The following is a 115,343-nucleotide window of genomic DNA, read 5'->3' as shown; positions in this document are numbered from 1 at the left end:
TGATTTTCGACTAAATTGATCACTTTATCGGTGAGGTCATGGTTAACCAACGCCAACACACAACCATCACTCATGCGTACACCGCCTTGCTCACCGATAAGTGTCGAAATCATGGTGACTAAGGTGTCTATTTCAGGCGTGATAATATCAAAGTCATCGCGCATAGATATTTGAGATTGCGCCATTAACTGGCTAAATCGAGGGATATTATTTTGTTGTAACGCTCGAGCTGTATTACTGGTGCGCTGATTTTCACTGATGATATGACGAGCACGGCGGAATTGTTCATCGCTGAGTAGTTCTTTATGTTGAGTTAATAAGCTTAATGACAAGTCACGTAACGAATCGAGTCCAAGCAACTTAGTGATTTGCCTGCATTCTTGTTTACGCTGTTCAAATTGTTGCATAAATCCGTGACGGTCTTGTTTCAAATCAATTACGATTAAGCTTAGTTCTTCTGGCAATAACACAGGTTCACTTTCTAACTCTAAAAAATCAATCAGTAAAGCATGATCAGGTACGGCCATAGCACTGATCATTTGGTCCATCATACCGCAATCTAATTGCATAAATTGGCTTTCGCCACGTTGAGCTAATTGGGCGATGGCCATAGGTGATAAGTTTAATTGACTGGCATAACTGATTGCTGTCCCAAAAGCGATTTCAAGCGCTGCTGATGAAGATAACCCTGCGCCGAGTGGCACGTCGCCAACAATAGCCAAGTCTAAGCCCTTTGCGCGTAAACCTGATTGGTTCATAGCCGCTGTCACGCCTTTTAGGTAATTAACCCAATCATCATCTGCAGCGACTGCACCTTCTTCACCAAATTGCCATTGTTTGATTTGGCCAGGAAAAGCAGTGGTGACGGCACGAAATAAATGGTCATCGCGATGTTTAACGGCAATAACAGTATGAAAGTTAATTGCTGCGGGCAGTGCGAGACCTTCGTTATAGTCAGTATGTTCACCCATAATGTTCACTCGCCCGGGTGCTTGGTATAAGTCGTCAGCTTTAGTACCAAATGTTTGAACAAATAATTTAGTCGCGCGTTGAGCAGGGTTTGACATACTTCAAAAAATCCAAAAAAGGGTGACAAGAAAAGTCTTATTAATGAGTTATAGCATGACTTTACTGTGTCTGTAACTGAGATTTGTTTATCCGAAGTAAAATTGAAAATACTTTGTAGTAAACAAAAACGCCTAGAGTGTTATCTAGGCGTCTGTATATAACCATTAGTTTTATAATGGCGTTTGAGGTTGCTCAATATCTGATACATCAGATTCTGCCGTATTGGCAGAGACGAGTTCGGGGTTCAATTCTGGTGGTGAATCAAGTAACTCTTTAATGACATGATCAGCGAAACCAGCACCTGCGGCTTCATATAGGTTGTATACAGTGTTTACGCCAGAATCTTTTAATGACTCGGCATCTTCTGAATATTGCACTATCGCACTGATTTTTCCTTCGTAATTAAGCTTTTTCAGTTGTTGCACCGCAAATAAATTACCGACGTGATTTGGCATCGCCAGCAACACTAATTCTAAATGTGGTGCTCGTTCAAGCTTTAACCAAAAGTCAGTATCGCCAGCGTCACCTTGTACGACATGACGGTCTTGGCTGCGGTGGAAATCAACTAACTCTTGTTTATGCTCAATTCCTAAAATTTCGCCAGTGTATTTTGAACGTAACTCATCATAGGCACCGGAGCCAATTCGTCCCATACCTAAAATTAAAAAGCGCGGATTACCAATAGGAATTTGCCTGTCTTCAGGGTGTAAAGGATGGCGCTCTAGCTTTTTTAGTTTGGCTTGGTAACGTAAATAAATCTTTGAGGCACTTTTATTGAATGGTGCCGCAAATAAGAAACTAATGCTTAAGGCGACCGCGATAATGATTAGCCATTCTGGTGGTAACCAGCCTTTATGTGCAGCAACCGCCGCAACAATCAACCCAAACTCACTGTAGCTTCCTAAGTTAAATGAGGCGAGTAATGAAGTACGCGAACGAAGTTTAAAACGAGTCAGTAGGTAAACAAACATCAAAATCTTAGCGGGTATTAGCACCACTAAAATAGCGGCTAAACCAATGTCAGCTAAAGTGGGCAGTCCATTTAAGCCAATGGTTAAGAAAAAGGCGACTAAGAATAGCTCTTTAAAGTAATAAATTGACTTGGCCAGCTCAGACGATTTTGCATGCCCAGCCAATAAAATACCGATAATCAATGCACCTAAATCGGGTTTTAGCCCCACAGCTTCAAATAACCATGCACCCACCACCAATGCCATGACTAAACCAAATAATACCAGCATTTCACCGTGACCAACGCGGTCGAATATTTTATAAATAAGTGGTCGGGCTAATGGTAGTAACAATAAGCCAAAGGCCCAAACGGAAGGAATATTACCTTTTGAAATAGTCAGGAACACCACCGCAAAGATATCTTGCATAATCAAGATACCAACCGCCACTCGGCCATAAAGCGACTGCATATCACCACTGTCTTCGAGGACTTTTACAGCAAATACGGTACTGGAAAAACTGAGTGCAAACGAAATCAACATCAGCTGATTAAAGCTAAATCCGTCGAGCTGTTCGATACCTAAAAAGCCCAATAACTTAAGTATTGGCACAAAAAATAGAATCGAACCGATTAAATGTAAGCTTGAACCGGCCCATACTTCAGCTTTAAACAAACTTTTAAGGTCTAGTTTAAGGCCAATAGAAAACAACAGTAAGGTGACACCTAAATCAGCAAGTTGCTGCAAAATAGGTAAGCTAGTGTCTTCAATGCCTAAGGTGAACAATACAAAACCAGCTGCAAGATAACCAATGAGTGGCGGTAAACCTACTCGGCTGACAAGCATTCCGCAAAGTAGGGTGATAATCAGGATAGCGGGTTCCATAAAGCGCCTTGAATAAGGGATATAAAATCATATTGTATAAGAAAAAAGTTAACTTTCGATGACTTTAATGCGTTAAATGCAAAAAACAGCATCTTTAGTAGCTAAAGATGCTGTTTTGCATAATGTTTATTGAGTGTGGTTTAAATAGCGCTTTAGCCAATGAACCCGCTAAATATCGCTCGCTAACTTACTTTGTTAATAGCAAATCTAAATGAGCTGCAAAATCTTTTGGGCCCATAAAACCGGTTACTCGTAGGTCTTCACGTTGTTTACCGTTTTGATCAAACATCAATAACGTCGGTAAACCCAGTACGCCATAGTGTTCAAGTAAGGCAATATCAATGTCGTCACTGGCGGTGACATCGGCTTGCAATAACACCATTTGGTTCATACGCTTGGCGACTTCATCATTTTTAAAAGTAATGGCTTCAAACTCTTTACAGGCCACACACCAGTCGGCGTATAAATCTAGCATCACGGTTTTACCGCTAACACTGGCTTTATCCAATTCAAGATCTAAGTCTTGTAGCGACTTAATGCGGATAAAGTGATTGGCTTCGGTATTGGCTTTGCCATCTATACTCGTTTGAGTCATGTTTGGGTTTTGGTGACCAAAACTTGTCATTAATGCTTGGAAGCCATATGAGAAACTTGCCATCAACGCCAGTAATAACAATACCCCACGAGTACTTTGTTTCCAGTTAAATTCTGACAACCGGTTTTGATGCATTAAGTAAGCGATTAAGCTTATTGCCCATACAGACCAAAGTAAATCGGACACTAAACCTGGCCAAATACGACCAATCATCACAATCGATACAGAAATCAACAAGAAGCCGAAGATGGTTTTAATAATATCCATCCAAGCCCCAGCTCGCGGTAATATCTTACCACCCGAAGTACCAATAATTAATAACGGTAAGCCCATGCCCATGCTTAATACATACAGGGCTAAAAAGCCTTGCAGTAAGTCACCAGACTGCGCCACGTAAATAAGCACGCCAGATAACGGTGCCGTGGTACAAGGTGAGGCCACTAAGCCAGAAATCACTCCCATCATAAACACGCCAATAAGGTTGCCACCTTTTTGGTTGTTCGACATCGAGTTCATTTTTTCTTGCCATTTTGATGGCAATTTCAAGTCATACATGCCGAACATCGACAAACTCAGCATTACAAACATAACGGCCAAAAATATTAAAATGGCTGGGTGTTGTAAGGCCGCTTGAAACTTAAGTCCGGCAGAGGCAACTACTAATCCTAATAAGGAATAAGTAATTGCCATTCCTTGTACATAAGCCATTGATAGCGTGAAAGCTTTAGCAGTAGACAGCTTTTTGCCTTGGCCAACAATAATACCCGACAAAATAGGGTACATCGGAAACACACAAGGCGTTAATGCTAAGCCAATACCTAAACCAAAGAAAATCACTAAGGTCCATAATAGGCTATCGTTTTGTAGCATTTGGTTTAAGGTGTCTTGTTGAGTAATTGGAGCGGTTGCGGTATCTGTTGCTTCAGCTTGATCCGCAGCGCCAATCACTTCTTTATTGGTTAACGTGCCATCATTTGCAGCAATGGCGGTTAAAGTGACATCGTGTTTGGTGGGCGGATAACACAAGGTACCTTCCGCACAACCCATAAAGGTAACGTGAAACACGGCATCGGCTTGAGCTTCTTTAAAAGCAATCGGGATTTCTACAAACGAGTAAAATACCTCTTGGTCGCCAAAATACTCATCATGATGGTTTTTACCATGAGGTAATTCAATATCACCTATTACCGCACCATCAACAGAAAACTGCAATTTGTCGCGATATAGATAATAACCTTCGGCGATGACAAAATTGATTTTGAGCTGATTACCTTGTTGTTGATAATCAAACACAAAAGCATCGTTAACCTTCATTAACTCCGGTTCGCTGCTTAAAAAGCTGAATTTACTGCTCGACGAATTAGCACTGTGTGCCACTGGTGAGAGTATGATTGATGACATCAGTAAAAATGATGTCAGGCAAAGTGCGACGATTTTTTTCATGATGGTGAGTTGTCTTTTATCCATTGTAAATAAGGGCCAAAACCACCGATAATCGGAGTGGCAATGAATTCTGGTACTTCATAAGGATGCATTTGGATCACGAGTTGTTCAATGGCATGATAATCACTCGTCATACATTTTATTTGCATTGGTACTTCATACGACTGACAGATGTTATTGTCCCATCGATAAACTGATTCAACGACTTGGCCAATTTGCACACAAGCCGCTAATTTCGCCTCAACCAATGCAGCTGCAATGCGTGACGCTGTTTCTGCATCTGGGCAGGTGGTTAAAATGAGCAGCTGTTCAGGTTTATACATAAGTTGTCTTAAAGTTTACTTAAGTTAACGGTGTTAGAGTGAGCACAGTACGATGTTTTACGAACATTTTCATTAAACAGGGGCGATATTCGTGACGCGTCTTGAAAAGAGACCCGTTAACCCCCATTAAAGTTTCATCGGCAACAGTTATTTTATCGGTCGCCACTCTGTTATCTTAGTAAGTCGTCACTCTATCAAAAAGCGATCCTTAGAGGCCAATATGTTTTTTATTTTATTGTTAATATTTGTTTTAGTTCCCGTCATTGAGCTCAATGTACTGATAGAAGTTGCGGGTTCAATTGGCTCATGGGCAACTGTGGGCTTGGTACTTTTTACAGCCGTTGTTGGTGTGTCACTGGTGCGCAGCCAAGGATTAAGTACCTTAATGTCGGTGCAAGAGAAGTTAGCCCGTGGTGAAGCACCTGGACAAGAAATTGTTGAAGGCATGATGTTAGCAGCCGCAGGAGTATTATTACTTATTCCAGGTTTTGTTACTGACTTTATCGGTTTAGTGTTATTAACGCCGTTTACCCGAGCGCCCATTGCTGCATTTTTATATAAACGTATGCAACTTCGCGTTATCGCTAATGGTGGTTTTCCTCCAGGATTTGGCGCTGGCGGTGGGCAGAGTCCATTCGGACAATCAGGCCCGTTTGCAGGTAAAGGCCCATTTGATCAACAGGGAAATACGTTCGACGGTGATTTTGAGAGTAAAGATGAACAACCGCGCAGCCATCAAATCGAGTATGACAATGCCGATGCCGATCGCGATATTGACAAGGATGACGACATTATTGATGTTGAACCGACCCAGCCTAAAGATGACAACAAACCATCGTAGTAACCTGAAGGCAATTCGATTTCGGAGCTAATGCCGCTATTAGGCTATTAGTCTATAGAGAACACAAAACAGCCGACTGATGCTGATGCACTACTTGATCACTACAATTCGGCTGTTTTTGATTCTGATTGGAGTTGCTTGTCTTGTTGAGCTCCGAGCCAAACTGCACTAATAATGCTGAGTCCCCAATTGGCTAAAAATATCCAAGTGAGTGTTGCCATGCTTGAGCTGCCAGTGTCGAGTGCGACATTAGAGACTGCCGCATAAATAGAGCCTAAATCATTGCCAATATTACCTGCCAAAATTTGCTCTGCAATCACTTGGGCGCGGCTAATAATTTGATTCATTAATACTAAAATACACACCACACTGACACTGATAAATCCCCAGCCGAGTAATTTTTTACCTAACCAGAGTTGACCACTGCCAGGGCAAATAATGCCAGAAAGCATGGCGGCATAAATGGATTTTTTCATCGTAAAGTCACTGTACTTGCCATTAAGGTGCTGCTATTAATCCCCCGACACTGCTTAAAAAGCAAGTGTGACGGGCATTATTAACACAGTTTAATATTCGCGGAGATGATGAGTCATGGAGTCTTTTTCATCGGCTTGTTGGTTAGGTTCATCAGTATCAGTCGCTTTGGGGTAAGGCACGGCATGATTCATGTTTTGTGGTTCGCTAATCTTGGTCGCTAAATAGTAACAAGCAATTCCCATTAAGGTATTGGTGATAGGCAATGCAAGTAAAATACCTTTTACACCGCCCACATAAGAACCCAGCAGCGCCAGCGGTAACATTAATAATAGTAAGCGACACAAGTTAATCACCAGAGAACTCAGCGGTCTGTGGTAAGCATTTAAGCTAGTCGCAAAAATAATTAAAATACCCAGCGGTCCATATGCGGCAGGCAACACCATAATATAAAAACTCAGCCACTCAATAACCAGCGGATCGTGAGTAAACCATCCGGCAATTATATCAGCGGAAAAATACAGTGGAATAAACAATAATGTTTGAAATACAAACGCAAATCGCAACGACATTAATAAGGCTTTTTTTGCTCGGTCATGTTGGCCAGCACCTAAGTTTTGCGCAATAAACGGCATTAAACTCGACGACAAGGCCATCACCACAATCAGTAACACTGACTCAAGGCGAATACCCGCACCAAAGGCGGCCACACCGCTATTATCAATACGGGCTAACATCGCCATAATAATGCCGTTAGCAATAGGGTTAATCACATTCATTAATGCTGCTGGGCGGGCGATATGGGATAACACTTTAAAATGCAAAATCAATCGACCAAAATCAAACTCAGCAAACTTCACCAATTTACGTTTAACTACAATCAAGTGACCCGCTAATGACATTGCCACCACCCAAGAGAGTGTTGTTGCAATGGCAGCGCCTTGGATTTCTAAACGTGGAAAAGGGCCAATGCCGAAGATAAGTAATGGGTCGAGGATCAAGTTTACAATGGCGGCTAGCATCATAATTTTAGCCGGGGAATGAGTGTCTCCCGTGGCACGTAATGCCTGATTACCCACCATTAATAATACCAATGCAGGGGCACCTAAATACCAGTACCACATGTAATCATTAATTAATGGCAAACTGGCACTGTTAGCGCCCAGTAAACTAAAAGTAGGTTCAATGAAGACACAACCGAGTATGGATAAGCCCCAAATAATCACCAAGGTTATCCATAAGGTGTCATATAAAAACACTCTTGATTCCGGCGCATGCCCAGAACCAATTAAGCGACCAAGATTGGTCGACACGCCTGCACCAATACCAATACCTATACTGGTAATCACTAAGGTGACAGGGAAAGTAAAGCTCACCGCAGCCAGAGCTTCAGTGCCTAACTTACTGATAAAAAAGATGTCTACCAGACTGCCACCAAGAATGGTCATAATGCCAATCAAGTTAGGCAACGTCATGTTTAGCAGCACACGGCCAATAGGGGCGGTGAGCAACCCATGTCTGTCTTTCATCTATTCTCGGTTTAAGTATTTCAAAGGAATAGAATTCTATCAGGATTAGTGCGCCATTAATAAATCAGACTTAAAAAAAGTGGAGTTTTTTTTAAAATTCCCCTTGGATCTGTGATCAATCACCCCCATATCTCATGCACAAGGGAAAAGCCCTTTTATGTTAGTTAATAGCCTCGTTTTTTGGGCATCAAATCATTAGGAGAGTTCATAGATGAATATTCGTCCATTACATGACCGCGTTATCGTTAAACGTTTAGAAGTTGAATCTAAATCAGCAGGCGGCATCGTACTTACAGGCAGCGCAGCTGAAAAATCAACTCGCGGTGAGATCCTTGCTGTAGGCAACGGTCGTATTTCAGAAAATGGCACAGTTACACCACTTGACGTTAAAGTGGGCGACGTGGTGATCTTCAACGAAGGTTACGGCGTGAAGAAAGAAAAAATTGACGGTGAAGAAGTCTTAATCCTGTCAGAAGCTGACCTGATGGCAGTAGTAGGCTAAGCCTCACGCATCAATCGACTTTCCAATTAATCATTAAATTTAAAGGAACATCAAAAATGGCAGCTAAAGAAGTCTTATTTGGTAATGACGCACGCGTAAAAATGCTTGCAGGCGTTAACATCCTAGCCAACGCAGTTAAAGTAACCTTAGGCCCTAAAGGTCGTAACGTTGTTTTAGATAAAAGCTTTGGTTCACCAATGATCACCAAAGATGGTGTGTCAGTGGCGAAAGAAATCGAACTAACAGACAAGTTCGAAAACATGGGCGCACAAATGGTTAAAGAAGTTGCTTCTAAAGCCAATGATGCAGCCGGTGACGGTACCACTACTGCAACAGTATTAGCTCAGTCTATTGTTGTTGAAGGCCTAAAAGCAGTTGCAGCGGGTATGAACCCAATGGATCTTAAGCGCGGTATCGACAAAGCGGTTATCGCAGCCGTTGCTGAGCTTAAATTGCTTTCTCAAGAATGTTCAGACTCTAAAGCCATTGCTCAGGTTGGTACTATCTCAGCAAACTCTGATGAGTCAATCGGCGAAATCATTGCTACAGCAATGCAAAAAGTCGGTAAAGAAGGTGTTATCACCGTTGAAGAAGGCCAAGCGCTTGAAAACGAATTAGACGTTGTTGAAGGTATGCAGTTTGACCGTGGTTATTTATCACCATACTTCATCAATAAGCCAGAAACTGGCAGCATTGAATTAGACAGCCCATTCATTTTATTAGTAGACAAAAAAGTCTCTAACATTCGTGAATTGCTACCAATTCTTGAAGGTCTAGCTAAAACAGGTAAGCCATTGCTTATCGTTGCAGAAGACGTTGAAGGCGAAGCATTAGCCACATTAGTTGTTAACAACATGCGTGGTATCGTTAAAGTGGCAGCGGTTAAAGCCCCTGGTTTTGGCGATCGTCGTAAAGCAATGCTTCAAGATGTTGCTATCCTAACTGGCGGTACTGTTATCGCTGAAGAAATCGGCCTAGAGCTTGAAAAAGCGACCCTAGAAGATTTAGGTACTGCTAAGCGCGTTATCATCACTAAAGATAACACCACCATCATTGATGGTAGCGGCGACCAAGCACAGATTTCAGCACGTGTTTCGCAAATCAAACAACAAGTTGAAGAATCAACTTCAGACTACGACAAAGAAAAACTTCAAGAGCGTATGGCTAAGTTAGCTGGCGGTGTTGCAGTGATTAAAGTTGGCGCAGCAACAGAAGTTGAAATGAAAGAGAAAAAAGCCCGCGTAGAAGATGCATTACATGCAACTCGCGCAGCAGTTGAAGAAGGTGTGGTCGCCGGTGGTGGTGTTGCCCTTGTTCGCGTAGCAAGCAAAATTAAAAACGTTGAAGTGATTAACGAAGACCAAAAACACGGTGTGGTTATTGCCCTACGTGCTATGGAAGCGCCTTTACGTCAAATCGCAACTAACGCTGGTCAAGAAGCATCAGTTGTCGCTAACACTGTTAAAAACGGTGAAGGTAACTTCGGTTACAACGCTGGCAACGACACTTACGGTGACATGTTAGAAATGGGTATCCTAGACCCAACTAAAGTAACGCGTAGTGCATTACAGTTTGCTGCATCTATTGCTGGCTTAATGATTACCACTGAAGCGATGATTGCTGAAGTACCACAAGAAGCTTCTGCTCCAGATATGGGCGGAATGGGTGGTATGGGCGGTATGGGCGGCATGATGTAATCTAGCTGGTCTAAATCGGTGATAACTGCGTTGCTTCACCACTCGTTTATGAGAAACTAAACGTCGTGGTAAAGCGCCTTGTTCTAACACGATTTATCCTGCGCTATATTGCTTGTCGTTCTAAAGCTTAAAGCCAAACTTCTTGTAAAAGAATAGAAAAATCCCCGATACCTAACGGTATCGGGGATTTTTGTTTTTATAGAGGGCATAATATTATTATATCTAGTTATATTATTTCAAAATTTACTTTGGCCAGCATTTAATTTTACTCCTCATTTACTTAATGAAATAAACTTATTCATAGGATAGAATAAATTAATCAAACACCGTAAAAGTATTAAAAGACGTTAACCATGGCTGTTGCATACGCACATATAAATCCAGAAAATCTCAGATGGGCTCGTGAAAGAGCGCATTTGACTATGGGTATGCTTGCTAGGAAATTAAATATTAGTGAAGAAAAATTAGTGGCTTGGGAAAATGGTCACAAAAAAATTACTTTTAATCAAGCAAAGTCTGTCGCTGAAAAAACCTACATCCCATTCGGTTATTTGTTTTTAAAAAATACACCTAAGGAAAAACTACCAATACCAGATCTACGAACTGTTGATGGTGAAGAGTTACGTCAACCTAGTGCAGAGTTACTTAAAATAATCCAAATTGTTATTGCTCGGCAACACTGGTATCAAGAGTATCAAGCAGAACAAGGTATTGAGAATAACTCCTATATTGGTCGTTTTAATTCTGACAGTAGTTTCGTCAATATTGTTAAAGATATGCGAAAAGCACTAGGTGTTGGAGCGCATCCTGAGCGTGGAAGTTGGGAAGAATATCAACGGTTACTAGTTAAACGTATTGAACAACTTGGCATTTTAGTAATGCGCCATGGTGATTTAGGACACCATACTAAAAAATTATCTGTTGAAGAGTTTCGTGGTTTTGCTATTTACGATAAGACCTCCCCTGTCATTTTTGTAAATCAAGCTGATGCGCCTAGTGCAAGGCTTTTTACTTTAATGCACGAACTTGCTCATATATGGATTGGACAAAGTGGCGTATCTGATGCGAGTGCTAAAGCACACCGTAAAGAAGAGGTTTTGTGTAATGCAGTTGCTGCTGAGTTTTTAGTGCCGCAAGATGAGTTTTTAGGTTTATGGAAAAATACAGAAAACTGGATTGATAATTTACCTCAGCTAGAAGCACACTTCCATGTAAGCAAATGGGTATTAGCGCGTAGAGCCTTAACTTTAGCTCTTATTACTCAATCTCAATATGGTAAGTATATTACCTTTTTGAAGAAACAACATGAGCAAAGAGAAAAAAGGAACAGTGCGCCAAGTTATTACCGCACTGTTAATAGTCAAATCAGTGAAAACTTTTCTCGTGCTTTAATTGCTGAAACTTTAAGCGGTAAAGTCCTCTTAAGGGATGCTGGCCAATTATTAGGCATGAAGCCTAACAACATCACTAAATTTGCCAAGGAGCTAGGTATTTGAATTATTTATTAGACTCTAATACTTATATCCAAGCAAAGAACTTTTACTATGATATGGAATTTTGTCCTGCTTATTGGGACTGGCTTGATCAGCAGTTTAATAGTGGTCAATTAGCCAGTATCATCAGTGTTTATGATGAATTGGCTAACTATGGTGATGAACTAACCCATTGGGTTAAAGATAGAAAAGAGCACTTTTTACCAATTTCAGAAGATGTTACTCAAGAAAAGTTTATTGAAGTTGTTCAGTATGTTTCTGAGTTAGAGAATAAAAATCCTGAAAATGTAGTAAACTTTTTAGATAAAGCTGATCCTTGGCTTATTGCAAAGGCAATAGTGACAGGTGCAACTATTGTTACTCATGAAGTGCTTGATCCTCCTAATAGTAAGAAAGTTAAAATTCCAAATATTTGTAAAGAATTTAATGTTGAATACATTACTACATATCAACTTCTAAGGAAGCTTGAAGCAAAATTTATCTTGTCTTAATAGTCGAGGTAAAAGTAAACTTTCTGCCCCACAATACTGTCTATGCCATTTCTTCGACGTAATTCAGCTATTACTCCCGCATAATTTTATCCAGATATCCCATGGCGAAGGCCGATAACACGAAGGTGATGTGGATGAGCAAATACCACAGGTTTTGTCATTCGCTATAAGTAAGTGGGGTCAGATCAAACTTTCTGCCTCACTATCCAGATATCCTCATTGTAAAGCCAATAACACCGATGTGATGTGGATGAGTAAATACCACATAATTTGTCGTTATCTATATTAATTTCTATCAATCTTCGGGCCAATTTCTCAGTCTGTAATGACTACATCTAATCAGCAAATCACTAAATAATCGAATAGTGTAACAACCTACACTTTTGTTGCTCTTGACAGGGGAAATTACAGTAAAGTGTAGCAAAGTACACTTTGGACTAACGTTATGACATCTGCACTCAATCAACAATCTTTGGGTTTACTCATTAAAGAAACCAGAAAAAATGCGGCATTGACTCAAGATGTGGCGGCGATGTTGTGTGGCGTGACCAAAAAGACGTTAATCCGTGTCGAGAAAGGTAATGATGTTTATATCTCGACAGTGTTCAAAATTCTTAATGGCCGAATAAGTGGGATCAGGGTCTGAGGGATCCCTCAGACTCTGATCTAATTTATCGTAGGCACACTTCAGAATGAATTTAACCCTGACCCCACTTGTTATTATTGAGTAGTTTAATGTTCAATATGTGGTGTTCTTACTAACCATTGAGTACTATAAGATACAATAGAGGGCTGCGACAGTAATTATTGAGTATTACCGGACGCATTCATGATCAACGTAATAATATTCTAATGAACCAAATTAACTTCAAGCACAAATAACTCGATGAGTCGTATAGCACCCAATAATCAAGGTCAATCATAATTATTGAGTATTATAAGGCACTTTATTTGATAATTTTCATATTTTTGAGTACAATAATATTCATTAAATATAAAAAAGAGTGTTCAATGGAAGCGATTAATTCAAAAAATTTAAATGAACTAACTGTACAAGCTTTCATTGATAATTCATGGAAGGATATTGCGAAGATTACATTCCCAAAGAATGCTGACTACACGTATGGTGCTACCGAAGTTGACTATGAATCTAGCTATGCTATTGATAATCTTTCTGCGGATGATCACCATGCAGTATCTATAAATCACCCTGTTGAATTATTTTTTGATGACAGTGAACAAAAAGGTTGGTTGAAGTTCATTGACGATATTATTCCGAGTGGCTCAAGCCGTAAGTACTGGCTAACGCAAATAGATACAGAGGGAATGTCAGCTAATCAACAAAAGTTCGTGTTGCTAGCATTTGGTACCATTTCTCCCATTGGGAATTTACGCATCAAAGAATCTATCGAAGCGGTTAATAAAGTACCAACGCAATACTTTTCAGTGTCAGATGTCGCAAGTAGAGCGGCAGACTTTCTGAGTTATGCACAAACTCGGGGGGCCGCAGCGGGTGGTGCGACTGGAGCAGGTGGAGAAGCCCCCAAACTGCTACTAAGACGCAGCAAAGACGATCTTGTGTGGATAGATACCTATCAAGATAATACTAATATCGATGATATGTATTACCTCGTTAAATTCCCGAGAGGGAATAGAAGGGGAATTAATGATGCGGTGTTAGTTGCCGAGTACCATTATTACCATGAGTTAACCGCTATGGGTTTTAGCACTATACCTGTAGCTGACATGAAATTAGAAAAAGGTGAAAACTATCATTCACTTTGGTTGCCTAGGTTCGATATAGAGACTCAAGCCGATGGGACGACCAAACGTTATGGCATGGAGTCTGTGTACTCAATGCTAAAAAAACCGCCAGCTACTATTTTAGATCATGGCGAGACAATACGTGAGTTGATTGACCTGATCACTCAAAGTAATACTGTCAAGGAGAAGAAGCTATCCTTTGATGTTGAGGCATTTATAATTGAATGGGTTCGCCGCGACTTATTAAATATTGCGTTTGGCAATAGTGATAATCACGGTCGAAATACTTCATTCTATAAAGATGACAAAGGAATAAGATTAACCCCCATTTATGATTTTGCGCCTATGAAAGCGGATCCTGATGGTATACCAAGAACAACGAAATGGGCTGCGCCAGCTTTAGAGCTTGGTGGTAAATTTAACTTTATTGAGATTGCATACTCCTTAAGTGATTTAATTGACCCACAATTCTTGATCAATGAATTGAGGACAACTGGACGTCAATTAGTAGGTTTAAAACAGAGGCTAATAGACCGTGGTGTTCCTGAACAAATAGTGAATCTGCCAACAATTGGGTTTGATTTTCTAGATGAAAAATTGGAAGGGTGGGGATTATTATGAAAAAGACAATTTTAACGAATACCGTCAATTTCTTAAAAAAACATAATGATGATAACAATATGAAATTTAACAGCGAGGGTGAACGTATTGGGACTAAAAACGATAATGTGCAAGGTCAAACTGTAGCTAATCGAGCTGATGGTAACTTTGTAAATATGAGTGTTGACATGGGAAAGCCTGTGGTAAAAAGAGTTCCACTCCCGAACAGAAGTGCTACTTTACCCTCGCATAATCGTAAACCATTGGTAATAAAAGTAACAACTAGAGATGAGACTCAAGTTAGGCAACGTTCGTCTACGAACACGGCTATTAAAGATGTAAAGTTACGTAAGTCAGTTATTAATAGTGTTATTACTAAATTACTATTTTCTGAAATTACACAAGGAGATGCCTTAATTCAGTTACGGATACAGGTACTAGGTTTAAACCAAGAAAAATATGCGAAATTAGTTAACGTTTCTCGTAAAAAACTTTCTGATATAGAAAATAACAGAAGCAACCCAAGTGTTGACGTTTTGAATAAAGTTTTTAAGCCTTTTGGTTTAAATGTGGGTTTGATACCAATCTCACCTACTGTATTGCAAAACGTTCTAGATGGTGATGATGAATAAATATCACATAATGTGTAGTTATCTATATTGATTACTACCAATCTTCTGGTCAATTTCTCAGTCTGTAGTGGCTACATTTAATCAGCAAATCTTTATCTAAAGCAAAAGAGTAAACCACTATAAGGTGTAGGATGTTACACTTCCCTGTTGAAATATCAGGCATTCAGAGCTAAAGTGTAGCAAAGTACACTTTGGACTAACGTTATGACATCTGCACTCAATCAACAATCCTTGGGTTTACTCATTAAAGAAACCAGAAACAACGCGGCATTGACTCAAGATGTGGCGGCGATGTTGTGTGGCGTGACCAAAAAGACGTTAATCCGTGTCGAGAAAGGTAATGATGTTTATATCTCGACAGTGTTCAAAATTCTTAATGGTCTGGGGATTAGTATTGATGCAGCACAGAATAATAACGCTGATCCTAAAGTGTGGTACTAATCGATAGTAAACAAAAAGCCCTGATACTGTTATGTATCAGGGCTTTTTATTTGGATATGGATGCTTACTTGAGTGTAATTACTTGCGGGTAATTTTATCCAGATATCCCATGGCGAAGGCCGATATCACAAAGGTGATGTGGATGAGCAGATACCACATGATTTTGTCGTTTGCGGTGTTTTCTGCATTCATAAATATCTTAAGTAGGTGGATGGATGAAATCGCGACAATTGACGCGGCTACTTTGTTTTTAAGTGAGCCTGAATCCATCTTGCCTAGCCAGTTTAGTTTTTCACTATTTTCACCCACATCAAGTCGTGAGACGAAGTTTTCGTAGCCGGAAAACATCACCATGATGAGTAGACCACCGACTAAGGTGATGTCGATGAGTGATAGGGTCACGAGCACTAAATCAACTTCTGCAATGGTGAAAATAATAGGAATGATATGAAAGATCTCTTGAAAGAACTTTATGCCTAAGGCGAGTAAGACTAAGCTTAATCCCAAATAAATAGGCGCCATGATCCAGCGTGATGCATACATCAATTTTTCAAATATTTGTTCCATAAAAATAGTAACCCTTCAAATAAATACGCTAGAAATCAATCGAACCACTTATGTTAAAACAGTAACATAATGAATTTAGCTGTGTTTGCATATAGTGGCAAACCTGATGATACGTTATCTAAGGTTAAGTGATAACAGGGTAAAGAAGTTAATTAACATAAACTGTGTCGTGTCATCAATCATTCAAGTCAGTCTCATACCTAATTCGACCAGCATTAAAGGCTTGTTTACAACTCAATGGGGTTATAGTGTAGCAAGTTATGCTTTATGGTTGGTTTATCGGTTGGATATTAACAAAGTGTATTAAGATACGCTTTTGTTGAACATTTGATTTAGCAGGGACAGGTTTGGATGTGTCAGAGGCAGTGTAAAAAACCTGCTGTCAATTTTGTTCCGCAATTTTTAATCTATGCCTAAGGTTGGTTAATTACACTGTGTTGCTTGAGTCTGTAAATAGTTAAGTATTTCAAAATTAAAAGGAAGAACTATCATCATGGATAAACATAATTCCAATACGACTCGTAAAATGCCTTGGGTGACGATAAGTGTCATTGCATCCATAGTGTTGTTACTTGGACTGCTGCTAACGCTGATGCCCAAGGGTTTTAAGACGAGCCATGAACAAATCGGCACGGGTAAGCCTGCGGTGGTATTTGTCTATGATCCTAACTTTGTGTCGAGTGTCACCCAGACTGAGCAGATGAATGAAGCGCGTGATCATCTTGGCGATAACGTGTTATTTCTTGTTGCCAGTGTGGGAACGCCTGAGGGACAGGCGTTCATCGCTAAATATAATGCTGGCGGTGCTGAGCTATTACTCTTTGATTCAGCGGGAGCGCTTATTAAAAGACAGTCGGCGGTTATAGACGCTAATGAACTTATGCGCTGGGTACGGTAGTTATTTTTAGTCTAGATCTCAGATTGATTACTTTGCAGGTTATAAAAAATTGCGCGTCATGATATCCAGCTAATTGAGGGTTAATACCAAATATTAGCAAGCCTAAATATCAGACGTTAAAAAGCCTCGATACTTAACAGTATCGAGGCTTTTTTATTTCATAGTGTTTAATTTTTTATTGATTGCAGTCGGCTTTTAGAAACATTTACTTTTATCCATTTATTAGGACCGTGTACCTTAGTGCTATTCATTAACGTTGAACCACTAACCATCAGCGATTAATCATTTCTCAATCGCACTATTTGATATATGATGCGCCACCTTAAATTTGCCTAAGTTTTCGATTCAATTTTATGTCTACCAATGCCCTTTATACCGACTTGTCTGGTTATTACGATTTAATGTGTCGCGATATTAATTACCAACAACAAAGCAATAGCGTAGTGCGCTTGCATCAAATATTAGGCAATAGTGGTAAACAACATTTAGATTTAGCCTGTGGCACCGGGCCGCATGTGAGGCATTTTATCGATTTTGGTTATCAAAGCAGTGGACTCGATATCAATCAGCCTATGCTCGATATTGCTATGCGCCGTTGCCCTGAAGCACGGTTTAGTTTGCAAAATATGACTGAGTTTTATGTTGAAGAAAAACTTGATTTAATTACCTGCTTTTTGTATTCCATCCATTATTCTCAGGGTACAGAAGCGCTTAAAGCGTGTATCGCAAGCGTTCATAACGCATTAAATCCAGGTGGCCTGTTTTGTTTTAACTCTGTTGATAAGCATAAGATTAATAACAAGGCGTTGGTGCGGCACAGTGTCGAGCATGATGAAAGCGAGTTTGTGTTTGAATCTGGCTGGCATTACAGCGGGGAAGGTGAGATGCAGTCGCTAAATTTAAGCATCGCCAAAACCCAGTTTGACGCCACGCAGTTATGGCAAGATTCCCATTCGATGGTCGCCACTAGCTTTACTGAACTTAACGCATTGTTAAGTCCGTATTTCGATATTCATATATTTGAACACGATTATGACAAAATCATCCCGTGGGATTTAGATTCTGGCAATGCTTTGTTTGTGTGTGTGAAACGCGAAATTTAGAGGGGCATCAAGGTTGTTATTAGCCATATAATAGTGGCAGAATTTACTTATTTGAATATAGCCATCGTCATTAACAATGGCTATTTATTGAGTGTTACTCTTCGGTAAATTCGGCTTCAGCCTTTTCTAGCTCTTGCTGGTTTTTAAGCTCAAATTGTTGCTGTTTTTTCAGTTTGGCTTCTTCTTCAAGCTCTGCTTTTCTTTCTTTAAAGCTGTGTTTCTCTGTTTTGGTGAGAAACTTAAACGCTTTATCATTGGCAATTGCGTAAGCAACAACATCTTCGCCTTTTACTCTGCGTTCATCGACACGTTGTGAAAAACGTTCGTTATCTCTGGCTTTGCGTTCTTCGGCATTTAACTTACTCATATCGGTATCCTCATTAATTATTCACGGTAGCGTTAACTACACTCAGTCAAACAAATGAGAGTGGTTGCACATTCATAAATCTGATGCGGGGATTTTAGCATAAGCTTGCGTTGCTGGCCTGCATAGATGGTGTCTTAGTCATTCTAAAAATAAGTGGTCAGAGTAAGTATTACATCAATCATTGAAGCTATTTAATGCCATTGCGATGTTATGAGTGGCTTGTTGGGCGTGCGAGCTTAGTTTTGTGATGGAAATAAAGCCATGCATGCAATCATCAAAATGTTGGTGTTGTGTGTTGATACCTGTCGCTTTTAGGCGCTGCGCATACGCTATGCCATCATCCCTTAATGGATCGTAACCTAGGGTGAGTATGTAGCTTTTGGGCGATTCGCTGATGTCTTTTGCTTGCAGTAGGCTTACCAGTGGTAGGTTTACTTCATCAAGAGAATGTAAATAATGTTGCCTGAAATAATCCATTAAATCGCGGGTGAGTATTAACTGCTTATTGAAACTGCGATAAGACTCCGTTAAACCTTGCAGATCAAGCATCGGGTAGATTAAGAATTGAAATGCAGGTTTTACTTTTGCCTGAACAGATAGTGATGTTTGTAGTGAATTTAATCCAAGGATGCAGGCTAAATATCCCCCTGCGCTGTCGCCACCCACGCCAATATGATCTGGATTGATATTAAGCAGTTGATGATGGTCGTTGATATAGTTCCAAGCATCAATGGCATCGCAAATTGGCGTTGGGAATTTATGTTCTGGGGCAAGGCGATAACCGACCGAAATAATATTCATCTTGCCATGTTTAGCGAGGTAGCGGCAAAAGCTATCGTGAGTGTTAATGCTGCCAATAACGCAGCCGCCACCATGAAAATAAACCAGTGTTTTGGGTAGTATTTTAGCGCTGGGATAGTAACAACGGATTTTGATTGTGCTATCACCTGCACTCACAGGTACCGTTAAATTAATCACTTTATCCATTTTGATTTTATTAAGCCCAAGCACGCTGTCCATCACTAAGAATATGTACCTAAATAGTGTGACAGGCAGCTTATGCAAAGGTGTTAATGACAACAACTTGGCGGCCATTAACTGCTTAGCTTCTAGCGTTGGCGCTTGTTTATTGAAACTGTCCATTGTTATGGGCCTTATTGTTATTGTTATTGTTATTGTTATAGAGCAACAACAGCCTTTATCGGCTTAAAAATTTCATTACTAGGCGATTAATATACGCCGGTGATACGTTACTTAATCTATGTAATAAGCCATAAAATACACCTACTGTTCTATGGGTTTTAGCGTGCTTTACCTGTTTTTCGATCACTGCTACTACGTTCTGTGCGGTGATATTTACGCCTAATCGTTGCAGTACTTTGGCAGAGTTTTTTTGAGATTTCACCATATTGGTGGTGACAAAGGGCGGCATAACATCGCAAACCTTGATGCCATATTTTGCCCATTCTAGCTCTAACGCTTCGGTCAGTGCTTTTACAGCAAATTTACTGGCCGAGTAACTGGCCAGTTCCGGTACACCGTAATCGCTACTGGCTGATGACATATTGATAATAGTACTGGTGCCATTATTATTTAAATATGGCCAGGCAGCATGGCATAGATTCATCACTCCGATAACATTAACATTCACTATTCGTTGATGATGTTCAATAGGTGTTTGTTCAAATGACCCTATCTCCAATATGCCGGCGTTATTGAATAATATCGCCAAGCAATTATTATGTTCGGCACAAAATTTAGCCATAGCGTGTTGTACTTGTAAAACATCACCGACATCCAGTTGAAACAAACGTATCCGCGTTCTATCCCATATTTCAGTGGCTTGTGTTAGTTGCACCATATTGATGTCGGCCATGGCGACCCAGTGACCCTTTTTGTGAAAGTGTTTTGCAGTTGCTAAGCCAATGCCGGATGCTGCGCCGGTAATAAAGATAGTATTTTTATTCATCATAACCTGGTTGTTTTTTTGTACTGGTTAAAGGTGGGTAAGCTAACTAAAATAAGCGGGTATTAAAGTGTTCCATTTGCGGTTGTTTCATTTCATCAACCCAGCGCTGCCAGGTGTATGGCCATAAAATTGGGTCGCCATCGGCGTCTAAATACCAACTTTGGCATCCACCTACCCAACTAGTGCCTTTTAACCCTTCCTTTATGTAGGCATTAAACTCGTCAATGGCTTGGGGCTTAGCTTCAAATTCATCAAATTGATGACCACGCCATTTATCAATCATTTTTATCACGTAATCAGCTTGAACTTCGCTCATGGCGATAACAGAGAAGTTACCAATAGGGGTATTAGGACCTAACATTAAAAAGAAGTTAGGGTAATTGGGTAGCAGCATGGAGCGATAAGCTTTAATTTTATGTTGCCACGCTTTATCAATGTGCAAATTATTACGACCAATTAGGTTCATTGGGCGCATAAAATTAAATGCATTAAACCCAGTGGATAACACCAATACATCAAGCTCATGGTGCTTACCGTCTTTAGTGGTAATGCCTGTTGCAGTAATACGATCTATACCCTCTGTTATTAACTCTGCGTTGGGTTTTTGAATACCTTTATAAAAGGTGGTGTTGATAATTACCCGTTTACAGCCCACTTGATAATTAGGACGTAATTTTTCTCGTAAGATTTTGTCTTTTATGCTTAATCTTAAGTTTGTTTTACATAAAAAATTTAATAAGTGTTTTTGTACAAAATGGCCCGTTACCGCTTTAGTAAAAATATGCTCTAAAAAGAATTTTCCAGCATTACGGTGAATTTTGGTGATGATTGGATAGCGGCTCATCAGTTTTCTGCTGGTTTTTGAAAACTCAAAATCTGGCAGGTGCATTAACCACTGTGGTGTGCGCTGAAAAACCGACACTTTTGCTCCAGTGTTTATCAGTTCTGGAATGGCTTGAGCGGCAGTTGACCCGGTACCGATAACGCCTACTCGGGTTGAAGTCGATATTTCGACGTCGTGGTTCCACTGAGCTGTGTGAAATATAGCGCCTGTAAAGTCTTCTAGTCCGGGAATATCTGGACATTGCGGGTGATGCAAAATACCTGTGGCACACACAATAAAATCGGCGATATAGGTTTGTGCTTTATCGGTTTTTACCGTCCATTTGCCATCAGCATATTTCGCATCGGTTACCGCTTCGTTAAAGCGAATGTCCCGTTTTACATCATATTTATCTGCAACATTTTCAAAATACTGTTTTATTTCTGGCCCGCGGGCAAAAAAGCGGCTCCAGTTTGGGTTCGGTTCAAATGAATAGGTGTACATGTGAGCAGGTACATCACAGGCTGCACCAGGGTAGGTATTTTCTCGCCATGTGCCGCCCACGCAGTCTTTTTTCTCCAGCACTACAATGTCGGTGATACCGGCTTTTCGCAGCTTAATTGTCATTAAGATGCCCGTCATACCGGCACCTATGATAACTACCGCAGGGTTTCTTTTTATTTGGGTCATGGTAGCCCTTATTTATTCTTATCGTGATGTCTTACCGTTATTTGTGACTGCTACTTTGAATGTTTATAACGTTAAGTGTAAGCATTAAAAGAGTGTTAACGATTTGTATTATCTCTCCAGCATAAAAAACTATTGTTGATTGATCTACGCGTTAAAGGGACGTATATTTGTGATTTTAAGACATAGAAGCCATCAGTTATGACATTTCGCAGCATTACCAGTGTACAAATTATTGTGTCTTATGGCATTGAGCTGGGTATTGATGAGGATGTTTTACTGCAAGGCTCTGGTTTAGTCAGCGCTCAGTTAACCGATCACGAACAGCAGGTTGAAGACAAACAAGAGTTACAGGTGTTAAACAACCTCATGTTAAATAGCGCTTGCCCATTTAAGGTTGGCATGGCGTTGGGTTGCCGTTATCACCTTACCAGCTATGGCATTATGGGCTACGCGTTATTGGCGAGTCGTACCGTGAGAAAGGCAGTTGAGCTGGGGCTTCGTTATTTAGATTTAACCTATGTTTTTTCCAAAATAAAATTGTCTGAGGTTAACGATGGCTTGTCGCTAACATTCTTATGCGATATTCCGGGCGAGTTAGGTGAGTTGGTGCTAGTGAGAGATATGTTGGGGGCTGCGATGATCCAACGAGAAATATTTGAAAGCAAAGATTTACCCCTTAAATTGCAGTTTACCTCACCTCAACCTGCAGGTTTACCACTAGAGGAGATAAAACAAATACTGGGTGCCGAAGTTGAATTTAACGCCAGTTATAATGGTTTTGTAGGTTTAGCGCACTTATTGGACTTGCCATTGGTTAAAGCTAATGAAGCTACCGCCAGAATATGTGAAGCCCAATGCAACCAGTTGTTGCAACAAAAGCAAAACTGGCAACCCACCGCCAAGCTGGTTAAAGACACTCTGGTACATTTGGGTTTAACGACGTCAATGGAAGACATTGCAAAACATTTAGCGCGCACCACTCGCACTTTACATCGTCAATTGAAACAAGAGCAAACCAGTTGGCGCCAGGTGCGTGATGATGTGCGTTTTGGCATTGCAGAAGCGTTATTATTAACGCCAATGCAACTTGATGAAATTGCTGAACGACTTGGTTTTAGTGACGGGGCTAATTTTAGTCACAGCTTTAAACGCTGTAAAAATATGACCCCAAGCCAGTATCGTAAACAAGCAAAAAAACAGCGATAGCCATCGGTGTAATGTAGGTAAAGGCTAGCGAGAAGCTCAAGCCTTAGGCCTAGAATCTAAAGACTTATACCAAGAATTTAGAACAAGCGGCTGTTAAACCAGAATCTGCCTTTAATGATGCCATTGCCTAATGTTTAATTACAGAACTGCCGTTCGCATGGAATTCCGTCACCATCACCATCCATTTCAGTTCTTGGGCAGTTGCGGATATAAAAGGTGGCTTCTGCACATGAACGCATTTGGCTGCAGTGTGTTTTACCTGCTTCACATCTAAAGCTAGGAGTCGGTTCAATCCACTGCATCTGCTCAACATCTTCATTGGTCAGCACCGGTGTAGCGGTCATTTTCTCATATTGTTTATAGGCAAAAATACCAACCCCAAGCAAGATAATAAGCATTATTAAACGACCAAGTATGGGGCTTGAGCGGTAGCTTTCCTCGCGATGATATGGATTATTCTGTTGATGTTTAGTTATCTGAGAAGCAGTTCTAGTGGTGTTAGACACCACTGCCACGCCTTCAATACTGGCTTTTACGGCTTTGACTTTGCCATCGGGCTGGTTCTCGCGATGAAATACAATCTCATCACCCACCATAGGCTTTCTTGCCATGTGTTTTAACGCTGAGATATGGATAAACACATCTTGATTATTGCCGGTTTCTGGTTTGATAAAACCAAAACCTTTGTCATTGTTCCAGCGAACTAAGGTGCCTCTTTCCATGGCGATACTTTTCCTTGATGGTAATTCTTGAGGGGAATTCAGGTGAATAACAATCATGCTTAATAAATTGGTTTTATAATAACTATTTTTACAGTATTTAAGCTAGTTATTTGATTAAGTTAACCATAAGTAGGATGATAAAAATTGGCTAACGGTTAACTCAATTAAGTAAGCCTAGTGAGTCTATATCGGCCAAACTCAAAGCCAGTTTTTAGGGTGATATAGGCGTACTTAATTAGGCATTATGTCAGCTGTTTATTTGAACTTGAAAATAAAGCGATAAGTTATCGCTATAAAAAATCCTTTAGCAACTTGGCTACGTATAAAGAGATCTAATATTTATCAAAAGGACTTAACCATGCGTTTTTTTATCATGATTACCAGCTTATTACTGCTTAGCGCTTGCAGCACTATTTATCCAAACCAGGAAATTACAGGACAGGTTTTCCCATCTGTAACAGGGCAAACACTTGAAAAAGAGTCTATGACCTTGCCTGATGATTTACAGGGAGAAATGGCGTTATTACTGATTGGTTACAAGCAAGACTCACAGTTTGATATTGATCGCTGGTTGATTGGTTTAGATATGACTCAAACAACAGTGTCGGTTTATGAAGTGCCGACAATACAAGGCCTGTTTCCTAGAATGTTCAGCACCCTGATTAATAATGGTATGCGTGCTGGTATACCTAAGCCTCTTTGGAAAGGCGTTGTCACGGTTTACCAAGATGGTGAAAAAGTACAAGCTTTTACCGGTAATGAAAACCCAAACAATTCTCGGGTGGTGCTTATCAATGCACAAGGTAAAGTGATTTACTTTTATGACCAAGGCTTCTCTGTTGATGCGCTAAATAAGTTAAGAGCCTTGCTTTAATGATCAAAATACTGCGTATGAAATATTGGTCTTGAGATGAATCATGGCAGTATTTTAACTGTCGAGCTTTAGCCTTATAGCCACATCTCGATAGACTATGTATCTTATGAATATTGGCAATGTGATCGACAGTAATTATGTACAGGTTCATTTGATACGTTTTTTGGCGTTTGTGTTGTTAGGCTCTAATTATGAAACAAAGCTAAATGTGGCTAACCATGATTAAATACCGCTAACCTGATTGTAATGTTATGCGTGATCACTAATTATTTACACGCTACTAATTTGTAGCTCTTATTGAGGACTTAACTATGCTGTACGATTTGACTGTAGTGCAATTCAGCAAAATGCTGAATAATTTAAATAATATTCTTGATAAGGCCGAGGCATTTTCCGCTTTTAAAAAGGTCGACATGGCTGTATTGCTGAACTCTCGCTTAGCGGCAGATCAATTTAATCTTATTCGTCAGATCCAGATCGCCTGTGACACGGCTAAAGTCGGTGTTGCCAGATTAACCGGTCAGCTAGACACTATGCCTAAGCATGATGACACTGAAATGACGCTTGAAGAGTTGCGCCAACGCATTGCTTCAGTCATTGAATATCTGGATGGTTTTAGCGAGGCCGACTTCGCTCACGCTGCCACTATCCATGTGTCACAACCTCGTTGGGCAGGTAAATACTTAACAGGTAATGAATTTTCCATTGAGCATGCCATTCCTAATCTCTATTTTCATATCACTACGGCCTACGCGATATTACGCCACAACGGTGTTGAAGTGGGCAAAAAAGACTACTTAGGCGCGATGCCTTATAAAGTCCCGGTGATTTAACAAAGATACCCATTAGCGGCTATTGAGGATAAATAAGCTTATATAGCGTTTTTATCCTTTTATATCTGTGCCCAGAAGCCACCGTTTAAGCAATATATTGACCTGCTTTTTACGTTAACTTTTGGGCATTGTTGTTTTATTTCATTGTCTATGATTCTGCTGAATAACCACTTTTTTATTTAATCTTAACGGCATTCGATGTGATAATTCTTTGGCGTAACAACTGAATTAATGTTGGCGCGATAGAGGCTAGAATCATTCCGCTCATCAATAAATATTGATTTGGAGTATATGATTCCCCCATTAATACTAGGCCGCAGACTATGCCCGCTATCGGGTTGGCAATGCCGCCAAAAGTGAAGTCGACTACTGACATACGTTGCAGTAACCACACATACATACTGTAACCCAGTACAGTATTGAGCAAAATTATCCAGCTTATGCCGAAACTATTAGTCAGACTAAATTGGCTGACAACATTGATATATTGTTCAGGTGCAATGAGTGCCTGAATTCCTGTTGCAATCAGTAATAATCCCCCGCCAATAATCAGTTGCCAAGTGAGTATGGTCCACCAATGAATGCGCGAACCTAACGCTTTGGTCATTGTGCTACCGATAATAATGCAACTAATTGCAGCAAGCATTGCGACTAATCCAATGGGATTTAAGCTGATGGATCTTGGATCAAACAGCATCCAAGCTAAGCCAATTAATATAGCCCCGGAAATTGCTTGTAACAGGTTAGGGCGTTTTTTACTGACTATCCAATGAAATAACATCGCGAAAACCGGTACCGATATCATTCCGATGCCAGAAATAGCCGATGGCAGCGTTAACGCCATGATAAAAATTAAACTGAAAAATATAGCTATGTTAATGGCACCGAGTTTAATCAAAATAGACCAGTCTGCTTTATTCGGTAGGCTGGGTTTAATTGCCAGTAAAATAAGCCCTGCAGGTAGCGCACGAAGGGCACCGAGTAACAATGCTGGCCAGTCAGGCAAGGTTAGCTGTGTCATTGCATAAGTGGTACCCCAAAAAAATGCAGGGATCATGGCAAGTAAAATATTCATAAAAACCTTAGCGTTCTACCTATTACATTTATTGTCTTCATTTAAAGATAAATGCAATTTTTGAAAATAATCAATAACGATAGTTGGTAGATAGATTAAAACGGCCAGTGTCTTTTAAGACGCTGGCCGTTTTTGTGCGTGTATTATTCAATAATGTCGTCTTATTTTCGTAGTAACACTTTTTATCATAATTGTAATTATGGTTGTAACTGGGCTTTTGCTGCTTCAACTTTTGAAAAATCTAAGCCAAGTTCTACAACAGCTTCTTTGATTAAGGCTGGGTTTTGCATCGCCATGCCCATCAACTCTTGTAATTTATCCGCAGGAATGCCTAATTGACCAATCGTCGCCATTGCTGCAAATGGGTTTTCAGTTAACGTCTGGAACAGCTCATTAATTTGTACGTCACTGATATTGTGTTCTTTGAAGATGGCAAGAATAGGATTCATTACGTTACCTTGTATGGTTGAAGTGAGAAACGCAATATTTTATCACGTTTTACACTCTATGGTGCAAGATGGCTGTCGTAGTTATTCTCTGAATTTAAGCCATTGATGTTTGTACGCATCTCGATATAGTGCATTGCTGTATGTTTGGTTAATTTACACGGATTTTTTATATGGATATTGTCACCCTTTGTATTGTTCTTATTATTTTGCAGCCGATAATTGTGTATTTCGCTTTTTTCAAAAATATTGCTGCTACAACTAAATATAACGAATTTTATCAATCGTTTCTTGTGCTTCCTCCTAGCTTGTCTTTATTTTACACAGACCAATATTGGTCTGCGTTAGGCTTGTTAATTGGGGTGACTGTCGTTGGTATTGTGTTGGCCAAAATGATTAACCATAAGGCTAATCCCCATTGCTCTTGGTGCTTTAACTTCATTAACGATATCATGGTTCATATTGGTTGGTTTTGGTCACCTTGTGGCTGACGCTTTTTCAAGTTCTACATTGGTTGTATCAATCTTTGACATAATCACATCGCCAAAAGGGATTTATTCTGCGTTGTTAATGTCATTTTATTATTTAGCCGCGATGTTAGTGTTGATATTCATCCGCGTATTAGAGAAAAAATTTACGCCAAAGGAAGAGCTTAGTGGGGTGTTGCTACTTATATTAAGCTTTATTGGTGGCGCACTTCCCGCCATGGCGGATTATTTTGTGTTAAGTACTTTTCTCAATGTGTTTATTTTATATCTCAGTAGTGGTGTGATAATTCGTTCTGATGATGATAGTTCTGCTGGTGCAATTGGTTTTATGTATGCCTATTTATTTACTATGGGTGTAGGGGTTTGTTTGTTGTATCAAGGTGGCATGTGGCTTTATCGTGTTGCGAGCTAAAGGTGCGTTGTAAACCATCATGTTAACGAAAAAGGCCAGAGCACATATTGTGATGTGTTCTGGCCTTTTTAATTGTGTTTATTCGCTGTTAACTATTGCTTTTCAACCTTACAGCGTGTTTGCAATAAGGCTATGGTGTTGCCGCTTTGTACATGGCGCAACAGGCAGTTGTCGCCTTGTTTTAACATCTGTATTGCATCAGGCATCTCGGTACTGCGCCCCATGATCAATAAGCCATTCGCATCTTTGTGCGGTGCACGTTCAATGACCTCTTGGCTGTATTGAGTAAAAGCATTGTCGGCAATGATGACACCGCTGGCACCGAGCAAGCTGGCTATTGCTTGTTGTAATTCAGCATGGGTTTGACTGTTAGGGTTTGTTAGCGTTGCCGCTTGTAGCGGCGGTTGCACCTCGCTTTCGGTGGCAACGCAACCCGCTATAGTCAATATGCTTATGACACCTATGAATCGTTTTAGCATTATTGCTCCAAAACCAATGGCGTTATAATACGATTGTTTTTTAACACATTTTGATTACGTGTATCTTCTAGTACAAAGCCTGAGTCTACAAAAGTGTTATGTGCGGAGGCACGCGCCACGGCCGTTGCAGTTGTGGGACAGCGGTTGTTGTCGCGATAAAATAATGCCGCGCTTAATAATCTTTCGTTGGTATCGCCTAATGCATGTTCAAAGTCGTCTGCTAGCACACAACCTGGCACCTCGCTGTCGACTGTTGGATTAGTCGAGGGTACAAACCCGTCAGAATACTCACCAAAGCCTTTGTCGTTTACGCCTTTAAACTGAATGGTAAAGTACGTGGTGTCACAGTTATTGGTGGGGTAAAAGCCGTAAGGCTTACCGCAGGTCGTATCGCCAAGTTGAATAACCTCAATATCAATACCGCGAAGGGCATTCATTAAGGCTTCACTGGCAGAACAAGTCCCTGGAGTGGTTAGCACAAATACGCGTTTAAGATTTAGTGTCGGCAGTGATAACCCGCTGCGCAGTAATGAAGTATTAAATCCGATTGATTCAGGGTAAAACGGCATCGGTGTTAATGCCTCGCCCGTAACCGGATTAATTGTCGAGTATTTGTCGTTAAAGCTGGTACGTTCAAATATTTGGTTATTTGTGGCTTCGTCACCAGCAATCATGTAACCCAGCTGACTGGCAAGGGCTAATAAACCACCGCCGTTATAACGAATATCTAATACTAAATCTTCAACTTGTGCGTTGCTGAGTGTCGTGATGGCATCGTATAACCCTTTTTCCGCGGTAGCTATGTGTGAGTTAAATTGCAAATAACCTACTTTGCCGTTAGCGGTGTCAATGGTTCTGGTATTTTGTACTGGCGTTGATACGACAGTGTCTGCTGTTAGCGTTACTGTACGGTCAGTTTGGCTATCCAAATCACGGACAATAAACTCGGTTTGCTTGCCACTGGTGCTTGGGAATAACCCCGCATTTAAGATTGCAATACTGTCACTGTCATTGGCATCTTCTACGCTAACACCATCAACAGCAATAATAATTGCTCCACGACTAACATTAGCATCACTGGCTGGCGTATTTGGTTCGTTATATGCCACAGTCACTAGTCTTGTTACACTGCTAGAAGCATTTCGTAAACTTAAACTCATGCCATAGCCAACTGAGGCGCCGGATCCGTTAAGTGATTCCCATTCTTCTGTCGACATTGAGAAATGGAAGTTGTCTTTGAGGTTACCAGTGTCAGATAGCTCATCCGTTCTAAGTAATTCAAAATATTCTGCCACACTATATGGTGCAGGATCGCGATCAATAATTTCGTCGTACCAAAGGTAAGTATCATTGCTCCATGATCGTAACCATAGCTGTTGGGTTAATGGCACGTTGCATTGTTCGGCTAAAGTCGAGTAGTTTACAAATTGGCCTGCAACCCACAGAGGTGAGCTAGAGTCAGTATTGCTGCCATCGCTACTTGATGAGCTGCCGCTATCTGATGAACCACCGCCACTGCAGGCCGTTAACAATAGGCTAGCGCCGATAATGAATGGAGTTAAGATACTGCTTGAGAGTAACTGCATTAATAATCCTTTATTTTACTCTAAATAAACGGGTTGGTTTATGTACTTTTGATTGACAACTTTATTACAATTGACTCAATTTGTAACTCAATTTTTAACCAAATGTAAATATTTTCTCATGTTAATATTTAGAACTTCATTGCCATGAAATAGAACATCATCGGTTATGTCTTTACGTTTATATTTGCTGTTTTACCCATGAGGACATTACCATGATGAATAAACATAAAATAAAAAGGGCAGCCAATGCTAGCTTCATTAAATAATCTTTCCACGCCGCATCGTCTGCAGGGTGGTGCATCTGGGGTCAAACTGTTGTTGATTATTTTAGCAACCATGCTGGTAACTGTGGGATTAACTTTTTTTATTATCCGCACTTATATCTTCCCGTCACCGCTTACTCCGGTCAGCTTAAATGCTAAAGAAGAGCAAAAATTGGATCAAAAACTGTCTCAGTTGGGTTGGCAAGTTGAACCACGCTCTAGGATAGCAGCATCAAGTGGTCGTGATGGTTCTGGCAATGCTGATCATGCTAATGTCGCCGGTGATGATTTAACCCCAGAAGCGTATCGTGAATTTGATGCTGATCGGCAAGTGACCTTTAGTGAGAAAGAAGTGAATTCGATGATAGGTCGCAACCCTGATTTTGCTCAACGTGTCGCAATTGATTTTTCTAATAATTTAGCCAGCGCTAAAATGTTGATCCCTATACCAGAGGATTTTCCCTTCATGGCTGGGGAGATTTTACGAGTTAATACCGGGCTTGATATTCATTTAGACGCTAATCGTCGTCCCGTTGTCGCGCTAGTGGGGGTGAGTTTAATGGGCGTGCCAATCCCAAATGCATGGCTAGGAAACATGAAAAATGTCAATTTGGTCGGTGAGTTTGGCGATCGAGGCTTTTGGAATGCGTTTGCTGACGGTGTGGATGATATTCAAATTCGTGATGGCGAGCTGTCTATTAAATTACGAGAATAAATCTTTAAACAGTGGGCTTGATATTAAGCCCATCTTCAACTCACCACAGGGCTATTCTTGTGCTATTACGTCTAAGTTTGGCTCATCGTAACGACAACTGGTTTAGGTTCAACTTACTCCGAGTAACACTTAATTCAAACAATACGTATTCAAGCAAAACGTCTTCTACGTTCGATTGATGCTAAGTGCGGTAGAGCACTTTTACCACATGCCAACCAAATTTGGTTTTGACTAGGTGAGGGGTAATTAACTCGCCGTTGAAACAGACTTTATCGAAGGGTGGCACCATTTGGCCTTTTTTGAATTCACCTAAATTACCGCCACTTTTGGCAGACGGGCAACTAGAGTGCTTTTTCGCTAACACATCAAACTTGGCGCCTTTATTTAGCTGCTTGATGATGTCTTCAGCTTGAGTCTGGTGTTTCACTAATATGTGTAATGCTGCTGCGGTTTTGGCCATGATGTGGGTCTTTGTCTCACTGTGATTAGCACAATATTATACCTGTTTCGCGAGCAAAATTGGCAACAGTTACTATTTAGTTATGCCCAGTTATTATTAACTCATTTGGGGACTGGGTTTTGCAATAGATCTTTAGCCCAAAAAATCAATTGCAAACAAAGTACTAAGGTAAAAGGTATAGCGCCAACAATGGCAATTTGTTTGTTAAGATTTACATCGTTAATACTTACCAGTGCGATGGTAATGGCAATAAGAATAAGGCTCCATAGCAGTTTTGAATTACGACTTTCGCTGCCTGTAAGCAAGCCTGCAATATAAATTGAAGAGTCGGCACTGGTGATTAAAAAGGTGACCAATAGCAACAACGCTGCACCAGATAGCCAACTGCCCATGGGTAGTTGCTCAAAGAAGTTAAATAACCCCAAAGTATATTGTTGGTTTACCGCATCCATCACTTGTTGTGCATAAGGTTGAGTTAACACGCTACCCGCAAAACCTGAAAACCAGATAATTGAGGTTAAGGTTGGCAGTAAAATAGTACAACTTAAAAATTGCCTAATGGTTCTTCCTTTGCTGATCCTAGCAATAAAGGGCCCTACAAACGGCGCCCAAGCTATCCACCATACTAAGTAAATGACAGTCCAACCTTGGCTCCACTGTTCTGGTTTGCCCATACCAAATGACATTTTTGGTAGCAATTCAATGTAGGTCATGCTTGAGTCGAAGATTAACTTTACAGTTTGAAGAGGGTCAACTAAGGCTATTACCGCTACCAACAGTGCGATCATAAATAACGAATTAAATTGGCTTAAGCGCTTAATGCCACCATTTAACCCCGCTAGGGAAGAAAGAGTAAATAAAGCCGCAATAATTAAAATCATGCCGATGCGAAAATAAATCGAGCCAATGTCGAGACCAAGTGACTGTACAACACCCGTTTGGATTAAGGCGATAGTGTTAGCAAAAGTGCCTGCAATACCAAATACAATGGCAATAACCGCCATTAAATCAAGAATATTAAGCCATTTAGGTTTATCAGCACTAAAACTGGCACTGACTCGTAAACTGCGTTGTTTATTATAGGCAAACCATGCCATCACTAATCCTGCCATAGCATAAATGGCCCAGGCATTGAGTCCCCAATGAAAATAAGTAATAGCTAACGAACCTGATATTGAAGAAAAATCTTGTTTTAAAAACTCTGGAGGATTAACAAAATGATAAACAGGTTCTGCAACGCCCCAAAAAATGAGTCCAGATCCCATGCCGGCAGTAAATAGCATTGCCATCCAACTGATAAAACTAAACTCAGTTTTTGCCTGTTCGCCACCTAAGCGAATTCGCCCAATAGGACTGATACTCACGATGGTTGCCAACAATAATAATAAACTTGAAAACTGAATAAACTGTGAACCAAAATGCTGCAAAAAGAATTGAGTAAATGTACTGAAAACCGCTAAAGTGTTATAGGGAAACATCAATAATAACGTCGCAATTATTACCACCGGAAAGTAAAAACCATATTGAGGTTTAATCCAGCGCTGCAACTTAGTTTTACGCATTGATAAAGTATTAGTCAGGGTATTTAGCATGGATATTTAGGCTACTGAATAGAAGCGTTTACTATGCCGCACTTTGACGTTAGATAACAGTACTGAGATTTGTGTCACTGCAGGTTTTTGAAGGCAGAAATGCATAGAAGCTAGGGTCGCGATGACTATTATTTGGTGAAATAGTATGATTATCAATCGTATTGCTCACCTAAAAAAACTGAAGTGTTACTAAGTAACTCGATCATTAGTCAATTGGGCAGTAAATAGATTACAGTATTAGCAAGTTTATAAAATACCGCGAGCAAATAACGAAAAGGAAATTTTAATGCTTAAGCGAATCATACCTTTATGTATAGCGAGTGCGATGACTATGGCAGTACCTGTTCATGCAGAAGAAGATAAATTTATTTGGTTAGAAGATGTCGAAGGCGTCAAGCCTATGGAGTGGGTTAAGCAGCAAAATGCATCATCTGCTGCTCACATTAAGGCTTACCCTGAGTTTGAACATCTGGTGTCAAACAGCTTAGAGATTCTAAACGATAAAGCCCGTATCCCTTATGCCTCCCGTATTGGTGATTTTCTGTATAACTTCTGGAAGGACGAGACTCACGAACGTGGTATTTATCGTCGTACCACGTTAGCAGAATACGCAAAGGCCGAACCTAAATGGGAAACGGTACTTGATATTGATGCCCTTGGTAAAACCGAAGGTGTTAACTGGGTTTATAAAGGCATGAATTGCCAGTATCCGCAAAATGAGCGTTGCTTTGTATCCTTGTCTCGCGGTGGTGCTGATGCGGCTGAAGTACGCGAATTTGATTTAACGACTAAGGCTTTTGTCGACAACACTCAACAACCCTTTTTGTTGGCTGAGGCTAAGTCAATGCTAAGCTGGATTGATAAAGATACCGTTTTTGTCGGCACTGATTTTGGCGATGCGCAAAGCATGACGGATTCAGGTTATCCCAGTGTGGTTAAATTGTGGAAACGTGGCACACCTTTGTCTGCAGCTAAATTAGTGTTTAGAGGCAATAAAGCGTCGGTTGCCGTGTCGGGCTATGTGATGTTTGATGATAAAACACCGCTGAATATCGTCACAGAAAGCTTAACTTTTTATACCGCTAAGCATTATGTTTATCAAGACAGTAAGTTAGTGTCGCTGCCGATCCCTGAAGATGCCGAGTTAAAAGGTTATTTTAAAGGTCAGTTATATATTGAACTAAAAAGTGATTTAGTCACCCCAAAAGGGACTTTTAAACAAGGTGCCATAGTCTATACCCCAGTTGATAAGCTGATTTCGCAAAAACCGGAGTTTAGTGAGTTGGTATCGCCAACAGCGCACGCCTCTATTTCACAAGTGTCATTTAGTCAGAATGCTATTTTTGTGACTTGGCTTGATGATGTAAAAAGTAAACTCGTACGTTACCTGCAAAACGACAAAGGCGAGTGGCAAAGTAAACCTGTGCCATTTGATGCCAATGGCAGCTTAAGTGTGTTTGATGTTGAGCGTGATAGTGATGATTTTTTCGTTAATTACACCAGCTTTTTAGAACCGGCTAGTTTATACCGCTTAAATGGTGCAAGCCTAAAAGCTGATAAAATTAAAGCAATGCCACAACAATTTTCTGCCGAGAAATTTATTACCCAGCAGTATTTTGTTAAGTCGAAAGATGGCACTAAAGTACCTTATTTTGTGGTAATGGCTAAAGACATCAAACTTGATAGTAGCAACCCTACATTACTCTATGGTTATGGTGGCTTTGAAATTTCTCTTTTGCCAGCCTATTCAGCCACTATTGGCAAAAACTGGTTAGAACAAGGCGGCGTTTATGTGCTGGCTAACATCCGTGGCGGTGGAGAGTACGGCCCAGCATGGCACCAGGCGGCATTAAAACAAAATCGTCATAAAGCATATGAAGACTTTGAAGCAATCGCGGAAGACTTAATTGCCCGTAAAATAACGTCAAGCAAACATCTTGGTATTCAAGGCGGCAGTAACGGTGGCTTGTTAATGGGTGCGGCATTTACTCGTCGTCCTGAGTTATATAACGCCGTAGTGTGCCAAGTGCCGCTGTTGGACATGAAACGCTACAACCAACTATTGGCGGGTGCCAGCTGGATGGGTGAGTATGGTAATCCTGATATTGCAGAAGAATGGGCATACATTAAAACTTACTCGCCGTACCATAATCTTAAATCAGGGGTTAACTACCCTAAAGTGTTCTTTACTACCTCAACGCGTGATGATCGGGTTCATCCTGCACACGCGCGCAAAATGGTTGCTAAAATGGAAGACATGGGCATTGATGTGTTGTATTACGAAAACATTGAAGGTGGTCATGCCGGTGCGGCAGATAATACCCAAGCAGCCGAGTTAAGTTCGATGGCGTATGCATATTTAATGCAGCAACTTCGTTAAACATTATTGTAAGTGATGAATAGAAAAAGGGTTTCAGCAATGCTGAAACCCTTTCTATTATTTCCACATGCCATTAACCAATACGTCGTGTTTTTAACTTTAAAAAAGAACCGCAGTGTGAAACCGCGGCGAATAGTACTAAGTTAATGAGCACAAGGGTTCTCTTGTCGCAATTAGCCGGGGGGAGGCTAAATGACAATTAATTTGCACTAACTAACTCAATTTCGTTACTAGCAAGCGCACCATTAATTTCAATCGCGACTTTGTAAATCATATCAGCATCATCTGACGCTTTACTTTGTAAGTCGAGATCACTCACATTAAAAGTATATGCTCCTTCGGTATCAGTGGCTGCTAATGTTCCCGTGCATTCATCAGTAGTTGCACTATCGCATACATAGCTTTGAGTGACATGCCAGCGTTTCCAAGCCTTAGGTTTTACAGATGGTGAGTCTGGGTCAGGAAAACCAAAATAGACAATACTGTAGTTGGTTGCATCCGTGAGCGCTTTACCCTCGGTATTCGCTAGTGTGAATGCTAACGCGCCAGTTGTGGCATTATATGTATCGAGTGAAACGACCACGCTGCTCGCGTCATCAATTTTAACAGCGTCACTTACTGGATCAACCACTACTGGTGGCACAACTACGACTGGTGGTTCAACTACCACTGGGTCTGTGACAACATCGTCATCATCACTACTACAGCCAAACATTAGCAATGAGCTGGCTAATATGGCGCTAAGATATTTAAGTTTCATCACGCGCTCCTTAATTGAAGTGTCCAGTATGACAAGTGGTACATTCCATATCGCTTTTAACACTGGCTGCAGAACCCATAGTTGAGCTTACACCATGGCATGATTGACATGCTTGTGCTGCTTCAGATGGTTTAGCTTCAGGTAATATAGAAATGTCTTCACCGGCATACGCGCGGTTTAACAATTCAACAATTTTAAGCGTAATACTGGCAGATAGGCGTTTACAACGTTCACCTTTAAGTGCAAATACTTTACCTGATGCCGCAGACCAATTACTAATTGAAGAGTGACATAGTGGGCTGTTGGCAATTGAGGTTGCGCCTACTTCTAGTGATTTCTCATCAGTGGAACCAATCCCTGCAACAAATTCAGCTGAAGACAAAGGTAAATCTGTGCTTTCATAGTAGCGGAATGAAGCGCCAATAATGGCACTGTTTTGGCCATTAATATCATCAAGAATATTAATTAACATACCTGCCGCATTTAGGTTGCCACATAAGGTGCCTTGACCTACAACACCAGCCCAACCGTAACCTGCTAATGCAGTTGGAATACTTGCAAACTTGCTGGCATCAGCACTGGTAGATGCTGCAAGCATTGTAATAATTGCATGGAAGACTTGATGCATACAGCCGCCGCCAGTTTCATAAGCTAGCTTAGCGGTTGCCATTGCATCTAACGGCACATATTTAAGTGCTTCCCCTAATTCTAAGCGATAGTTACCATCTGCATCTGTAGCAGCAAATGCTGATGTACCTAATAGTGTAGCCCCCGCCGCAGCGGTGCTTAATCCAATAATTTGTGTCAATGCTTGACGTCTATTCATGCTCATGGTCATTACCCTCTTTATCATCAGTATTTTAGTATTCAAGCGCTTATGCTTGTGATGGCTAGGCTTGTTTTGTTATTAGCTGCTAGATAAAAGCGCTAGCAACTCGATGACTCAACAATACTCAATGGGGTTATGAAAAGTGTGATTTACCACAGATAAAACTATTCATTAGAAAAAGTTCAATTAACTCAATATATGCAGTCTCAGAGTCGCGTCTATAAAGACTAAAATCGCAACTTTTTGTGATGTGTCTCTCATAATTTATTAGATTTATACTCATTTATAGGTATATTTGTGAATATTATTATTATGAAATAGTGTGACATAAATCCCAACTACACTATTGTTAGTCATTACGCCTTACAAAATTTAACGAATAAAAGCCTGAAGATATCAGGATCACAGATTTCATAAGATTTTCTGCATACACTTTACACATGATGAGTAATGGGGTCGTTGACATGCAATTGGGGCATTGTAGGTTTGATATAGAGAAAGGAGATTTGATTAATCTCGAAAATGGTGATGTTTGGCACCTTCCTAAGGCTGAACTGCATGTACTGAGCTTATTAATTGAGTATCAGGGGAAAGTTGTTGCTAAGCCTTTATTAGAGTCTGGTTATGATGATAATTATCATTTAAGTGGCGCTTCGGTAGCGCGTGCAGTATTTACATTACGGGCATTTTTTGGACCACAACATGAATCCCTTATTGAAACGGTAAAGGGCCAAGGTTACTTACTAAGACATCACCGTACTCGAAAGGTAACAAAGAGGGTATTACCATCAATTAACCGTCGGTATGCTAGTTTAATCATAATAACCATAATAGGGTTGATGATTGGAGGCATAGTCGCAGTGAAATCGATGCAACCTAAAATTGGACCTATTGAGCCATTAAGTATCAGCACTGTTACAATGTCATCAGGAAAGACGGTTGAGATACTGCTATTTTCACCCTCAAAAACCAACAATGAATTACTCATAGAACAAGGGCTACAAATACAACAAAGTTTTGCCGATTGTGATGTGAGCAGTTGGCAGTCGGTATTTTTATCACTGTCTCACGACAAGCAAGTGTTGAATATTACTATGCAAGGGGAACTCTTAGGTCAGTCTCTTATCCGTAATTTGAAAATCAGTGACTTACGGCAACCTAAACAATTTGTTAATCGTGATTGGCTTAAACAGGTGAATATTTGTGACACCATAAGTGCAAAGTCAGGCCAAACAAATCAGCGGTTGGAGTAATTATCTTATGTCTAGAAGCAGATTGTGGGTCGTCAATATCATTATTTTAGTCTTACTACTCAGTAGTGTGGCAATTATTTATAGACTCACTATACGTGTACCAAGTTTTATGCTCAGTTGCAGTTCTGAGCTGTTTCACCACCAAACGGCAGAGCAAGATCGTCGTCATTATTTATTAGTTGATTTTGTGTCAAATGATGGACAAGCGCAAATTAACTATCGATATTTTGATTATGAAGGTAATTTAGCTGGCACATTATCAATGACAGGTACTGTCGATAGTATTGATACAGAAAATCAAATTTACAATATATCGGTGACCACTAAAGAAGAATTTCTGTCGAGTAACCCTCAAAATATACCTGCCCATTTATCTTATTTATCTTATGTTAGTAGCCTAAATTTGAATGAAAAAGGATTGCATTCTCTAAGACTTCAAGTGCTTAAGCAAAATGAGAAAAAAGATTATACAGTGGTACTATTTCAACCGAGTAATACCGTGTGTGGTTGTCGTTTTGTGAATTAATTGAGTAGATTAACAGCATTCGAAAAAGGTCGATGCATAGCATCGACCTTTTGGCTTTTGACTTAATACTTATCCAATTTTAGTTTGTAGTAAGCTGTTTCAAGGCTTGTTGTGTTAGTTTTTCAGTATAAGCATTTATCTTCCAATGTTCGGCACTCCATCCTTTTATAAAACGCTGAAAGTCAGCCCAAGCGATGCAATATAATGCGCGCCATTGTTGTTCAACGTCTTGGGGGGATATGTATGGATGATACTCAGTAAGTCCTTGACTCAGAGCCATAAAATAATGATCGAGATAGTCATTAATTAGGTTTTCTGGCTCGTTATAGTTCAGCACACTGCTTAACAGCATCACCACATCTTTCATGCCGCAGCCCCGGCCTATATATTGAAAATCTACCGCCGCTGCGTGATCATTTGGGCTAAAGCAAAAGTTAGCTAATTTTGCATCGCCATGTACCAAGGTTTGGAAGGTACATTGGTTTAACGTTTTATCAATAAGGTGAGCTGCTGACTTGAGTGGACCGTACGGCAAAGTGGCTAATTCGTCTGGACGAGTACCCAAGTGCCAGTAGGTACCAATTGGCCATAACCCTTTAGGCTCGGTATGCATATATTGAGCGTGAAAATATCCCAACCAAGTTAAACAAGCGTATACCGTAGCCGCAGTGGCGGTTTTTCTGACTTGGATAAAATCGATGGTCTGCAAGTCTTGCAACACTAATAGAATTTCATTGGCTTGTTGCTCAACATGTAAACAACGTGGTACTGGGCTCATTGAGGGCTCACCATGGTCGTTAACATAGTGTTGATACCAATTGACTTCTACTTGGTAGGACTGCAATTTTCGTTGATGCGAAAGCGGTGTGTTCCAACCTTTTGGATGTGATTCCGGTTGAGGTAAGCTGATGTGTTTTACAATAACAGAGGAATACGGTTTACCGGTTATATAGGCTCGAAACAATTGTCCATAACCACCCCATAATGGTTGGATTAACTCAATATGAGTTAAGCTTGTCGCTCCAATTGCTTGGGTTACACGTTGTAAAACATTGTCTGAAATACTCAAAATGTTCTCATGATAATTATTTTATAATAATGGTTTTGTCATCGATATCTTGTAATGGTAACAAGAAGCCTTATTGGATAAGAGATATATTCACTTTCTATCACAAACGCATATTTGAAACATAAACGGAATATACAAGATTGAAAATGACAGCCCTATAAAATAAGTACTTATTATTGGTTTGATCACACCGCAGGGCGATTTAAGTCAAAACGTAACTCGTCTGAAATACCATAATAAGCCGATGGGCCGCCAGCACGTAATACCGGTTCGGCTAATGCGGTTTGGTAAACCCCCTCCGCGTTGAGTAAGTGCTTTTCAATGTGCACCGCGACTACTTCACCGAGAACCAACCAGCTATCTATTTTGTCACCATTTGCAGCTGTCAGTTGAATGCATTGCGATAGCTTGCATTCGAAGTTGACCGGGCTTTGTGCCACGCGATCGGCCTTAACAATGTTACCCGCTATTGGGGTTAAGCCAGCAAATTCAAATTCATCCGTACCTCGAGGCAATGCAGCCGAGGTTTGATTCATTTGTGCGGCTAAACTGCGGGTGGTTAAGTTCCACACAAACTCGCCAGTTTCAACAATATTGGCGACGCTGTCTTTCCAGCCCGTGCTGGCAAAACCAATAATCGGTGGATCATAATTAAAGCAATTAAAGAAACTATAAGGTGCAAGATTACGCTGGCCTTGAGCATTGCGTGACGAAATCCAACCTATTGGCCGTGGGCCAATAATCGCATTTAGCGGGTTGTGTGGAAGGCCATGGCCTTTATGGGGTTCATAAAAAAAACGATTGTCAGTATTCATTGTATGAAGTGTCCTTGTCTTAAAGTATTACGACGATATAAAAGCGGTCCACAATAAACGTAGGCCAACCACTATCATCAAACTAAGAATGATCTTTTTAAATTGTTTATCGTTAATTTTATCTTGGAGCCGTAATCCTAACTTTACTCCTATCCAAGCGATAGGGGCGAGCATGGCTGATATGGTTAAATTACTGAAGTTAATTTGGCCCAGCATGGCGTAAGGGATCAGTTTTACCGCATTGACTACCGCAAAAAACATTACAGCAGTGCCAAGATATTTTGTTTTATCTAACCGTAATGGAATTAAATAAGCATTTAATGGTGGTCCGCCAGCATGGGCGACAAAGCTGGTAAATCCGGCAATGGTGCCACAAATTCGACCAATAAGAGGTGACGGTTTACGTTGTGACCATTCACCTAAAGTTAGCCCATATAAACCAAAGCCCAATGAGATTATCCCCAAAATACCCCGTAAATATTGTTCATTAAGGAGATCAAATAATAGATAGGCCAATATGATACCAACCATTGCCGAGGGTAATAAAATCAATAATTGGCTGTTACTCTGTTTATTCCACCAAGATTTTACGCTTAAAAAATCCATGTAAACGAGTAAAGGCAACATTACTGCCGCGGCCGCAGCAGGACTTATCGCTAATGCCAACAGTGGCACTGTTAATCCGCCAGCACCACCCGCAAACCCCGACTTAGACATTCCAGTGATAAGCACGGCAGGAATAGCCACTAACCAAAACAATGGTTCTGTTAACACCGAGACTCCCTATTAATCTATCAGTTGATGATTAACTGATAGCTTATTATTTATAGCAGATAGTGGATAGTGAATTTATGGTGTATCACAAGTAAATGAACTAGAAATGATAGCTCTGCAGATACTAATCAGACTGTAAATTAACAGAACATGTAAGTCACTATATTAGTGAAGGATTAAATACTGGTAGCAGAATGATATTAAGAATTAGCTGAAGATAACAACGCGGGTGAGCGTTGTTCATCTGAGTGGCTCAAAAGCCTTTGTTTTAACACCTCAAATTCAAGTGGTTTATCAAATAAATACCCTTGTAAATAATGAATACCTAACGTCGTTAGGGTTGTAGCTTGTTGTTGGTTTTCAACACCTTCAGCAATTACTTGGTAGCCAAGGCCATGAGACATCACCATAACCGCTTTAACGATATCAACACCATTAATTTGCAGGTTAGTGATGAATGAACGGTCAATTTTTACGAAGTTTATATCTAAATCTTGGATTACCGATAATGATGAATAACCGGTACCAAAATCATCAATTGAAATCATAAAGCCCAAAGCTTGTAATCCTTTAACCATGTTAATTAATTTAAGCTTATCTTTTGAAAATAGCGACTCAGTTATTTCAATATGAACATCGCTTGGATTTATATTATGTTGATTGACAATATTGTGTACCTTATTCACAAAATTGATGTCTTCAAATTGAATTATCGAGACATTAATGGATATTTTTAATCCTTGATTTAGCTCATGTAATGCAGATAATTTACGCATTGACTCTTCTATTACCCAATAGCCAATTTCTTTAATCGCACCATTTTTTTCTGCCAACGGAATAAACACCTCTGGTGAAATTAATGCACCTTCAAAATCCCATCTTAGCAATGCTTCAACACAGGCTATATTACCCGTGCTAGATTCAATAATTGGTTGAAAAACAAGATGTAACTGCTTATCAGAGACGGCTTGAGCAATACCTTTACTCAAATGAATTTCATATTTTATTTTTTGTTTTAATTGGCTACTAAACATCACATAATCGCCAAGGCCACCTTCTTTACGACTGTACATAGACAAGTCTGCCAAACTGATTAAATCGGATATTGATTGACCGTGTTCAGGGTACATGGCTATTCCAATAGAACAGTCCATATCAATGACATGTTGAGAGGTTAAAATCGGTACGTTAATGCATTTTTTTAAAATGATGGCTAATTCTTCAAAGCGATAATGTGAAGTGTGATGTGCCATGATAATAAATTCATCACCACCCCAACGGCAGATAATTTCATCGTGCTGACAAGCTTGTTTAATGCGCTTTGCTACCTCAATAAGAACTTCATCACCCACATTATGGCCAAAGTTATCATTAGCTTGTTTAAAGCCATCTAAGTCGAGGAAGAAAATAGCATAATTAATATCGTATTTTATTTGTGTAAACTGATGATTGGCGGCTTCAATAAAGGCGCGCCTATTTAACAAATGAGTCAGGGGATCATGTTGGCTTAACTCAATAATTTTTTGAGTTCTTTGTATGACTTGTTGCTCCATACTTCTTAATAATTGATTATGTTCATTCCGTAGCTTAATAGAATGCTCAGTAAAATTAGCCGCAGTTTTGGCTATTGAAAACATAACAAAGGCATAGGCAAGACCTAAATAACCCAACATTTGATGGGCCGGATTTCCGCCAACGATCATTTGAATTGAAAATGGAGCCAACAACAATAAGGTGTATGTTTGTGATACGAGTTTATTGCCCGATAATATTGTTGCTGCACCGCCCGCCATGGCCGACACTATGACCAAAGCAGAAAATAATTCTTCGATACTTAATTTATTGTAAAAAAATAAGCAATAAAATGCCCAAAAACATGCTGTGAGTATTGCTCCAACGCTATAACGATATAAGTCGCTTTGACTTCCTAATATGCCTTTATTCGCTCGCTTCAACCAAAAAAAAGTATCAAGACTACGTAATAAAATTAATCCAGATAAGCACAACCACCACAATAATTTATCATTAGTTGCGGAATGATTTTCAAATCCAAATGCTAGACCAGCAGAAGCGGCTACCGTAACGGCAATACCAGGTATTGCGCTACGGTATAGTAACTTTAGGTGGTCATTGAGTATTTGTGGATCTGCCTGTGCTGTCATTAACATGTATACCGTCAGCATGGTTGAATAATTATCAGTATACTTCTCATGCTCAAAAATACTACATTTAGAGTGTTTATGATGTGTTACTTATTTAGTTTTGAGCGCTAGGTTACAAATTAAAACAAAAATTGGTATAGGTAGCCGGCCAAAACAGCCATAGACAAAATAACCGCCAGAAATACCACAACTAAAGTATTTTTAAAAATGGATTTAAGCAAAATAACCTCAGTTAAGCTGGCGCCTGCGCTGCCAATAATGAGTGCCATTACCGCACCAAGCCCCATTCCTTTAGCGGCCAATGCTGCACTTAATGGAATAACGGCTTCCGCGCGTATATATAATGGAATACCAATAACGGCTGCAACCGGGATAGCAAACGGATTGTTATTACTGGCATATTTAGCAACCAACTCGGTTGGCATAAAACCGTAAATTAGTGAGCCAACAGCAATACCGCCAATTAAATAAGGCAACACTTTTTTAAAGTCTGTCCATGTGGTTTGCCAAATTTGTTGCCATTTATTAATGGGTTTAGCGGTACCGCAGCATGATGTTTTACCGTTTTTTGCGGCAGGCGCTATATAAGCTTCGGGTTTGATGTATTTTTCAAAACCAAGCTTTTCTAAGCTGTAGCCAGCAACAATAGACACTCCCATTGCCACGGCAAAATAAAATATTGTTACCGTAAGGCCAAAAGTCACCGCAAATAAGCCAATAATAATGGGATTGAGCAGCGGGCTAGCAAACAAAAACACCATCATGGTACCAAAGCCTGCTTTTGCCCTTAATAACCCTTTTAAAAATGGAATGGTAGAACAAGAACAAAAGGGCGTGATCGCACCTAAAAAACCTGCGATAAAATACCCCTTGCCATGTTTATCGCTAAGTATTGATTGGATTTTTTCTGGAGGAATATACATTTGCAATACACCGACCAAATAACTAATCAATAAAAATAATGTCGTTAATTCCAAGGTTAAAAAAAGGAACATATTTACGGTTTCTTGCCACATATTACTGGTTATCATTATACAACTCCATATTTCTAGAATGGTCGAAATATAATGTTGTTTAATGGATTGATCAAGTTAATTCTAGTAATATCGAAATATAATTTAGTTTTTGAGGTGGTTATGGATATCGAAACGATTGCTAAGGCATTGAAAGAATTAGGGCATCCTACACGATTAATGATTTATAAATCGGTAGTGCGTGCTGGGTATCAAGGTATTGCAGTGGGTGGTTTACAAGAAAAACTAGCCATTCCGGGGTCGACATTATCTCATCATGTCTCTGGATTAGTGTCTGCTGGGTTAATTTCTCAGCGCCGCGAAGGAAGAACACTTTTTTGTACTGCTGAATATGACACATTGCAAACTGTGATTGGTTTTTTACAAGATGAATGTTGTGCAGACGAGCAGACTCCTACAGTATGAGTATGAGTATGAGTAGGAGTAGGATAACGGATTAAAGGAATAACCTCACAATGATAACACTGAGTGAATGGCAACAGCAGGGACAATTCGAGCAGATTAACGGTCGGCAGATTTTTACTCGCCAAGCGGGAGACAAGCAAGCGCCAGCGTTATTGTTAATTCATGGTTATCCGAGTGCCAGTTGGGATTGGGAAGGCATGTGGCATGCACTCACTCAACACTATTATGTGATCACCCTCGATATGTTGGGCTTTGGTTTATCAGACAAACCTAAAGATGCGCGTTACTTAATAAGTGAGCAAGCCGATATTTTTCAGGTATTTTTGCATAAGTTAGGTGTCAGTGAATATCATATTTTAGCCCACGACTATGGTGATACGGTCGCACAAGATCTGCTAGCAAGACAAGTCGATGGTAACAGTCATACCCATATTGCAAGCGTATGTTTTTTAAATGGTGGTCTATTTCCCGAAACCCATAAACCGCTATTAATACAAAAGCTTTTACTGTCGCCATTAGGACCTTTAATGGCAAAACTGATCAACAAACAAAAATTTGCCACTAGTTTACAACGAATATTTGGGCCGTCGACACCACCAGATCCAGATGTCATCGACACGCTGTGGCAGTTATTAACCCACAATAATGGCTTGGCGGTAATGCATAGGTTGATTAGTTATATGACCCAACGACAACAACATCGTGAGCGCTGGGTTGGGGCTATTATTAACAGCACAATACCAATAAAGCTTATTGCTGGGGCGCTTGATCCGATCTCGGGTCAGCATATGATTGACCGTTACCGTCAATTAATACCCAATGCGAATATTACCGAAATGCTCACGCTAGGTCACTATCCACAAATTGAAGATGCCGACGCTATTAGCACTGCTTATTTGCAGTTTAGACAGGGTCTTGAGTAAGCTAACATGACAGTAGAGATCAATAAAGTTGTCATACTTAATTGATATTATTACTTTCTAATTCATTTTTACTATAGAGACAAACATCATGCGCGCCTTTGTCGTCATCTTTTTTTTAGCTAGCGGATTATTCACTAGCATTGGCTGTTCATCTGTAAGCTCGGCGCCTACAGATGCAGAAAAACCCTATGTATTATTGGTTTCTATCGATGGCTACCGTTTTGATTACAACCGTCTACATAACCCTAAGCACTTAACTGAATTTGCAGCACATGCAGCCCAAGTGACTCATCTTATACCGTCTTTTCCCACAGTGACCTTTCCAAACCACATTACCCTTGTTACTGGATTGTATCCCGCCCATCACGGCATCGTTTCCAACCATTTTTATAACCATGATTTACAACAATCCTATAGTATGAAGATTAAACAGGCGGTCACCGATGATCGCTTTTATCATGGGGTACCATTGTGGTCATTAGCGGGTCAGCAAGGCTTAAAAAGCGCGACTTATTTTTGGCCTGGTTCTGAAGCTAAAATTGCGGGACAGCGGCCTGATTATTGGCTGCCTTATAATGATGATGCACCGAATAATGAAAGAGTCGAGCAGGTTTTACAGTGGTTTAATTTACCCGAAGCTGAGCGCCCACAGTTTGTGACCTTGTATTTTTCTGACGTGGATACCGCAGGGCATCATTTTGGCCCAACATCAGATAATACGTATCAAGCAGTGCAGAGTATTGATCAAGCCATTGGGCAATTATTGGCAGGAATACAGGCGCTACCTTTCAAGGTTAATGTTATTATTACTTCCGACCATGGCATGGCCAACGTTGCAGATTTTCCACGCATGTACACTGACAAACTCTTTGCTGGAAATGAAGCTTTAAAAGCCAAATTTAGTTTTAATAACGACGCCGCATTTTCGTTAATAACCGCGACAGGGGAGAATAAACTACAAGATTTAGATGCCTTAGAAGTACTCACAAAAAAAGTCCCAGGTTTGCAATTTTATCGCCAGCAAGATATTCCAGCTTACTTGCACTTTAGTGGTAATCAATCAATTGAAGATGCGGTGTTAATCAGTAATCAACATTATATTACTAGTACAGACGCCAAGGTAGGGGTGACAGGTAAACACGGTTATGATGCCAGTGTGATAACCGACATGAACACAGTGCTATATGCTCAAGGGCCTGCGTTTAATCATGTCAGCATTGAACACGCTGAAAACATTCATTTATACCCTCTAATCGCCCATATTTTAGGCTTAACGATAACAGAACCGATTGATGGTCGATTAAGCGTATTGGCGCCTTTATTAGCCCAATGATGGTAGATGATTATTTGAGTTTAATACTCGCCACAATATTGATTTACAAAAGATAAATAGATCTTAGCTGTTTGGTGATATAACGTGAATGGATTGTCATTTTTTGTTGGCTAGTTGCCTATTTATTTGTGATTATAAATTTGATTAACGTCTTAAATCCCACCAGTATCCGTTGTTGTAACGAGTGATTAAAATCTCAATGCAATATTCTGTTTTAACGATAAATTTAAAACAAAATAATGGGGTCAGCTGAGTAGCCCTATTAATATAAGGTAATGTGAACCATGAAAACAGCAATAGATTATTACTTTACTAGCCTTTCTCCTTACGCTTACTTAGGCCATAACACTTTTATTGCGTTGGCGAATAAGCACAAAACTAACATCCATTATAAACCGATTAAATTAGCCAAACTGTTTGCCGAATTAGGCGTGTTACCGGTTAAGCAGCGCCCACAAGCTAGACAAGACTATCGCTTAATTGAACTCGCCCGTTGGTCTAAAAAACGTCATTTATCCCTTAACCTGCATCCAGCATTTTTCCCCGCAGACCCCAGTCTAGCCGACCGATGCGCTATAGCCCTGCAGCAAGTAGGGCAAAATCCTAGCGAATTTGTTGGTAATGTACTTGCAGCATGTTGGGCGCAAGAGCAAAACATTGCTGATGAAACAGTTATTCGACAAATATTAACCTCGCTTAATATCGACACCGACAGCATTGTACAGCAAGCTTTATCAAGTGAAATTGATGAAATATATGAAGTAAATACAATAGAAGCTATTGAGAAAGGCTTGTTGGGCGTACCCACTTACGTGTACCAAAATGAACCATTTTGGGGGCAGGATAGATTGGATTTACTCAATGATGAGTTGAGTGAGTAAGGTTATTAAGTGATGAGTTAACACAAAGTAGTAGTGACCATTAATGGCATTTTTACAGCGTTCTTTAGATCATAGTGATAATAAGCGTGATCAGTTGTTTAAATTTGTCGGATTCGACTATTAATGAGCTGGCTGCACACGTAGGTTATGTTGCACTAAATCTGAGTTTTGGCATAAAGGGAAATGATTATCCTTGAATGCTTTGCTCAGTATTTAATGACAACACATTTACTTTAACCTTGTAATACCAATTAATACGCAAATAATTCCGCCGGCCATTCCAGCCCACGCTTCGATAGGGGTATCACCATTTAATGCCCTGGTTACTTGAGAACTGGCAGCATCATAAATATTGTAGCCCCACAACGCTAAAAAAATACCCGCAATAACAAGTACAATCCCAATAATTTTACTGTTCATTTTTACTCCAAACGTTGGTGAGACAACTGTTGATAAGACCATAATTGATGGACCTAAAATTAACGAGGTTAATCAAATTAATAATACCTCGTGATAAGAAATGCCTCGTTAGCATTACTGTTAACTGCCAAATTATTGATAGCTTTTATCGAGTCCATTTTAGCTAAAATGGCATTAAAAAAAGCTATCGTAATATTGTGATTATCAGTCTTTAAAGTGGTTTAAATTCGTGTCTAATTTTTTCTATTCGTTCACGATTAACCCCAAAATCTGAGCGTCCAATACGTGAAGCCGATCTAACATGTATGGTTATTTTATCGGATGCTGTTGCTGGAAAATAAAACTCCACATCATCAACAAAGCGCATTATCTGAGAGGTAAACTCCACGCGAATATAATTGTCCTCGACCACAACGATATTTGCTCGCTCTGCAGCTTTTAGTATGTGTAAAAGGCGCACTTGCGCTTGTTGACGTGTGCCGACGAACTCAATTGGTTCAATATAATGCTCTTCATCTGCAGCAGATTGTTGGCTATTAACACAATTAGGTGATTCTGGACACGGTGTTAACTTGTCATTACTGACGCCCAATGTAGGCACAGTACCAGTACAACCTGCTAAAAAAATTGCGCTACAAATGATAATAGATATCTGCTTATACATCGTTGTTATCCTTTTATTGTTGTCGTGGTTATCCATTTCGTTGATTGTAAAGTCTCTAATTACTTATACAATAATTCGCCATCGTAAGCGACTGGCATTTTTGGTTCAAGGTTTCATTAACTTTTGTCTTAGGCTATTCAATTATGGGCTTAGTAAAACCAGTTACATCAACAGGGTAAGAGCATGAAAATTCACTTGCCAAAAATAACTTTTTCAAGGTAATCGGTGTTGCGATTGGCTTTCATTTGTTTTGCTCTTACTCCTTTCTTCAAGGTCGTGTCTGACTGGAGACGATTCATCGCAACATGCCTACACCTGCCATTACTTCGGCGCGCCACTACGTCGGATACGACAATCATCACCTTGTAGACGGGGGCATCAATGTTCGAAAAATACTTGAACATCTGTAGTTGCGACATGGGTTAACTCACTTCTTACTAAAAAGAAATATAAGATTAGAGTCGTGTGACTTCTATAAGACGGATTTAAGCGAAGGGGCGTTCTGTGCAATAAAAAGGGCTTATCAATGATAAACCCTTCATAGTGATTAAGCAGATTACTTGGCGCTTAACTGCGGCGTTTTACCTCAGTAAACATGCCGAGCACTAAGCTAATACAAGCAAGTATTAAAATAATAGCAAACGGAAGTGCTGCAATAATGGTCACCGACTGAAGCGCTTGAATAGAGTCAGTACCGCCAATCCACAACATCACCATAGCGATTACCGCAGAGATAACCGCCCACACTATCTTTTGCTTCATCGGTAATTCCAACTTACCCCCAGCGGTCATGCTATCGACCACTATGGAGCCGGAATCCAAGGTCGTCACAAAGAACACGATAATCAATATAACCGCAATAATGGACAGCAAATCACCCATTGGATACGCATCAAGCATGTAGAATAAACTCAAGGAAACGTCGGTAATACCTTGCTCTGTTCCTAGCAGGCCAACTTTATCTATTATTTGTTGAATCGCAATACCACCAAAAAAAGACATCCAAGCTGTGGTCACTAAGGTGGGGATAATCATCACACAAGCCAGAAACTCACGTACGGTGCGACCACGCGAAATTCGCGCGACAAACATACCAAAGAAAGGCGCATAGGCTATCCACCAGGCCCAGTAGAATACGGTCCAACCGTGTAACCAGCTGGTGTCTTCACGGCCAGAGTTCTGGCTCAGTGGTATGATGTTTTTGACATAACCGACAACGGCGGTTGCCAATGAATCAAGGACAGTTGTGAAATTAAGGGCGCTAATAATGCCAAGAAATATAAAGGCAATAATCATGTTGATGTTGCTCAACAGTTTAACCCCGCCATCCATGCCACGAACCACAGAGATAATAGCCAGCCCCATAATGAGTAGAATAATTGTCAGTTGCAGAAAAAGACTATTTTCAAAACCAAACACGTGGCTTATTCCGCTGGCCGCTTGAGACCCCCCTAAACCCAGTGACGTAGCAAGGCCGAACAAAATAACCAGTACCGCCATAATGTCGATGACATCGCCGGTTTTCCCCCAGACTTTATCACCTAGCATGGGATAGAAAACCGAGCGCATTGAAAGCGGTAAGCCCTTATTATAAACAAAATATGCCAATGAGAGCGCGGTCATGCCATAGATAGCCCAAGCATGAAAGCCCCAATGGAATACCGCGGCGCCGAGCGCTAATTCACGACCTTCAGGTGTAAATGGTGCCACGCCGAGCGGGGTGCCAAACCAATCGGTGTAAAACGCTGTTGGCTCTGCCACGCCCCAGAAAATAAGGCCAATGCCCATACCAGCGGCAAATAGCATGGATATCCAAGATATTGTCGAGTAATCAGTGGTGGCGCTATCACCGCCTAAGCGAATTTTTCCTAATGGGGAAAAGGCAATCCCAATGGCAAAAATAAGCATAATGTTAGCTGTCCACATGAACACGAAATCAAAGTGAGATAGAGCGGCAGCCTTGACTGAATCAATGGCAGCTTTGGCATCTGCGGGAGGAAAAACCAGCAGGGCCACAATAAATAAAATGGATAAACCGACAGAAACGGTGAACACGGTGTTGTGGACATCCATGCCCCACTTTAAAATATTGTCTTGACCAACTTGATAATCGGTTGAGTCGATACTGTATTTTTTTGATTTAAATTTCATAATTAAAATATTTACCTATTCGAAATAACGAATATGGAGACCAACTCCATTTTGAGTGGTACTAGGGCCTATTGATCTTTGTTGGTTGAATTTTGTTCGACCCTTCGGGCAGCGCTTGTTGACCATTTTTACGGCGTTATCGGCTTTTTATGTAGAATAACGACACCTCAAAGTCTCTGCTTTGTATATATGTGAGTAATGGCCAACAATTCGCTGTAAAAATAACCTTGAAAGATCAACCTGCCTTAATTAAGCAGTTAATAAAAAAACAAGGTGGTTTGTACATCATCATTTGCGCAGCGGTTTCATTTGCATCAAAGGAGAAGTTCTTATCGTGTAAATATTTAGCTGAACGGAGACCGGTAAAGTATATGTTATTAAGATCCATACTCATATAAAAATAGAGACATTGACCCTGTAATAGATTCTGAGTCCATCTTTATTAACGTGCCGGCCTAATTTAACCACAACAATTGATAGTGGGTTTTAGTAAAGTACTTAAGCGTCAGGTAATTAACTCGAGTATTTCAGTGTAGCTTACAGATGTAATTATTCGACAAAAGTGCTGCATTAATAGCTAACGCAGCACTAATTAAGCGCTTTTTGTTATCAATCGATCATATACATGGCTTTATGGTTTAGCCCAAAAAACACCTGTGAGTTATTCAGGAAAAGTGTCTACAATCGCCAGTCATGTGAATATCACTCCCTTGAAGTGAACACTGCCGAAGCGGGTTTGGTTTTCGGTTTGAGAAGACCAATGCCAAAAGCGGCCATTGCCACTGAAATGATGGCATTGAGGTAGTTGAAAAATGCATAGGGTGCGTAATCAAGTACGTCTACCCCTAAAGTGGCGGCATAAAAGGCACCGGCCGTAGTCCACGGAATAAGGCCTGTGGTCATAGTCGCCCCTTCTTCCACTGAACGCGAAAGAACGGCAGCTTCAACATTTTGTTGCTCATATTTAGGCTTAAACAGCTGGCAACTTAGAATTATCGAAATATAAGCCTCGCCCATGGCAATGTTACCTAAGAAGGCGGACATAATCGTTGTGGCAATAAGGGTAGCGGTGCGTTGCACTCTTTTTATGATACCGGCTAATAGTGCAGTGAGAAATCCCGCCCCATGCAAAATGCCGCCTAGCGCGATAGCCATTAACGCCAACAGTAAGGTCCAGATCATACTGCTAATGCCACCGCGACCCAGCAAAGCATCTACATTGGCGATACCCGTTGATTCGGGTGTATTTTCCCACAGCGCATTAAGCACTGTGATAGCACTCTCTCCTTGATAAAAAATAGCGATTAGCACTGCGAGTATAATACTGCATGACATCGTCACTTCTGCGGGCACTTTTCTAATGCTCAGCACCGCGAGCAAAATCAGGGGTAATAATGTAATCAGTGGCGTAAGGCTGTAGGTATTGGCTAGTGCCGTTTGAATTGAGGTGACTTCTGTTAAATCTAGATTTTGTTCACCATAGTTAAATCCTATCACTAAAAATATGATAAATGTGAGTATAAAGGTGGGCGTTGTGGTGAACAGCATGGCGTAAATATGTCGATAAATATTGGTGCCAGCACTCATAGCGGCAAGGTTTGTGGTATCTGAAATCGGCGACATTTTATCACCAAAAGTTGCACCGCAAACAATCATACCTGCGACTAAAGGCAGGGGGATATTCATGGCAGAGCCGATGCCCATAAAAACCACGCCTAGCGTGCCAACGGTACCCCAAGATGTTCCGGTTGCGACCGACATCAAGGCGCACAGTAATAAACCGACTGCTAAAAACAAACTCGGACTCAACCCACTAAGGCCATAATAAATAAGCGTAGCGATGGTGCCACTGTGCATAAAACTGGCAATCACCATGCCGATCAATATAAAGATATAAATGGCAGGCATCGCTTTGCTCAGCGCGTTAGTCATTAACTCACGTATGTGTATATAGCCATAGCCAAGACTAAAAGCGTTAAGCCCAATCCACAAAATACACAAAAACATCAGTATGTGCAGGCTGATCCCTAGAGCAAAAAGCCCAGCAGCAATGGTGATGATAATCACGCTGAAACAGATAAGAGACTGCAAAAAACTAGGGCTACGGGGTAAGTTAGGAGTGATTACAGGCATTAGTACACAGTATGATAACAATTGGGATAAAGCTGAGTATATCAGTACAAATAATTGGGTAAACTATTAGCAAGCAAGATATCAAAAAATATACAGTTCGTCTTTTATAAGCGGTGGTTTAGCACCAAAGTCGGATTGGGTGGGTATGTTAATTTGTGGCAAGATTAGATGCTAAAAATTAGTGGAAAAACGATGCCACCCATTTCTGGAACAAATAACATAACTTTTTTTCATGGCTTTGGCGAGGGTTACGGTCGATGTGTTCAACTCATCAATTTTTATCGATATGGCTAAAATATTATCGTTAAATGAGTGATTTATGGTCCTCTAAGAAATTCAGCACAGCAGAATATCTTGATATCAATCAAGTATAAGGAAGATGGTGGTTTTTCAAGAATTAATGCTTAAGCGCACAGCCAGCGCTGACAATTTGCAGCGCCTTGTCGTCGTTTTCGGTCCAAATGCTCACAGTATTCGGTTAAGGCAGGTAATGCGCCGACAGCGCCTTTAAATAATGTACCAAATTCAGTGGTGATTTTAAGCCAATTTTCTGCGGGGATGTTGAGTCTATTCAGTATGTCCTGACTGCTTGAGCTAATGGCGCCACGCTTATCTTCTCGAATAATCCGACCGGTATCTTCAACCAGTATAATGTAGTCTTTCACGCTGAACATGAGCCCGTTAGGCATATTGAGTCGCTCATTACCCACAAACGGTAATAACTCAGGTGGTTGCTCGCCTTTCATTGCTGAATTGATACGGCGCTGAATACTGGTGTAATCAGAGGTTTCTGGGGTTGCAGCCATTTTGGCTCTGACAGGGTTTAAATCGACATAAGCCATACAGGCTAAAACTGCGGCTTCATCAAGCAAAGCCTGAGATTTAAACCTTCCTTCCCAGAATCTGCCTGTGCACTTATCTTCTTTGTTGGCCATTCTGGCTATAGGCTCACTGAGTGAGCGCATAAACCAACTGATATCAATTAAGCGCTTACGGTATTCGGTAATGCATTCATTAATCGTTTTAAGTTCAAATTGGTTAAGGTCTTCCTCTTTAAGGTATTTGTGCGTGAGCAACGTGCCCTTAAAGCCCTTGTGCCATTGAATTAGCACTTCTTTATCTGACCACTGTTTTACTTTGTCAGCATCGACTTTCAATACTACATGCAAATGGTTACTCATCACGACATAAGCACAGATATCAATAGCAAAGATGGTCGCTAACTCAAGAATGCGTGAATCGACCCACTCACGCCGATGCTCAAAGTTCTCACCTGTTGAATTATCAATTCCACATAGAAATGCCTTACGTACCACACGAGAACAACAGTGATAATAAGGCGTATCTTCTAAACTAACGATAGTTTGTCTTGGTCTGGCCATCTTAGATTACCTGTCTGAGTTAAAGGTAACTAAGCCTAGTTGAGTGTTTGACATTTAACCAATTGGGGTGGGTGGCCATGTTTTGGTTAGCCATGTTTTGGTTAAAACGTAAATTAACAGGGTTTAGAAACTATTTTGGTCTTCCCGACAACAGCCGAAGCCTGAGCTACGTATACGATTATGTTCTGCATAACTTGTACAAATGGCTGAACAGACGCAGTGGTCGACGAAGTTACAACTGGAGTAATTTCAAGAAGATGTTAGAGTATTTTAGAATTGAGAGTCCAAAAGTCAGTAAGCGTCTAGTGCTGGTTGATTGGTACTAGGGTCGTGTTTTACACGAGTGAATATATAACTGAAGAGCCGGATGCGGTAGTTCCGCACGTCCGGATCTGTGTGGGGTCGGGTCAGTAATGGCCCGCTCTACCACGATTAAATATTATTGGAATTTGGTATGAATGAAATAGACTTTAAAGATTTACTGCTCAATAAAACTGACATTGAGTCCGTCATTTACACTCACATTCATATCGAATATCTAATCACTAACTTCCTTGAAAATTCGTTTCCTGAGCCGTCCTATTTAAAAGCAATGCAATTAGATTACTTTTCTCGGGTAAATTTAGCTTTGGCTTTAGGGATCTCACCAGCTCTTAAAGCTCCATTAACGAATTTAGGTAAAATTCGTAATGATTTCGCTCATAACCTTGAGCAGTCCATTGACAAAAATCGTATAAATAACTTTTACGGTTCATTTTCATCGGAACATCGTCAATCTATTCATAAATTAGCTCATGATTTAGGCGTGTTTGGGCTAGATGAGGGCATCAAATGGAAAGAAATGGAGCCAAAAAGTAAGTTTTCTCTTTGTTGTATGTCTCTCTTTTACTTTGTTCGTTTTACAGTATTAGAACAATCTCACAGTCAGAATATTTCCCGAATTGGATATTGTGCGATGAAGGAGAAGATTGAGAGCTCATCGTAACCATATTTATAAAAAGACATTTAAATGTAAATAAAACAGTGGGTTATGCTGAACTTTGACCCGCAGTATAACCCACTGTTTTAGTCTGCTTAATGCGGCGTTACACATAGAAAATTTAACCTGAAACTCACGAATTAGAATTAATGATCTAACTCGGAAATGTCCAATAGAGAGTTAGCATTAGCTTTACAATATTCAAGTTGAACTCTGGTTTTAAGACTGTTTTATTGTGTCAGGTTGTAATCCGCTAATGATGTTGAGATTTTTATATGATTTAGTGATTACAAGATGGTATCTGATCATGGTTCAATGAAAAACCAACATATTATCATTGGGTATAATTTATCCTCAATGATATGGGTGTGATGAACGACATTTTATCAATACAGGCTTCTTGGTTTTATGCGCTAAAGCGTTCTGTGGTGTTAGGTTTTAGTTCTGTGTATACGTAAAAACATAATAATATTAGGAAGATAAATGCGTACTTCAAAAATAATATACTTTGCCATTTTTATACTTGTCATGTTTTCTTCGTGTATTGCAGTTTGGATATATTACCTTAAAGAGGGCAAAGATTTACTGAGTTTTACAATGTCGACAGTTGGGTTCTGCATTGCACTATTAGCCCTTTTTATCGCTGTCAGGACATATACATCCATCGATAGTGTGAACAATATAAGCAAAATGGAAGGTAACATTCTTGATAATGAGCACTATGTCATTTCACTTCCAGAGTTAATAAATCAATTCAAGTCTAAAGACGAAAAAGCACTAGACAAAGCACTATTCGATTCCGTTGAATCTAAGTTAAAAAAAGAGTCCGGAACTGCTGTTCTGTTTGCTGATACGTTGCAGTATATGATTGATCTCATTGTGTTATTTCCTGCTGTTTTTAATGCTTCTGATACAGACAAAAAACGCTATAAACAACGGATGGACAAGATATTAACAGAGGTAGATAGGCAACGTGACATACTGCATTCGATAAGCAAGGGAAATTCAATTCAAATTACTGAATCAATAAAGTTATTTAAAGCTGTTGTTTCATACCAGAATTTTGTTGCTGATGGTAATTTTAATATCCATGCAGATCTTCTTCATGTTCGTGGCCCTATACTGCGAAATCCGGTCACAAAAACAATTTATCACAATTACCTTGGCTTATATTACAACAAAAAGGGCATGCACTTGCTCAGAGAGTCCTTAAATATGGGGAATATCGATATTCTCTCACTTGAAGGTCTTAGTGTGGTCCACAAAGCTATTGGCTCTATATCTCCGTTAATGATAGAAGATGTGACCATGTATTTAAAATCTGCATGTGACCAGTTTGATAGGGCTCTTAGTATTTCTAGTGAAGATGTTATGTGGCCAGGGTTCATTAATTATAACAAAGCCCGTACATTGTTCTTTTTGGCTTTGTTATCAAATACTGACATAAAATGGCTTGAAGTTATGGATGAAGCGATTGAGTTTCGCAGTAGATTAAACCGCCTAATAGATGAAATCCTAACGATAGACAGATCTAAAACGGCCAAAATAGAGAATACACATTTAAGGCAATTTTTTCTCTATCAAGAAGAGTTGGCCCGTGTCGTAAAATTAAATTTAATAATTGCAGACAACGCCATAAAACAAAACACGCTACCCGCACTGTATAAAGGGGTTAATTTAGCAGGTGTATCTAAGCAAACGGCCTCGGACTTATTTATGGAAATACACAGCTTCTCTACGGTTAAATCTTATCAAGAGGAAATTGTTAATCGACTTATAGAGTGATCAAACGCGATTACCCGTAACAGATTAATAGGAAAACGATGCCACCCATTTCTTGAACAGATAATTGTCGCCAAACAAATCAACATGAGCAATAAATAAAGCCGATGACATTATGGTAATTTACCGCTGCCTCTGGCAGGTTGATCTGCTGTTCAAAGAGTTGAAATCCCATACAAACTGGAAGCGATTTGCCACCGCGCAGAAAGCGACAGTTGATGTCCTAGTATGGGCCAGCCTGCTGGCACTTATCATTAGACACAGCACTGCCCTTCAGATTATGCCCTCTGTTTCGCTGTTTAATGCAGCAAAGAATGTGGACGTTTGGCAGCTGCCTATTTTTGAATGTATCTGTCATCGGGCCTGGTCAGAAATAACAGAAAAGATAAATTGGGCTGTCTGCTATATAATAAGAAACGCACAAAAGTCAAAACAGAGAAAATCTATAAAAGACATAGCATTAGATAGATTTTTTGTAGGTCTTAATACTTAAGGTCAAGTGTATGTTGACGCCATAGTCGCTTGTTAGTTGCTTTTATACACATGAGATCTATGAGCGACTTTTACTACGTTAACTACAAGTACATCACCCTTTATTTCATACACGATTCGATACAAGCCCTGACGAACCCTGTAATTTTCTTGACCTGAAAGCTTTATACAGCCTTCACCTCTAGGGTTTACAGCTAATGCATCTATTTTACTTAGAATCTTTTTTATATCGTTGTTAGGTATAACCCGTAAATCTTTAGCCACTGATTTTTTAAACGTAATTCTATATTTTTCCATGTGACTTCAAATCATTTAGTAAATCTTCATATGAAAGATCGGGCTCATTAGCTCTTGCTGATACAGCAGCTAGATCTTCTTGGTCTTCACGCATTAATAAACGAACAGCTTCATCTATTAACTCTGAAATTGATAAGTGGGCTGAGGCAGCACGGATTTTTAAAGCTTGATGTATATCTGGCTCAAAATAAACGGTAGAACGTTTTGATAAATTACTCATGATTATGTCTCCATAAAATCGGAAACAACATCATAGCGCTACAACGTTATAATGTCATCAAGTATCGAGAAGCAACTAATATTTTAGTATTTATGCGTTGCGCTGTTTGCAAGGCATAAATCGCTTGTTGGACTTGGCCGATGCCACATCCATATTTATCGGTATAGTTTATGCTGTAGGCATTTACTTTTTGGCGGTAGTGGTATTTTGGAAATTAATCGTGACACCCATAATTAATTTGCAATGCCTGATGATACTTTTTCGTATTGTTCTTGGTTCTTGCGGAGGGATAGCGAACTTTTATAAAGAGGAACCCGTGGGTTCAAAGTCCTATTTTTCGTCCAAATAAAAAGGCCCTATATTTACCGATTTTGCATTTTGTCTTTTATCTTGAGGAGGGATAGCTTGCTTGTAATAAAGAGGAACCCGTGGGTTCAAAGTCCTATCTTTCGCCCAAACAAAAAGGCCTTATCTTTCGATAAGGCCTTTTTGTTTTTAATGTGGCGGAGGGATAGGGATTTGAACCCTAGAACGGGATAAACCGTTGCCGGTTTTCAAGACCGGTGCATTCGACCACTCTGCCATCCCTCCGAACGCGGTGAATAATAAGGGTATTCACGAAAAAGTAAAGCCTTGATGTGTGCGATGGCGCAACAAATGTGCAATATCACTCAAAAAGGCCTGCGTTTGCGTAAAATTTGCTCTTTCAGCGCGATTTAACACTTATGTTCTATAACCGTTTCGTTGCGTTTATTTGCAACCTCTGTCGTTAATCGCGTTCAGTGACAGAGGTTGCGACAACAAATTTTGCTTAGTTTACCAAACCACGACGCTTTAATAAGGCGTCAGTCGATGGTTTTTTACCAGCAAAGTCGATGTAGTCTTGCATTAGGTCTTGGCTGTTACCTTTTGATAACACAGTGTCACGGTATTTTTGGCCATTCTCTAGGGTTAATCCACCATGATCCATCATGAAAGAGAATGCGTCAGCAGCAAACACTTCAGTCCATAAGTATGCGTAGTAACCCGCTGAGTAACCACCACCAAAGCTATGGCTAAAGTAGGTGGTTTTGTAGCGAGGAGGTACAGGAGTGTAATCTAAACCGTGTTTTGCTAAGGCTTGTTTTTCAAATGCTGCAACATCGGTAATTTCAGTACCCGCAGCAATTGAATGCCATTCCATATCCAGTAACGCAGCTGCTAAGTATTCAACAGTACCAAAACCTTGATTAAAGGTATGTGATTTTAATACTTTTGCTAATAACTCAGCAGGAATGGGTTCGCCAGTTTTGTAGTGTTTAGCGTAGTTTGCTAATACTTGTGGGTCGATACTCCAGTCTTCGTTTGCTTGTGATGGAAATTCAACAAAGTCACGTGCAGTAGCGGTGCCTGCTAGGCTAGGGTAGTTAACTTGCGAGAACAATCCGTGAATAGCATGACCAAACTCATGGAACATGGTGCTTACTTCGTCGAATGTCATTAAGGTTGGTTGACCTTCGGCTGGCTTAGGAATGTTTAACGCGTTATACACTACTGGCTTGGTGTTTTTCAAGAATGACTGGGTAACCAGTTCGTCCATCCATGCACCACCACGCTTACCTTGGCGAGCATATGGGTCTAGATAGAATAAACCAATGGCACTGCCATCTTTGTTAAAGACTTCATATGCCGATACGTCTTTGTGCCATACAGGTAAGTCTTTACGAGGTTTAATTGTGATGCCGTAAAGCTTGTTCATGGCGAAGAATAAGCCGTCGTTAAGTACGGTATTCATTTCGAAGTATGGCTTAACTTGGCTGTCATCTAGGTCATATTTGGCTTTACGTACTTTCTCTGCGTAGTAAGCCCAGTCCCATGGTTCAAGTTTGAAGTCTTTACCGTCTTTAACGATTTCAGCTTGAATGTCAGCCGCTTCAATTCTGGCTTTAACTAAGGCTTTTGGTGCTAGATCATCAAGTATGCCGTAAACCGCTTCTGGGGTTTTAGCCATTTGATCGCCTAGGCTGTAAGCCGCCCATGTTGGGTAACCTAATAGATTGGCTTTAGCTGCACGTAGTTGAGCAATTTTGATGTTTAAAGGCGCGTTTGTGTCCATGGCGCGATAAGCAGAGGTTTCCCATAGTTGCTGACGAACATCACGATTTTTAAGGCTAGACAGTAATGGTTGAGTGGTGGTGTTCACTAAGGTGATCATGTAACCCGTTTTACCAGCATCTTTTGCCGCAGCTGCCAATGATGCAATGTCGCTGTCAGATAAGCCGTCAAGTAGGGCTTTATCTTCAATAACAATCACGTCATCTTTAAATGATTTTAATACGTTCTGTGAAAAACTGGTTTCCAGTTTGGCTAATTCACCATTTAGTTCACGCATTTTAGTTTTGTCTGCAGCAGACAGCTCTGCACCTGCGCGTACGAAGCGGTCGTAATACACTTCAACTAAACGCAAGTCTTCGCCAGTTAATGCCGCTTTATTTTTATAAATAGCTTGAATGCGGGAAAATAGTTTCTGGTTTAGGTAGATATTGTCTTGATGGGCGGTTAGTTTCGGGACGATTTGTTCTTCAATACTGGTGTAGTTGTCGTCTGAAATAAGCCCTGAAAGATTGAAAAATGCACGTTGAGTGCGATCTAAGATGGCACCGGTTTTTTCTAACGCGACAATGGTATTTTCAAATGTAGCGGGTTCACTGTTGTTAGTAATCGTAGCAATTTGTGCTTTTTGTTCTTGCATGCCTTGCTCAAAGGCAGGTAAATAATCGCTGGTCTTAAGCTTATCAAACTGAGGCGCCATAAAAGGTAATGGACTGGCAGTTAATAATACATTGTCGACAGTTTCAGGTGCTTTGGTCATTGTTTTTGCCGAATCTGTAGCCGTTTTGCTGGCCATTGCGGTATCAGTTGATTGCTCTGAACATGCACTGAGCATTAACGCTGCGCTAACGGCAGTAGTTATAAGAGTTTTGCGCATTAAAGTATCCTTGGGTCTGGGCCCTTTTAGGTGTTTTTATCTCTATTCATTTTGTAGATGTTGCGATAAATAGAAGTTATAGAAACGGAATGAAATAGTACTAACCCCAAAAATAAGCTGTTGCTCAGTGGGCTGGTATAACCTAGTACAATACCAAGACTTCGGCTTGTGGCAAAGGCTAATACGGTTAACTAAGATTAAATTTTGTAACTAAAATTACTAATAGTGATTTTGGTTATGTTTTAGCGCACTCTGACAGTAATTTTAGTGGCAATTTGTGGATATTCGCGTAGCTTAATAGCCATAGATACGTACGATGAGGGTGATAGATGAAAGCTGGTAAGCACGATACAAAACTGCTCAAGCTCGCGATGGAGATTGGTGTGGGATATGCGCAAAAGCGTGGTTTTGATGATTTTGGTAAAGGCATTTCGCCAAAAGATAAAGTGGAATGTATTTATCGATTATTAGTGCAAGACAATTTAATCCAACCATTAGCTGAAGATAAAGATGATGGTCCGAATCGTAAACATAAATTGATTTTATGGATTAGTAAGCAATTGCCTAAAGAGCATGAGTTACTGAACTAACGTTACTGACGTGAATAATGAATTAAGCCCAAATGAAATCGCATTTCATTTGGGCTTTTTTGTCTCTAGGGGCTGTACAATCGCTAATATTGATTTTATTAGCGCGATTCTATTTCAATAATTTTTAAGCTGATTAACTGCTTTTGCCATTGTTGCTTATTAATACCTTCTACCCAAAATGGTGTTGTTTGACGGTGCTGACCTTTGCGTAAATAGGTTTCTGGCATACGGAAAATAGCTTCCCACGCTTCTATGGTTTCGGTTTTGATTAAACCGCCTTGATCGTCAAAAAAACTGGCTTCAACATTGACGACGGTAACGTGATCGTCACTCGTGCTGTCAAAATCAAACACAAGTCCGAGTTTGTCGCCTTTCCATTGCGTGTTAGCTAGAGTCACTTTTATGCCGTCTTTAGCTGTGCTGCCAAGTAAGCTGGGTTGTGCCATTGCTGCAGCGGTTAAGCGTGTTGTGGCGATAGCTGGGGCAATTGAAGGTTCAACTGGTGTTTTAGCGCTAACTGTTGGCGTGTTTGCTACTGCAATAGGTGCAACAGTGGTTGCCGTAGATGATACTGATTTTGCCATTGCAGCGGGCGAGGCCGCCACTTGAGTCACGACAACAGGTTGCGTAACCGTTTCGGTGATGATGTATTCCCAGGTGAAGTCGTCTTTTAAGCGAACATTGGCGCCATTTTCTAACGTGATCACTGCAACATCAGCTGCCATTGCTGCAGGGGCAAATAATAACAATAAGGCTGATGCAATCGCATTAAATTTGGTTTTCATTTATTCATCCTGATTGAGAGTCTTTAATCGCTTAATTCTACGTGTTTTCATGAATTAAATGGAAAATATTTTGATGGTAAGCATATCTACTCATGCTGGATGTTATGAAGTGCCTTTTAGGCGTATTCAGTTTTAGCGTTAATGTCGCCAATGGTCATTTATATTAGTGAATGCTGAAAGTGATATGGCTCATAAAATACAACATTGGCAGCAAAAACGGGTTTTGATTTACAGAGTAAAGAGTAAACTCACCCATAACATGTAAACTTTATACATGAATAGCATTTGAGGAGTAGAGTTATGTTTTGTGTGCAATGTGAGCAAACCATTAGAACACCAGCAGGTAACGGCTGTAGTTACTCGCAAGGTATGTGTGGCAAGTTAGCGTCGACGTCTGATATTCAAGACTTATTAATTTATATGCTGCAAGGTGTGTCTGCTTACGCAGTTAAAGCCCGTGAGTTTGGCATTGTAGACAGCGATATCGACGCATTTGTCCCTAAGGCCTTTTTTGCCACTCTGACTAACGTAAACTTTGATGATGAACGCTTAATTGATTATGCCTATCAGGCACAAACCTATCGTGACCAATTAAAAGCGGCGTATATCGCAGCGTGTAAAGAAAAAGGCGTAGAGCCTGAAATGGTTAGCGCACAAGGTGAGCTATTACTCGCTACTTCAAAACCTGAAATCTTAGCTCAAGCGCCAGTTGCATTGCTTAATCGCGGTGACGTACATGAAGACATTCTAGGCTTACGTTTATTATGTTTATACGGTTTAAAAGGTGCTGCAGCTTATATGGAGCATGCTCGCGTATTAGATCAAACTGACGTTGATGTGGCGGCTGAGTTCCATAAAATTATGGCATTTTTAGGTGAAGATTCTATTGATGCAGACAAATTGTTTGCGACAGCAATGGAAATTGGCCAATTAAATTATCGCATTATGGCGATGTTAGATTTAGGTGAAACCACTTCATTTGGTCACCCAGAACCAACACAAGTGAATACCAAGTCTGTTAAAGGTAAGGCTATTTTAGTGTCTGGCCATGACATGAAAGACTTAGAACTTATCCTTGAGCAAACTGAAGGCAAGGGCATTAACGTCTTTACTCATGGCGAAATGTTACCTGCACTTGCTTACCCAGCATTTAAAAAATACCCACATTTAGTCGGTAACTACGGTGGCGCTTGGCAAAATCAGCAAAAAGAATTTGCCACTTTCCCTGGTGCAGTTGTGATGACATCAAACTGTATTATCGACCCTACGGTAGGCGAATACTCTGACCGTATTTATACTCGTAGCATTGTGGGTTGGCCTGGTGTGACTCATGTTGAAGGTGAAGACTTTAGCGAAGTGATTAACAAAGCACTTGAGCTTGAAGGCTTTATTTACGATGAAATCCCACACATGATCACTATCGGTTTTGCGCGCAATGCATTAATGGCAGCAGCACCAACCGTAGTCGAAAACGTCAAGAATGGTTCTATTAAGCACTTTTTCTTGATTGGTGGTTGTGATGGCGACAAATTAGAGCGCAATTACTTCACCGATTTAGCTAAGTCTGTACCAGACGATTCAATTATTTTGACCTTAGGTTGCGGTAAGTACAAGTTCAATAAATTAGACTTTGGTGACATTAATGGCGTACCACGTTTATTAGATGTGGGCCAATGTAATGATGCTTATTCTGCTATTCAGTTAGCATTAGCATTAAAAGATATTTTTGAGTGTGACCTTAATGATTTACCGTTGAGCCTAGTGTTGTCATGGTTTGAGCAAAAAGCCATTGTGGTGTTATTAACCTTGCTATCGCTTGGTGTGAAAAACATCCGTACTGGCCCAACCGCTCCAGCGTTTTTATCTGACAATTTAATGAGCATTTTAGAGCAGCAGTTTGGTTTACGCGGCACTACTGATGTTGAGTCAGACTTAAAAGCAATGATGAAAGTGGCATAATCAGCCATAAAAATCGTGCATTTATGTTAAGCGTATTTGCACGATAACGATTAAAAGGCGATATGGCATTATCCATATCGTCTTCGGTCTTTTTTACTGCGTTAAAGGTATCAAAATGAGTAGCTCTCCCTCTGTTGGTTTTTCTTTTTCTCAAGCACTTTCTGCCCAAGCGGCTAAATCGGTTGCCCCTGTAAAAGAGGCTCCGCCAGTGGTTGAACCTGCTACACAAATAACCCAAGAGGCTATTTTAGCTGCCAATAACTGGCAACGAGGTGAGGTAAAGTTACACTGTGTTGAAAAATGGAATGAAACCCACAACGTGGTGAGTTTTCGATTTCAAGGACTCACACCGGTTAAGTTTAATTTTAAACCGGGGCAGTTTATTACCTTTAAGTTAGATATAGATGGTGAAAAAATTTACCGCAGTTACACTATTTCATCTTCTCCTTCGCGGCCTTTTTCGTTGGTCGTTACGGTTAAACGGATCGAGGATGGCTTAGTATCTAATTACTTAGCCGACACCTTAAATGTGGGTGATGACGTCACGGTCACTGGCCCAGACGGTATCTTTAATTTGGTCGATATTGCTGCCGATAAATATTTATTTTTAAGTGCTGGTTGCGGTGTTACGCCAATGCATTCTATGTCGCGCTGGCTTTGCGATACCACCACCGACAGTGATATTGCATTCGTGCACAGTGCAAAAACGGTCAATGACATTATATTTGCAGATTCAATGGCATCAATGGCATCACGAAGCCAAAAATTCAATCTTAATTATATGCTTAAGTCAGATGAAAATAGCCAAGTACTCACTGATAAACATGAGGCTACAGGCTTTGGCATTGGTCGCTTAAACTTAGAAAGCTTAATCAAATTGGTACCAGATTATCAGCAGCGTACCGTTTTTGTGTGTGGCCCTGAATCTTATATGGCCGACGTAAAATTACTGTTAGCAGCCGCTGAATTTGATATGAGTCAGTTCAATCAAGAAAGCTTTGGTGAAAGCAGTGCTATGGGTGTGAAAGCTGCGCTGGAAAGTAATCCATCAACCGAGCAGTTTATGTTGAGCATTGGCGATAAAGACATTCCGTTAACGGGCGATCAAACGTTATTGGATGGCATCGAGTCTGCAAAGTTACCGATTATCGCTGCTTGTCGCTCTGGCGTTTGTGGCGCGTGCAAATGTCAGGTTGTGTCGGGAACATTCAAATCAACCAGTCAAATGGCGTTAACACCTGACGAAATAGCAGCAGGTTTTGTGTTGGCTTGTTCAACTAAAATAACCTCGAATGTGCAGTTAAAAATGTAGTAGACGTTAGATTTTGGACGCTAAACATTAAAAAATCCCTTAGTGGTTAGGCTACGAAGGGATTTTTTATTGGCAGGAGTCATCATGACGTTTATTTATCTTCTGGAGACTAGACAGTTTTTAGTGATATCTCGTAACGATTGAACGTAAATTCACCATGTTGATATTGTGAGTGGTAGGTCATACCAAGTTTGGTGGCCACGTTTATCGAGGCACTATTGGCATTTGCAACATCGGCATAGACTATGTCTAAATCCATATGCTGTTTGGCATAGTCAATACAGGCTTGGTTAGCTTCTGTAGTTAACCCTTTTCCCCAATAATCTGGATGGAGCCGATAACCAATATCGACGGCATTAATGCGGGTTTCATTTTTAAATCCACAAAAACCAATCACAGTATTGGTGTCTTTAAGCACCATCGCCCAACGGCCAAAACCGTATTGTTGATATTCCACCAACCAAATGTTGCCAATGATGTTTTCGGCATCGCTTAAGGTATTACATACGCCTGCATCGCCAGTGTAACGATTGACTTGCTCTGGTGTATTAAAATGCAATACTGCTGGTGCATCTTCAAGGGTAAATTCTCGGATAATCAACCTTGGTGTTTCAGTAATGATTTTCATTATTTTCCCTTGTTATTGTTTTTATATCCCTATTGATTTAATCACTTTATCCCTTAATTCGAATTGAGATTACCTAAAACGAATTACAAAGTAGCTTAAGCTTATGCTAGGTTAACATACTCAATTCCCGACAATTAAGAATAACAATATGATCTGCTCCCGTGCTGCGTACCCCTTATTGGCGTTAGTGTTTTCAGCTTCGTCTTTATCATTTAATGCTATTGCAACACAGAGCGATCTTGATCAATCTGTTACTCAAGCGTTACCTAAACTTGAAAAGTTATATCTACATTTGCATCAACACCCTGAGTTGTCTTACCAAGAAAAAGCCACCAGTCAGCGGATGGCGCAAGAGTTAGCACAATTGGGGTTTGAGGTGACAGACAATTTTGGCGGTTACGGTGTGGTTGGCATATTGCAAAATGGCAAGGGGCCAGTGGTGATGATCCGCGCTGACATAGATGGATTACCCATTATAGAACAAACTGGTAAATCTTATGCGTCCACAGTGACAACGCAAGATGCCAGCAACAATAAAGTTGGTATTATGCACGGCTGTGGTCACGATATTCACATGACCAGTTTGATTGGTACTGCAGAGCAATTAGTTAAACATAAAGCCGATTGGCAAGGCACCTTAATGATGGTTGCCCAACCAGCAGAAGAAGTGGGCGGCGGGGCCAAAGCGATGCTTAAACAAGGCTTGTTTAGCAAATTCCCAACACCCGACAGTATTATTGGTTTGCATGTGAGCGCGTCAATTCCTGCGGGTAAAGTGGGCACGGTAAGCGGTTATGCTTTGGCGAACGTTGATTCTGTCGATATTACCATAAAGGGTAAGGGTGGCCACGGGGCTTATCCGCATTCAACTATCGATCCTGTGGTACTTGCTGCACGCACTGTACTTGCACTGCAAACCATAGTTAGCCGTGAAGTGTCACCGTTAGAGCCTAATGTTGTCACTGTGGGGTCTATTCATGGCGGATCGAAACACAATATTATTTCAGATGAAGTGAAGTTGCAGCTGACATTACGCTCGTATAATCCTAAGGTTCGTGAACAACAAATAGCGGCGATTAAACGTATTACTACAGGTATTGCGATCAGTGCTGGTTTGCCAGATGATTTCATGCCTGTGGTGTATGTGCATGACGATGAAACGATCCCTTCAACCTACAACGACCCAACATTAGCCGCTAAAGTGAAAGCCAGTATTGAGGCTGAATTGGGCAGTGATAATGTGCTGGTGGCACCACCGGTAATGGCGGGTGAAGATTTTGGTTTATATGGACTTACACCAGAGAAACGTCCTATTACCTTATTTTGGCTCGGCGCTGTTGATCCTAAACAGTATCAAGCAAGTGTTGCATCTGGCGATACATTGCCGTCTTTACACTCTAGCCAGTTTGCGCCAGATTATCAGTTAACTATCCGTACTGGGGTTAGGGCTATGACAAAATCCGCGATGGATTTATTTAATCAAACAGCGCAATAAACTTGAACGTTTACATTCAAATCAGTTTGCACCCGTTTATCTATGCCGTTAACTATCCTTACTGGGGTTAGGGCAATGACAAAATCCGCGATGGATTTATTTAATCAACCAGCGCAATAAACTAAAACGTTTACATTCAAGTCAGTTTGCACCCGGTTATCTATGTCGTTAACTATCCTTACTGGGGTTAGGGCGATGACAAAATCCGCGATGGATTTATTTAATTAGCCTACGCAATAACAGTAAACGTATAAAGTAACGCTATTTCTTTCAACAATATGGGTAATAGTCGCTATAATGGCGGCTATTGTTATTTTTGGAATTCCTTATTTTTGGAACATGGGCATCATATGATTATCTTCAGCACTAACCTTGGCGATTTTACCGTAGAGCTTGATATGGAACATGCGCCAGTCACGTCTAAAAACTTTTTAAAGTATTGTCAGGATGGTTTTTACGAAGGCACTATTTTTCATCGAGTCATTAAAGGTTTTATGGTGCAGGGGGGGGGGGTAACGGCCAAAATGAAAGAAAAGCCAACTCGCGATCCTATCGCTAATGAAGCCAATAAAGGCTTAAAAAATGTAGTGGGTACTTTGTCTATGGCGCGCACTGATGCGCCGCATTCGGCCACTGGGCAGTTTTTTATTAATGTTGCCGACAACGATTTTTTAGATCATACAGCAACGACCAATTCGGGCTGGGGTTATGCGGTGTTTGCAAAAGTCACTGCGGGTATGGATGTTATCCAGCAAATGGAGCGAGTCAAAACCACTACAATAGCTGGTCATGATGATGTGCCGCGTGAGCCTATTGTGATTGAGAAAGTGACTATTATTGATGAGCCGACTATTGCATAGAGCTAGCTTAAATCTAGCGCAGATTTGCGGATTAATGAGTTGCGTTTCGTTACTCTTTACTGTCTTTAGCTAATCAATAAAAGTCAGCGCAATAAAAAAGGTTCGACAGTAATGTCGAACCTTTTTTGATCAGCCACTAAGCTGGAGAATGTAGATTAAAGTGTATAGCGAATACCAATGGCTACACCGTCATCTTCAGACAGTTCCATTCTGGCTTGCTGGGCTTTATCGTTACTGGTGAAATCGCTGTAATCACGACGAGCTTCTAGGTACACGACGGTTTCAGGATTGAACACATAGTGTAATCCCATCACCACAAACTGACGCTTAAATACGTCGTCTGGATCGGCGTTATAGTTAGGTTGAATAACATAATCACTGCCAGCATCGAGGATGTTGTAAGACACAAAGGTACGGATGTTGTTGTCAAACATATACGAGAACAAGGATTCAACACCGACGGCTTTATCAATTAAACGGCCGATATTGTCGGTGTCATGATTTTCGTTTTTGTTCACGTTGGCTGCGGCATAAAAGCCATTTTGATCAAAGTTACCCCAAGTGATACCCATACCGTAAATGAGATCAATGGCAGTAGATGCGCGACCGTTACCAAAAGTCACATCAAACTCACCACGGTTAATACCCGCCGTTAGGACTAATTTTTCAGTCGCTTGGTAAGTTACTGCGCCACCATAGGTATAGTTATATTCAACTTGCTGAGCTTCTGCTGAACCTGTTGTCCATAAATCTTCACAAGCTTCTTGAGTAATGTTTTCAATATCACAGGTATAGAACTCACTGTTTTTTAGCTGAACTTGTACAGCGAAGCTAACATCACCAAAACTATTACGATACTGCACGGTTTTGTCACCACGACCGACACCGTTTACCGCGCCATCATCTTTGTTGTAAGTGTAAACACCAGCAGTGTTTCCATCCCATACAAAACCATAGTTTGTGCTGTAGACCACGTCATACCAAGCACCCCACTGCTTGCCAATTGTGATGCTGCCGTATGTGTCATGTGCAAGGCCGACATAACCTAAACGGTTATAAAAAAACTCATCTTGAATTGACTCAAAGCGGTTGTTATAAACAATGTCTGTGCTGCCCACAGGGTTTACACCCCATTCTAATTTTGCATACGCTTTCCAACCATTTTGTAATTGACGATCAAAACCAAAATTAATGCGTGACGCGCCGTTAACGACTTCAGTTTCACCTTGAGTATTGATCACTCGCGCATCGACAAAACCGCCAATGCTAACCGCATTCACATCATCTTTAAAAATTTCGATGGCTAATGCCGAAGGTGTTACCAGAACAGTTGAAATCAACGCTGCAACTAAAGTTTTATTCATTTTAATCTCTTGTCTTGTTGTTTGGATAAGCACAGCTTAGTTCATTTAAAATTCTTTCCATTGAGTCGACGGAGAGTAACAAACCCTCTATCCACTCATAAAGTGAAATATGCTCACAAAAGGCGATATACATCAAAAAATTCATTGTTCAATAGTTTAATAAAGTCTCATGTTAATACTAAGTTTAAATAAGGTTAATTAATAAGATTAATTGTTGATCTGTGTTTGCTTATGCATTTAATGTGATTTTTTATTTTATTTTATTTTATTTTGCTGAAAGTTATCTTTTTTGAGGGTTTATTTGATGTAGATCGTTACATTATTCCCCCAATGTCATATGTTTAATTTAAGGCTGTTATCGATTTTATCGGGAGCAACATTATGAACATGACTTTGCAGTTTTTTGGTGCAACTAAAGAGGTTACTGGCTCTTGCCATATGCTTACAGTTAATGAGCAGCAAGTATTGCTTGATTGTGGACTCATTCAAGGCAGTAAAGCTGACTGGTTACGTAATCACGATCCTTTTCCATTCAACCCGCAAAATATTCACGCAGTGGTATTAAGCCATGCTCATATCGATCATTCTGGTCGTTTACCAAATTTAATAAAACATGGTTTTACAGGACCCATTTATACTCAACGGGCTACCGCGCAGTTATGTAGTGTGATGTTACGTGATGCCGCGGTGCTGCAAGAAAGAGATACCGATAGGCAAAATAAGAAGCGCGCAAAACATGACTTAGTGCCACTTGAGCCGTTATTTACCGAAAAAGAAGTTGATCAAGTGATGGCACAATTTGTGGAGCTTGATTACGGTCAACGCGTGCAAATTGCCGACAGCATAGAAATTTGCTTATCTGATGCGGGGCATATTTTAGGCTCGGCTGTGGTTGAGTTATGGTTAGGCAATAAACCTGAACAGAAAAAACTGGTTTTTAGTGGTGATTTGGGCCGAGCCGGCATGCCGATTTTGGGGGACCCAACGTTTATCGAACAAGCTGATTTGGTGCTAATGGAAAGCACTTATGGCGATAGGTTACACCGAAGCTGGCAAGATACCCTGGTAGAGCTTAAAGCGATTTTTAAAACGACAATTAACGAAAGTCGCGGCAATATTTTAATTCCTGCTTTTTCTGTGGGCCGCTCGCAAGAGTTACTTTATCTGTTTCATTTATATGCCAAAGAGTGGGATTTATCGCGTTGGCGTATTTGTTTAGACAGCCCAATGGCGATAAAAGCAACCGAAGTGTACGTTAAGAATTACCCATTAATGGACGAAGACTTTAAACGTTTTACTCGTCAATCTCCTGGGCAACATCCGTTGTTATCTTGTGCTGAATTTATTAATAGTACCGAGGAGTCGATAGAGCTGAATGATATCCATAAAGGGCTAATAGTGATTGCCGGTAGTGGTATGTGTAATGGCGGCCGTATTCGTAATCATTTTGTGCATAATTTATGGCGTAAAGAAGCCGATATTATTATTTGTGGTTACCAAGCTATGGGCACGCCAGGCCGTTTATTGGTAGATGGTGCCAAAGAATTAACTATTCATGGCCAAAGTGTCAAAGTGGCCGCGCGTATTCATACCGTTGGTGGCTTGTCTGCTCATGCAGATCAAGCTGAATTATTGCGTTGGTATCATCATTTTGAGCAATCACCTGGGGTGATATTGGTACATGGTGAACCCGAAGCACAGCAAGTATTGATTGAAGCACTGAATCAAGACTCTGCGACTAAACCGAAACATAGCGCTATTGCCGAGCGAGGAGATTGCTTAGATTTAACCGCATTACCTGAGTTTGTTTGGCTTACTACGGCAAGTGAATCTAATGAGCCATCAGAACGTTGATTCAAGTGAATGTGGGGGTTGGTTGATAATAATTAGCTGCGAGCTAAGCATCAATTTCGTCTTGCAGCTTTTCAATATCATCTAAAATACGCATAAACTTTTGCCCAAATTCAGTTACCTCGTATTCCACTCTAGGTGGGATCTCGGGATAGTTGATTTTATGTAAAATGCCGAATTCAATATTTTTCTTCAAGCATTGATTTAACACTTTGGTGCTGAGACCTTCAACTGATTTGACCATTTCACCAGGACGATTAATCTTGTTCGCCAATAGCTGATACACCGTTAATGACCATTTACAGCCGTAAATGGTTTCGACCATGCGTGCACTTTTTTCTGGAGCCGATTTTCGCGCAAATAATTTTTCGTTTGTATTCATTAATATGTACCTAAAAGTACCTATGCAACCGATTTGTACTTACTATTCAATCGGATAGTTTGCCAATAAGCTTACCACACTTACTCTTACTTTAGGTGTGAACAAATGACGAAGTTAACGCAAGAAACTGCGCTTATTATTGGTGGTACAAGTGGTATTGGCTTTGAAACAGCTAGGCAATTAGTGGTTCAAGGTATTGATACCATTATTGTTGGTAATAAGGCGGATAAACTCAATGAGGCTGTGATGCAATTGTCAGCTCTAGGTCGTGTAAGCGGATTTCAAACTAACTTATACGACAGCCAAGATCTTGCGCGTTTGATCAATATGATTGACTCAACCGATAAAAAGATGACTTATTTAGTTAACGCAGCTGGGTATTTTAATCCCAAGCCGTTTTTAGAGCATCAAGTGAGTGATTACGATATTTACATGGAGCTTAACAAAGCCATTTTTGTTATTTCGCAAGCGGTTGCCAGAAACATGATAAAACATAATGGCGGTAGCATAGTGAATATTGGTTCTATGTGGGCTAAACAAGCCATTAAAGCTACGCCATCAAGTGCGTACTCTATGGCTAAAGCTGGTTTACATGCATTGACACAACACATGGCAATGGAATTGGCTGAGCATAGTATTCGTGTTAATGCCGTTTCGCCAGCCGTGGTCAGTACGCCAATTTATGAGGCCTTTATTGAACCTCAATATGTGTCTAACGTACTTGAAAGCTTCAATGAATTTCATCCTATTGGGCGAATTGGTAATGCCACCGATGTTGCGAACAGCATAGTGTTTTTATTATCTGATAAAGCAAGTTGGGTGACGGGTGCAATATGGGATGTTGATGGTGGCGTGATGGCTGGACGTAATTAATATATCGCTTACAAAAGGGAATTTGCTATTTGAAGTATGAATATTTGAGGGGTGATTTTTATCACTCCTTATTATCCGCTAACTAACGACCAATCGCATTAGACTAAATCACACTTAATAAGCGTTAATATTTCATTCTATAAATCACTATGACGCGTTAAGCTATACACAAATAAGTGATATGAGCTGCGTGATGAAGTTAGTTAACATAGATAAAAACCGATACCGTTCAATTAATAACCAGATGCAGATAGGCTTGGTCGCCTTATTGATCATTTTGTCATTAGTGTTTGGCCAATTAATGATTTATTTTTTGGGCGTAAAACCGATAGCGGGCGCTGAATCCACGGGTAATTTTCATTTGAATTTTGGTGGGGTTATTTTAGCCGTAATGGTGTGCAGTTTATTAGTGCGCAACTTGCGTCACAAACCGACGTTTTACGAAGTCTATTATGTATGGCAACTCAAACAATTGCAGAACAAAATCTACCGTAAACTAAAAGCTATTCAACAAGCCGCCAAAAATAATAATCGCGATGCGTTAGTGATATTGAGCTTTTATTATCAAAGCTTAGCTTTAGTATATAACTTAGATAACAATACGTTAACTATGTCGAACGTCAATAATGAGTTAGATAAACTGCAACAGTGCATTGATGCGGCAGGTTTTACGATTGATGTCGATGAGTTTACTCCAGAGATGCTACAAGCCTTTTAGTACAACCTATTCATAGCTTAAATAAGGAGCCGTTATGTCAATACTGGCAGATATTCCTTTTTCATTACTCGAACTAGCACCGATGCGTGAAGATTCCACCGTGTCAGAAACCCTGCAAGACAGTTTACGTTATGCCCAACATGCCGAAAGCCTTGGTGTAAATCGTTTTTGGCTAGCTGAACACCACAATATGCCGGGTATTATTTGCTCTGCTACGTCTATTTTAATTGGTTACATTGCTGGTGGCACTACGCGAATACGTGTTGGTGCTGGCGGCATTATGTTACCCAATCATCCACCGCTAGTGGTGGCAGAGCAATTTGGCACGTTAGCCAGCTTGTATCCTGATCGAATTGATTTAGGTTTAGGCCGTGCGCCTGGCAGCGATCCTGTGACGAGTTTAGCGCTTAATCGTGATAATAAACGGGCGGAACATTTTCCTGATGAAGTGCGAGAGTTACAGTCGTTACTTGGCCCTCGCGAACAGCGTCAAGACAGTAACTATAAAGCGGTGCGGGCTATCCCAGGTGAAGACACCAACGTGCCAATTTGGTTATTAGGTTCTAGTTTATTCAGTGCGCAATTAGCCGCAGAACGTGGGTTGCCATATGTGTTTGCTGGCCATTTTGCACCGCGTTTTCTGTCAGAAGCTATCGCACTTTATCGTCGTGAATTTATCCCTTCGGCAGTGTTAGCTAAACCTTATGTGATGGTTGGTTTACCCCTAATAGCTGCGCCAACAGATGCCGAGGCTGAGCATCTTAGTACTACCTCTAAACAGCGTATTTTAGCATTAATTCGTGGTCAAGAAATGTGGCTTAAACCGCCAATTACTAGCATGAATGGTTTGTGGAGCGAGCAAGAAAAGAACTATGTTGATAGCTTTTTAAGTTTGTCTATTTGTGGCGGCCCAACAACCATTAAGCATCGATTAGAGATGTTTGTTGAGGAGCTTGGAGTAGACGAATTGATGTTTACTAATGACTTGTATGACAACGAGCACCGTTTACGCGCCTTGGATATTTTAATGAGCGTGAAGCAATAACGAAGCCAAAGTCAGCTAGTTTATTGAGTAAGTGCTAAGTTGCTAGTTACTCAAAACATAAAAAACCAAGACTGATGTCTTGGTTTTTTTAAGTTTACATCAGCAGAATTAACTCAACAAACTTAAATAGCTTGGCCGTTTACAGTCAGTTTAACGTCAATGTTGCCACGTACTGCATTTGAGTATGGGCAAACTTGATGAGCTTTTTTAACCAGATTTTCAGCCTCGATTTGGTCGAGTTCTAGTTCGACAGCAAGTGCAACTGTGAGTGCAAAACCACCATTATCATTAGCGCCGATACCTACAGTCGCTGTAGTTGGAGCCGATTTGATAGCCACTTTAGTTTGGCTCGCCACATGCAAAATAGCATTTGAGAAACATGCAGCATAACCTGCAGCAAATAACTGTTCTGGATTAGTAAACTCACCACTGCCGCCCATTTCTTTTGGGTAACTTAATTGTAAGTCGACTTTTTTGTCATCAGTAGAAACTTGGCCATTACGACCTGCAAGTGCTGTAGCTGAAGTTGTGTATAACGCTTTCATAATAGACCTCATAAAGTATGTTAAAAATGTTAGTTGTATCAATTTGGGTGATTGCGATGGCTTATATCTAGATGGTGTTGATTTCATCATTAAGTATATTAAGTTGTGCGCAATCTAATTGTATTTACTATAGCGTGAGGTTTTTATTATTGCAACTACATTGTGCGCAATTTATTTTAAGTTAACCCTTATTAAAAATGACGAAACCGTTTTGAACCGTATCAGCAACTCAATATCAATATGATTAGCTTGTCATTCTTCTGTCACCTTTCTGTCATCATTAGCTCTCACAATAGCGTCTCATTAGACCTCTTAGGCTGTGCTTAGCATCGCCATATAAACTATTAATGATAAAAAAGGATAGGCTATGAAACGGTTTGTGACTCGTCGTGATTTTCTTGCAATATCAGCCAAAGGTGTAGGTGCGGTAGTCGTGTCGTATGGATTAATGGGCTGCAGTAGTGATGATGACGAACAGGTATCAGGTCAATTTTTGCAAGGGGTAGCGAGTGGCGATCCTGCAACTGATGCAGTCATTTTATGGACCCGAGTGACACCTGATGTAGAGGGTGATATTACCGTGTCATGGGAAGTTGCCACCGACAGTGATTTTAACCAATTAGTCACCAATGGCCAAACTGTTACTAATCAAAACCGAGACTATACCGTTAAAGTCGACGCGGTAGGGCTTGAAGCTGGTCAACAGTATTACTATCGCTTTAAAGCGGGTGAGACTTTGTCGGAAATGGGCCAAACGCGTACATTACCTGAGGGCAGTGTTGATTCGGTAAAGTTAGCGGTAATGTCGTGTGCTAATTTCCCCGCTGGCTATTTTAATGTGTATGAAATGGCTGCGCAACAAGATGATTTAGATGCTGTGGTGCATTTAGGTGACTATTTATATGAGTATGCTCGTGGTGAATACGCCAGCGAGCATGCCGTTGAGTTAGATCGTGAAGTGTTACCAGAAGGTGAGTTGTTTTTACTTGATGATTATCGTACTCGTTACAGCCAATACCGTAGCGATGCAAGCTTACAAAAACTGCATGCTAAAGTGCCTTTTATTACAGTGTGGGATGACCACGAAGTAGCAAATGATACCTGGAAAGACGGTGCTGAAAATCATAACGACGGCGAAGGCGATTTTGATGAGCGCAAACAAGCGGCACTGCAAGCTTACTTTGAATGGCTGCCAATTCGCCCTTGGAGTGAAGGTAACCATGAAGAAATTTACAGAAGTTTTAATTACGGTAACTTGGTTGATTTGCACATGCTCGATACTCGAGTATTGGCTCGCGATAAACAGCTAGAGTACGGAAATTATATTGACTCTGCTACAGGGTCATTTAACAGTACAACATTTGCAGCTGATGTGACCGATACCAACCGTACATTACTTGGGCAGACTCAGTTACTGTGGTTACAGCAAACGTTATTACAGTCTACGGCTAAATGGCAAGTGTTAGGTCAGCAAGTTTTGATGGGTAAAATGTTAATGCCTGCGGCTATAGCGACTCAACAAATGAGTATTCCACAATTCGCTGAGCTTGCCGGATTAGCTCAACTAGCGGCTCGTGCACAAGCAAGCGACCCCACATTAACGGTTGCAGAGCTTACGTACTTGCAAGCGAATCAAGACAAGTTAACCCCTGAGGTGATAGCGCTATTACAATTGCCTTCAATTCCATACAATTTAGATGCATGGGACGGCTATGCCTATGAGCGTGAAGTTATTTACGCTACTGCAAAATCGTTAAACCAAAATTTAGTGGTGGTTGCCGGTGACACTCATAATGCTTGGTCGAGTGACTTGACCGATAGTAGTGGGGATATTGTAGGAGTAGAATTTGCCACTAGTTCTGTATCATCACCTGGGCTTGAGTATTACTTGGGCTTATCTGATGATGAAAGCCAGCGACCGAAGCGGCAATTGTTGGTTTGATTACCGATCTAAAATACGCCAATTTGAAAGATCGTGGTTACTTGTTACTGACATTTACTCAAGATGAAGTGCGCAGTGATTGGCAATATGTCGACACGATTTTAGATAAGACTTTTGCTAAGTTAGATGCCCGTGGCTACAGCGCCACGAGTACCGCTGGGAGTCCAAAGGTCACATCGGTGTCGTAATCAGTTGAGTGGATTAACAGATACAATTCAGCCATCGTAAAGGTGGCTGAATGGTTTATACATATAATCAAATCATTATTGTTAATCTATGGTCAATACCACGATTTTTAATGGATGATTGTCATCAAATGCGGGAAAGTCTGGGTGGCAATCTAACCACAGAGTCGCGCTAACTTTACGGCCTTGTTTTTCTACGCAGCGTACAAGACTGTCGTACCATGCTTGGCGATCAACTTTAGCGACATTATTACAACAGACAATTTTACCGCCCACTTTTGTTGTTAATACTGCTGGTTTAAACAAGCCTTGGTAATCATTGACGAGATCGACAATCCCGAATGCGCTTTTAGCAAACCGTGGCGGGTCTAAAAACACTAAATCGAATTGAGTTGCGCGTAGTTTAGGGTATTTAGGCAGTTTTTGATTACGACGACCACCAATGGGTAAACCTGCTAATTGCCGCAGAGCTGGAAACGCATCACTTTGCACAAATTCACACACATCGGTGACATTGTTTAGCTCAGCATTTTTTTGCCCAGCCGCTAATGCAAATGATGAAAAGTCGACATTCATCACTCTACGAGCACCGCCCATCGCTGCAGCAGTACCAATACCGCAAGTGTATGAAAACAGGTTTAATACCGTCTTGTCTTGGCTATTGTCACAAACATATTCACGGCCGATACGCATGTCTAAAAATAACAGCGGGTCTTGACCTTCGTGGCGCAATTTGGAGGTAAAGGTAATGCCATTTTCATGGATAACTTGTTCTGATTGCGAGTAATCCTGGGCTTCGTTTCCTGCATTATTAACCACGCGAGAATGGCTGCCTGAACGATCGTTGTAAACGATATGGTAGTCTGCATGGGCAGTAAGTATGCTTGATATGTCTTCAAGTTGTTGCGCCGTTAACGTTTGATGAAAGGTTTGGATTAACCAAGCATCACCGTAACGGTCGATATTTAGGCCATTCTCACCTTCAACCGTGCCATGAAAAACTCGATAACAATCAGTATTATTTTGGTTAGCTTGCTCAAAAAAAGTGGCGCGCTTGGCTAATGCATCGGCTAAAGCAGCTGGAATAGTCATGGATACTCGCTAAATGGTGGGGCAATTGGCGCGGATTATAGCAAACATTTTGGCAGAGTGACGTTGCGACAGAGACTATTAATCTGGTAGATACACCTTAAAGGTTTTGTCGGCAATGATTTTGCCATTGAGTTCTAGTGTCATTCGCCAGTTACCTACCTTGCTACTTGTTGGTGCCCAAATGCAATCGCCGAGATAAAAGCGCCAATCATTTTCTTTAATCGATACCCAATCAACCTGACGATGCATGTTTCAGAGCTTCACCGTGTTTTCAATACTAGGCGCGTTAATGCGGTAATGTAGGTACCTTATAAATTAGCACAACAACGTAGTGGGAACACGGTGAAACTCCCAAGGGGCAAGTTTTACACGCGTTTATGCTGCGTTATTGATTTTGGAAAGGGAATAACCATTACACGCAATCAATGCCTTGCCTAAACGCGTGTAAACTCTTGCTGAAATCGAGCATCTTCAGGTTGATTGGGTATGAACCGTGCCATCAAACGGTGGGCGAACATTGCCGTCATCATCTGGAATATCTGGGTGGTATATACAGTAAGTGAGCACTTGATTCTTAGCTTTTTTGATCCGAGCAATAAAACCAAATTCGGTATCGATAATCGCAGGTACATGAACCGTGGCCTCTGAAAATCGCGGCAACTCATCACTTTGATTGTCCCATTGACTAAATATGCCACTGTAAATAATGCTCACGTCCGCTTTTAACTTACTCAAACCTTATCCTTTGGCGTTATCTTTTAGGTATTTTATTGCGGCTTGTAGCGCAAAATCATAGCCTTGCGCGCCTAGACCGCAGATAACACCTTGGGCTTTGTCAGAAAAATAAGAATGGTGTCTAAAAGGTTCGCGGGCATGTACATTTGATAAATGCACTTCAATAAACGGAATGGCTACGCCGAGTATCGCATCACGCAGGGCGACACTCGTGTGGGTAAACGCGGCTGGATTGATAATAATAAACTGTGCATCGGTCGCATGGATCGCATCAATAAGCTGGTGTTCAGCATTTGACTGAATGTGTTCTAAGGTTACGCCAACTTTACTCGCCGTATCAGTGAGATCGCTCAGTATAGTCGCTAAGGTTTGATGGCCATAATGCCCAGGCTCACGGCGACCAAGCAAATTAAGATTAGGGCCGTTAATAACTAAAATTTTGGCTATGTTGCTCTATGATACTTCCTGTGTGGTGGGCAATAAACTAAACACCTTCATTCTTACTGAAGATAAGCGATTGGTAAACCTCAAAATCCTCAGTTAAAAGGAAAATTAATAGTCTGACTTATTTTGACGCATGGCTTTGGTGGCACCACGTTGTTTTTTTGTTTCGATGCGTCGCGTTTGGCTGCCTTTGGTTGCTCGAGTCGGTATACGGGCTTTTTGCACAATACCGACACTTTTTACTAACTCGATAAATTGTTCTAACGCGGTTTGGCGATTAAAATCCTGGCTACGAGATTGCTGACACTTAATGATTATTTTTCCGCTTTTAGTTATACGGTGGTCAGCTTTGGCTAATAGCTTTTGTTGATAAAATTCTGGTAAAGATGACGAAGCAATATCAAAGCTGAGCTGGGCGGCGGTAGACACTTTATTGACATTTTGGCCACCAGCACCACTTGAACGAACAAACTGCCATTCAATTTCATTGTCTTGCAATATGACTCGTTGAGTTATTTGTATCATTCGGTTGTAGTGGTCCCCTTAAATTAGCTATTGATGAACATATCTGTGTGATTAATGTTTCTACAGCATGAGAATTTATTTTATCTTTCTAGTTTTTATTTTACCGTAGTCTCAGAATTTTTTCAGCCTTGTCTTATGTTGGCATTATTGGCGTGATAGATCCGTAATACTTGATCTAAAAAGTCTGACTAGCCTCTGAGTTATTAGATATTTAATGAAATGAATAGAATAGTTTTGTTATCATACGACCATTGCAGCTTTACACGATAACATCACCGTATAAAGTCTATTCTATGGCCTGATCACAAGGCTGGAGTTGCCGTTATGTTATGTCAAATCCCTGATATTACCAAAGGTGTCATTAGTTTATTTGTCAGTGGCCGTTTATCGGCACACGATTACCGAACTCATTTACAGCCCGCGATTAAGAGTTACCGAAAAGACTGGGACCAAGTGTGTCTTTATATTGAAGCCGATGTGTTATTAGAAAGGCTGGGAGTTTGGTTCACTCACTGGCAGTGGTGAAGTACAGTTACCCGAGTTTGATGCTTTAGTGTTTGTGGGCGGGCCTGACTGGGTCGGCAATGCGGTTAGGCTTATGGGACCGTTTATGCAAGGCGAAGTCGCATGGTTTTCATTAGAGCATAAACAAGATGCTGTAGCTTGGATTGCCAAACGATCTCATCGCTAGAAGTAATCTATTGGATTATTTTCTACTTTCATTGCTTATTTGGACAAAAACTTCCTATCATAAGCTCCACTTTGTAGTAAATTGTCAGCAATTACGGCAAAATTCATCTCGAAAGTTCTACTAACCCTAGTGTTTAGTTTATTATTTTAGGAAAAAATAGCTTATGTCATTATCAAAATTGTTAGCCGCGTCAAGTGCATTATTGTTAACCCTTAGCTTAACGGCATGTACGCCAGAAGTGGGTAGTGACGCATGGTGTAAGCAAATGAAAGAAAAAGACAGTGGTAATTGGACTGCCAATGAAGCCGCTGATTACGCTAAACACTGCGTATTTAAATAATATCGTTTAGGAGTGGGTGGTTGAGTCATACCGTTTTGCCTTTTATGGCTAATATAGCCAAGTTATTGATTGCTTTAGTACTACTGCAATTTGTGGGTGCCAATTTAGGTGCGCATCAATTACATGTGGGTAACAGCAATGAAGAGCAAAATAACCATCCACATCTTCAGTTTACTACCGAAGTGATAAGCCTTGTTGAGTGTGTCGATTGTGCTCGTGCACTTGACGGTTCATTGCTGCATTCGGTAAATGATGATCATCAGCATGCTGACAATGTTACCGATGTTGAGCAAGTTGATGTCTGTTTAGATTGTCAGTGTCATGGTGGTCATGTGACACTTGTTAAGCTTAACGATAATGTTATTAGTGAACATTTTCATGACCTTTTTGTCGATACTAAACTTAACTATTTACCTCCTGAGTCTTTCCCTACTTATCGCCCTCCTATCGTTTAATCCCTTTAAAACACGTTTTTACTGTTTAGCTTCACCTCTATATTCGCTGTTATTGTGCTAATGAATGCTTTTTTGCATTCCATCATGGCGTGATATCTCGCTTGAATGACGGTGGCTAAGCCTATTTCCGTTGATATTTATTGTCGACGGTCTAGATTGTTTTTAGGATTAACTATGAAAATCAAATCAGTCCCAGCACTACCTTTATTGGCAGCATTAAATGCCAACGCTATGTTGAGCCATTTAGTGAGTCGTGCTCAGTTAAATGTTGCGCCATGCACTCAGCCCCTCTCTCCGTCAAGCATTCGACAATATGACCGCACTAACTCCAGCGTTTTGCGGGCATTATTGTTCAGTGCAGCGCTATTGCTATCATTATTTGCACTGTCTAGTTCGCCTGTGCAAGCCAGCAGTGAATCAACAGAGGCCGCTCATCAAGAGTCGTTGTTAACCTTAAGTGCAGAGCAGCGCCAACTCGCGGGAGTGGAAGTGGCACAGTTAAGTGCGACCGCGTTTAATTTACAGGCTGTAGCCACCGCTCAGCTGGTTGTTGATAAAGACAAAACTATCACCATAGCGCCGCAATTAGATATGCAGGTGCTTAAGCGCCATGTGGTGCCAGGGCAACAGGTGCAAAAAGGCCAACCATTATTGACTATCGGCGGGGCAGATATTGCTGCGGCGCAAGCCGATTACGTTAATGCTGCAACGGAGTGGGATCGCATAAAGCGCATGAGCCAAGGAACGATTAGTGCCAGCCAGCTTATGCAAACCGAAGTCAACGCAGAGCTTAAACGTGCCATTTTACAGTCGGTAATGATGTCCACAAAACAGATAGCCGAGCTAGCAGCATCGCCAAGTTCAATTGGTCAGTTTCAGTTATTGGCTCCCATAAATGGTCGGGTTCAGCAAGATATTGCCACATTAGGACAAGTGCTAACCGCGGGCACACCTTTGATGCAACTAACCGATGAATCGTATTTGTGGGTGGAGGCAGAACTGACGCCATTACAAGCAGATCAAGTCAACATGGGCACCGATGTTTTGGTGCGAGTGGGAAGCCGTACTCGAGAGGGTGTCATTATTGGGCGTTCGCATGAAATTAACTCGCAAACCCGTACTGAGCAAGTATTAGTGCGTATGGCAAACCCAGGCCATGACTTACATGCTGGCGAGTTTGCCGAATTATACCTTGCAGCAAATCAAGGGGCTGAGCCGCTTGGATTTATTGTGCCAGATGCGGCGTTAACACGCGGTGGTGATGGTGATTGGCAGGTGTTCATAGAGCAAGACGGTGGGTTTAGTGCAGTAGAGGTTTCTGTGGTGGAGCGTCAACGCGGACTGAGTTTTATTCGTGGTTTAGTACCACAAACTCGCGTTGTTGTATCTGGTGCTTTTTTCTTAGCATCTGAGCAAGCCAAATCTGGCTTTGATATCCATAACCACTAAGCGCTAAGGCATCAAAATGTTATATAAATTAATTGAGATTGCCGTTGAAAGCGGTTATTGGTGTTACTTGGATTACTGGCCACTGTGGTGGCATCGGTATTCATGTTACCGAAATTAAATCTAGATGCGTTTCCGGATGTCACCAATGTGCAGGTGACCATTAATACTGAAGCGGAAGGTTTGGCGGCAGAAGAGGTCGAGAAGCTGATTAGCTATCCTGTCGAATCGGCAATGTATGCATTACCGGCGGTGATCGAGGTGCGTTCATTATCACGTACTGGCTTATCGTTAGTGACCGTGGTGTTTGCCGAAGGTACCGATATTTATTTTGCACGTCAGCAAGTGTTTGAACAACTGCAAGCTGCAAAAGAGTCGATTCCTGCGGGTGTTGGCACCCCTAAAATTGGCCCGAATACCTCTGGTTTAGGGCAAATTTATCAATACATTTTAAGGGCGGAACCCGAAACCAATATCAACGCATCTGAGCTGCGTAGCTTAAATGACTATTTAGTGAAGTTGATATTAATGCCGGTGAGTGGTGTGACTGAAGTGCTGTCATTTGGCGGCGAGGTGTTGCAATACCAAGTGCAAGTTGATCCCAATAAACTGCGCAGTTATGGCTTGTCGATGACCCAAGTTAGCCAAGCATTGGAAAGTAATAATCGTAATGCAGGTGGTTGGTTTATGGACCAAGGCCAAGAGCAATTAGTGGTCCGAGGTTATGGTTTGTTGCCCGCTGGCGACGCTGGCATACAGGCCATTGCCGACATTCCGTTAACCGAAATCAATGGCACGCCAATAAGAGTGGCCGACATTGCTAATGTGGCTTTTGGTAGCGAAATAAGAGTCGGTGCAGTGACCATGTCGCGTAGGCAAGCAGCGGCTAATGGCTCGTCATCCGAGGTGCAAGCCCTAGGTGAAGTGGTTGCAGGCGTTGTGCTTAAACGCATGGGTGCCAATACCAAAGCCACTATTGATGACATTAATTCTCGTATTGGTTTAATTGAGCAATCCTTGCCAAAAGGAGTGTCATTTGAGGTGTTTTACGACCAAGCGGATTTAGTCGATAAAGCAGTCACAACTGTAGTTGAAGCGCTATTGATGGCCTTTGGTTTTATCGTGATTATTTTGGCACTCTTTTTAGTTAATATTCGCGCCACATTGTTGGTGTTGCTGTCGATCCCAGTGTCGATCGGGATAGCGTTATTGATCATGGCCTATTATGGAATGTCAGCTAATTTAATGTCTTTAGGTGGTCTTGCTGTTGCGATCGGTATGCTAGTTGATGGCTCGGTGGTGATGGTCGAAAACATCTTTAAACATGTTAGCGGCGAAACTGGCGCCAACCAATCAGCTGAAGCTCATGTTGATAGTGATGTTGACAGTGAATCTGATTCACAAACCCAAAGCATGGCGATTAGGATCATGCTGGCGGCAAAAGAAGTGTGCAGTCCTATCTTCTTTGCAACAGCGATTATCATCGTAGTATTTATGCCGTTATTTGCCCTAGAAGGTGTAGAGGGAAAATTATTTCAACCTATGGCCGTGAGTATTATTCTCGCCATGATGGCGGCATTAGTGGTGGCGTTATTTGCGGTGCCTGCATTGGCGGTGTTTCTATTTAAACGCGGTATTGTGGTGCGTCAAAGCAAGGTGTTGGCCCCCATTGACGCAGTCTATCGACGAGTACTCACTCTGGTGCTATCAAGTCCTAAATCGGTGATGTTAGCTGCAGTTGTTTTGTTTGCTGCAAGCATGCTGTTATTACCAAAACTGGGCACTGAATTTGTGCCTGAATTAGAAGAGGGCACCATCAACTTACGGGTGACACTAGCGCCTACAGCCAGTTTGGCAACTTCGGTTAACGTTGCGCCTAAAATTGAAGCCATGCTGCTTGAGTTTCCCGAGGTGGAATATGCGTTAAGTCGAATCGGGGCTCCCGAACTTGGCGGCGACCCTGAACCTGTGAGTAATATTGAAATATATATTGGTCTTAAGCCGATAGAGCAATGGACATCGGCAAGTTCGCGCTTTGAGCTACAGCGTTTGATGGAGCAACGGCTAGCTAGCAATATTTCCAGGATTATTGTTAACCTTCTCACAACCGATTGCTACTCGAGTCGATGAGTTGTTATCGGGCGTTAAAGCGCAGTTAGCGATTAAGATATTTGGTCCAGATTTGAGCATCTTGTCGGAAAAAGGTCAGGTGTTAACCGATTTAGTCGCTGCCATTCCTGGGGCGGTTGATGTGTCGCTAGAACAAGTCAGCGGTGAAGCTCAGTTAGTGGTTCGACCTAAACGTGAAGTACTCGCTCGCTATGGTATAAGCGTCGATGAAGTCATGAGTTTAGTCACTCAAGGTATTGGTGGTGCCAGTGCAGGACAAGTGATTGATGGTAATGCTCGTTATGACATTAATCTGCGATTAGCAGCGCAATATCGTAATGCGCCAGATGCGATTGAAGACTTGCTACTCAGTGGTGCTAATGGCGCGATTGTACGCTTGGGCGATCTCGCTGATGTGGTGATTGAAATGGCACCGCCGAATATTCGTCGTGACGATGTACAGCGCCGAGTAGTGGTGCAAGCCAACGTATCGGGGCGTGACATGGGTTCGGTGGTCAATGATATTTATGCCATTGTGCCGCAAGCGGACTTACCTGCTGGCTATACGGTTGTGGTGGGCGGCCAATATGAAAACCAACAACGGGCACAGCAAAAGCTAATGTTGGTGGTGCCCATTTCTATCGCACTTATTGGTTTATTGTTGTATTTCTCGTTTGGGTCACTCAAACAAGTGGCATTGATTATGGCTAACGTACCATTGGCATTAATCGGCGGCGTAGTGGCTTTATATGCCACCGGCACCTATTTGTCGGTGCCCAGTTCAATCGGCTTTATCACCTTGTTTGGTGTTGCTGTGCTGAATGGTGTAGTGCTGGTGGACTCGATTAACCAGCGCAGACAATCATCAGATGAAAGTCTGTACGACAGTGTTTATCAAGGCACGGTAGGGCGGTTACGTCCGGTGTTAATGACGGCACTCACCTCTGCATTGGGCTGATCCCTATCTTGTTATCATCTGGTGTGGGCAGTGAAATTCAACAACCATTAGCGGTGGTGATCATTGGCGGCTTGTTTAGCTCAACTGCTTTGACTTTACTGGTGTTGCCGACGGTTTATCAGTGGTTGTATCGAGATAAGTTATTATCGAAATAAACTATCATTTTATAAATTATATTGTCATAAACTATCATAAGCATAAAGCCAATTAGCTAAATAACATTTCAATCTTAAGCCTAATCATCCGATTAGGCTTTTTCATTTTCATTCGTAAATCGCTCGAAAATAATACTTGCGTATTTAGGATTACAGTTGTAATTTAAATAGGTGGATTACATCTGTAATCCATTTCTAACCTAACAAGTTCTAACAACAAATGAGCGGTATCGCATGAAAGAAATCAGCAATAGTGAATTAGTCGTGTTGCAGCAGCTTTGGCAGCAGTCGCCATTGACCTCGAGTGAAGTGGTTGATGCGTTAGAGCAAAGCCATGACATGCATGAAAAAACGGTTAAAACCTTGCTTAATCGTTTAGTCAAAAAACAAGCCGTCAGTTTTGAAAAACAAGGCAGGGTTTACCATTACTCACCATTAATAGCTCAGCAGGACTATACCGTTAAAGAATCGCTTTCTTTTGTGGAACGCATGTTTGCTGGCAAGTTAACCCCATTGGTTGCCGGTTTTGCGCAAAAGAACAAGCTGTCGGCAGAAGATGTCGCCGAACTGCAAACCTTACTTGATGATTGGCAAAAGGAACAAAAGTGATGATTAATTGGTTTATGGAACAAACCATCTCATTGAGCGTGGTGTGTCTGGTATTACTGTTATTGCACCGGTTGTTATTGTCTAAATTTGGGGCGCATTATACTTATTTTATGTGGATATCCGTGCCACTGTTAATGATTGCCGATTTACTGCAAATGATATTACCGCACCACTTTAGCTGGTTTGGTAGCAATAACGCAGCTTCAATCATCCAGCAGTATTATGTGTTTGCTAGCGCGATACCGCTGCGTTGTCGTCAGGCTTACTTGATAGGTTATACCTGCCTTATCTCTACGGTGCGGTTATCACGTTATTAGTCGCTAATATCATTATGGAATACGGCTACCTGCAACGGTTAATCCAACATGGGCGTCAGCTAGATATTCCTTCTGTAAAGCTTAACGTATTAGTCCATCCAGATATTGAATCACCTATGTTAGCAGGGTTTATTGCTCCCAGTATTTTAGTGCCAATAAGCTTTACATTACTCGATGAAAGCCAGCAGCAGGCCATTATTCAGCATGAGGTTTATCACTATCAACGTGGTGATTTATGGGCAAATATCCTGGCTTATGGATTAACCGTATTGTTTTGGTTCAATCCGTTGATGTGGCTGAGTTATCGCCGATTTAGGCAAGATCAAGAATTGTCATGCGATGCACAAGTCACTGCTAACATGAAAGCCAAAGCTAAAATTGCCTATAGCAGAACTCTATTGGCTTATTCACAGCATGCGCCGTTGAGCATGTTACACACCCATTATGGGGATAAAACCATCTTAAAAGAGAGGATCTTACAGATGAAAAAGCAACATGGAAAAAGCACCTTAGCGTTGATTGGCATGACATTAGCTATTGGCGTTAGTGCCTTTATGTTTAATCAGCAGGTATTTGCAGGTAATAATATCAGCGTTGAAAACAAAACCGACTCTATGGCAATGCCGGTGATAAGAATTGAGCCTAGCTATCCGATTAATGCAGCTAAAGAAGGGCTTAATGGCTATGTTCAAATGTCATTTGATATCAGTTCAAATGGCAGTGTTGGCAATGTTAGAGTGACTAAGTCGTCGCCAAAGCAAGTGTTTGATGCATCGGCTGTTGAGGCGCTTGAACAATGGAAGTATCAACCCTCAGCAACTGGGTTTAAAGACCTACAAGTACAGTTAGACTATGTGATCCATCAGCCAGAGAAATCAGTTGAGAGAATCACCGTAAAATAAACAATATCAAAGATACTGAAAATGATTCAATGCCTCATTGCTATGGGGCATTGAATCATTTTTATCGTTCAGGATTTTTGATCAATCCTCAAGCTAACATTATTCTTTTGGCGGTTTAGGTTTTAAATTAAGCCCTAGTTTATTGGCCAGCGGTTCAATTGCGGTCCCCTGGATGATGACTGAGAACAACACGATGAAAAACACCATGTGGATCATTTCTCGTGACCCTTCAACCCCGGCAGCGGCGGGAATGAGCGCAAATACGATTGGGGTAGCACCTTTAAGGCCTATTGCTGATACAAACAAACGCTTGCGCCAATTAACCTGTCTAAAGGGCAAGTAACATAGTTGTACCGCTAAGGGGCGTGCCACGACAATTAATAGAATGGCAGGTAATAAAGACATCATGAATACTGGGAGTAGTTGTTGTGGGAATATTTGCAAACCTAGAATAATAAACATCAACGACTGAGCTAACCAGGATATGCCATTAAAAAAGTGTTTACTGATTTCGGCACCTTTCTTTAAATAGTTACCGATGATCACTCCTGCAATATAAACCGCAATGAGTTCATTACCACCCAATATTTCGGTGCTTGATACTGTAATGGCGAACGTAGCTAAAATAAAAACCGGAATAAGTCCAAATTCAGGCAGTTTAATGCGATTAAGTGCCCAAACGGCCATTTTACCCATTAATAAGCCCATTATTGTGCCGACACCAATTTGTTGAATAAGGCTAGTAAGTATTGAAAAAGTCGTGGGAGCACCATTGGCACTATTGAGAATATAATCAGTGAGCATGACCACCATTAGTAAGGCTACAGGGTCATTGGTAGCCGATTCGAATTCTAAAATAGTCCCTGTTCCGTGTTTTAATTTAAGCTTTTTTGACTCTAAGATTGAAAATACTGCCGCGGCATCGGTCGATGAAACCACTGCGGCAAATAACATGCAGGTAATAAGATTAAAATCGAGTAGTGCATTTAAGATAAAGCCAAAAATAACGGTGGTAAAGATCACGCCAGCAGTAGACAACATGCCGCCTTCTTTCCAGGCAAAACGAATGTGGTTCATTGGAGTATTAAGCCCACCAACAAAGACTATGGTGTTTAACGCGAGGGTGCCAATAACCGAGGTAAGTTGTAGATCATCATAGACAAAACCAAACTCACCATTACCAAAAGCGAGGCCTACGGTCATGAAAATCAATAGAGAGGGTAAACCCAAGGTTTTAGAAGGGTGATGGAGTAAAATGCCTATGGCGATAAGGATGGATATCCCTAAAATAATAATATCTAATGGCATATAGGTACTCCTAAGCTAATGAAGACGGTACTAAATGGCTATTTTAGCATTAAATTAGTCCAACTACGTTTTATAAGCATTTTTTAATCGTTAACCTCTATGAGGGTTAACGAATGAGATAAGTAAGTTGAAATCAAAATATTTAGCATTTTCTGTTATTTGTTCTGTGTTAATCATCCTGTTTTGTTACATTCACAATGATAACGTTGTTTTTTTGTCTATTTTGTTAAAATATTAAGCCTATCTAAACTTCCTCTAAGCCGCAGCCACATTGAATTTGCATATTTCTGCAATGTTACTGAAATGTGAGTGTCATATAAGCGCAGTCTTTTTGTCATTTTTGCAGGTTAATTTGTCATCCAGCCGATTTACTCACACGCTTATATCCGTCCTCGGAGATGATAATGGAACTGAAAAATATTTTTAAACTCACTGCGCTTTCTACTGCTCTTGCAGCCACATTAGGGCTCGCTGGTTGTGGTGGTGATATCAATATCAATGCGGGTAGCGAAACTGTTACACCGACTACGCCAACAACTCCAACTACACCCACTCAGACAGAACAAGAAAAATCATACAGTGGCTTTGCAACTAAAAGTACCGCAATTGCCGCGGTTGATGGCAAAGAAGTTTGGATATTAGAGGGTACGTTAGCGCCTTCTACTGCAGCATCATCGATTACCACTGGTGGCCAAGATGGCGACAAAATAGTGTTAGGTAACGATGTTGTATGGCAACTTGATGGCGCAGTAATAGCTGGTGGCGACAATGCCGACGCTGTTGAGTTATCTATTTTACCTGGCACCAAAATTTTAGGTGGCAGTGATTCATATTTAGTGGTCAGTCGTGGTTCAAAAATCATGGCAGAGGGTACTGCAACTGCTCCAATCGTATTTACCTCTGTTGAGACAGCACTTGGTGAAGAAGGTAAAGCTGGCCAATGGGGCGGTTTAGTGTTGCTGGGTAATGCGCCTGTTAATACTTGTCCTGATTTAACCAATTGTTCAGCATCTTTTGAAGTCGGTAATCACAGCTACGGCGGTAACGACACTGAAGACAATTCAGGTTCAATAAAATATGTACGTGTTGAGTTTGGTGGTTTCAAAATCAACGATACCCAAGAAATGAACGGTATCAGCTTTGCAGGTGTAGGTGCGGGAACTGAAGTTGACCATGTGCAAGTTCACATGAATAACGATGACGGTTTTGAATTTTGGGGTGGCAATGTTTCAGTTTCAAATATCGTACTGACTGAAAACTTTGATGACTCATTAGATTGGACAAACGGTTGGCAAGGTAGTGCACAGCACGTTTATATTCGTCTGGCAGATAATGCATCTAACCGCGGTATTGAAGCCGACAGCAACAGTGATGCTAGCGCAGTGCCTATGTCAAAACCGACATTAGCTAACGTAACGGTTCAAGTGGCTAACGGCACTAATAGTGGCGGTGACGATGCTGAAGGTATTTTATTCCGTAAAGGTACTGGCGTTAATGCTTATAACATCCTCGTTAAAGGTGATGTTGATTCTGGCGAATGTTTAGAGGTTAACGACGACAACACGGTTAACAACGCTAACACTGCAGAATTGACCATGCAAAACAGTTTAATAGACTGTGTTGAACCGTTTAAAAGTGCTAAAGCTGATGCTGCAGAAGGTCGCACGTTGGCATTAGATGTTGAGGCTTGGTACAAAGGCCAAGACGGTAACCTAGTTGCAGCGTCTGATTTAACTGATTACAAGCCTAACTCATCCTCAGTTGCCCTAACCGGTGGTAAAGCAGATTTAGCTAACCTTGATGATCGCCTAGTTGATGCTGAATATATTGGCGCATTTGACGGTACTAACGACTGGACTACAGGTTGGACTACGGCTATTCATGATGACGTAGCTCCTGTGGTGACTGAATTACCTGTATTGACGTCTTGCCCTGTAGGCACTACAGCTTCAGCGGCGACTGATGGTTTATACAAAGACTCATCTGTTACGTTAATTTGTACCCTTGAAGGTAATGTGTTGAGCAACACCACCTTACTTGCTGGTCAAAACGTGATGTACAAAATTGATGGTGGCGCAGTGCTTGTTGGTGCTGACAAAACAACATCTGCAACATTAGCCATTCAAGCTGGCGCTAAATTATTTGCTACCTCTAACAGCTATATTGCCGTTAGCCGTGGTTCAAAAATTATGGCTCAAGGCAGCGCTGAACATCCAATCGTAATGACATCTGAAGAAGATATGATTATGGGTGCAGAAGGCGAGCGTGGTCAATGGGGCGGCTTAGTTATTCTCGGTAATGGTTTAACCAACAAATGCCCAGATAAAAATGCTTGTGATGCCTCGTTTGAAGTCGGTGACTTTCCCTATGGTGGTAACGATAATGCCGATAACAGCGGTCAAATCAGCTACGTAGTGATTAAGTATGCTGGCTTTAAAGTGAATGATACCCAAGAAATGAACGGTATCTCATTTGCGGCAGTCGGAAGCGGAACTCAAGTTGACCATATCCAAGTACATGCTAACGGCGACGATGGCGTTGAGTTCTGGGGTGGTGCCGTTAACTTGAAATATGTCTACCTAACTGAAAACTTTGATGACAGCTTAGATTGGACTAACGGTTGGACAGGTAAAGCACAGTTTGTTTACATCACCCATGAAGATGGCAATGCAAACCGTGGTATTGAAGGTGACAGCCATAAAGGTGCAACTGATACCCCTGTATCTGCGCCAATGTTAGCTAACTTCACTATTTTACCGGGTACAGATACCGAAAATGCTAGTGGCGATAAAGGTGAAGGAATCTTACTTCGTGTTGCTACAGCAGGTGAGTTATACAACGTACTAGTACAAGGTCGTAAAGGCAGTACCGGCACCACAGAAACGGGTGAGTGTTTAGAGCTAGATGGCACTTATGCTGGTTTAGTTGACAACGTAAACAACTCAACTCTGACCATGTCTCACTCCATTATCGACTGTAATGAGCCATTTAAATACAGCTCAGATAATACCGCTACAGCAGATGCTGTAAATGTAGAAACTTGGTTCTTAGGCCAAGACGGTAACTCTACAGCGGCAGTCACTATTACTGACGGCATGCCAGCAGCGACCGATACAACGCTACTGGGTAATGGTAAAGACTTAAGCACAGAAGATAGCTTCTTCGAATCAACCAACTTTATTGGTGCATTCGATGGCCAGACTGACTGGCGTCAAGGTTGGGCTTACTTTCCACAGTAACCTCCTTGATAACCTAAATCTGTGACCTATTAATAGCCGCTCGCAAGGGCGGCTATCTCTGAACCGCATACAGGATAGTATAAGTATGAAAACCAAGCCGAGTTTTACCGTTAATAAGTTAAGCCTTGCCATTCTCTCTGTTATTTCTGCGGCGACATTATTAACAGCTACTCCCGTATACTCGCAAGAACCAGAACCTGCACGTGACCCAGGTGAAGTGATTCCGATTGAACCGATTGAAGTGATATCAGTCACAGGGCGTTTACGTAGCTCAGCATCAGAAGCTACCGAAGAACGTCGTGAGCAAATTGCTGTAGCCGATATTATGGGCTCAGAACAAATTTCAAGAACCGGTGACGGTGACGCAGCCGCCGCGCTTCGTCGTGTTACGGGGTTAACCTTAAAAGATGGCAAATTCATTTATGTTCGTGGTCTGGGTGAGCGTTATTCAAGTACCTCGCTTAATGGCGCGACAGTGCCATCGCCAGATCCAACTCGTAACGTGGTTCCACTAGACATGTTCCCAGCATCGATTATTGAATCGTTATCAGTGCAAAAGTCAGCGTCTGCCAATTCGCCAGCAGCCTTTGGTGGCGGACACGTTGATATTCGTACTAAATCAATACCAGCGGACTTCTTTTTTAAAGCGTCAGTGGGCGGCCGCTATAACACCAATGACTCAAATGACAGCTACACCTACAATGGTGGTGGCGATGATTGGACCGGCCAGGACGATGGCACTCGCAGCATGCCGAGTAGTATTAATAATACCATCGACCAATATGGCGGTATCAGCCCAATTGATATGGTAAGTGGCTCAAATGGCGGCTTAGATTATTCCGCGGCACAACAAGTTAACCGTGAGTTGGCGTTAGATATGTATCGCGACATGACGGTACAAAGCCAAAGCACAGACCCTGCAATACGCGGTAATATTGCCATTGGTGATCGTTGGGACATTACTGACGATATTATCTTTGGTGCGTTATCGGCCGTGTCATACAAGAAACAAGCTGAAAACTATACCAAACGTGAAGTTGAACTTGACGGTGACAGTAGCCAGGTTCAAGTTGAAAACCAAAAAGACATTGTGGGTACTGACTCAATTGTACAAGTATCTGGCATGCTTAACTTAGGCTTAGAGATTGGTTACAACCATAAAATCGAAACCTTTACCACTTACTTGCAAGACACCTCTGATGATGTGTCGATAGGGCTTGAAGAAACCATTGATACCTTGGGTGAACCTAATGCACTGCAAGTTTACTCAATTGATTACGAAGAACGCACCTTAATTAGCAACCAGATTAAAGGCCATCACTTTATTGAGTTGTTAAATGATGCAGAGTTTAGCTGGAAGTTTTCAGACGCGCGCTCAGAACGCTATGCGCCTAATGAAGTGTCATATACCTACAATGTTATTTTAGATGATAACAACCAGTTATTATCGCGTAACCTTAATACCCAAGATGCACCAAAGTATGTCTACAGTCGCTTAGAAGACGACAGCCAAAACTATGGCTGGGACTTTATGTATCCGATTAATTTTGACGATGCAGTGGTTAAACTCACTACCGGTTATGAATACTTTGAGCGGACTCGCGAAAGCTATGCCACCCGTTTAGGGTTTGATGTTGATTTAAGTCCAACAGATCCTAACGGCGGTATTTTAGCCGGTGATTTTGATGAGATTTTTTCTGACGAAAACATTACTAACAATACCCTAGGGCTAGAACTTAAAGACGCATCAACCGATACCGAAGACTACATTGCAGCAGAGAAAAATGATGCCGCCTTTGTTAGTGTCGACATCGACTTTAATGATGTATGGCGAGTTTATGCTGGTTTGCGTTACGAAGACTTCCGTCGAGTTACATTGCCTATCGACCCAGAAGGTGAAATCTCTGACGAAGGCGGTCGTTACGACTTAACCGACTATGCTATTGCCGAAGATGGATGGTTTCCGTCGTTATCAATAACGTGGAAACAAACCGATACTACCCAATGGCGCTTAGGAGCAAGTAAAACCATAGTGCGACCAGACTTACGTGAAGTGTCGCCAGTGCGATTCCAAGATCCAGTTACTGGTTTTGACTTCTTCGGTAATCCAGAGCTTGAAAGCTCAGACATTCTTAACCTCGATTTACGTTGGGAATACTACTCAGATTCGGGCAACAACTTCAGCATGGGCGCATTCTACAAAGATGTAGACGCACCGATTGAACCGATTCAACGTATTTCAGAAGCAGGTCGTCAGCTTAAGTTTTATAACGCTGAGTCTGGCTACGTGTACGGTCTTGAAACCGAGTTTTTACAAGAACTTGAGTTTTTGGGCGGCGCAGATAGTATTTGGCAAGACTTCTTTGTTGCCGGTAACCTAACTGTTGGCGACTCAGAAATCGATATCGCTGCCAATGGCGAAATCGACCCAACGAATAACACTCGTCGTATGACAGGGCATTCGCAATGGGTAGCCAACTTACAGTTAAGTTACGACTCGTCAGACAGTTATCACAGTGCCACATTAGTGTATAACGTGTTTGGTGAACGCATAGCTTATGGTGGCCGAGGTGGCTTGGATGACGTATTTGAAAAACCATTCCATAGCCTAGATTTTACCTATACTTTATTCCCGAGCACGAGCACCACGGTGAAGTTAAAAGCGAAGAATATTTTAGGTGAAACCACTGAGTACCAACAACAAGATATTGAAGTGTATGCCAAAGACCCAGGCACAGAATTTACCTTACAATTTAGCTACGAGTATTAATACGCGCTAGCAATAAGGTTAAAAATTCACTGATGTTTAGGCGATTTATATATTATTTCAATCACTAAAACTTATTAAGGCCACTTTCTTTTAAACAAAGAGCGTGGCCTTTTTGTTTGTCACGTCATTCATCCCAGAGATTGTGAGTCTTTTAGTTAAATCAATCTTTTTGAAAACATTGTTGTTAGAATACGCCTACTTTTTTTGTAAACAGCAGTCCGAGTGAATAACCATTATGTTTAAGCCTTCTTACCTGTTTTTATACTTAATATTGGCTATCTCAACCAGTGCATGCGCTATGCCAACGGGCATGACTCAAGCGGGCAGCATTACTGCACCGTCTATTGACGAAGCCAGCGGATTGGCAGTATCACGTATTAATGATCACATATTGTGGACGCATAACGACAGTGGCGACACAGCAAGGTTATTTGCTATCGATACTCAAGGAAACCAACTGGCAACAGTTAATATTGAAGGGGTAACAAATATCGATTGGGAAGATATTGCCTCATTTACGCTGCATAACCAGTCTTACTTACTGATAGCGGATATTGGTGATAACCACGCTAAGCGATTGCAGTATCAATTACACTTGATCAAAGAACCTGATTTGAGTCAATTACATGGCAATAATGTGCTGTCAGTGAAACCCAGTTGGAGCATGACATTTACCTATCCAGATGGCGCTCACGATTGTGAATCAGTGGCAGTTGATGTTGCCAAGCAAAAAATACTGCTACTGACTAAACGCGATGATTTACCAATATTATATTCATTGCCATTAATCGACCCGTCATTAGGCCAAACTGAAACCAATCATTCAACTGACTCTTTAGCTACTCATGCAACGAATACTCTAACTACTCATTCATCCGTTCAAAAGTTTAATCAGCAAGCCAAAAGGTTGGGTGAAATAGCGCCGTTACCAACCGCTATGCGCGATTACACCAGTATATACACTTGGATTGGTTATGCAGGAAAGCCCACCGCTATGGACATCTCTGCAGATGGTTTATCGGCCGTGGTGTTAACTTATACTCACGCGTTCTATTTTACGCAAACACAGCCAGGCGATTGGTTAAGCTTGTTTGCTACCCAGCCACAGCAGATATCATTACCAAGCATAAAACAAGCTGAAGCGGTGAGTTTTAGCCAAGATGGCCAGAGTATTTATATCACTTCTGAACGACTGCCAGCCCCTTTGTATAAAGTAGATTTGCAGGGTGATAAGATACTGAAACAGTAGTAAATCAATTTGTAGGTTATTGATGCTTGGTTTAATACTGATGCTTGGTTTGATACTGATGTGTAACGTCTTCGAACCATTATTTTCGTAAGCTCGAAAATAATGATGGTGGAGACAAGTTCTGCCCCCACCGATCGTTTAACTGGCCAAATCTTAATTATTGATATAGATTTTTAGCGATGATAGTTAAATCTTCTTGTCCCTGTAAATCGGGATACTCGGTATTCATATTTTTAACGAATATCTCAGCATCAGCAGAGTCAGCAACAAGTTGCTTCATTTTTTTAAAATAGGTTATTTGAAAATCTAAGTCTGCAGCAGTTGCTTTGCCAAAACCATGTGAACCCAATAATAATGTATAGCCAGCTTGTTTCGCTTTGGCTAAATCCATTAACGCACCATCAATTGAAGCTTTTTTTTTAATCATATGATAAGAAGCATGAAACTCTTTTGACGGTGAAAAATGTTGGTAATATACCTTATCGTCAATCGCAATATTCACCCCAGGCATTCCCGGCATAGAAGTTGGCTCTAGTCGATAACTCACGCCATCAACATTAAACATTGTCGTTGCTTCAACCACTTCATCAAATTTCACAACCTCTGTATCAATCGAGTTATTATACTTTTTGCCGAAAAATTCAATCATTCCTTTAGCCGCTTCGGATTGCATAAAGGCTTCCATTGGCCGAGGAATGACCTTGTCTTCATTCTCATAAACCTTTAATCCCAATGCGTGAAATGACACCAGTACTTTCTCGATAGGTTTGCCCAACTGTTGAGTGTATTGAACAAACTCTTCAATGTTGTTTGTAAAAACCTGAGGCTCTATCACGACCAATTTTTTATCAGTTTCTACGATAAAACTGACATCTGCCATCGGGTCAAATGACGCATAGGTATGTAAGGTAAAATTTTCAAATTTATCGGTTGAGAACTGCGCCGAAGGTTGGGCAAAACTAAAAAATGAAATCGCAGACAGTGCGACAGACAAGATTACTTTATTCATAATTCACTTTCCTGTATTAAAATATTTTAGATTATCTAAAAATTACTGGAAATGAAGAGTGAATATGGGCAGAAAAATGGTGAAAATCGAACTCTAAGGACGAATTGTTACCTGTAACGATAATTCTGGATGTTTTTCAGACAAACATCAACTCGTTAGAGACTACAGATTATTCAAACACCAATCCCCCAGTCAGGCTGCCATAGTTAAATATTTTCTATTCTATTTTCTAGTTTGATATTGCTGTTTAACGTCTTTAATCAGTTGTTGCCATTGAGGATATTCGGCAAAGCTTTGTTGTAAGTCGCCCCAAGGTGTTAGTGCTTCTGCCATCGTCGGCGCGTTGTTTTGGCGAGTTTGATACAAATAATAAAATGCAGAGGCACGGTAATTAGCGGCGCAATGGACCAACACTGGTACATTACCGTTTTGCTCCATGAGGCTAAAAAATTGCGCTACATTTTCTTTGGTAGGGTGCTGCCAGTCCACGCTAATATTGTGATAATTCATGCCGAGTTGCGTCACTATTTGCTGCTCATTTTGTAATGCATGCGGGTTTTCATTGGGAATGAGATTAATCACGGTTTTAATGCCCGCTTGAGCAAGCTGTTTAAATTGCTGTTCTGTGGGTAAACCCGAGGTAATCACTTGTGAGTTGTTAAATTTAACCGCTTTTATGTCACCCAGTTTACTGGTGTCGATATACGCTGTACTTTCCGCACTATTCACTCCCACACTGTATATTCCCGCACAGAAAAACAAACAACACATTAATATGCTGGTGGACAGTAGACGATAACGTTGCAGTATATTCATGTGATCCCTTGGCTTGATTTGATACCAGATAACGCGTGATGAGTTTTTTACTCTGTTCAAGTTAACGGCACCATTAATGATAGTCAAATGTGATGAAAATTTTGGATTGGCTGCTAACCAATAAAATTTATTCTGACGCCATTTATTTCAAACGAAAAAGAACACAAAGCGCTTTGTCGCGTACCATAGGAAGCACGCCGTTCGTTTGCTAGAAAATATGCACGTAATTAAAAAGCGAACTTAAGTCGTACGGTGAGGAAAATAGAATAATTCTAATTTATTGATATTGTTTAATTTAATTTTTTAACATTTAATGCCGACACTTTTAACGCGCAATCCAAGTTTTATATCTGAGGCTAAGGGGCATTTAATTGCTTTACATCAATGAGATAGAGAATGTAGGATGATATAAATCAATAACTTAAATGGTCGGCTTTATTGGGCGAGGCGTTCAATAAGCTGTTGAACTAAGCCGCTGCGCGGAGCCAAATGAGGCTTCAATTGAGTACATAATCCTCATTGAAACCGTTAGGCTTAAAGATGTAAGATAGAAAAATATGATGAAAAGGAATTTCAATGAAAAACTTACCCACTACTCAATATCAACAGACCCAAAACTGCTCTGTAGCCCATAGCCAGCATCAAAAAAAGCAAATTCCTATAACATGAAGTATGCCAATTAAGTTGGACTAGGCATCGGCCAAGTCCAACAAGCGATTTATGCCCTGCAAACAGCGCAACGCATAAATACTAAAACGTTATGTTTCAAAGGAAACTCAGTAATTGAAATTTGAAGACATTAAGCCAGAAGTTTATGGAATAATTTTTGGCATATTCTCGCTTGCATTGGGATATTTTCTCCTTGAATTGGCGATTTCAGTTTTCCATTCAGGGGCGGTACAAGGTTATATAAAGAAGCTTGCCTCAGGAGAGGCCGACCTTCTACCAATACCAGTATTTATGGCGCTAGTTCTTTTTGTCGCACGAGAAATATTGGATTCAATAAAAAAACGGAAGGCTGAGTTGCGGAAAATTAAAGCATACAAACAGTTAATAGCAGAAGAGCTAGAGCTGAATTATGGTGCCTATTTATCGCTAGAAGGCATTTTCTCGGAGCTAGAGGAAAATAAGGAAGAGTGGGATGGTGGTATTTATGAGGCAAAGTTCAAAGAGGCCGGAAATCTCTATGTACATGTCACTCACGATGATCGGTTAGTCATGGCTTCCCCTGCAAGAAAACCATCAATGGTGCAACACGACAAGATCCTAGTTAATGTTGCAGAGCTCGACATTAACTTCTACGAAAAGCTTCAATGTGGTTATTTGAAAGTTATAGAGCTTAACCACCTTTATGACTCACTGATAAAAGGGCTTAAGGCTAGCGACTTCGATGAGCCTTTTCCTCATACAATCACAAAAAGTGGTTTTCTTGGTTACGCTTTGAATGAATGCGAAAGGATTTACAGTGAGCTAAATGATCTTTATCTATTTTGTACAGGCCGTAAGCTTGAAAAAAGCCGTCTCAGATAAACATAACACATATGAGCCTTCCGCCAGTCAATAGGCGAGCCTAACTTATTTGACTGCTTTTGCAGTCAAATTAAAATCAATCAACAAATTCATCTACTTCGTCTGTCATTTAGCTGTCAAATCGTCGTTTACAGCAAACACATATAGAGGCTCTCTTAGTGCGATCTTATCGCTGCCTGACGCTTTTCATTCCTTTGAAATATCAGGGGCACTAGACATTTATCGGTTAACCCTAAGATGGCACTATTCAAGTCTCAGGTGCTTTATGCACAGTTAGTTTCAGGCTCATTTAAGGTGTAAACGACTTTGTTGATTGCATTCATTAATGCGCGCCAATAAGGTGTCTAATCAAGGCGATGTAGCTTAAATAGCATTTGGCATAGTGATGATGGTGAGAAGTCATTGCTTCATTAGCCACATCATTCACGGTCATGCTCGCTTCTCTTTTTCAAAGAGTATCTAGTTAGACGTTCAGCTCACCTTATTGCGCGACTTATCCTTTTAAGAATCGTTGTTCATCAAACACCGTTTTGTTCTTTAACATGAAATAAACACAGCGGCCAAGCTTATGTGCCAGTGCAGATAATAATGCTTTAGCTTTACTCATTCGTTTTTGTAATCGATTAAGGTAGTTACGTGCTTTGTCATTGCCTCGCAGATAAAGTACCGCAGCTTCTGAGAACGCCCATTTCAAATGAGCATTACCGATTTTATTACCGTTAGTACCGTAGGTTTTACCGGCTGACTCCGCTTTACATTTGACTAATCGAGAGTATGACGCAAACTTTTGTACTGACTCAAATCTGCTAATATCGCCGATTTCATACAGGATAGTCAGCGATAAAATCTTACCAATACCAGGTACCGTTTTCAGTAATTCTAAATAGACGGGATTATGGTTTTTGGCTTGTTTTTCGATGAACCATTCAACCTGTGCGAGTTCCTTTGCATAACAATCAAGGAGTGCCATGTCTAAATCGATATTTCGTTGTACGATAGGATCTTGATATTGCTCGCGTAGTTTTTGTCTTGCTGAAATATTTTTAAGATTTAACTCTGTCGCAGGCAAGTTGTATTGACTGTTTGGTGTTAACCACGTGGCCTTTGAGCATCGCACCGTGACGGACAATCTTCATTCGTCGACGTAACAAGTCGCGTGCTGCGCGCATTTCACTCGGATAATCGTACGCTATGGGGAAGTTGCCACCACGCAGTAATGTGGCAATTTTAAAGGAATCGACTTTATCATTTTTAGTTTTACCACCGTGGATCGCCTTCATATAAAGCGCATGGCCTAAGATAAAATCAATTCCCAGTTCAGCACACCAATCTGACACCCAGTACCAGCAATGCATACACTCAACCCCGACAATTACATTGCCGATATAGGGTTCTAGAATGAGTAATAAGTCATCTTTGCTGGCACCTATCTTTTTGTGAGCAACAACTTCCCCTTTAGAATCAATGATGCAGACGTAAAGTAAACGTGCATGTAAATCAATACCACAGTAGTATGGATGTGAGTTATTATAAAATCTCATTGAGCTTTCTCCTGTTGGTTTAGTCACCTTAAGCATACCGCTGATGCGGCTTGCTAGGGAGAGGGCTCAATAAGTATCAAGCAGCGCTAGTGGGACAAATTTCCGCTGCGCTCCAAGTTTTCCCCTTCGCTGGGCGTTGAACTAAGCCGCTGCGCGGAGCCAACAGAGACTTCAATTGAGTACATAATCCTCATTGAAACTGTTAGGCTTAAAGATGTAAGATAGAAAAATATGATGAAAAGGAATTTCAATGAAAAACTTACCCACTACTCAATATCAACAGACCCAAAACTGCTCTGTAGCCCATGGCCAGCATCAAAAAAAGCAAATTCCTATAGCATGAAGCATGCCAATTAATATGGGCTAGGCATCGGCCAAGTCCAACAAGCGATTTATGCCCTGCAAACAGCGCAACGCATAAATACTAAAACGTTATGCAGCACTTGGAACCTTACTCGTTAGGAGTTATAGATGGATGAGAAGATAGTTATCGGGTTATTTGGCGTTGTCTTAGGCTTCTTTCTGAATTTCTTTAAGGACATATTCACAGCTCGGCGAACTCGCAAGAGGGAAGCAGAGTACCTCGCAATAAGAATGATCTGCATCTTTGAATCTTTTATGGATAGTTGTGCTGCTGTAGTTGGAGATGACGGGCTATATCATGGGCAAACAGATGAAGATGGTTGCCATCGTGTACAAGTGGAAACTCCAGAGCTGGATGTAGAGTTAAAAGATGTAAATTGGAAATCCTTCTCACCGCAGTTAATGTACGAAATACTCTATTTTCCAAGTTTAGTAAAGGAAGCGAACAGCTTTATATCTAGTACATTTGAGTTTGCAGCAAGTCCTCCAGATTTTTTCGAGGGTTTTGAAGAGCGTCAGTATCAATACTCAACTCTTGGACTTAGAGCTGCTGAAATTACTCAGAAACTTAGAAAACAGTACAATATACCGAAAAATCACATAACAAGTTGGGATATGGTCGAGTACATGCTAAATGAGAAAAAGAAGATTAATAAACTTCGGCTAGATAGAAATAAAGCTCACGAAGAAAGGAATGCATCATTGCATAACAAGTCAATGCAACCGACCGCTGACGCGTCGGTTGATTGAAGCGTTATAGGGCTTGGAGTTCTCTCGAGGTATCTGCACATGATAAATCCAAATAAACTAATCACAATTGATGATGATGATAATCGTGCTCTCAAAAATTGCGAAATGGAAAAGGTATTACAGACACTATTCTCATTGGTGAGTACTAATAGAAACGAAAGCAAGATGCTGTACCGTGGTGTTAGCTATGATTTTTTATCAGATCGTTTATCTAAAAACGATGAAAACATCGATGATAAAACAATAGCTAACCGTCTATTTTATTTTGGAGAAAAAGCTCAGCACTTTAGGAACGAAGCTATTAATAGAAAGTGGCTAAATGACATTTCTGATATTAGTAATAAAACTGCAAACAAAATATTCGACAGACTGTCAAATCTTAGTAAATCAAAAAATAGTAACGTTACTTCGTTTGTCAATTCAAACTCTTCTTTCTTTGAATTCTTTTCAGATAAAGCTAATAAAGCCGTCTTTTCCGATATGATTAATGAACTTGGCGTTGTTGCGCGTGATTACTATTGGGCTGTACTTCATACTGCTGGTCATATTGGTACTAATGGGAAGTCAATTTCGATTTCGACTTCTCGGAGTATTAGACAAGCAATAAGTTTCTCTGGAAAACGAGATACTCGAAGGTATGTAATATTTACAATAAATAGAACAGATCATCGAACTAAAAAGCGATTAACTAATGAAATTTCTAGGTTTCATGTGCCGGTTTTACCGATGAGGTCTTCAATTTACCAAGCCCAAAAAGAAGAAACCCTTAAAGCTGGGCTTTTTCCTCATGACATCGTCGGGTTATATTGTGTTCATACGAAGCAATTAATATTAAACCCGCATATGTTCAGCCAACTTAATGAAAAAGTGAACATTGCCATGAAGCCTTTAATTATTGACCAATCGCATTTTAATGAACGGCTACATGACTTAACAAACTATTCATCTTGGTTTCATACCTTTGACCGAGAAGAATATTTTGAAACAGTAGCTTAGCCCTATAACTAAGGTGAATTAACATGGCCACCCAAAATAGTTGGCGAAATAATAGACAGTAAACTAGGCTTTATTTACCCTTCCTAAATGGTATTTGAAGATGGCCAGACCAAGACAGACAATTGTTAGTTTAGATTACACACCTTCTCTTGAAAATAGAGAGTAGTCACTGTTGTACACGAGTAGTGCGTAAGGCATTTTTGTGTGGTATTGATAATTCAACCTGTGAGAACTTTGAGCATCGGCGTGAGTGGGTTGACTCACGTATTCTTGAGCTTACCACCATCTTTGCTATTGATATTTATGCTTACGCACTCTTTATAATGAACAGTAAAATGATGGCGGCATTGTTTTATTATTTTAACTGAATATTGTGAGCATTTAGACCGAAAACGATGACAAGGCGCTGCAAACTGCCAGCGCTGGCTGTGCGTTTAAGTATTGTTCAAAAGCTAGGTGGCATAGTTTACTGCAGCATAGATTTATCGGTAACATCTTGTCGAATAGGAACGCTCATAAGTGCTCAATTTAATATTTAGCGTCAACGTCTATTTTGCTTCACCTAGCGTATTAAGTAGATTAGATAACAAGCTAGAAGCACCAAAACGATAGTGTTTAGCGTTATCGGCCCAACCTTCCCCAATAATATTATCAGCCATATCTAAATATAGTTTGGCTTCTTCTGCAGTCTGAACGCCGCCAGAGGCCTTAAAACCAACGTGACTTTCAACGTCCATCAGTTTGATGACTGATAACATAATTTCAGCCGCTTCTAGCGTTGCATTGACGGGCACTTTCCCCGTAGAGGTTTTGATCATATCAGCACCCGCTTTAATGGATATTTCGGAGGCTCTTTTGATTAGTTCAGGCGTTTTTAGCTCACCAGACTCGATAATCACTTTGAAGAAAATGTCATTACCGCAAGCGGCTTTACATTGCTCAATAAGCTCAAAGCAAACATCCTCATTACCCAATATTAACGCGCGATATGGAAACACAACATCGACATCATCTGCGCCATAGGCAATGGCCGCTTTTGTTTCAGCAACGGCTATTTCAACATCATCATTTCCATGAGGAAAATTAGTCACAGTGACCACTCGAATATTGGGGGTACCTTGTGATCGCAATTGCTTTTTGGCAATAGGAATGAAACGCGGATAGATGCATATGCCGGCGGTATTACCTGCAAAGGTTTTAGCTAGCTTACACAACTCGATAATTTTATCATCGGTATCGTTATCGCTTAAGGTTGTTAGATCCATCAAATGAAGTGCACGTAGTGCAGCTATTTTTACATTACTCATTGGTATTTCCGGTACGTAGTAAAAATCCATTCCCAAGGTCCTACTGTCCTTGGAAACAAATAAAGGAACGGCATTATAAAAGTAGAGGACTTTCGAAAATAGATACAGAAATGAAGGCTATATCTATATCAGATCTTGAGGATTAGAGCGTTCGGGTTAGAACTTGGGTTCGTTATTTCGAAGTTGCTCATTTTTTGATGCATTCACCACCATACATTCACTGATTATTTGTCCTAATGTTATTATTGCTTGTACTGTTTTATCATTCAGTGCAAAGGACGCGTTCAATCTCATACAATGGTTGTAGTGTTCGGTTACGCTAAACATTTTTCCCGGCGCAATGCTGATGTTTTGCTTTATAGCAGCATGAAAAACATCCACAGAATCAATTCCAAGCGGAAGTTCTACCCAAATAAAATAACCTCCTTGTTGACTCGTTATATTCACTCCTGAAGGTAAGTACTTAGTAAGCAAACACTCCATCTGTCTCTTACGTTCATGCAGTTTTTTTCTCAACTGCTTTAAATGGGTTTCGTAATTACACTTACTTAAATAGTCCGTTAGCGCTAATTGAATGGGTGCGCTTGTTGCTAGCGTGCTCATTAATTGCAACTTTTGCATCTCCAACGCACGCTTCCCTGCTGCTACCCAACCAATTCTAAACCCCGAAACCAAAGATTTTGAAAAAGAAGAACAAAGCATTACGTTTCCAGTTTGATCAAACTGTTTGACTGGCATAACTGGAGAGCCTTCTTGATAAAGCTCTCCATAGACATCATCTTCAATCAAGGCCACGTTATAACGATTAAGCAGATCATTTAACGACTGCTTTTTCTCTAATGTTAGTGTAAAACCCAGTGGGTTCTGATGATTGCTCATCAACCAGCACGCCTTTACATCATGGGATTGAAGTGCCTTTTCCAAAGCATCGAGATCAATTCCTGCTATAGTATCGGTTCTTACCGACAAGGCTTTTAATCCCAGCCGCTCTAATGATTGAAGTGCACCATAAAACGTGGGAGATTCAACCACCACCCAATCACCCGGTTTGGTGCACACTTGCAAGCTGAGATTTAACGCTTCGAGTGCGCCGGCGGTAATCACAATCTCCTCAGGCGATATGTTAACTCCTTTTGTCGCATACCGTTTAGCAAGGATCGTTCTTAACTCTTCATTACCAGGCGGTAAATTATCGAATGTACTAGAAATTGGTAGATTTCGGGCGGCAGACATTAGCGAACGATTAACTTGTTGGCGTGGATACAAACTAGGATCTGGATACGCGAAACCAAAATTAACCATATACGGGTTACGACCTGCTTGCAGCACTTCAAACACAAAGTCGTTAATATCAACTTTTTCAGTTAACGACACCGCAATATGTCGATGAGGTTCGGTTTCTTTTAATTCAGGTGTCACACGATAGCCTGAACGCGCTTGAGAAACCACATAACCTTGAGACTCCAAGACTTGATAAGCATGTAAAACGGTCATCAAACTTAGACCACTATGTTCAGACTGTTTTCTAAGCGACGGTAATTTATCGCCCGCACGCCAGACTCCAGATTTTATCTGACGTTTGAGTTGATAAACCAGATCTTCATACTTTGCCAATTCGAATTCACCATAACAATTAATACCTTCTAAATCATAACACCGATAAAAACCATCTGTTATATATTTAGACTTAATTTCTGTGCCTACTTATACCCTTGGCCATCCATTAATATGCCATCTTCTAAAATGAATAAGGCTAGTTTATGTTTGAGCTCGATGCTTTGTTATTAGCACGGATACAGTTTGCTTTTACAATATCTTTCCACATTATTTTTCCAGCAATAACCATTGGGCTGGCTAGCTACCTTGCTGTATTAGAAGGATTAAGCCTCAAAACACGTAATCCTGACTACAAAGTCCTCTACCTTTTTTGGTCAAAGATTTTTGCTGTAAACTTTGGTATGGGTGTTGTTTCAGGCCTTGTTATGGCCTATCAATTTGGAACCAATTGGAGTGGTTTTTCATCTTTTGCCGGTAGTATTACTGGGCCGCTACTCACTTATGAAGTGCTGACTGCTTTTTTCTTAGAAGCTGGTTTTCTTGGGGTTATGCTCTTTGGCTGGCAACGAGTAGGCGATAAGCTACACTTTTTTGCTACCTGTATGGTCGCTCTGGGGACCATACTCTCCACTTTTTGGATCCTCGCCTCTAACAGTTGGATGCAAACCCCAACCGGTTACGAGATTATCAATGGTCAAGTTGTCCCAACCGATTGGTTTGCAGTCATTTTTAACCCTTCATTTCCATACAGATTAGTTCATATGGGTGTTGCAGCATTTCTCAGCACTGCTTTATTTGTCGGTGCTTGCGCAGCCTGGCATCTGCTCAAGGGCAACAAAACTGGCCCAGTTAAGAAAATGTTTTCGATGGCAATGTGGATGTTAGTTCTAGTCGCACCGATCCAAGCCTATATAGGGGACATACATGGCCTTAATACGCTAGAACATCAACCTGCAAAAATTGCAGCGATAGAAGGACATTGGGATAACTCTGACGGCGGCCCAAGTCCATTGATTCTGTTTGGATTCCCGAATATGGAAAAAGAGCGTACAGACTTTGCGCTTGAAATACCCGTACTTGGCAGCTTAATACTCAAACACAGTTTGGTAGAACCCATTCCAGCATTGAAAGACTTTCCAAAAGACGAAAGACCTAACTCACTAGTTATATTTTGGTCTTTTAGAATTATGGTATTACTTGGAGTACTCATGATTTTACAGGGCTTGTACAGTCTTGTTCTACGTAAAAAACAGCGACTTTATAATACAGGTTGGTATCTAAAGTTCTCTCTTTTAATGGGGCCCGCTGGGTTAATTGCTATACTCGCGGGTTGGTTTACTACCGAAGTAGGCCGTCAGCCTTGGGTTGTATACGGATTGATGAAAACTAAAGATGCAGTATCGGCCCATAGTGACTTACAAATGAGTATCAGCCTTCTATGTTTCTTCATTGTTTACAGCCTAGTCTTTGGGTTTGGCTACTTCTACATGATGCGCCAAATGAAACAGGGGCCTCAGCTAGATGATGCTCACAACACTGGTTCCCATGAAATTTCGACAATTTCTGGTCGACTTTAAATTTACGGCATGACTTGAGGTAATCTTTATGGAATTAGATCTTTCGGTTGTTTGGTTTGGTATCATCATCTTTGCTACCTTGATGTACATTTTCATGGATGGTTTTGATTTAGGCATAGGAATTATGATGCCTTTTGTTAAAAGCAGTTCACAAAAAGATGTCATGGTTAATAGTGTTGCCCCGGTTTGGGATGGTAATGAAACGTGGATAGTACTTGGTGGCGCTGCGCTATTTGGCGCCTTCCCTCTGGCTTACTCGATAATTCTTGAAGCGTTAACCATCCCAATTACACTGATGTTAGTGGCACTAATTTTTCGGGGTGTTGCCTTTGAGTTTCGCTTTAAAGCACTACCAAGTCACCTTAAATTCTGGGATCGTGCATTTATGGTAGGCTCAATTATTACCACCTATTGTCAAGGTGTTGTCGTTGGTGCAGTGGTTCAGGGATTTACTGTTGAAGGTCGTATATTTACAGGTGGCCAGTTAGATTGGCTCGCTCCATTCCCACTATTTTGTGGCTTTGGTCTGTTGGCTGCATATGCATTACTTGGTAGCACTTGGTTGCTAACGAAAACTGAAGGTGATCTGCAACAGACCATATTTACTTTAGTGCCTAAAATTCTCAGCTTACTTATTGTTGCTATAATTGTCGTGAGTGTATGGACACCACTGACTAGCGTATCCATTGCCGAACGTTGGTTTACGCTACCCAATTTATTCCTATTAGCTCCGGTGCCCTTACTGACGGCTGTTTTGTGCTGGAAAACATTTGATTCAGTCAAAAAGCAAAAAGAAACATCCCCGTTTTTAATGGCATTAATGATTGTTTTTCTTGGTTTTGCAGGTCTTGGGATTAGCCTATGGCCTAACATCATTCCTCCTAACATCTCAATATGGCAAGCAGCAGCCCCCAAAGAAAGCCTCAGTTTCATGCTTTATGGTGCGTTGATCATTATTCCTATGATCCTTGCATATACATTTTGGAGTTATTACGTCTTCGCCGGAAAAGTAAAAGAAGGCGAGGCTTACCACTAATTAATCATTAGGGAGGTTAAAATGAAACTTAATAGCACACTCCAGAAATGGTTATGGCTTATAAGTATCTGGGTTATAAGTGTACTTTCGTTAGGCATAGTATCTATGGGATTTAAATTATTGATGACTGCGGCTGGATTTAAATCTTAAGTAATCCATAACAAAATCAGAATAATAGAAACTTTATTAGAAGTAAACTAAGCGTCTAGCGAAGCACACCTTGAATTAACATAGCTAGAATTAACATGGCCACCCATTCCAATTTGTTCAAGTGCTGGGTGGCTACTTTATTCACCCAGTACTTCAAACTCATCACGCGCCAGGTGGGCGCGTCCGTCAGCCTCTAAAACCAAAGTTCACTGTACACAACACCAAAGGCTTTATTCATCGTCCATTTTGACGTTAGAACATAACGATTATCACCTTCTGCTTTCCACAATTAACATGGTCGCCCATTCCAATTATTTAGACATATCGATAGAAATTGATGCGTTGAGTGCATCGCGCCGAACTCTCGCTAAAGCAATGAAAACGAGTTATGTTACTTGTTCAAAAGCGGGGTGGCATAGTTTAGTCACTTTACTTATGATGTTATTTTGGTGGCTTCTGTAGTTTTTAAATCGGTTATTGAGGCTAGCCAAATGGTCACCTGTAATAAAAAAATCTATCATTAATTGAGGTAACAATATGAACAAAGAAAATAATGTTATTCCCGCTGATTTTGTAAACTACAAAACCACCTTTTTAATGAACAAGGATAATATCCCGAAGCTATTTCTTTTCGAGCATAATACCAAAGCCGGAGTTTATGGGAGAATCTGCGTGACCGTTGGGGAGTTAAGGTTTTTTGGTTTTAAAGAACGTCGCGGTGCGATAGAGCAAGAGCTTATAGTCAAAGCCGGAAGTGTTGCCATTTCACCACCAGAATACTGGCATAAAGTTGAGTTGATGACTGAAGATACTGAATTTAAAGTAGAGTTCTTTGCACAACAAGATTCTCAGATCGTTAAAGAAAACTTATCAGAGCGAAATGAATAAAAACAATTAATATCAGACAACTAATATCAAACAATTAACATGGCCACCATTTTAATTTCCATTCCAATTAAATAAAGAGTAAATACGCAACTAGGCTTTAGTTACCTTTATTACTAACTGGTAACCTAAGATGGCCAGACCTAGACAAACTATCGTTAGCCTAGAACAAACACTTGGCTACCCATTCCAATTTGTTCAAAAGCAGGGTGGCATACTTTATTCACCCAGTACTTCAAACTCATCACTAGCCAGGCGGGCGTGTCCGTCAGCCTCTACAACCCAAAGTTCGCGGTGCACAACACCAAAGGCTTTATTCATCGTCCATTTTGACGTTAGAACATAACTATTATCACCTTCTGCTTCCCATGTTACTTGTGTGTAATCCACATCTTTAAAACCTTGATCAATAATACCTTGCCAGAAAGCTTCAATGGCTTTACGGCCTTCAAACACACCGAAGGGGCGAGCCGTCATAGTACAATCTTTTTGATACTGAGCAGCACAGCCTTTGGCATCTTGGCTATTGAATGCAATTTGCCAAGCTAAAATACCGTTTTTACAGGCGGCTAAAATCGTGTTGTCTGTCATTGTAAAATTTTTCATGGGAAGGTCCTTGATAAACTGTTTGTGTCGCGATTGAAATAGATAATAGCCATATAATTAAATTAGAAAAACAGCTATATTTGTAAACACTGTTTAATAAAATAGAACAATAGTTATGATTCGATTACGGCAGATGTCGGTGTTTGCGCATATTGTAGAGGCGGGTTCAATTACCGCGGCGGCAGAGGTTTTGGCGGTATCTAAATCAGTGGTGAGCCAGCACCTGAAGTCGTTAGAAACTGACCTTGGCATTGTGTTACTCAAGCGGACAACTCGTAAGCAAGCCCTAACAGATGCAGGACAACAGTTTTACCAACACTGTAAAATGCTTAATCAAATAGCAGGTGATGCATGGTTAGATACGGAACAAACTAAAGTGATCCCGCAAGGACGAGTGCGCATCACAGCGCCTAATGCCTTAATGGAAACTCTGGTGACTCCAGCTATTGGAAAGTTGCTCTCGCAATACCCTTTATTAAAGCCTGAACTTATTAGTCATGATCAGCATTTAGACTTAATGTCAGAAGACATTGATTTAGCGATACGGGTTGGGCGATCCCAAGCCAGTAATTTAAAACAGAAACGTATTGGTGAGTTTAGAGATGTGCTGGTGGGCACAAAAGCACTCGTTGAACAAAATGAGTGGCAGGCATTGCCTTATGTAGCAAATACTTGGCAAAAAAAAGCCATTACACATGAGTTTATAACAGATACAAACGAGCCATGGCATTACCATACTCAGGCACATTGCATAGCTAACTCATTTCATACTTGCTTGGCATTAATTCAATTTGGCAGTGGCGTTGGGATAGTACCGGACTTTTATCTTGATAACCTTGAGGGCGATTTAGTGGAGGTGTTTAAAGGGAAAACATTGCCGATGAATACCATTTATGGTCTACATCCGTTTGGCAATCGAATGCCATTAAATGTGAAAGTGTGCTTTGATGCAATTGCTAAAGAATTGACCACCGCAATGACATCTTGATAGTGGGCAAAGTAAATAGATACTTCAACCGAATTACCTAGCTTCCCATTGTTAAATTTTACAGTTTCCCTCTTTTGGTCCGAGCAGGGTGAAACCTTGCGATCTATTCTTGTTTCTAGAATCGGTGCGGATGAAGCGCCACGACGTTAGTGGCCGCAGGCTATAAGTACAAAGAACACCTAGATAGCTAATGTACTAATTCACTTAAGCCGTTGCCGATTTACACTGCCAACATGTTCATCCAGCTTGGTTAATCTACTTGCATCCAATCGACTTCAACGCCAGCTTGTTCAAACATATCTTCGCTGACTTTAATCTTGTCTCCCCAGCGCGACAGAAAATCGTCGTTGGGCTTTGGGCTATGCACAGCGCGCAATCCGGTTTGGATAATCTTGGCAGCGCAGTTTGGGCAGGGGAAGTGAGTCACCCAAATTTCACAGCTACTGAGATCGCGTTTGGCATGCAATATGGCGTTTTCTTCTGCATGGAGCGTTTTTAGCAGTTTCATTTCACGGTTATCGGTTTCGGCGCTATCTGATATTCCGTGAGGGTAACCATTAAAGCCTAACGATACGATGCGATTGTTTTCAGTGATCACCGCACCAACTCGGGTGGAGGGATCTTTACTCCAAGATGCTACGAGCTCGGCCATCTGTAAAAAACGTATCGCCCATTTTGTCATCATGTTATTGCCGTTCCTATGCGTTATTTATCGCTCTGACTATCGTATTAACTATCACGTTATGTATCACTTTAACTAGGCGCTATTCTCTATGCAGAATAGTGATAAATCAACCTAGTATATTATAATCTTGATCCTACTTACCTTTTCTTATATTTAGTAGGGTTATAGTGCGCCTGAAAGATTGGTTAAACCCCAAGCTCATCGGTTGTTCAAAGTATGACTTACTGTTTATAATTATGCTTCATACTGTTGATAATTAACACTAATCTATACATTTAAATCGTGCAGAAAGCTATTTTCATATATTTAATAAGGATTGAAAAGTTGAACTATGGCTACAAAAAATGGGTGGTATGATTAATTTTTGTTGCTCTGTAATAATATGGCCATATAGACTTAGTTTTTAGCCTTTTTTAGCTTAGTTTGAATAGAGTGGAATATGACAGAAAAAGAGAAAATGCTCTCAGGAGAGTATTATGATCCCGGTGATGCGGAGTTGGTTGCGTTACGCCTAAAAGCCCGTTTATTGACCGAAACGTTAAATCAAACCAGTGTGAGTGATGCTGATAAACGAGTGAACATTGTTAAATCATTGTTTGGCTCGACAGGACGTAGCATTCATATTGAGTCGTCATTTAACTGTGATTATGGTGTGAATATTCATGTCGGTGAAAATTTTTATGCCAATTTTGGCTGCGTTATTTTAGACGTTGCAGAAGTTAGAATTGGTGATAATTGTTTAATCGCACCTCAAGTAGGAATTTATACTGCCACGCATCCACTCGACCCTATTAAAAGAAACAGCGGTGTAGAGTACGGCAAACCAGTAACCATAGGCCACAACTGTTGGATTGGTGGCCACGCTACGATCAATCCCGGTGTGACGTTAGGCAATAATGTTGTTGTCGCTTCAGGCGCTGTGGTAACCAATAGTTTTGGCGACAATGTTGTCATCGGCGGTAATCCCGCAAGAGTGATTAAAGAAATAGCGTGCTCAGACTGTTGATAATTAAGGTCAATTAATAGATTTGAATTGTGGTTAACGCAATCGTAATCAAAGTGAAGAATAGTGATGTTATATTCATCACTAAAATGGATGGCTTAGTTTTATTCTCATACAAGAGCAAAGGCAGTAAGTTATCAACTTACTCAGGTTCGTGTCATCGTCTTCCCGGCAATGCTTATGAGCCGGGATCCAGGTGTTAGTTTCCTGTAGTTTTGTACTTATGGCCTGCGGCCACTAACGTCGTGGCGCTTCACCCACACCAGACCAAGAGGGAATTAACGGCTATTCCCTCTTGGATCACCCAGCCGCCCCGCAACATTTTCAAACAGCGAAAAGGTCGCCATGGGGTAGATCCAGCTTTTAACTTTATTTTTAGTCAGCTTCGGCCTTATTCGAAAATGCTAACGCTTCAGATGGGGCGTCCCTTCCCCTCTAAAGCTAGCTGGCCGTCCATGGCCAGCTCACGTCATTTTCTTCAACGGCCTCAAGTTCAGAGTTGAATTTTGACCGTTGCAAGCAATATACGTAACTCATTTATGCCCCATTATGTTTTTAGATTATGGCCTGCGGCCACTAACGTCGTGGCGCTTCACCCACACCAGACCAAAAGGAAACCAACGGCTGTTCCCTCTTCGATCACCCAGCCGCCCCGCAACATTTTCAAACAGCGAAAAGGTCGCCATGGGGTTGATCCAGCTTTTGACTTTATTGTTATTCCGCCTCGGACTTATTCGA

Annotated in this window: 103 protein-coding genes, 1 tRNA gene and 5 pseudogenes (1 of these 109 running past the window's edge); 57 read left to right on the top strand and 52 right to left on the bottom strand. The window is 40.9% G+C overall.

Annotated elements, in window-relative coordinates; translation table 11 throughout:
* The 4 genes from galK to cutA form a co-directional block, all read right to left on the bottom strand.
* Positions 1 to 1,067, bottom strand: partial view of a galactokinase gene (gene galK / locus ABIS04_RS17630; protein ID WP_350431917.1) — the 5' portion only. It extends 76 nt beyond the left edge of the window; only the first 1,067 of its 1,143 coding nucleotides appear in the window; it begins with the start codon at positions 1,065 to 1,067; its stop codon lies beyond the left edge, outside the window.
* Positions 1,068 to 1,238: 171 nt separating this feature from the next.
* Positions 1,239 to 2,903, bottom strand: a complete 1,665-nt coding sequence (locus ABIS04_RS17625) for a cation:proton antiporter family protein (protein ID WP_350431916.1) — start codon at positions 2,901 to 2,903, stop codon at positions 1,239 to 1,241.
* A gap of 187 nt (positions 2,904 to 3,090) precedes the next feature.
* Positions 3,091 to 4,941: a protein-disulfide reductase DsbD gene (locus ABIS04_RS17620; protein WP_350431915.1), complete on the bottom strand. Its 1,851-nt coding sequence runs from the start codon at positions 4,939 to 4,941 to the stop codon at positions 3,091 to 3,093.
* Positions 4,938 to 5,264 carry a divalent-cation tolerance protein CutA gene (gene cutA, locus ABIS04_RS17615; RefSeq protein ID WP_137224918.1) on the bottom strand — a complete coding sequence of 109 codons (327 nt, stop codon included), beginning with the start codon at positions 5,262 to 5,264 and terminating at the stop codon, positions 4,938 to 4,940. The genes ABIS04_RS17620 and cutA overlap by 4 nt, the downstream gene beginning before the upstream one ends.
* A gap of 220 nt (positions 5,265 to 5,484) precedes the next feature.
* Between cutA and ABIS04_RS17610 the strand changes: the two genes are divergently transcribed.
* On the top strand, positions 5,485 to 6,105 hold the full coding sequence (locus ABIS04_RS17610; protein ID WP_137224920.1) for an FxsA family protein: 621 nt from the start codon (positions 5,485 to 5,487) through the stop codon (positions 6,103 to 6,105).
* A 101-nt stretch (positions 6,106 to 6,206) separates the two neighbouring features.
* Here ABIS04_RS17610 and ABIS04_RS17605 read toward each other — a convergent pair whose 3' ends face one another.
* Together ABIS04_RS17605 and ABIS04_RS17600 are read right to left on the bottom strand one after the other, a co-directional pair.
* On the bottom strand, positions 6,207 to 6,581 hold the full coding sequence (locus ABIS04_RS17605; RefSeq protein WP_350431914.1) for a hypothetical protein: 375 nt from the start codon (positions 6,579 to 6,581) through the stop codon (positions 6,207 to 6,209).
* A gap of 90 nt (positions 6,582 to 6,671) precedes the next feature.
* The gene (locus ABIS04_RS17600; RefSeq protein WP_240778396.1) at positions 6,672 to 8,108 is read right to left on the bottom strand and encodes an MATE family efflux transporter; all 1,437 of its coding nucleotides are present in this window, start codon (positions 8,106 to 8,108) and stop codon (positions 6,672 to 6,674) included.
* A 211-nt stretch (positions 8,109 to 8,319) separates the two neighbouring features.
* Between ABIS04_RS17600 and ABIS04_RS17595 the strand changes: the two genes are divergently transcribed.
* The 8 genes from ABIS04_RS17595 to ABIS04_RS17560 all read left to right on the top strand — a co-directional run bounded on the left by ABIS04_RS17595 (position 8,320) and on the right by ABIS04_RS17560 (position 15,728).
* Positions 8,320 to 8,610, top strand: coding sequence for a co-chaperone GroES (locus ABIS04_RS17595; protein ID WP_124015245.1), 291 nt, complete (start codon positions 8,320 to 8,322; stop codon positions 8,608 to 8,610).
* Between the two features lie 56 nt (positions 8,611 to 8,666).
* Entirely contained in the window at positions 8,667 to 10,307 is a 1,641-nt protein-coding gene (gene groL / locus ABIS04_RS17590) for a chaperonin GroEL (protein WP_350431913.1), read from the top strand.
* A 353-nt stretch (positions 10,308 to 10,660) separates the two neighbouring features.
* Positions 10,661 to 11,803, top strand: coding sequence for an XRE family transcriptional regulator (locus tag ABIS04_RS17585; protein WP_350431911.1), 1,143 nt, complete (start codon positions 10,661 to 10,663; stop codon positions 11,801 to 11,803).
* On the top strand, positions 11,800 to 12,291 hold the full coding sequence (locus ABIS04_RS17580; RefSeq protein ID WP_350431910.1) for a DUF4411 family protein: 492 nt from the start codon (positions 11,800 to 11,802) through the stop codon (positions 12,289 to 12,291). The genes ABIS04_RS17585 and ABIS04_RS17580 overlap by 4 nt, the downstream gene beginning before the upstream one ends.
* Positions 12,292 to 12,736: 445 nt before the next feature.
* Positions 12,737 to 12,937, top strand: a complete 201-nt coding sequence (locus tag ABIS04_RS17575; protein ID WP_350431909.1) for a helix-turn-helix transcriptional regulator — start codon at positions 12,737 to 12,739, stop codon at positions 12,935 to 12,937.
* A 365-nt stretch (positions 12,938 to 13,302) separates the two neighbouring features.
* Positions 13,303 to 14,676: a HipA domain-containing protein gene (locus ABIS04_RS17570; protein WP_350431908.1), complete on the top strand. Its 1,374-nt coding sequence runs from the start codon at positions 13,303 to 13,305 to the stop codon at positions 14,674 to 14,676.
* Complete coding sequence (locus ABIS04_RS17565; protein WP_350431907.1) at positions 14,673 to 15,287, top strand: helix-turn-helix transcriptional regulator; 615 nt, start codon at positions 14,673 to 14,675, stop codon at positions 15,285 to 15,287. Before ABIS04_RS17570 ends, ABIS04_RS17565 begins: the two co-directional genes overlap by 4 nt.
* A gap of 204 nt (positions 15,288 to 15,491) precedes the next feature.
* Positions 15,492 to 15,728, top strand: a complete 237-nt coding sequence (locus ABIS04_RS17560; protein ID WP_124012630.1) for a helix-turn-helix domain-containing protein — start codon at positions 15,492 to 15,494, stop codon at positions 15,726 to 15,728.
* Positions 15,729 to 15,806: 78 nt separating this feature from the next.
* Here the strand turns inward: ABIS04_RS17560 and ABIS04_RS17555 are convergent, their stop codons facing one another.
* Positions 15,807 to 16,295, bottom strand: a complete 489-nt coding sequence (locus ABIS04_RS17555; protein WP_350431906.1) for a TIGR00645 family protein — start codon at positions 16,293 to 16,295, stop codon at positions 15,807 to 15,809.
* Between the two features lie 493 nt (positions 16,296 to 16,788).
* Between ABIS04_RS17555 and ABIS04_RS17550 the strand changes: the two genes are divergently transcribed.
* A complete protein-coding gene (locus ABIS04_RS17550; protein WP_350431905.1) occupies positions 16,789 to 17,193 on the top strand; it encodes a hypothetical protein in 405 nt (134 codons plus the stop codon).
* 353 nt (positions 17,194 to 17,546) lie between these two features.
* Positions 17,547 to 18,296, top strand: a complete 750-nt coding sequence (locus tag ABIS04_RS17545; protein ID WP_350431904.1) for a class I SAM-dependent methyltransferase — start codon at positions 17,547 to 17,549, stop codon at positions 18,294 to 18,296.
* 94 nt (positions 18,297 to 18,390) lie between these two features.
* Here the strand turns inward: ABIS04_RS17545 and ABIS04_RS17540 are convergent, their stop codons facing one another.
* The 4 genes from ABIS04_RS17540 to ABIS04_RS17525 all read right to left on the bottom strand — a co-directional run bounded on the left by ABIS04_RS17540 (position 18,391) and on the right by ABIS04_RS17525 (position 22,145).
* Positions 18,391 to 18,663, bottom strand: coding sequence for a DNA polymerase III subunit epsilon (locus ABIS04_RS17540; RefSeq protein WP_350431903.1), 273 nt, complete (start codon positions 18,661 to 18,663; stop codon positions 18,391 to 18,393).
* Positions 18,664 to 18,837: 174 nt separating this feature from the next.
* Positions 18,838 to 19,806 (bottom strand): alpha/beta hydrolase, encoded by a 969-nt coding sequence (locus tag ABIS04_RS17535; RefSeq protein ID WP_350431902.1) that lies wholly within the window; start codon positions 19,804 to 19,806, stop codon positions 18,838 to 18,840.
* A 55-nt stretch (positions 19,807 to 19,861) separates the two neighbouring features.
* Positions 19,862 to 20,635, bottom strand: coding sequence for an SDR family oxidoreductase (locus ABIS04_RS17530; protein ID WP_350431901.1), 774 nt, complete (start codon positions 20,633 to 20,635; stop codon positions 19,862 to 19,864).
* Positions 20,636 to 20,678: 43 nt separating this feature from the next.
* Positions 20,679 to 22,145, bottom strand: coding sequence for an NAD(P)/FAD-dependent oxidoreductase (locus ABIS04_RS17525; RefSeq protein WP_350431900.1), 1,467 nt, complete (start codon positions 22,143 to 22,145; stop codon positions 20,679 to 20,681).
* 198 nt (positions 22,146 to 22,343) lie between these two features.
* Between ABIS04_RS17525 and ABIS04_RS17520 the strand changes: the two genes are divergently transcribed.
* Positions 22,344 to 23,351, top strand: a complete 1,008-nt coding sequence (locus ABIS04_RS17520; protein WP_350431899.1) for an AraC family transcriptional regulator — start codon at positions 22,344 to 22,346, stop codon at positions 23,349 to 23,351.
* Positions 23,352 to 23,485: 134 nt separating this feature from the next.
* Here the strand turns inward: ABIS04_RS17520 and ABIS04_RS17515 are convergent, their stop codons facing one another.
* Positions 23,486 to 24,073, bottom strand: coding sequence for an excalibur calcium-binding domain-containing protein (locus ABIS04_RS17515; protein WP_350431898.1), 588 nt, complete (start codon positions 24,071 to 24,073; stop codon positions 23,486 to 23,488).
* A 358-nt stretch (positions 24,074 to 24,431) separates the two neighbouring features.
* On the opposite strand from ABIS04_RS17515, the gene ABIS04_RS17510 reads away from it, so the two are divergent.
* Both ABIS04_RS17510 and ABIS04_RS17505 read left to right on the top strand, forming a co-directional pair.
* Positions 24,432 to 24,947 carry a hypothetical protein gene (locus tag ABIS04_RS17510; protein ID WP_350431897.1) on the top strand — a complete coding sequence of 172 codons (516 nt, stop codon included), beginning with the start codon at positions 24,432 to 24,434 and terminating at the stop codon, positions 24,945 to 24,947.
* Between the two features lie 311 nt (positions 24,948 to 25,258).
* On the top strand, positions 25,259 to 25,780 hold the full coding sequence (locus ABIS04_RS17505; protein ID WP_350431896.1) for a DUF1993 domain-containing protein: 522 nt from the start codon (positions 25,259 to 25,261) through the stop codon (positions 25,778 to 25,780).
* Positions 25,781 to 25,955: 175 nt separating this feature from the next.
* Here the strand turns inward: ABIS04_RS17505 and ABIS04_RS17500 are convergent, their stop codons facing one another.
* Positions 25,956 to 26,855, bottom strand: a complete 900-nt coding sequence (locus tag ABIS04_RS17500) for an EamA family transporter (protein WP_350431895.1) — start codon at positions 26,853 to 26,855, stop codon at positions 25,956 to 25,958.
* Positions 26,856 to 27,052: 197 nt separating this feature from the next.
* Entirely contained in the window at positions 27,053 to 27,304 is a 252-nt protein-coding gene (locus tag ABIS04_RS17495) for a DUF2999 family protein (RefSeq protein WP_137224954.1), read from the bottom strand.
* Positions 27,305 to 27,474: 170 nt separating this feature from the next.
* Between ABIS04_RS17495 and ABIS04_RS17490 the strand changes: the two genes are divergently transcribed.
* Positions 27,475 to 27,792 carry a hypothetical protein gene (locus ABIS04_RS17490; protein ID WP_350431894.1) on the top strand — a complete coding sequence of 106 codons (318 nt, stop codon included), beginning with the start codon at positions 27,475 to 27,477 and terminating at the stop codon, positions 27,790 to 27,792.
* Positions 27,785 to 28,201 (top strand): hypothetical protein, encoded by a 417-nt coding sequence (locus tag ABIS04_RS17485; RefSeq protein ID WP_350431893.1) that lies wholly within the window; start codon positions 27,785 to 27,787, stop codon positions 28,199 to 28,201. Before ABIS04_RS17490 ends, ABIS04_RS17485 begins: the two co-directional genes overlap by 8 nt.
* A 92-nt stretch (positions 28,202 to 28,293) precedes the next feature.
* Here the strand turns inward: ABIS04_RS17485 and ABIS04_RS17480 are convergent, their stop codons facing one another.
* Both ABIS04_RS17480 and ABIS04_RS17475 read right to left on the bottom strand, forming a co-directional pair.
* A complete protein-coding gene (locus ABIS04_RS17480; RefSeq protein ID WP_350431892.1) occupies positions 28,294 to 28,680 on the bottom strand; it encodes a hypothetical protein in 387 nt (128 codons plus the stop codon).
* Complete coding sequence (locus ABIS04_RS17475; RefSeq protein ID WP_350431891.1) at positions 28,680 to 30,266, bottom strand: S41 family peptidase; 1,587 nt, start codon at positions 30,264 to 30,266, stop codon at positions 28,680 to 28,682. The genes ABIS04_RS17480 and ABIS04_RS17475 overlap by 1 nt, the downstream gene beginning before the upstream one ends.
* Positions 30,267 to 30,512: 246 nt before the next feature.
* Between ABIS04_RS17475 and ABIS04_RS17470 the strand changes: the two genes are divergently transcribed.
* Positions 30,513 to 31,244 (top strand): arginine N-succinyltransferase, encoded by a 732-nt coding sequence (locus tag ABIS04_RS17470; RefSeq protein WP_137224962.1) that lies wholly within the window; start codon positions 30,513 to 30,515, stop codon positions 31,242 to 31,244.
* A 181-nt stretch (positions 31,245 to 31,425) separates the two neighbouring features.
* On the opposite strand, the gene ABIS04_RS17465 is transcribed toward ABIS04_RS17470, so the two are convergent.
* A complete protein-coding gene (locus tag ABIS04_RS17465) occupies positions 31,426 to 31,704 on the bottom strand; it encodes a peptidylprolyl isomerase (RefSeq protein WP_350431890.1) in 279 nt (92 codons plus the stop codon).
* A 101-nt stretch (positions 31,705 to 31,805) separates the two neighbouring features.
* Positions 31,806 to 33,296: a BCCT family transporter gene (locus tag ABIS04_RS17460; protein WP_350431889.1), complete on the bottom strand. Its 1,491-nt coding sequence runs from the start codon at positions 33,294 to 33,296 to the stop codon at positions 31,806 to 31,808.
* 286 nt (positions 33,297 to 33,582) lie between these two features.
* On the opposite strand from ABIS04_RS17460, the gene ABIS04_RS17455 reads away from it, so the two are divergent.
* Positions 33,583 to 35,676 (top strand): prolyl oligopeptidase family serine peptidase, encoded by a 2,094-nt coding sequence (locus ABIS04_RS17455; RefSeq protein ID WP_350431888.1) that lies wholly within the window; start codon positions 33,583 to 33,585, stop codon positions 35,674 to 35,676.
* A gap of 199 nt (positions 35,677 to 35,875) precedes the next feature.
* Here the strand turns inward: ABIS04_RS17455 and ABIS04_RS17450 are convergent, their stop codons facing one another.
* Both ABIS04_RS17450 and ABIS04_RS17445 read right to left on the bottom strand, forming a co-directional pair.
* Entirely contained in the window at positions 35,876 to 36,436 is a 561-nt protein-coding gene (locus ABIS04_RS17450) for a hypothetical protein (protein WP_350431887.1), read from the bottom strand.
* Positions 36,437 to 36,446: 10 nt separating this feature from the next.
* Positions 36,447 to 37,268, bottom strand: a complete 822-nt coding sequence (locus ABIS04_RS17445; RefSeq protein ID WP_350431886.1) for a cytochrome C — start codon at positions 37,266 to 37,268, stop codon at positions 36,447 to 36,449.
* Positions 37,269 to 37,771: 503 nt separating this feature from the next.
* Between ABIS04_RS17445 and ABIS04_RS17440 the strand changes: the two genes are divergently transcribed.
* A complete protein-coding gene (locus ABIS04_RS17440; protein ID WP_350431885.1) occupies positions 37,772 to 38,518 on the top strand; it encodes a helix-turn-helix domain-containing protein in 747 nt (248 codons plus the stop codon).
* Between the two features lie 7 nt (positions 38,519 to 38,525).
* The gene (locus ABIS04_RS17435; protein WP_350431884.1) at positions 38,526 to 39,044 is read left to right on the top strand and encodes a hypothetical protein; all 519 of its coding nucleotides are present in this window, start codon (positions 38,526 to 38,528) and stop codon (positions 39,042 to 39,044) included.
* A 79-nt stretch (positions 39,045 to 39,123) separates the two neighbouring features.
* On the opposite strand, the gene ABIS04_RS17430 is transcribed toward ABIS04_RS17435, so the two are convergent.
* The 5 genes from ABIS04_RS17430 to ABIS04_RS17410 form a co-directional block, all read right to left on the bottom strand.
* A complete protein-coding gene (locus ABIS04_RS17430) occupies positions 39,124 to 40,113 on the bottom strand; it encodes a phosphotransferase (protein ID WP_350431883.1) in 990 nt (329 codons plus the stop codon).
* Positions 40,114 to 40,298: 185 nt separating this feature from the next.
* Positions 40,299 to 40,928, bottom strand: a complete 630-nt coding sequence (locus tag ABIS04_RS17425; protein ID WP_350431882.1) for a flavin reductase family protein — start codon at positions 40,926 to 40,928, stop codon at positions 40,299 to 40,301.
* Positions 40,929 to 40,955: 27 nt separating this feature from the next.
* Positions 40,956 to 41,702: a sulfite exporter TauE/SafE family protein gene (locus ABIS04_RS17420; RefSeq protein ID WP_350431881.1), complete on the bottom strand. Its 747-nt coding sequence runs from the start codon at positions 41,700 to 41,702 to the stop codon at positions 40,956 to 40,958.
* Positions 41,703 to 41,902: 200 nt separating this feature from the next.
* A complete protein-coding gene (locus ABIS04_RS17415) occupies positions 41,903 to 43,885 on the bottom strand; it encodes an EAL domain-containing protein (RefSeq protein WP_350431880.1) in 1,983 nt (660 codons plus the stop codon).
* Positions 43,886 to 43,983: 98 nt separating this feature from the next.
* On the bottom strand, positions 43,984 to 44,895 hold the full coding sequence (locus ABIS04_RS17410; RefSeq protein WP_350431879.1) for a permease: 912 nt from the start codon (positions 44,893 to 44,895) through the stop codon (positions 43,984 to 43,986).
* A 105-nt stretch (positions 44,896 to 45,000) separates the two neighbouring features.
* Here ABIS04_RS17410 and ABIS04_RS17405 point away from each other — a divergent pair, with 105 nt between their 5' ends.
* The 4 genes from ABIS04_RS17405 (at position 45,001) to ABIS04_RS17390 (ending at position 48,440) form a co-directional block, all read left to right on the top strand.
* Positions 45,001 to 45,303, top strand: a complete 303-nt coding sequence (locus tag ABIS04_RS17405; RefSeq protein WP_350431878.1) for a metalloregulator ArsR/SmtB family transcription factor — start codon at positions 45,001 to 45,003, stop codon at positions 45,301 to 45,303.
* 50 nt (positions 45,304 to 45,353) lie between these two features.
* Complete coding sequence (locus ABIS04_RS17400; RefSeq protein ID WP_350431877.1) at positions 45,354 to 46,226, top strand: alpha/beta hydrolase; 873 nt, start codon at positions 45,354 to 45,356, stop codon at positions 46,224 to 46,226.
* An 88-nt stretch (positions 46,227 to 46,314) separates the two neighbouring features.
* A complete protein-coding gene (locus tag ABIS04_RS17395) occupies positions 46,315 to 47,559 on the top strand; it encodes an ectonucleotide pyrophosphatase/phosphodiesterase (protein ID WP_350431876.1) in 1,245 nt (414 codons plus the stop codon).
* A gap of 284 nt (positions 47,560 to 47,843) precedes the next feature.
* A complete protein-coding gene (locus tag ABIS04_RS17390) occupies positions 47,844 to 48,440 on the top strand; it encodes a 2-hydroxychromene-2-carboxylate isomerase (RefSeq protein ID WP_350431875.1) in 597 nt (198 codons plus the stop codon).
* Between the two features lie 228 nt (positions 48,441 to 48,668).
* Here ABIS04_RS17390 and ABIS04_RS17385 read toward each other — a convergent pair whose 3' ends face one another.
* The 5 genes from ABIS04_RS17385 to ABIS04_RS17365 all read right to left on the bottom strand — a co-directional run bounded on the left by ABIS04_RS17385 (position 48,669) and on the right by ABIS04_RS17365 (position 55,190).
* Positions 48,669 to 48,860, bottom strand: coding sequence for a DUF3185 family protein (locus ABIS04_RS17385; RefSeq protein ID WP_137224992.1), 192 nt, complete (start codon positions 48,858 to 48,860; stop codon positions 48,669 to 48,671).
* 211 nt (positions 48,861 to 49,071) lie between these two features.
* Entirely contained in the window at positions 49,072 to 49,524 is a 453-nt protein-coding gene (locus ABIS04_RS17380) for a DUF1499 domain-containing protein (protein WP_350431874.1), read from the bottom strand.
* A 567-nt stretch (positions 49,525 to 50,091) separates the two neighbouring features.
* Positions 50,092 to 51,675: a BCCT family transporter gene (locus ABIS04_RS17375; protein ID WP_350431873.1), complete on the bottom strand. Its 1,584-nt coding sequence runs from the start codon at positions 51,673 to 51,675 to the stop codon at positions 50,092 to 50,094.
* 702 nt (positions 51,676 to 52,377) lie between these two features.
* Entirely contained in the window at positions 52,378 to 53,808 is a 1,431-nt protein-coding gene (gene nhaC, locus ABIS04_RS17370; protein WP_350431872.1) for a Na+/H+ antiporter NhaC, read from the bottom strand.
* 404 nt (positions 53,809 to 54,212) lie between these two features.
* Entirely contained in the window at positions 54,213 to 55,190 is a 978-nt protein-coding gene (locus tag ABIS04_RS17365; protein ID WP_350431871.1) for a transposase, read from the bottom strand.
* Positions 55,191 to 55,644: 454 nt separating this feature from the next.
* On the opposite strand from ABIS04_RS17365, the gene ABIS04_RS17360 reads away from it, so the two are divergent.
* The 3 genes and pseudogenes from ABIS04_RS17360 to ABIS04_RS17350 all read left to right on the top strand — a co-directional run.
* Complete coding sequence (locus ABIS04_RS17360) at positions 55,645 to 56,175, top strand: hypothetical protein (protein WP_350431870.1); 531 nt, start codon at positions 55,645 to 55,647, stop codon at positions 56,173 to 56,175.
* A 477-nt stretch (positions 56,176 to 56,652) separates the two neighbouring features.
* Complete coding sequence (locus ABIS04_RS17355) at positions 56,653 to 57,954, top strand: hypothetical protein (protein WP_350431869.1); 1,302 nt, start codon at positions 56,653 to 56,655, stop codon at positions 57,952 to 57,954.
* Positions 57,955 to 58,054: 100 nt separating this feature from the next.
* Positions 58,055 to 58,444, top strand: a pseudogene (locus ABIS04_RS17350) (IS4 family transposase); the annotation flags it as partial.
* Between the two features lie 32 nt (positions 58,445 to 58,476).
* Here ABIS04_RS17350 and ABIS04_RS17345 read toward each other — a convergent pair.
* From ABIS04_RS17345 to ABIS04_RS17330, 4 genes are all read right to left on the bottom strand, one after another.
* Positions 58,477 to 58,740: a type II toxin-antitoxin system RelE/ParE family toxin gene (locus tag ABIS04_RS17345; RefSeq protein ID WP_350431868.1), complete on the bottom strand. Its 264-nt coding sequence runs from the start codon at positions 58,738 to 58,740 to the stop codon at positions 58,477 to 58,479.
* On the bottom strand, positions 58,727 to 58,960 hold the full coding sequence (locus ABIS04_RS17340) for a CopG family transcriptional regulator (RefSeq protein WP_350431867.1): 234 nt from the start codon (positions 58,958 to 58,960) through the stop codon (positions 58,727 to 58,729). The genes ABIS04_RS17345 and ABIS04_RS17340 overlap by 14 nt, the downstream gene beginning before the upstream one ends.
* 501 nt (positions 58,961 to 59,461) lie before the next feature.
* Positions 59,462 to 59,551: transfer RNA gene (locus ABIS04_RS17335), tRNA-Ser, on the bottom strand.
* 220 nt (positions 59,552 to 59,771) lie between these two features.
* On the bottom strand, positions 59,772 to 61,811 hold the full coding sequence (locus tag ABIS04_RS17330; RefSeq protein WP_371833648.1) for a M3 family metallopeptidase: 2,040 nt from the start codon (positions 61,809 to 61,811) through the stop codon (positions 59,772 to 59,774).
* A 446-nt stretch (positions 61,812 to 62,257) separates the two neighbouring features.
* Between ABIS04_RS17330 and ABIS04_RS17325 the strand changes: the two genes are divergently transcribed.
* Positions 62,258 to 62,518 carry a DUF5062 family protein gene (locus ABIS04_RS17325; protein ID WP_137225004.1) on the top strand — a complete coding sequence of 87 codons (261 nt, stop codon included), beginning with the start codon at positions 62,258 to 62,260 and terminating at the stop codon, positions 62,516 to 62,518.
* Positions 62,519 to 62,616: 98 nt separating this feature from the next.
* On the opposite strand, the gene ABIS04_RS17320 is transcribed toward ABIS04_RS17325, so the two are convergent.
* The gene (locus ABIS04_RS17320) at positions 62,617 to 63,303 is read right to left on the bottom strand and encodes a DUF3157 family protein (protein ID WP_350431864.1); all 687 of its coding nucleotides are present in this window, start codon (positions 63,301 to 63,303) and stop codon (positions 62,617 to 62,619) included.
* A gap of 300 nt (positions 63,304 to 63,603) precedes the next feature.
* Between ABIS04_RS17320 and hcp the strand changes: the two genes are divergently transcribed.
* Positions 63,604 to 65,262 (top strand): hydroxylamine reductase, encoded by a 1,659-nt coding sequence (gene hcp, locus ABIS04_RS17315; RefSeq protein WP_350431863.1) that lies wholly within the window; start codon positions 63,604 to 63,606, stop codon positions 65,260 to 65,262.
* A gap of 115 nt (positions 65,263 to 65,377) precedes the next feature.
* Positions 65,378 to 66,574, top strand: a complete 1,197-nt coding sequence (locus ABIS04_RS17310; RefSeq protein WP_350431862.1) for a hybrid-cluster NAD(P)-dependent oxidoreductase — start codon at positions 65,378 to 65,380, stop codon at positions 66,572 to 66,574.
* 109 nt (positions 66,575 to 66,683) lie between these two features.
* Here the strand turns inward: ABIS04_RS17310 and ABIS04_RS17305 are convergent, their stop codons facing one another.
* On the bottom strand, positions 66,684 to 67,202 hold the full coding sequence (locus tag ABIS04_RS17305; RefSeq protein ID WP_140235221.1) for a GNAT family N-acetyltransferase: 519 nt from the start codon (positions 67,200 to 67,202) through the stop codon (positions 66,684 to 66,686).
* A gap of 148 nt (positions 67,203 to 67,350) precedes the next feature.
* On the opposite strand from ABIS04_RS17305, the gene ABIS04_RS17300 reads away from it, so the two are divergent.
* Both ABIS04_RS17300 and ABIS04_RS17295 read left to right on the top strand, forming a co-directional pair.
* Positions 67,351 to 68,697 carry a M20 family metallopeptidase gene (locus ABIS04_RS17300; RefSeq protein WP_140235220.1) on the top strand — a complete coding sequence of 449 codons (1,347 nt, stop codon included), beginning with the start codon at positions 67,351 to 67,353 and terminating at the stop codon, positions 68,695 to 68,697.
* Positions 68,698 to 69,047: 350 nt separating this feature from the next.
* Positions 69,048 to 69,557 carry a peptidylprolyl isomerase gene (locus ABIS04_RS17295; RefSeq protein ID WP_350431861.1) on the top strand — a complete coding sequence of 170 codons (510 nt, stop codon included), beginning with the start codon at positions 69,048 to 69,050 and terminating at the stop codon, positions 69,555 to 69,557.
* Between the two features lie 155 nt (positions 69,558 to 69,712).
* Here ABIS04_RS17295 and ABIS04_RS17290 read toward each other — a convergent pair whose 3' ends face one another.
* The gene (locus tag ABIS04_RS17290) at positions 69,713 to 70,921 is read right to left on the bottom strand and encodes a porin (protein WP_350431860.1); all 1,209 of its coding nucleotides are present in this window, start codon (positions 70,919 to 70,921) and stop codon (positions 69,713 to 69,715) included.
* A 381-nt stretch (positions 70,922 to 71,302) separates the two neighbouring features.
* On the opposite strand from ABIS04_RS17290, the gene ABIS04_RS17285 reads away from it, so the two are divergent.
* A complete protein-coding gene (locus ABIS04_RS17285) occupies positions 71,303 to 72,775 on the top strand; it encodes an MBL fold metallo-hydrolase (RefSeq protein ID WP_350431859.1) in 1,473 nt (490 codons plus the stop codon).
* A 43-nt stretch (positions 72,776 to 72,818) separates the two neighbouring features.
* Here ABIS04_RS17285 and ABIS04_RS17280 read toward each other — a convergent pair whose 3' ends face one another.
* A complete protein-coding gene (locus ABIS04_RS17280; protein WP_137225022.1) occupies positions 72,819 to 73,154 on the bottom strand; it encodes a helix-turn-helix domain-containing protein in 336 nt (111 codons plus the stop codon).
* A 105-nt stretch (positions 73,155 to 73,259) separates the two neighbouring features.
* Between ABIS04_RS17280 and ABIS04_RS17275 the strand changes: the two genes are divergently transcribed.
* From ABIS04_RS17275 to ABIS04_RS17265, 3 genes are all read left to right on the top strand, one after another.
* Positions 73,260 to 74,027, top strand: coding sequence for an SDR family oxidoreductase (locus tag ABIS04_RS17275; RefSeq protein ID WP_350431857.1), 768 nt, complete (start codon positions 73,260 to 73,262; stop codon positions 74,025 to 74,027).
* Positions 74,028 to 74,220: 193 nt separating this feature from the next.
* Positions 74,221 to 74,745, top strand: a complete 525-nt coding sequence (locus ABIS04_RS17270) for a DUF3087 domain-containing protein (RefSeq protein ID WP_350431856.1) — start codon at positions 74,221 to 74,223, stop codon at positions 74,743 to 74,745.
* A gap of 34 nt (positions 74,746 to 74,779) precedes the next feature.
* On the top strand, positions 74,780 to 75,790 hold the full coding sequence (locus tag ABIS04_RS17265) for an LLM class flavin-dependent oxidoreductase (protein ID WP_350431855.1): 1,011 nt from the start codon (positions 74,780 to 74,782) through the stop codon (positions 75,788 to 75,790).
* Positions 75,791 to 75,912: 122 nt separating this feature from the next.
* Here the strand turns inward: ABIS04_RS17265 and ABIS04_RS17260 are convergent, their stop codons facing one another.
* Entirely contained in the window at positions 75,913 to 76,335 is a 423-nt protein-coding gene (locus ABIS04_RS17260; RefSeq protein WP_350431854.1) for an organic hydroperoxide resistance protein, read from the bottom strand.
* A 367-nt stretch (positions 76,336 to 76,702) separates the two neighbouring features.
* Between ABIS04_RS17260 and ABIS04_RS17255 the strand changes: the two are divergent.
* A pseudogene (locus ABIS04_RS17255) lies at positions 76,703 to 78,465 on the top strand (alkaline phosphatase).
* Positions 78,466 to 78,546: 81 nt separating this feature from the next.
* On the opposite strand, the gene ABIS04_RS17250 reads toward ABIS04_RS17255, so the two are convergent.
* The 5 genes from ABIS04_RS17250 to arfB form a co-directional block, all read right to left on the bottom strand.
* Positions 78,547 to 79,554, bottom strand: a complete 1,008-nt coding sequence (locus tag ABIS04_RS17250) for a class I SAM-dependent methyltransferase (RefSeq protein WP_350431853.1) — start codon at positions 79,552 to 79,554, stop codon at positions 78,547 to 78,549.
* Between the two features lie 78 nt (positions 79,555 to 79,632).
* Positions 79,633 to 79,803, bottom strand: a complete 171-nt coding sequence (locus ABIS04_RS17245) for a DUF3859 domain-containing protein (protein WP_371833609.1) — start codon at positions 79,801 to 79,803, stop codon at positions 79,633 to 79,635.
* A gap of 222 nt (positions 79,804 to 80,025) precedes the next feature.
* Positions 80,026 to 80,289: a DUF3859 domain-containing protein gene (locus ABIS04_RS17240; RefSeq protein ID WP_350431852.1), complete on the bottom strand. Its 264-nt coding sequence runs from the start codon at positions 80,287 to 80,289 to the stop codon at positions 80,026 to 80,028.
* Between the two features lie 3 nt (positions 80,290 to 80,292).
* Positions 80,293 to 80,736: a type II 3-dehydroquinate dehydratase gene (gene aroQ / locus ABIS04_RS17235; protein WP_350433469.1), complete on the bottom strand. Its 444-nt coding sequence runs from the start codon at positions 80,734 to 80,736 to the stop codon at positions 80,293 to 80,295.
* A 105-nt stretch (positions 80,737 to 80,841) separates the two neighbouring features.
* Entirely contained in the window at positions 80,842 to 81,258 is a 417-nt protein-coding gene (arfB, locus tag ABIS04_RS17230; protein WP_350431851.1) for an alternative ribosome rescue aminoacyl-tRNA hydrolase ArfB, read from the bottom strand.
* A gap of 324 nt (positions 81,259 to 81,582) precedes the next feature.
* Between arfB and ABIS04_RS17225 the strand changes: the two are divergent.
* From ABIS04_RS17225 to ABIS04_RS17190, 8 genes and pseudogenes are all read left to right on the top strand, one after another.
* Positions 81,583 to 81,949: pseudogene (locus ABIS04_RS17225) on the top strand (STAS/SEC14 domain-containing protein).
* A 163-nt stretch (positions 81,950 to 82,112) separates the two neighbouring features.
* Complete coding sequence (locus tag ABIS04_RS17220) at positions 82,113 to 82,289, top strand: DUF3012 domain-containing protein (protein ID WP_350431850.1); 177 nt, start codon at positions 82,113 to 82,115, stop codon at positions 82,287 to 82,289.
* A gap of 44 nt (positions 82,290 to 82,333) precedes the next feature.
* Positions 82,334 to 82,744, top strand: a complete 411-nt coding sequence (locus ABIS04_RS17215) for a hypothetical protein (RefSeq protein ID WP_371833647.1) — start codon at positions 82,334 to 82,336, stop codon at positions 82,742 to 82,744.
* A 174-nt stretch (positions 82,745 to 82,918) separates the two neighbouring features.
* Entirely contained in the window at positions 82,919 to 84,193 is a 1,275-nt protein-coding gene (locus ABIS04_RS17210) for an efflux RND transporter periplasmic adaptor subunit (RefSeq protein WP_350431848.1), read from the top strand.
* Between the two features lie 16 nt (positions 84,194 to 84,209).
* A pseudogene (locus tag ABIS04_RS17205) lies at positions 84,210 to 87,412 on the top strand (efflux RND transporter permease subunit).
* A gap of 234 nt (positions 87,413 to 87,646) precedes the next feature.
* Positions 87,647 to 88,021 carry a BlaI/MecI/CopY family transcriptional regulator gene (locus ABIS04_RS17200; RefSeq protein WP_350431847.1) on the top strand — a complete coding sequence of 125 codons (375 nt, stop codon included), beginning with the start codon at positions 87,647 to 87,649 and terminating at the stop codon, positions 88,019 to 88,021.
* Positions 88,021 to 88,338: a hypothetical protein gene (locus ABIS04_RS17195; protein ID WP_350431846.1), complete on the top strand. Its 318-nt coding sequence runs from the start codon at positions 88,021 to 88,023 to the stop codon at positions 88,336 to 88,338. The genes ABIS04_RS17200 and ABIS04_RS17195 overlap by 1 nt, the downstream gene beginning before the upstream one ends.
* Positions 88,272 to 89,240, top strand: a complete 969-nt coding sequence (locus ABIS04_RS17190; protein WP_350431845.1) for a M56 family metallopeptidase — start codon at positions 88,272 to 88,274, stop codon at positions 89,238 to 89,240. Before ABIS04_RS17195 ends, ABIS04_RS17190 begins: the two co-directional genes overlap by 67 nt.
* 99 nt (positions 89,241 to 89,339) lie before the next feature.
* Here the strand turns inward: ABIS04_RS17190 and ABIS04_RS17185 are convergent, their stop codons facing one another.
* Complete coding sequence (locus tag ABIS04_RS17185) at positions 89,340 to 90,548, bottom strand: potassium/proton antiporter (RefSeq protein WP_350431844.1); 1,209 nt, start codon at positions 90,546 to 90,548, stop codon at positions 89,340 to 89,342.
* A 404-nt stretch (positions 90,549 to 90,952) separates the two neighbouring features.
* Between ABIS04_RS17185 and ABIS04_RS17180 the strand changes: the two genes are divergently transcribed.
* The 3 genes from ABIS04_RS17180 to ABIS04_RS17170 all read left to right on the top strand — a co-directional run bounded on the left by ABIS04_RS17180 (position 90,953) and on the right by ABIS04_RS17170 (position 97,806).
* Complete coding sequence (locus ABIS04_RS17180; RefSeq protein ID WP_350431843.1) at positions 90,953 to 93,787, top strand: hypothetical protein; 2,835 nt, start codon at positions 90,953 to 90,955, stop codon at positions 93,785 to 93,787.
* A gap of 85 nt (positions 93,788 to 93,872) precedes the next feature.
* Positions 93,873 to 96,557 (top strand): TonB-dependent receptor domain-containing protein, encoded by a 2,685-nt coding sequence (locus ABIS04_RS17175; protein ID WP_350431842.1) that lies wholly within the window; start codon positions 93,873 to 93,875, stop codon positions 96,555 to 96,557.
* A gap of 235 nt (positions 96,558 to 96,792) precedes the next feature.
* The gene (locus tag ABIS04_RS17170; RefSeq protein ID WP_350431841.1) at positions 96,793 to 97,806 is read left to right on the top strand and encodes a hypothetical protein; all 1,014 of its coding nucleotides are present in this window, start codon (positions 96,793 to 96,795) and stop codon (positions 97,804 to 97,806) included.
* A gap of 157 nt (positions 97,807 to 97,963) precedes the next feature.
* Here the strand turns inward: ABIS04_RS17170 and ABIS04_RS17165 are convergent, their stop codons facing one another.
* Both ABIS04_RS17165 and ABIS04_RS17160 read right to left on the bottom strand, forming a co-directional pair.
* Positions 97,964 to 98,815, bottom strand: a complete 852-nt coding sequence (locus tag ABIS04_RS17165; protein ID WP_350431840.1) for a hypothetical protein — start codon at positions 98,813 to 98,815, stop codon at positions 97,964 to 97,966.
* A gap of 222 nt (positions 98,816 to 99,037) precedes the next feature.
* Positions 99,038 to 99,631 (bottom strand): protein tyrosine phosphatase family protein, encoded by a 594-nt coding sequence (locus tag ABIS04_RS17160; RefSeq protein ID WP_350431839.1) that lies wholly within the window; start codon positions 99,629 to 99,631, stop codon positions 99,038 to 99,040.
* 783 nt (positions 99,632 to 100,414) lie between these two features.
* On the opposite strand from ABIS04_RS17160, the gene ABIS04_RS17155 reads away from it, so the two are divergent.
* The gene (locus ABIS04_RS17155; RefSeq protein WP_350431838.1) at positions 100,415 to 101,161 is read left to right on the top strand and encodes a hypothetical protein; all 747 of its coding nucleotides are present in this window, start codon (positions 100,415 to 100,417) and stop codon (positions 101,159 to 101,161) included.
* A 493-nt stretch (positions 101,162 to 101,654) separates the two neighbouring features.
* Here the strand turns inward: ABIS04_RS17155 and ABIS04_RS17150 are convergent.
* Positions 101,655 to 102,702 (bottom strand): annotated as a pseudogene (locus ABIS04_RS17150) (IS110-like element ISShfr7 family transposase).
* Positions 102,703 to 103,173: 471 nt separating this feature from the next.
* Here ABIS04_RS17150 and ABIS04_RS17145 point away from each other — a divergent pair.
* Positions 103,174 to 103,815 (top strand): hypothetical protein, encoded by a 642-nt coding sequence (locus ABIS04_RS17145; protein WP_350431837.1) that lies wholly within the window; start codon positions 103,174 to 103,176, stop codon positions 103,813 to 103,815.
* A 39-nt stretch (positions 103,816 to 103,854) separates the two neighbouring features.
* Positions 103,855 to 104,811 carry a hypothetical protein gene (locus ABIS04_RS17140; RefSeq protein WP_350431836.1) on the top strand — a complete coding sequence of 319 codons (957 nt, stop codon included), beginning with the start codon at positions 103,855 to 103,857 and terminating at the stop codon, positions 104,809 to 104,811.
* A gap of 548 nt (positions 104,812 to 105,359) precedes the next feature.
* On the opposite strand, the gene deoC is transcribed toward ABIS04_RS17140, so the two are convergent.
* Complete coding sequence (gene deoC / locus ABIS04_RS17135) at positions 105,360 to 106,118, bottom strand: deoxyribose-phosphate aldolase (protein ID WP_350433468.1); 759 nt, start codon at positions 106,116 to 106,118, stop codon at positions 105,360 to 105,362.
* Positions 106,119 to 106,274: 156 nt separating this feature from the next.
* Positions 106,275 to 107,732, bottom strand: coding sequence for a PLP-dependent aminotransferase family protein (locus ABIS04_RS17130; protein ID WP_350431835.1), 1,458 nt, complete (start codon positions 107,730 to 107,732; stop codon positions 106,275 to 106,277).
* A 146-nt stretch (positions 107,733 to 107,878) separates the two neighbouring features.
* On the opposite strand from ABIS04_RS17130, the gene ABIS04_RS17125 reads away from it, so the two are divergent.
* From ABIS04_RS17125 to ABIS04_RS17110, 4 genes are all read left to right on the top strand, one after another.
* Positions 107,879 to 109,252 carry a cytochrome ubiquinol oxidase subunit I gene (locus ABIS04_RS17125; RefSeq protein WP_350431834.1) on the top strand — a complete coding sequence of 458 codons (1,374 nt, stop codon included), beginning with the start codon at positions 107,879 to 107,881 and terminating at the stop codon, positions 109,250 to 109,252.
* Between the two features lie 28 nt (positions 109,253 to 109,280).
* Positions 109,281 to 110,288: a cytochrome d ubiquinol oxidase subunit II gene (cydB, locus tag ABIS04_RS17120; RefSeq protein WP_350431833.1), complete on the top strand. Its 1,008-nt coding sequence runs from the start codon at positions 109,281 to 109,283 to the stop codon at positions 110,286 to 110,288.
* Between the two features lie 21 nt (positions 110,289 to 110,309).
* Positions 110,310 to 110,438, top strand: a complete 129-nt coding sequence (locus ABIS04_RS17115) for a DUF2474 domain-containing protein (protein ID WP_350431831.1) — start codon at positions 110,310 to 110,312, stop codon at positions 110,436 to 110,438.
* A 537-nt stretch (positions 110,439 to 110,975) separates the two neighbouring features.
* Positions 110,976 to 111,326: a DUF1971 domain-containing protein gene (locus ABIS04_RS17110; protein WP_350431830.1), complete on the top strand. Its 351-nt coding sequence runs from the start codon at positions 110,976 to 110,978 to the stop codon at positions 111,324 to 111,326.
* 216 nt (positions 111,327 to 111,542) lie between these two features.
* On the opposite strand, the gene ABIS04_RS17105 is transcribed toward ABIS04_RS17110, so the two are convergent.
* Positions 111,543 to 111,929 carry a nuclear transport factor 2 family protein gene (locus tag ABIS04_RS17105; protein WP_350431829.1) on the bottom strand — a complete coding sequence of 129 codons (387 nt, stop codon included), beginning with the start codon at positions 111,927 to 111,929 and terminating at the stop codon, positions 111,543 to 111,545.
* Between the two features lie 115 nt (positions 111,930 to 112,044).
* Between ABIS04_RS17105 and ABIS04_RS17100 the strand changes: the two genes are divergently transcribed.
* Complete coding sequence (locus tag ABIS04_RS17100; RefSeq protein WP_350431828.1) at positions 112,045 to 112,917, top strand: LysR family transcriptional regulator; 873 nt, start codon at positions 112,045 to 112,047, stop codon at positions 112,915 to 112,917.
* Between the two features lie 250 nt (positions 112,918 to 113,167).
* Here ABIS04_RS17100 and ABIS04_RS17095 read toward each other — a convergent pair whose 3' ends face one another.
* The gene (locus ABIS04_RS17095) at positions 113,168 to 113,602 is read right to left on the bottom strand and encodes a cytidine/deoxycytidylate deaminase family protein (protein ID WP_350431827.1); all 435 of its coding nucleotides are present in this window, start codon (positions 113,600 to 113,602) and stop codon (positions 113,168 to 113,170) included.
* A gap of 439 nt (positions 113,603 to 114,041) precedes the next feature.
* Between ABIS04_RS17095 and ABIS04_RS17090 the strand changes: the two genes are divergently transcribed.
* Positions 114,042 to 114,608, top strand: coding sequence for a sugar O-acetyltransferase (locus tag ABIS04_RS17090; protein WP_350431826.1), 567 nt, complete (start codon positions 114,042 to 114,044; stop codon positions 114,606 to 114,608).
* The last annotated feature ends 735 nt before the right edge of the window (positions 114,609 to 115,343 follow it).

The sequence above is a fragment of the Shewanella sp. H8 genome (genome assembly GCF_040285065.1).
GTDB lineage: Bacteria > Pseudomonadota > Gammaproteobacteria > Enterobacterales > Shewanellaceae > Shewanella > Shewanella polaris.
Note: the sequence above shows the minus strand (reverse complement) of the source record. Positions and strands in the feature narration are given on the sequence as shown.

Coding starts and splice junctions, on each gene's coding strand:
- ABIS04_RS17625 (WP_350431916.1), bottom strand. CDS start 2,903: ATGGAACCCGCTATCCTGATTATCACCCTACTTTGCGGAATGCTTGTC.
- ABIS04_RS17620 (WP_350431915.1), bottom strand. CDS start 4,941: ATGAAAAAAATCGTCGCACTTTGCCTGACATCATTTTTACTGATGTCA.
- cutA (WP_137224918.1), bottom strand. CDS start 5,264: ATGTATAAACCTGAACAGCTGCTCATTTTAACCACCTGCCCAGATGCA.
- ABIS04_RS17610 (WP_137224920.1), top strand. CDS start 5,485: ATGTTTTTTATTTTATTGTTAATATTTGTTTTAGTTCCCGTCATTGAG.
- ABIS04_RS17605 (WP_350431914.1), bottom strand. CDS start 6,581: ATGAAAAAATCCATTTATGCCGCCATGCTTTCTGGCATTATTTGCCCT.
- ABIS04_RS17600 (WP_240778396.1), bottom strand. CDS start 8,108: ATGAAAGACAGACATGGGTTGCTCACCGCCCCTATTGGCCGTGTGCTG.
- ABIS04_RS17595 (WP_124015245.1), top strand. CDS start 8,320: ATGAATATTCGTCCATTACATGACCGCGTTATCGTTAAACGTTTAGAA.
- groL (WP_350431913.1), top strand. CDS start 8,667: ATGGCAGCTAAAGAAGTCTTATTTGGTAATGACGCACGCGTAAAAATG.
- ABIS04_RS17585 (WP_350431911.1), top strand. CDS start 10,661: ATGGCTGTTGCATACGCACATATAAATCCAGAAAATCTCAGATGGGCT.
- ABIS04_RS17575 (WP_350431909.1), top strand. CDS start 12,737: ATGACATCTGCACTCAATCAACAATCTTTGGGTTTACTCATTAAAGAA.
- ABIS04_RS17570 (WP_350431908.1), top strand. CDS start 13,303: ATGGAAGCGATTAATTCAAAAAATTTAAATGAACTAACTGTACAAGCT.
- ABIS04_RS17565 (WP_350431907.1), top strand. CDS start 14,673: ATGAAAAAGACAATTTTAACGAATACCGTCAATTTCTTAAAAAAACAT.
- ABIS04_RS17560 (WP_124012630.1), top strand. CDS start 15,492: ATGACATCTGCACTCAATCAACAATCCTTGGGTTTACTCATTAAAGAA.
- ABIS04_RS17555 (WP_350431906.1), bottom strand. CDS start 16,295: ATGGAACAAATATTTGAAAAATTGATGTATGCATCACGCTGGATCATG.
- ABIS04_RS17550 (WP_350431905.1), top strand. CDS start 16,789: ATGGATAAACATAATTCCAATACGACTCGTAAAATGCCTTGGGTGACG.
- ABIS04_RS17545 (WP_350431904.1), top strand. CDS start 17,547: ATGTCTACCAATGCCCTTTATACCGACTTGTCTGGTTATTACGATTTA.
- ABIS04_RS17540 (WP_350431903.1), bottom strand. CDS start 18,663: ATGAGTAAGTTAAATGCCGAAGAACGCAAAGCCAGAGATAACGAACGT.
- ABIS04_RS17535 (WP_350431902.1), bottom strand. CDS start 19,806: ATGGACAGTTTCAATAAACAAGCGCCAACGCTAGAAGCTAAGCAGTTA.
- ABIS04_RS17530 (WP_350431901.1), bottom strand. CDS start 20,635: ATGATGAATAAAAATACTATCTTTATTACCGGCGCAGCATCCGGCATT.
- ABIS04_RS17525 (WP_350431900.1), bottom strand. CDS start 22,145: ATGACCCAAATAAAAAGAAACCCTGCGGTAGTTATCATAGGTGCCGGT.
- ABIS04_RS17520 (WP_350431899.1), top strand. CDS start 22,344: ATGACATTTCGCAGCATTACCAGTGTACAAATTATTGTGTCTTATGGC.
- ABIS04_RS17515 (WP_350431898.1), bottom strand. CDS start 24,073: ATGGAAAGAGGCACCTTAGTTCGCTGGAACAATGACAAAGGTTTTGGT.
- ABIS04_RS17510 (WP_350431897.1), top strand. CDS start 24,432: ATGCGTTTTTTTATCATGATTACCAGCTTATTACTGCTTAGCGCTTGC.
- ABIS04_RS17505 (WP_350431896.1), top strand. CDS start 25,259: ATGCTGTACGATTTGACTGTAGTGCAATTCAGCAAAATGCTGAATAAT.
- ABIS04_RS17500 (WP_350431895.1), bottom strand. CDS start 26,855: ATGAATATTTTACTTGCCATGATCCCTGCATTTTTTTGGGGTACCACT.
- ABIS04_RS17495 (WP_137224954.1), bottom strand. CDS start 27,304: ATGAATCCTATTCTTGCCATCTTCAAAGAACACAATATCAGTGACGTA.
- ABIS04_RS17490 (WP_350431894.1), top strand. CDS start 27,475: ATGGATATTGTCACCCTTTGTATTGTTCTTATTATTTTGCAGCCGATA.
- ABIS04_RS17480 (WP_350431892.1), bottom strand. CDS start 28,680: ATGCTAAAACGATTCATAGGTGTCATAAGCATATTGACTATAGCGGGT.
- ABIS04_RS17475 (WP_350431891.1), bottom strand. CDS start 30,266: ATGCAGTTACTCTCAAGCAGTATCTTAACTCCATTCATTATCGGCGCT.
- ABIS04_RS17470 (WP_137224962.1), top strand. CDS start 30,513: ATGCTAGCTTCATTAAATAATCTTTCCACGCCGCATCGTCTGCAGGGT.
- ABIS04_RS17465 (WP_350431890.1), bottom strand. CDS start 31,704: ATGGCCAAAACCGCAGCAGCATTACACATATTAGTGAAACACCAGACT.
- ABIS04_RS17460 (WP_350431889.1), bottom strand. CDS start 33,296: ATGCTAAATACCCTGACTAATACTTTATCAATGCGTAAAACTAAGTTG.
- ABIS04_RS17455 (WP_350431888.1), top strand. CDS start 33,583: ATGCTTAAGCGAATCATACCTTTATGTATAGCGAGTGCGATGACTATG.
- ABIS04_RS17450 (WP_350431887.1), bottom strand. CDS start 36,436: ATGAAACTTAAATATCTTAGCGCCATATTAGCCAGCTCATTGCTAATG.
- ABIS04_RS17445 (WP_350431886.1), bottom strand. CDS start 37,268: ATGAGCATGAATAGACGTCAAGCATTGACACAAATTATTGGATTAAGC.
- ABIS04_RS17435 (WP_350431884.1), top strand. CDS start 38,526: ATGTCTAGAAGCAGATTGTGGGTCGTCAATATCATTATTTTAGTCTTA.
- ABIS04_RS17425 (WP_350431882.1), bottom strand. CDS start 40,928: ATGAATACTGACAATCGTTTTTTTTATGAACCCCATAAAGGCCATGGC.
- ABIS04_RS17415 (WP_350431880.1), bottom strand. CDS start 43,885: ATGCTGACGGTATACATGTTAATGACAGCACAGGCAGATCCACAAATA.
- ABIS04_RS17410 (WP_350431879.1), bottom strand. CDS start 44,895: ATGATAACCAGTAATATGTGGCAAGAAACCGTAAATATGTTCCTTTTT.
- ABIS04_RS17405 (WP_350431878.1), top strand. CDS start 45,001: ATGGATATCGAAACGATTGCTAAGGCATTGAAAGAATTAGGGCATCCT.
- ABIS04_RS17400 (WP_350431877.1), top strand. CDS start 45,354: ATGATAACACTGAGTGAATGGCAACAGCAGGGACAATTCGAGCAGATT.
- ABIS04_RS17395 (WP_350431876.1), top strand. CDS start 46,315: ATGCGCGCCTTTGTCGTCATCTTTTTTTTAGCTAGCGGATTATTCACT.
- ABIS04_RS17390 (WP_350431875.1), top strand. CDS start 47,844: ATGAAAACAGCAATAGATTATTACTTTACTAGCCTTTCTCCTTACGCT.
- ABIS04_RS17385 (WP_137224992.1), bottom strand. CDS start 48,860: ATGAACAGTAAAATTATTGGGATTGTACTTGTTATTGCGGGTATTTTT.
- ABIS04_RS17380 (WP_350431874.1), bottom strand. CDS start 49,524: ATGTATAAGCAGATATCTATTATCATTTGTAGCGCAATTTTTTTAGCA.
- ABIS04_RS17375 (WP_350431873.1), bottom strand. CDS start 51,675: ATGAAATTTAAATCAAAAAAATACAGTATCGACTCAACCGATTATCAA.
- nhaC (WP_350431872.1), bottom strand. CDS start 53,808: ATGCCTGTAATCACTCCTAACTTACCCCGTAGCCCTAGTTTTTTGCAG.
- ABIS04_RS17365 (WP_350431871.1), bottom strand. CDS start 55,190: ATGGCCAGACCAAGACAAACTATCGTTAGTTTAGAAGATACGCCTTAT.
- ABIS04_RS17360 (WP_350431870.1), top strand. CDS start 55,645: ATGAATGAAATAGACTTTAAAGATTTACTGCTCAATAAAACTGACATT.
- ABIS04_RS17355 (WP_350431869.1), top strand. CDS start 56,653: ATGCGTACTTCAAAAATAATATACTTTGCCATTTTTATACTTGTCATG.
- ABIS04_RS17345 (WP_350431868.1), bottom strand. CDS start 58,740: ATGGAAAAATATAGAATTACGTTTAAAAAATCAGTGGCTAAAGATTTA.
- ABIS04_RS17340 (WP_350431867.1), bottom strand. CDS start 58,960: ATGAGTAATTTATCAAAACGTTCTACCGTTTATTTTGAGCCAGATATA.
- ABIS04_RS17330 (WP_371833648.1), bottom strand. CDS start 61,811: ATGACCAAAGCACCTGAAACTGTCGACAATGTATTATTAACTGCCAGT.
- ABIS04_RS17325 (WP_137225004.1), top strand. CDS start 62,258: ATGAAAGCTGGTAAGCACGATACAAAACTGCTCAAGCTCGCGATGGAG.
- ABIS04_RS17320 (WP_350431864.1), bottom strand. CDS start 63,303: ATGAAAACCAAATTTAATGCGATTGCATCAGCCTTATTGTTATTATTT.
- hcp (WP_350431863.1), top strand. CDS start 63,604: ATGTTTTGTGTGCAATGTGAGCAAACCATTAGAACACCAGCAGGTAAC.
- ABIS04_RS17310 (WP_350431862.1), top strand. CDS start 65,378: ATGAGTAGCTCTCCCTCTGTTGGTTTTTCTTTTTCTCAAGCACTTTCT.
- ABIS04_RS17305 (WP_140235221.1), bottom strand. CDS start 67,202: ATGAAAATCATTACTGAAACACCAAGGTTGATTATCCGAGAATTTACC.
- ABIS04_RS17300 (WP_140235220.1), top strand. CDS start 67,351: ATGATCTGCTCCCGTGCTGCGTACCCCTTATTGGCGTTAGTGTTTTCA.
- ABIS04_RS17295 (WP_350431861.1), top strand. CDS start 69,048: ATGATTATCTTCAGCACTAACCTTGGCGATTTTACCGTAGAGCTTGAT.
- ABIS04_RS17290 (WP_350431860.1), bottom strand. CDS start 70,921: ATGAATAAAACTTTAGTTGCAGCGTTGATTTCAACTGTTCTGGTAACA.
- ABIS04_RS17285 (WP_350431859.1), top strand. CDS start 71,303: ATGAACATGACTTTGCAGTTTTTTGGTGCAACTAAAGAGGTTACTGGC.
- ABIS04_RS17280 (WP_137225022.1), bottom strand. CDS start 73,154: ATGAATACAAACGAAAAATTATTTGCGCGAAAATCGGCTCCAGAAAAA.
- ABIS04_RS17275 (WP_350431857.1), top strand. CDS start 73,260: ATGACGAAGTTAACGCAAGAAACTGCGCTTATTATTGGTGGTACAAGT.
- ABIS04_RS17270 (WP_350431856.1), top strand. CDS start 74,221: ATGAAGTTAGTTAACATAGATAAAAACCGATACCGTTCAATTAATAAC.
- ABIS04_RS17265 (WP_350431855.1), top strand. CDS start 74,780: ATGTCAATACTGGCAGATATTCCTTTTTCATTACTCGAACTAGCACCG.
- ABIS04_RS17260 (WP_350431854.1), bottom strand. CDS start 76,335: ATGAAAGCGTTATACACAACTTCAGCTACAGCACTTGCAGGTCGTAAT.
- ABIS04_RS17250 (WP_350431853.1), bottom strand. CDS start 79,554: ATGACTATTCCAGCTGCTTTAGCCGATGCATTAGCCAAGCGCGCCACT.
- ABIS04_RS17245 (WP_371833609.1), bottom strand. CDS start 79,803: ATGCATCGTCAGGTTGATTGGGTATCGATTAAAGAAAATGATTGGCGC.
- arfB (WP_350431851.1), bottom strand. CDS start 81,258: ATGATACAAATAACTCAACGAGTCATATTGCAAGACAATGAAATTGAA.
- ABIS04_RS17220 (WP_350431850.1), top strand. CDS start 82,113: ATGTCATTATCAAAATTGTTAGCCGCGTCAAGTGCATTATTGTTAACC.
- ABIS04_RS17215 (WP_371833647.1), top strand. CDS start 82,334: ATGGCTAATATAGCCAAGTTATTGATTGCTTTAGTACTACTGCAATTT.
- ABIS04_RS17210 (WP_350431848.1), top strand. CDS start 82,919: ATGAAAATCAAATCAGTCCCAGCACTACCTTTATTGGCAGCATTAAAT.
- ABIS04_RS17200 (WP_350431847.1), top strand. CDS start 87,647: ATGAAAGAAATCAGCAATAGTGAATTAGTCGTGTTGCAGCAGCTTTGG.
- ABIS04_RS17195 (WP_350431846.1), top strand. CDS start 88,021: ATGATTAATTGGTTTATGGAACAAACCATCTCATTGAGCGTGGTGTGT.
- ABIS04_RS17185 (WP_350431844.1), bottom strand. CDS start 90,548: ATGCCATTAGATATTATTATTTTAGGGATATCCATCCTTATCGCCATA.
- ABIS04_RS17180 (WP_350431843.1), top strand. CDS start 90,953: ATGGAACTGAAAAATATTTTTAAACTCACTGCGCTTTCTACTGCTCTT.
- ABIS04_RS17175 (WP_350431842.1), top strand. CDS start 93,873: ATGAAAACCAAGCCGAGTTTTACCGTTAATAAGTTAAGCCTTGCCATT.
- ABIS04_RS17170 (WP_350431841.1), top strand. CDS start 96,793: ATGTTTAAGCCTTCTTACCTGTTTTTATACTTAATATTGGCTATCTCA.
- ABIS04_RS17165 (WP_350431840.1), bottom strand. CDS start 98,815: ATGAATAAAGTAATCTTGTCTGTCGCACTGTCTGCGATTTCATTTTTT.
- ABIS04_RS17160 (WP_350431839.1), bottom strand. CDS start 99,631: ATGAATATACTGCAACGTTATCGTCTACTGTCCACCAGCATATTAATG.
- ABIS04_RS17145 (WP_350431837.1), top strand. CDS start 103,174: ATGGATGAGAAGATAGTTATCGGGTTATTTGGCGTTGTCTTAGGCTTC.
- ABIS04_RS17140 (WP_350431836.1), top strand. CDS start 103,855: ATGATAAATCCAAATAAACTAATCACAATTGATGATGATGATAATCGT.
- deoC (WP_350433468.1), bottom strand. CDS start 106,118: ATGAGTAATGTAAAAATAGCTGCACTACGTGCACTTCATTTGATGGAT.
- ABIS04_RS17125 (WP_350431834.1), top strand. CDS start 107,879: ATGTTTGAGCTCGATGCTTTGTTATTAGCACGGATACAGTTTGCTTTT.
- cydB (WP_350431833.1), top strand. CDS start 109,281: ATGGAATTAGATCTTTCGGTTGTTTGGTTTGGTATCATCATCTTTGCT.
- ABIS04_RS17115 (WP_350431831.1), top strand. CDS start 110,310: ATGAAACTTAATAGCACACTCCAGAAATGGTTATGGCTTATAAGTATC.
- ABIS04_RS17110 (WP_350431830.1), top strand. CDS start 110,976: ATGAACAAAGAAAATAATGTTATTCCCGCTGATTTTGTAAACTACAAA.
- ABIS04_RS17105 (WP_350431829.1), bottom strand. CDS start 111,929: ATGAAAAATTTTACAATGACAGACAACACGATTTTAGCCGCCTGTAAA.
- ABIS04_RS17100 (WP_350431828.1), top strand. CDS start 112,045: ATGATTCGATTACGGCAGATGTCGGTGTTTGCGCATATTGTAGAGGCG.
- ABIS04_RS17095 (WP_350431827.1), bottom strand. CDS start 113,602: ATGATGACAAAATGGGCGATACGTTTTTTACAGATGGCCGAGCTCGTA.
- ABIS04_RS17090 (WP_350431826.1), top strand. CDS start 114,042: ATGACAGAAAAAGAGAAAATGCTCTCAGGAGAGTATTATGATCCCGGT.